This is a genomic window from Geomonas subterranea, assembly GCF_019063845.1.
GTDB lineage: Bacteria > Desulfobacterota > Desulfuromonadia > Geobacterales > Geobacteraceae > Geomonas > Geomonas subterranea.
Genome location: NZ_CP077683.1, coordinates 633,002 through 748,344 on the forward strand (window position 1 = coordinate 633,002; position 115,343 = coordinate 748,344).

105 protein-coding genes (2 of these 105 running past the window's edge) are annotated in these 115,343 nt (G+C 61.0%); 81 read left to right on the forward strand and 24 right to left on the reverse strand.

The window, feature by feature from the left end; genetic code table 11:
- The 18 genes from KP001_RS02760 to KP001_RS02845 form a co-directional block, all read left to right on the forward strand.
- Positions 1-472, forward strand: the 3' portion of a protein-coding gene (locus KP001_RS02760) for a PilN domain-containing protein (protein WP_217288066.1). The gene continues 77 nt to the left of window position 1, outside the view; 472 of the gene's 549 nt are visible here — the last part of the coding sequence; the start codon falls outside the window, past its left edge; it ends in the stop codon at positions 470-472.
- 28 nt (positions 473-500) lie between these two features.
- Positions 501-1,106: a type IV pilus inner membrane component PilO gene (locus KP001_RS02765; RefSeq protein WP_217288067.1), complete on the forward strand. Its 606-nt coding sequence runs from the start codon at positions 501-503 to the stop codon at positions 1,104-1,106.
- A complete protein-coding gene (locus KP001_RS02770; protein WP_217288068.1) occupies positions 1,087-1,608 on the forward strand; it encodes a pilus assembly protein PilP in 522 nt (173 codons plus the stop codon). Before KP001_RS02765 ends, KP001_RS02770 begins: the two co-directional genes overlap by 20 nt.
- A gap of 12 nt (positions 1,609-1,620) precedes the next feature.
- The gene (locus KP001_RS02775; RefSeq protein ID WP_217288069.1) at positions 1,621-4,392 is read left to right on the forward strand and encodes a type IV pilus secretin PilQ; all 2,772 of its coding nucleotides are present in this window, start codon (positions 1,621-1,623) and stop codon (positions 4,390-4,392) included.
- A gap of 9 nt (positions 4,393-4,401) precedes the next feature.
- On the forward strand, positions 4,402-4,983 hold the full coding sequence (locus KP001_RS02780) for a hypothetical protein (RefSeq protein WP_217288070.1): 582 nt from the start codon (positions 4,402-4,404) through the stop codon (positions 4,981-4,983).
- 47 nt (positions 4,984-5,030) lie between these two features.
- Positions 5,031-9,155, forward strand: coding sequence for a beta strand repeat-containing protein (locus tag KP001_RS02785; protein ID WP_217288071.1), 4,125 nt, complete (start codon positions 5,031-5,033; stop codon positions 9,153-9,155).
- Between the two features lie 36 nt (positions 9,156-9,191).
- Positions 9,192-9,494 carry a disulfide isomerase DsbC N-terminal domain-containing protein gene (locus KP001_RS02790; protein ID WP_217288072.1) on the forward strand — a complete coding sequence of 101 codons (303 nt, stop codon included), beginning with the start codon at positions 9,192-9,194 and terminating at the stop codon, positions 9,492-9,494.
- 170 nt (positions 9,495-9,664) lie between these two features.
- A complete protein-coding gene (gene aroC / locus KP001_RS02795) occupies positions 9,665-10,846 on the forward strand; it encodes a chorismate synthase (protein WP_217288073.1) in 1,182 nt (393 codons plus the stop codon).
- Positions 10,847-11,016: 170 nt separating this feature from the next.
- Positions 11,017-11,532 (forward strand): shikimate kinase, encoded by a 516-nt coding sequence (locus KP001_RS02800; protein ID WP_437178167.1) that lies wholly within the window; start codon positions 11,017-11,019, stop codon positions 11,530-11,532.
- Positions 11,529-12,608, forward strand: coding sequence for a 3-dehydroquinate synthase (gene aroB / locus KP001_RS02805; RefSeq protein ID WP_217288075.1), 1,080 nt, complete (start codon positions 11,529-11,531; stop codon positions 12,606-12,608). Before KP001_RS02800 ends, aroB begins: the two co-directional genes overlap by 4 nt.
- Positions 12,609-12,617: 9 nt before the next feature.
- On the forward strand, positions 12,618-13,772 hold the full coding sequence (locus tag KP001_RS02810; protein WP_217288076.1) for a tetratricopeptide repeat protein: 1,155 nt from the start codon (positions 12,618-12,620) through the stop codon (positions 13,770-13,772).
- On the forward strand, positions 13,762-14,121 hold the full coding sequence (locus tag KP001_RS02815; RefSeq protein WP_217288077.1) for a roadblock/LC7 domain-containing protein: 360 nt from the start codon (positions 13,762-13,764) through the stop codon (positions 14,119-14,121). The genes KP001_RS02810 and KP001_RS02815 overlap by 11 nt, the downstream gene beginning before the upstream one ends.
- The gene (aroQ, locus tag KP001_RS02820; RefSeq protein ID WP_217288078.1) at positions 14,118-14,567 is read left to right on the forward strand and encodes a type II 3-dehydroquinate dehydratase; all 450 of its coding nucleotides are present in this window, start codon (positions 14,118-14,120) and stop codon (positions 14,565-14,567) included. The genes KP001_RS02815 and aroQ overlap by 4 nt, the downstream gene beginning before the upstream one ends.
- 20 nt (positions 14,568-14,587) lie before the next feature.
- Positions 14,588-15,655 carry an aminopeptidase P family protein gene (locus KP001_RS02825; RefSeq protein WP_217288079.1) on the forward strand — a complete coding sequence of 356 codons (1,068 nt, stop codon included), beginning with the start codon at positions 14,588-14,590 and terminating at the stop codon, positions 15,653-15,655.
- 77 nt (positions 15,656-15,732) lie between these two features.
- Complete coding sequence (gene accB, locus KP001_RS02830; protein WP_217288080.1) at positions 15,733-16,209, forward strand: acetyl-CoA carboxylase biotin carboxyl carrier protein; 477 nt, start codon at positions 15,733-15,735, stop codon at positions 16,207-16,209.
- Positions 16,210-16,303: 94 nt separating this feature from the next.
- The gene (accC, locus tag KP001_RS02835) at positions 16,304-17,644 is read left to right on the forward strand and encodes an acetyl-CoA carboxylase biotin carboxylase subunit (RefSeq protein WP_217288081.1); all 1,341 of its coding nucleotides are present in this window, start codon (positions 16,304-16,306) and stop codon (positions 17,642-17,644) included.
- Positions 17,645-17,647: 3 nt separating this feature from the next.
- On the forward strand, positions 17,648-18,037 hold the full coding sequence (gene gcvH / locus KP001_RS02840) for a glycine cleavage system protein GcvH (protein WP_217288082.1): 390 nt from the start codon (positions 17,648-17,650) through the stop codon (positions 18,035-18,037).
- Positions 18,038-18,265: 228 nt separating this feature from the next.
- Positions 18,266-19,087, forward strand: coding sequence for a menaquinone biosynthetic enzyme MqnA/MqnD family protein (locus tag KP001_RS02845; protein ID WP_217288083.1), 822 nt, complete (start codon positions 18,266-18,268; stop codon positions 19,085-19,087).
- 280 nt (positions 19,088-19,367) lie between these two features.
- On the opposite strand, the gene KP001_RS02850 is transcribed toward KP001_RS02845, so the two are convergent.
- Both KP001_RS02850 and KP001_RS02855 read right to left on the reverse strand, forming a co-directional pair.
- Positions 19,368-19,826 (reverse strand): NUDIX domain-containing protein, encoded by a 459-nt coding sequence (locus KP001_RS02850; RefSeq protein WP_217288084.1) that lies wholly within the window; start codon positions 19,824-19,826, stop codon positions 19,368-19,370.
- An 84-nt stretch (positions 19,827-19,910) separates the two neighbouring features.
- Positions 19,911-20,204: a PxxKW family cysteine-rich protein gene (locus tag KP001_RS02855; protein ID WP_217288085.1), complete on the reverse strand. Its 294-nt coding sequence runs from the start codon at positions 20,202-20,204 to the stop codon at positions 19,911-19,913.
- Positions 20,205-20,439: 235 nt separating this feature from the next.
- Between KP001_RS02855 and KP001_RS02860 the strand changes: the two genes are divergently transcribed.
- From KP001_RS02860 to nifS, 3 genes are all read left to right on the forward strand, one after another.
- A complete protein-coding gene (locus KP001_RS02860) occupies positions 20,440-21,864 on the forward strand; it encodes a phosphoglucomutase/phosphomannomutase family protein (protein ID WP_217288086.1) in 1,425 nt (474 codons plus the stop codon).
- 495 nt (positions 21,865-22,359) lie between these two features.
- Positions 22,360-23,220: a Fe-S cluster assembly protein NifU gene (gene nifU / locus KP001_RS02865; protein ID WP_217288087.1), complete on the forward strand. Its 861-nt coding sequence runs from the start codon at positions 22,360-22,362 to the stop codon at positions 23,218-23,220.
- Complete coding sequence (nifS, locus tag KP001_RS02870; protein ID WP_217288088.1) at positions 23,217-24,386, forward strand: cysteine desulfurase NifS; 1,170 nt, start codon at positions 23,217-23,219, stop codon at positions 24,384-24,386. Before nifU ends, nifS begins: the two co-directional genes overlap by 4 nt.
- Before the next feature lie 208 nt (positions 24,387-24,594).
- On the opposite strand, the gene KP001_RS02875 is transcribed toward nifS, so the two are convergent.
- A complete protein-coding gene (locus tag KP001_RS02875) occupies positions 24,595-24,828 on the reverse strand; it encodes an RH3 domain-containing protein (protein WP_217288089.1) in 234 nt (77 codons plus the stop codon).
- 94 nt (positions 24,829-24,922) lie between these two features.
- On the opposite strand from KP001_RS02875, the gene modF reads away from it, so the two are divergent.
- Positions 24,923-26,404, forward strand: coding sequence for a molybdate ABC transporter ATP-binding protein ModF (gene modF / locus KP001_RS02880; RefSeq protein ID WP_239027871.1), 1,482 nt, complete (start codon positions 24,923-24,925; stop codon positions 26,402-26,404).
- Positions 26,405-26,553: 149 nt separating this feature from the next.
- On the opposite strand, the gene KP001_RS22175 is transcribed toward modF, so the two are convergent.
- A complete protein-coding gene (locus tag KP001_RS22175) occupies positions 26,554-29,247 on the reverse strand; it encodes an Lhr family helicase (RefSeq protein WP_275423344.1) in 2,694 nt (897 codons plus the stop codon).
- Between the two features lie 21 nt (positions 29,248-29,268).
- A complete protein-coding gene (locus tag KP001_RS21855; RefSeq protein ID WP_239027872.1) occupies positions 29,269-31,065 on the reverse strand; it encodes a DEAD/DEAH box helicase in 1,797 nt (598 codons plus the stop codon).
- 344 nt (positions 31,066-31,409) lie between these two features.
- On the opposite strand from KP001_RS21855, the gene KP001_RS02890 reads away from it, so the two are divergent.
- Complete coding sequence (locus tag KP001_RS02890; RefSeq protein WP_217288091.1) at positions 31,410-31,625, forward strand: outer membrane protein assembly factor BamD; 216 nt, start codon at positions 31,410-31,412, stop codon at positions 31,623-31,625.
- 266 nt (positions 31,626-31,891) lie between these two features.
- Here KP001_RS02890 and KP001_RS02895 read toward each other — a convergent pair whose 3' ends face one another.
- From KP001_RS02895 to KP001_RS02905, 3 genes are all read right to left on the reverse strand, one after another.
- Positions 31,892-33,070 carry a hypothetical protein gene (locus KP001_RS02895; protein WP_217288092.1) on the reverse strand — a complete coding sequence of 393 codons (1,179 nt, stop codon included), beginning with the start codon at positions 33,068-33,070 and terminating at the stop codon, positions 31,892-31,894.
- Positions 33,067-33,240, reverse strand: coding sequence for a hypothetical protein (locus KP001_RS21860; protein WP_239027873.1), 174 nt, complete (start codon positions 33,238-33,240; stop codon positions 33,067-33,069). Before KP001_RS21860 ends, KP001_RS02895 begins: the two co-directional genes overlap by 4 nt.
- A 364-nt stretch (positions 33,241-33,604) precedes the next feature.
- Positions 33,605-34,015 (reverse strand): c-type cytochrome, encoded by a 411-nt coding sequence (locus tag KP001_RS02905; protein ID WP_217288093.1) that lies wholly within the window; start codon positions 34,013-34,015, stop codon positions 33,605-33,607.
- A gap of 173 nt (positions 34,016-34,188) precedes the next feature.
- Between KP001_RS02905 and KP001_RS02910 the strand changes: the two genes are divergently transcribed.
- The 42 genes from KP001_RS02910 to KP001_RS03105 all read left to right on the forward strand — a co-directional run bounded on the left by KP001_RS02910 (position 34,189) and on the right by KP001_RS03105 (position 77,705).
- Complete coding sequence (locus KP001_RS02910; protein ID WP_217288094.1) at positions 34,189-34,509, forward strand: hypothetical protein; 321 nt, start codon at positions 34,189-34,191, stop codon at positions 34,507-34,509.
- Positions 34,510-34,790: 281 nt separating this feature from the next.
- The gene (locus KP001_RS02915) at positions 34,791-35,222 is read left to right on the forward strand and encodes a Fur family transcriptional regulator (protein WP_217288095.1); all 432 of its coding nucleotides are present in this window, start codon (positions 34,791-34,793) and stop codon (positions 35,220-35,222) included.
- 166 nt (positions 35,223-35,388) lie between these two features.
- Positions 35,389-37,380 (forward strand): ferrous iron transport protein B, encoded by a 1,992-nt coding sequence (gene feoB / locus KP001_RS02920; protein ID WP_217288096.1) that lies wholly within the window; start codon positions 35,389-35,391, stop codon positions 37,378-37,380.
- 274 nt (positions 37,381-37,654) lie between these two features.
- Positions 37,655-37,837 carry a hypothetical protein gene (locus KP001_RS21865; RefSeq protein ID WP_224957549.1) on the forward strand — a complete coding sequence of 61 codons (183 nt, stop codon included), beginning with the start codon at positions 37,655-37,657 and terminating at the stop codon, positions 37,835-37,837.
- Positions 37,838-37,891: 54 nt separating this feature from the next.
- Positions 37,892-38,536 (forward strand): metal-dependent transcriptional regulator, encoded by a 645-nt coding sequence (locus KP001_RS02925; protein ID WP_217288097.1) that lies wholly within the window; start codon positions 37,892-37,894, stop codon positions 38,534-38,536.
- A 338-nt stretch (positions 38,537-38,874) separates the two neighbouring features.
- Positions 38,875-40,671, forward strand: coding sequence for a methyl-accepting chemotaxis protein (locus KP001_RS02930; protein ID WP_217288098.1), 1,797 nt, complete (start codon positions 38,875-38,877; stop codon positions 40,669-40,671).
- 18 nt (positions 40,672-40,689) lie between these two features.
- Positions 40,690-41,046, forward strand: a complete 357-nt coding sequence (locus tag KP001_RS02935) for an STAS domain-containing protein (protein WP_217288099.1) — start codon at positions 40,690-40,692, stop codon at positions 41,044-41,046.
- On the forward strand, positions 41,046-41,411 hold the full coding sequence (locus KP001_RS02940; RefSeq protein ID WP_217288100.1) for a response regulator: 366 nt from the start codon (positions 41,046-41,048) through the stop codon (positions 41,409-41,411). Before KP001_RS02935 ends, KP001_RS02940 begins: the two co-directional genes overlap by 1 nt.
- Complete coding sequence (locus tag KP001_RS02945) at positions 41,408-43,498, forward strand: chemotaxis protein CheA (RefSeq protein ID WP_217288101.1); 2,091 nt, start codon at positions 41,408-41,410, stop codon at positions 43,496-43,498. The genes KP001_RS02940 and KP001_RS02945 overlap by 4 nt, the downstream gene beginning before the upstream one ends.
- A gap of 19 nt (positions 43,499-43,517) precedes the next feature.
- Positions 43,518-44,390 (forward strand): CheR family methyltransferase, encoded by an 873-nt coding sequence (locus KP001_RS02950; protein WP_217288102.1) that lies wholly within the window; start codon positions 43,518-43,520, stop codon positions 44,388-44,390.
- Entirely contained in the window at positions 44,390-44,884 is a 495-nt protein-coding gene (locus KP001_RS02955) for a chemotaxis protein CheD (RefSeq protein WP_217288103.1), read from the forward strand. Before KP001_RS02950 ends, KP001_RS02955 begins: the two co-directional genes overlap by 1 nt.
- Positions 44,885-45,952, forward strand: a complete 1,068-nt coding sequence (locus tag KP001_RS02960; RefSeq protein ID WP_217288104.1) for a protein-glutamate methylesterase/protein-glutamine glutaminase — start codon at positions 44,885-44,887, stop codon at positions 45,950-45,952.
- Between the two features lie 57 nt (positions 45,953-46,009).
- Positions 46,010-47,245, forward strand: coding sequence for an EAL and HDOD domain-containing protein (locus tag KP001_RS02965; protein ID WP_217288105.1), 1,236 nt, complete (start codon positions 46,010-46,012; stop codon positions 47,243-47,245).
- A gap of 196 nt (positions 47,246-47,441) precedes the next feature.
- Positions 47,442-48,197, forward strand: a complete 756-nt coding sequence (gene kdsB / locus KP001_RS02970) for a 3-deoxy-manno-octulosonate cytidylyltransferase (protein WP_217288106.1) — start codon at positions 47,442-47,444, stop codon at positions 48,195-48,197.
- A gap of 141 nt (positions 48,198-48,338) precedes the next feature.
- Positions 48,339-49,943 carry a CTP synthase gene (pyrG, locus tag KP001_RS02975; protein WP_217288107.1) on the forward strand — a complete coding sequence of 535 codons (1,605 nt, stop codon included), beginning with the start codon at positions 48,339-48,341 and terminating at the stop codon, positions 49,941-49,943.
- A gap of 246 nt (positions 49,944-50,189) precedes the next feature.
- Positions 50,190-51,014, forward strand: a complete 825-nt coding sequence (gene kdsA / locus KP001_RS02980; protein ID WP_217288108.1) for a 3-deoxy-8-phosphooctulonate synthase — start codon at positions 50,190-50,192, stop codon at positions 51,012-51,014.
- Positions 51,015-51,170: 156 nt separating this feature from the next.
- Positions 51,171-52,136, forward strand: coding sequence for a KpsF/GutQ family sugar-phosphate isomerase (locus KP001_RS02985; RefSeq protein WP_217288109.1), 966 nt, complete (start codon positions 51,171-51,173; stop codon positions 52,134-52,136).
- A gap of 183 nt (positions 52,137-52,319) precedes the next feature.
- A complete protein-coding gene (locus KP001_RS02990; RefSeq protein WP_217288110.1) occupies positions 52,320-52,835 on the forward strand; it encodes a KdsC family phosphatase in 516 nt (171 codons plus the stop codon).
- A 310-nt stretch (positions 52,836-53,145) separates the two neighbouring features.
- Positions 53,146-54,435, forward strand: coding sequence for a nucleotide sugar dehydrogenase (locus KP001_RS02995; RefSeq protein WP_217288111.1), 1,290 nt, complete (start codon positions 53,146-53,148; stop codon positions 54,433-54,435).
- A 540-nt stretch (positions 54,436-54,975) separates the two neighbouring features.
- Positions 54,976-55,578, forward strand: coding sequence for a hypothetical protein (locus tag KP001_RS21870; protein ID WP_239027874.1), 603 nt, complete (start codon positions 54,976-54,978; stop codon positions 55,576-55,578).
- Positions 55,579-55,643: 65 nt separating this feature from the next.
- Positions 55,644-57,734: an SLBB domain-containing protein gene (locus tag KP001_RS03000; protein ID WP_239027875.1), complete on the forward strand. Its 2,091-nt coding sequence runs from the start codon at positions 55,644-55,646 to the stop codon at positions 57,732-57,734.
- A 44-nt stretch (positions 57,735-57,778) separates the two neighbouring features.
- A complete protein-coding gene (locus tag KP001_RS03005) occupies positions 57,779-58,957 on the forward strand; it encodes a GumC family protein (RefSeq protein WP_217288112.1) in 1,179 nt (392 codons plus the stop codon).
- Between the two features lie 22 nt (positions 58,958-58,979).
- The gene (locus tag KP001_RS03010) at positions 58,980-59,906 is read left to right on the forward strand and encodes a UDP-glucuronic acid decarboxylase family protein (protein WP_217288113.1); all 927 of its coding nucleotides are present in this window, start codon (positions 58,980-58,982) and stop codon (positions 59,904-59,906) included.
- A 76-nt stretch (positions 59,907-59,982) separates the two neighbouring features.
- Entirely contained in the window at positions 59,983-60,759 is a 777-nt protein-coding gene (gene rfbF / locus KP001_RS03015; protein WP_217288114.1) for a glucose-1-phosphate cytidylyltransferase, read from the forward strand.
- On the forward strand, positions 60,720-61,829 hold the full coding sequence (gene rfbG / locus KP001_RS03020) for a CDP-glucose 4,6-dehydratase (protein WP_302466981.1): 1,110 nt from the start codon (positions 60,720-60,722) through the stop codon (positions 61,827-61,829). Before rfbF ends, rfbG begins: the two co-directional genes overlap by 40 nt.
- Positions 61,826-63,061, forward strand: a complete 1,236-nt coding sequence (locus KP001_RS03025; RefSeq protein WP_217288115.1) for a class I SAM-dependent methyltransferase — start codon at positions 61,826-61,828, stop codon at positions 63,059-63,061. Before rfbG ends, KP001_RS03025 begins: the two co-directional genes overlap by 4 nt.
- On the forward strand, positions 63,058-63,588 hold the full coding sequence (locus KP001_RS03030) for a dTDP-4-dehydrorhamnose 3,5-epimerase family protein (RefSeq protein ID WP_217288116.1): 531 nt from the start codon (positions 63,058-63,060) through the stop codon (positions 63,586-63,588). The genes KP001_RS03025 and KP001_RS03030 overlap by 4 nt, the downstream gene beginning before the upstream one ends.
- A gap of 36 nt (positions 63,589-63,624) precedes the next feature.
- On the forward strand, positions 63,625-64,740 hold the full coding sequence (locus KP001_RS03035; RefSeq protein ID WP_217288117.1) for a DegT/DnrJ/EryC1/StrS family aminotransferase: 1,116 nt from the start codon (positions 63,625-63,627) through the stop codon (positions 64,738-64,740).
- Positions 64,733-65,389, forward strand: coding sequence for a NeuD/PglB/VioB family sugar acetyltransferase (locus KP001_RS03040; RefSeq protein ID WP_217288118.1), 657 nt, complete (start codon positions 64,733-64,735; stop codon positions 65,387-65,389). The genes KP001_RS03035 and KP001_RS03040 overlap by 8 nt, the downstream gene beginning before the upstream one ends.
- Complete coding sequence (locus tag KP001_RS03045) at positions 65,389-66,045, forward strand: LbetaH domain-containing protein (RefSeq protein ID WP_217288119.1); 657 nt, start codon at positions 65,389-65,391, stop codon at positions 66,043-66,045. Before KP001_RS03040 ends, KP001_RS03045 begins: the two co-directional genes overlap by 1 nt.
- Entirely contained in the window at positions 66,045-67,577 is a 1,533-nt protein-coding gene (locus KP001_RS03050; protein WP_217288120.1) for an oligosaccharide flippase family protein, read from the forward strand. Before KP001_RS03045 ends, KP001_RS03050 begins: the two co-directional genes overlap by 1 nt.
- Positions 67,577-68,785 (forward strand): glycosyltransferase family 2 protein, encoded by a 1,209-nt coding sequence (locus tag KP001_RS03055; protein WP_217288121.1) that lies wholly within the window; start codon positions 67,577-67,579, stop codon positions 68,783-68,785. The genes KP001_RS03050 and KP001_RS03055 overlap by 1 nt, the downstream gene beginning before the upstream one ends.
- Positions 68,786-68,892: 107 nt before the next feature.
- Positions 68,893-69,285 (forward strand): AMP-binding enzyme, encoded by a 393-nt coding sequence (locus KP001_RS22335; RefSeq protein ID WP_367620598.1) that lies wholly within the window; start codon positions 68,893-68,895, stop codon positions 69,283-69,285.
- Positions 69,239-69,475 carry an acyl carrier protein gene (locus KP001_RS03065; protein WP_217288123.1) on the forward strand — a complete coding sequence of 79 codons (237 nt, stop codon included), beginning with the start codon at positions 69,239-69,241 and terminating at the stop codon, positions 69,473-69,475. Before KP001_RS22335 ends, KP001_RS03065 begins: the two co-directional genes overlap by 47 nt.
- A gap of 17 nt (positions 69,476-69,492) precedes the next feature.
- Entirely contained in the window at positions 69,493-70,695 is a 1,203-nt protein-coding gene (locus KP001_RS03070) for a glycosyltransferase family 4 protein (protein ID WP_217288124.1), read from the forward strand.
- Positions 70,692-71,834 carry a glycosyltransferase family 4 protein gene (locus KP001_RS03075; protein ID WP_217288125.1) on the forward strand — a complete coding sequence of 381 codons (1,143 nt, stop codon included), beginning with the start codon at positions 70,692-70,694 and terminating at the stop codon, positions 71,832-71,834. Before KP001_RS03070 ends, KP001_RS03075 begins: the two co-directional genes overlap by 4 nt.
- Positions 71,821-73,158 (forward strand): hypothetical protein, encoded by a 1,338-nt coding sequence (locus KP001_RS03080; protein ID WP_217288126.1) that lies wholly within the window; start codon positions 71,821-71,823, stop codon positions 73,156-73,158. Before KP001_RS03075 ends, KP001_RS03080 begins: the two co-directional genes overlap by 14 nt.
- Before the next feature lie 16 nt (positions 73,159-73,174).
- Positions 73,175-74,389 (forward strand): glycosyltransferase, encoded by a 1,215-nt coding sequence (locus tag KP001_RS03085; protein WP_217288127.1) that lies wholly within the window; start codon positions 73,175-73,177, stop codon positions 74,387-74,389.
- An 18-nt stretch (positions 74,390-74,407) separates the two neighbouring features.
- The gene (locus tag KP001_RS03090; RefSeq protein ID WP_217288128.1) at positions 74,408-74,962 is read left to right on the forward strand and encodes a WcaF family extracellular polysaccharide biosynthesis acetyltransferase; all 555 of its coding nucleotides are present in this window, start codon (positions 74,408-74,410) and stop codon (positions 74,960-74,962) included.
- Positions 74,963-75,721 (forward strand): glycosyltransferase family 2 protein, encoded by a 759-nt coding sequence (locus KP001_RS03095; RefSeq protein WP_217288129.1) that lies wholly within the window; start codon positions 74,963-74,965, stop codon positions 75,719-75,721.
- Between the two features lie 32 nt (positions 75,722-75,753).
- Positions 75,754-76,698: an NAD-dependent epimerase/dehydratase family protein gene (locus KP001_RS03100; RefSeq protein ID WP_217288130.1), complete on the forward strand. Its 945-nt coding sequence runs from the start codon at positions 75,754-75,756 to the stop codon at positions 76,696-76,698.
- Between the two features lie 2 nt (positions 76,699-76,700).
- Positions 76,701-77,705, forward strand: coding sequence for an NAD-dependent epimerase/dehydratase family protein (locus KP001_RS03105; protein WP_217288131.1), 1,005 nt, complete (start codon positions 76,701-76,703; stop codon positions 77,703-77,705).
- A gap of 43 nt (positions 77,706-77,748) precedes the next feature.
- Here KP001_RS03105 and KP001_RS03110 read toward each other — a convergent pair whose 3' ends face one another.
- The 11 genes from KP001_RS03110 to KP001_RS03160 all read right to left on the reverse strand — a co-directional run bounded on the left by KP001_RS03110 (position 77,749) and on the right by KP001_RS03160 (position 91,175).
- Positions 77,749-79,419, reverse strand: a complete 1,671-nt coding sequence (locus KP001_RS03110; RefSeq protein ID WP_217288132.1) for a glycosyltransferase family 4 protein — start codon at positions 79,417-79,419, stop codon at positions 77,749-77,751.
- On the reverse strand, positions 79,416-80,528 hold the full coding sequence (locus KP001_RS03115) for a glycosyltransferase family 4 protein (RefSeq protein ID WP_217288133.1): 1,113 nt from the start codon (positions 80,526-80,528) through the stop codon (positions 79,416-79,418). The genes KP001_RS03110 and KP001_RS03115 overlap by 4 nt, the downstream gene beginning before the upstream one ends.
- Positions 80,529-80,672: 144 nt before the next feature.
- Positions 80,673-81,572 (reverse strand): class I SAM-dependent methyltransferase, encoded by a 900-nt coding sequence (locus tag KP001_RS03120; RefSeq protein ID WP_217288134.1) that lies wholly within the window; start codon positions 81,570-81,572, stop codon positions 80,673-80,675.
- Positions 81,569-82,744: a glycosyltransferase gene (locus KP001_RS03125; protein ID WP_217288135.1), complete on the reverse strand. Its 1,176-nt coding sequence runs from the start codon at positions 82,742-82,744 to the stop codon at positions 81,569-81,571. Before KP001_RS03125 ends, KP001_RS03120 begins: the two co-directional genes overlap by 4 nt.
- A gap of 30 nt (positions 82,745-82,774) precedes the next feature.
- Positions 82,775-83,458, reverse strand: a complete 684-nt coding sequence (locus tag KP001_RS03130; protein ID WP_217288136.1) for a hypothetical protein — start codon at positions 83,456-83,458, stop codon at positions 82,775-82,777.
- Complete coding sequence (locus tag KP001_RS03135) at positions 83,445-85,973, reverse strand: oligosaccharide flippase family protein (protein ID WP_217288137.1); 2,529 nt, start codon at positions 85,971-85,973, stop codon at positions 83,445-83,447. The genes KP001_RS03130 and KP001_RS03135 overlap by 14 nt, the downstream gene beginning before the upstream one ends.
- Positions 85,970-87,103: a glycosyltransferase family 4 protein gene (locus KP001_RS03140; protein ID WP_217288138.1), complete on the reverse strand. Its 1,134-nt coding sequence runs from the start codon at positions 87,101-87,103 to the stop codon at positions 85,970-85,972. The genes KP001_RS03135 and KP001_RS03140 overlap by 4 nt, the downstream gene beginning before the upstream one ends.
- A complete protein-coding gene (locus KP001_RS03145; protein ID WP_217288139.1) occupies positions 87,093-87,764 on the reverse strand; it encodes a class I SAM-dependent methyltransferase in 672 nt (223 codons plus the stop codon). Before KP001_RS03145 ends, KP001_RS03140 begins: the two co-directional genes overlap by 11 nt.
- Positions 87,761-88,867, reverse strand: coding sequence for a glycosyltransferase family 4 protein (locus KP001_RS03150; protein WP_217288140.1), 1,107 nt, complete (start codon positions 88,865-88,867; stop codon positions 87,761-87,763). The genes KP001_RS03145 and KP001_RS03150 overlap by 4 nt, the downstream gene beginning before the upstream one ends.
- Positions 88,864-90,036 carry a glycosyltransferase family 4 protein gene (locus KP001_RS03155; RefSeq protein ID WP_217288141.1) on the reverse strand — a complete coding sequence of 391 codons (1,173 nt, stop codon included), beginning with the start codon at positions 90,034-90,036 and terminating at the stop codon, positions 88,864-88,866. The genes KP001_RS03150 and KP001_RS03155 overlap by 4 nt, the downstream gene beginning before the upstream one ends.
- A complete protein-coding gene (locus tag KP001_RS03160) occupies positions 90,033-91,175 on the reverse strand; it encodes a glycosyltransferase family 4 protein (RefSeq protein ID WP_217288142.1) in 1,143 nt (380 codons plus the stop codon). The genes KP001_RS03155 and KP001_RS03160 overlap by 4 nt, the downstream gene beginning before the upstream one ends.
- 338 nt (positions 91,176-91,513) lie before the next feature.
- Between KP001_RS03160 and KP001_RS03165 the strand changes: the two genes are divergently transcribed.
- From KP001_RS03165 to KP001_RS03190, 6 genes are all read left to right on the forward strand, one after another.
- Positions 91,514-92,074: a sugar transferase gene (locus KP001_RS03165; protein WP_217288143.1), complete on the forward strand. Its 561-nt coding sequence runs from the start codon at positions 91,514-91,516 to the stop codon at positions 92,072-92,074.
- A 55-nt stretch (positions 92,075-92,129) separates the two neighbouring features.
- On the forward strand, positions 92,130-93,179 hold the full coding sequence (gene gmd / locus KP001_RS03170; RefSeq protein WP_217288144.1) for a GDP-mannose 4,6-dehydratase: 1,050 nt from the start codon (positions 92,130-92,132) through the stop codon (positions 93,177-93,179).
- Positions 93,172-94,140, forward strand: a complete 969-nt coding sequence (locus tag KP001_RS03175) for a GDP-L-fucose synthase family protein (RefSeq protein WP_217288145.1) — start codon at positions 93,172-93,174, stop codon at positions 94,138-94,140. The genes gmd and KP001_RS03175 overlap by 8 nt, the downstream gene beginning before the upstream one ends.
- 265 nt (positions 94,141-94,405) lie before the next feature.
- Positions 94,406-96,352: a polysaccharide biosynthesis protein gene (locus KP001_RS03180; protein ID WP_217288146.1), complete on the forward strand. Its 1,947-nt coding sequence runs from the start codon at positions 94,406-94,408 to the stop codon at positions 96,350-96,352.
- Between the two features lie 85 nt (positions 96,353-96,437).
- Positions 96,438-96,815 (forward strand): GxxExxY protein, encoded by a 378-nt coding sequence (locus KP001_RS03185; RefSeq protein WP_217288147.1) that lies wholly within the window; start codon positions 96,438-96,440, stop codon positions 96,813-96,815.
- A 57-nt stretch (positions 96,816-96,872) separates the two neighbouring features.
- Positions 96,873-98,498, forward strand: a complete 1,626-nt coding sequence (locus tag KP001_RS03190) for a capsule assembly Wzi family protein (protein WP_217288148.1) — start codon at positions 96,873-96,875, stop codon at positions 98,496-98,498.
- 479 nt (positions 98,499-98,977) lie between these two features.
- Here KP001_RS03190 and KP001_RS03195 read toward each other — a convergent pair whose 3' ends face one another.
- A complete protein-coding gene (locus tag KP001_RS03195) occupies positions 98,978-99,625 on the reverse strand; it encodes a hypothetical protein (protein WP_217288149.1) in 648 nt (215 codons plus the stop codon).
- A gap of 207 nt (positions 99,626-99,832) precedes the next feature.
- Here KP001_RS03195 and KP001_RS03200 point away from each other — a divergent pair, with 207 nt between their 5' ends.
- The 6 genes from KP001_RS03200 (at position 99,833) to KP001_RS03225 (ending at position 105,398) form a co-directional block, all read left to right on the forward strand.
- Positions 99,833-100,126 carry a hypothetical protein gene (locus KP001_RS03200; protein ID WP_217288150.1) on the forward strand — a complete coding sequence of 98 codons (294 nt, stop codon included), beginning with the start codon at positions 99,833-99,835 and terminating at the stop codon, positions 100,124-100,126.
- 343 nt (positions 100,127-100,469) lie between these two features.
- Positions 100,470-101,354 carry an ExeA family protein gene (locus KP001_RS03205; RefSeq protein ID WP_239027877.1) on the forward strand — a complete coding sequence of 295 codons (885 nt, stop codon included), beginning with the start codon at positions 100,470-100,472 and terminating at the stop codon, positions 101,352-101,354.
- A gap of 22 nt (positions 101,355-101,376) precedes the next feature.
- The gene (locus KP001_RS03210; RefSeq protein ID WP_217288151.1) at positions 101,377-102,183 is read left to right on the forward strand and encodes a hypothetical protein; all 807 of its coding nucleotides are present in this window, start codon (positions 101,377-101,379) and stop codon (positions 102,181-102,183) included.
- A 6-nt stretch (positions 102,184-102,189) separates the two neighbouring features.
- Positions 102,190-102,471: a YcgN family cysteine cluster protein gene (locus KP001_RS03215; protein ID WP_224957413.1), complete on the forward strand. Its 282-nt coding sequence runs from the start codon at positions 102,190-102,192 to the stop codon at positions 102,469-102,471.
- A gap of 183 nt (positions 102,472-102,654) precedes the next feature.
- On the forward strand, positions 102,655-103,911 hold the full coding sequence (locus tag KP001_RS03220) for a DUF6178 family protein (RefSeq protein ID WP_217288152.1): 1,257 nt from the start codon (positions 102,655-102,657) through the stop codon (positions 103,909-103,911).
- Between the two features lie 266 nt (positions 103,912-104,177).
- Positions 104,178-105,398 carry a sensor histidine kinase gene (locus KP001_RS03225; RefSeq protein ID WP_217288153.1) on the forward strand — a complete coding sequence of 407 codons (1,221 nt, stop codon included), beginning with the start codon at positions 104,178-104,180 and terminating at the stop codon, positions 105,396-105,398.
- Here the strand turns inward: KP001_RS03225 and mtaB are convergent.
- The 4 genes from mtaB to KP001_RS03245 all read right to left on the reverse strand — a co-directional run bounded on the left by mtaB (position 105,395) and on the right by KP001_RS03245 (position 110,235).
- Positions 105,395-106,693 carry a tRNA (N(6)-L-threonylcarbamoyladenosine(37)-C(2))-methylthiotransferase MtaB gene (gene mtaB, locus KP001_RS03230; RefSeq protein WP_217288154.1) on the reverse strand — a complete coding sequence of 433 codons (1,299 nt, stop codon included), beginning with the start codon at positions 106,691-106,693 and terminating at the stop codon, positions 105,395-105,397. The two genes, KP001_RS03225 and mtaB, sit on opposite strands and share 4 nt — an antisense overlap.
- 244 nt (positions 106,694-106,937) lie before the next feature.
- Positions 106,938-107,606, reverse strand: coding sequence for a serine O-acetyltransferase (gene cysE, locus KP001_RS03235; RefSeq protein ID WP_217288155.1), 669 nt, complete (start codon positions 107,604-107,606; stop codon positions 106,938-106,940).
- Positions 107,607-107,944: 338 nt separating this feature from the next.
- The gene (gene miaA, locus KP001_RS03240) at positions 107,945-108,874 is read right to left on the reverse strand and encodes a tRNA (adenosine(37)-N6)-dimethylallyltransferase MiaA (RefSeq protein WP_239027878.1); all 930 of its coding nucleotides are present in this window, start codon (positions 108,872-108,874) and stop codon (positions 107,945-107,947) included.
- A complete protein-coding gene (locus KP001_RS03245; RefSeq protein WP_217289539.1) occupies positions 108,871-110,235 on the reverse strand; it encodes a S41 family peptidase in 1,365 nt (454 codons plus the stop codon). The genes miaA and KP001_RS03245 overlap by 4 nt, the downstream gene beginning before the upstream one ends.
- A gap of 343 nt (positions 110,236-110,578) precedes the next feature.
- On the opposite strand from KP001_RS03245, the gene KP001_RS03250 reads away from it, so the two are divergent.
- The 4 genes from KP001_RS03250 to KP001_RS03265 form a co-directional block, all read left to right on the forward strand.
- Complete coding sequence (locus tag KP001_RS03250; protein WP_217288156.1) at positions 110,579-111,169, forward strand: DUF502 domain-containing protein; 591 nt, start codon at positions 110,579-110,581, stop codon at positions 111,167-111,169.
- 10 nt (positions 111,170-111,179) lie between these two features.
- Positions 111,180-112,142: a D-2-hydroxyacid dehydrogenase gene (locus KP001_RS03255; protein ID WP_217288157.1), complete on the forward strand. Its 963-nt coding sequence runs from the start codon at positions 111,180-111,182 to the stop codon at positions 112,140-112,142.
- 566 nt (positions 112,143-112,708) lie between these two features.
- Entirely contained in the window at positions 112,709-114,358 is a 1,650-nt protein-coding gene (locus KP001_RS03260; RefSeq protein WP_217288158.1) for an AMP-binding protein, read from the forward strand.
- 126 nt (positions 114,359-114,484) lie between these two features.
- A protein-coding gene (locus KP001_RS03265) for a M24 family metallopeptidase (protein WP_217288159.1) crosses the window boundary here: on the forward strand, positions 114,485-115,343 show its 5' portion. Its footprint extends 332 nt past the window's final position; the window shows 859 of its 1,191 coding nt (coding positions 1-859); it begins with the start codon at positions 114,485-114,487; its stop codon lies off the right edge, out of view.

Below are 115,343 nucleotides of genomic sequence, written 5' to 3' on the forward strand. Positions count from 1 at the left end.
GGTCGCCCTGGTCCTCGTGCTCGCCGTCGGAGCGGGCGCGTGGGGATACCTGCGCAGCCAGATCAGCACCCTCAAGGGTGAGATCAGCGCCTCAGAAGCCGAACTCGCCACCTTGAAGACGAAGATCGGCGCCATCGACAACCTGAAGAAGCTGCAGGCCGACGTCAAGAAGAAGCTCGATGTCCTGAACCGGCTGCGCCGCGGCAAAACCGGTCCCGCCTCCAGGCTCGCCGCACTCTCGGAGACGGTCCCCGACAAGCTGTGGCTCACCAAGTACAGCGAGACCGGCTCCAGCGTGTCGCTGAGCGGCGGCGCCATGAGCGAGGATCTGATCGCCGTTTTCATGAAGAGCTTGCAGGCCTCCGGTTCCTTCGGCAACGTGGAGCTCGTGGTCAGCGAGCAGGCCGAGAACAGCGGGGTTAAGTTCAAACGATTCGATCTGGCTTTCCAGATCCTGGACCAGAAGCCGTAGCCCGGCTCTTACAAGCAGAGGCATTGTCATGGATCCACAGATAGAGAAATTGCTGAAGCTGCCGACCAAGCAGAAGGTCGCGCTCCTGATCCTGCTGCTGCTCCTGGAGGGGGCGGGGATATATTACGGTCTGCTCCGCCCGCGCATCCAGGAGCAGAACGAGCTGAAGACCCGGCACGAGGAGCTGCAAAAGCAGATCGAGGAGAACCGGCGTATCGCCAACAACCTGCCGCGTTTCAAGGCGGAGTACGAGCAGCTCAAGCGGGATCTCGACAACGCACTGACCGAGCTCCCCAACCAGAAGGAGATCCCCTCGCTGCTGACCAGCATCTCCAACGTCGGCAAAGGTGCCGGGCTCGATTTCCTCCTGTTCCGACCCAAGCCGGAGGTTCCCAAGGATTTCTACGCCGAGGTGCCGGTGGATATCTCCGTGTCCGGGACCTTCTTCAACGTCGCCGATTTCTTCGTAGCGGTCGGCAAGCTGCCGCGCATCGTCAACATCAACAACGTGAACTTCACCGATATAAAGGAATCTGGCGGCCGGACCACACTCAAGGTCAACTGCCTGGCCACGACCTTCCGGTTCCTCGACGCGAAAGAGGCCAAGAATGCCAATGCCAAGAAACCTAAATAGCGCGCCATTGTTGCTGCTGCTGGCGCTTTTGGGCGGCTGCAAGAAGGAGGAGGCCCCGGCGCCCCCGCCCCCTCCGCCTCACGCAAAGCCCGCGACCGCGCCCAAACCTGCCGCGCCGGTGCAGCAGCAGCTTTCGTCGGCGTCGAAGCTTGGCGCGGCGCTGTCATTCAAGAAGGATCCCTTCAAGCCGTTCCTGGTCCCCGCCGCACCCGCGCCGCCTGCGGGAGGCGCGCGCCCCAGCGGTCCCCCCGCCGCGGACCTCCTCCCGATCCAGAGCTTCGAGGTCACAAAGTTCAAGATCGCCGGGATCATCGCCGGGCTCAGGGAAAACAAGGCCCTGGTGCTCGACCCCACCGGCAAGGGGTACGTAGTGAAGGTCGGTATGCAGATAGGAAATGCCAACGGCAGGGTCTCCAGGATCACCCCCTCGACGGTGGAAGTCGTGGAGAAGAGCGGTCGAAAGAGTAAAACCATCGTGCTCACGCTGGCCAAGAAAAGGTAAGGAGCGTTTCAGATGACCATGTACCAGAGCAGAATTCTTTGTCATGCCATGGCCCTTATCGTCCTGTTGACGGTTTCTGCCGGCTGCGTCAAGAGGATGAGCGCCGTTAACGAGCCTGCTCAGGCGGAGGCCACGGCTTTCGCCACTCTGCGCTCCGTGGACGTGTCGCCGGACGGCACCAGCGTTGAGCTGACCAGCGACAAACCGCTGACCTACACCTCCTACAAGGGAGGGGAGCCGGCGAAAATCATCGTCGACATCGCACAGACCGAGCCTGGTGCCGTGACCTCGCCCATAGAGGTGAACCGCGGCAGCGTGAAGCGCATCGACGTCGAGCGCCAGCCGGTAGGGGGCAGCGTGCTGACCCGGGTCTCCATCGTGCTCTCACGCGACGTCGACTTCTCGGTCGCCACCGACCCCGCCAGCAAGAACAAGCTCCTGGTGACCCTGCCCCGCGAAGCCGAGGCGAAGAGCGAGCAGGTCGAGCCGAAAGAGGCGCCGCTTGCGGAGCCGCGCATCGAGGAGAAGACGCTGGCGGCCGACGCCGCCGCGAAGGTCCAGCCGGCACAGGCAACCGACGCCAAGCCCGTCTCCGTGCCCCCCGCGCCCCCTGCCGAAACGCCTGCCGCCAAGCCCGCCCAGGTTCCCCAAAAGAGCGCCGAAAACGGCGCGCCCCGTCTCAACGCGGTGCTCACCGCCGCTGACGGCGTGGAACTCTCGGTGCAGGGAGGGGTTGAGACCTTCAACTCGTTCAAACTCGCCAAGCCCGACCGCATCGTGGTCGACCTTTTCAAGGTGAAGAGCGCGCTGTCCCAGAACGTCGTCCCCATCGGCGCGTTCGGCGTTGCCAACGCCCGGGTCGGCTCCACGCCGGACAAGGTGCGCGTGGTGCTTGACGCGGCGGGGGAGGGACTTCCCGCGTTCGACGTGGTCAAGTCCGACCTCGGCGTGAAGATCAGGCTGAAAGGGAAAGCCCCGGCTGCAGCCGTCGCGGCGCCCGCAGCTGCCGTGTCCCCGGTCCCGGTCGCCGCAGCTCCGGCCCCGGTTCCCGCGCGTGAGCCTGCGGCCAAACCGGCCCCTGCCGTCAAGATGAAGACGGAGGTGCGGCCGGCGCGCAACGTGAAAGGCGCTCTTGAGGCGGTGGAGTTCAAGATCGTCGAGGGTGTCTCCCGCATCACCATGAAGCTTTTCGGCACCTGTGAGCCGGGCGAGCCGGTGCGCGGTCCGCAGGGGCTCACCCTGACCATCAACAACTGCCAGGTGCCCAAGCCGCTGCAGCGGGCCATGGATACCTCCAAATTCGGTTCGCCGGTCGTCTCTGTAACGCCGTACCAGGTCAAAGTCAAAGGCGGATTCGTGACCAAGATCGCGGTCAAGGTGCAGGGCCACCCCGAGTACAGCACCAGCCGCAAGGGGGACGTCCTCACCTGGGACATCGTGAACCCCGGCCCCGCAGTGGCCGCCAAGCTTCCCCCCGCGCCGGCCGCGAAACCCAAAGCAGCCGAGATGACCGAAGAGTTCGCGGCTCCCGCACGAGGCGAAGAGCCGGCGACCGACATCTCCGCAAACGTTGACAAACGCCCGGCCAAGAAGGTGTACAAGGGGAGGAGGGTCACCCTCGAGTTCTCCGACGCGGACATCAGGAAGATCTTCCAGCTGATCGCCGAGGTGAGCAACCTGAACTTCCTCATTTCCGACGACGTCACCGGCACCATCAGCATCAAGCTGGTGAACGTCCCCTGGGACCAGGCGCTGGACGTGATCCTCGACGCCAAGGGGCTCGCCATGGTGCAGCAGGGGAACATCGTTCAGATCAAGCCCCGCAGCAAGATGCAGAGCCAGGCCGACGAGGAGAACGCGGCGAAGAAGGCGGCCGAGAAGCTTTTGGAGCTTAAGACCGCCGTATTCGAAGTCAACTACGCCGCCATCAGCGACGTCGCAGCGCAGTTCAACATCATGAAGAGCGAGCGCGGCATCATCACCAAGGACGAGCGCACGAGCCGCGTCATCGTGAAGGACATCCAGCCCGCCCTGGACGACATGAGGGCGCTGCTCAAGACCCTGGACCTTCCCGAAAAGCAGGTCATGATCGAGGCCCGCATCGTCGAGGCGACCTCGAGCTTCACCCGCAACCTGGGCGTCCAGTGGGCGCTTGGTTACAAGGACGCCTCCGCATCCGTCGCCAACGTCAACAACATCGAGACCACCTTCGGCGGCGTCGTCTCCACGGCCGGCCCGGGCGCCACAGGCGCCGGCGGTCTCGGCCTCGGGATGTCCTTCGGAAAACTGACCAGTAATGTTCAGCTCGACATGAGGATCCAGGCGGCAGCCACCATCGGCCAAGTCAAGATCATCTCAACTCCGAAGGTGGTGACCCTCAACAACAAGGCCGCCAAGATTTCCCAGGGGCAGTCGATCCCGTACCAGACGACCTCCGCCGAGGGTACCAAGACTGAGTTCGTCGAGGCGGCACTGACCCTCGAGGTGACGCCGCACATCACCGCCGACGGATCGGTCAGCATGAAGATCAAGGCGAGCAACAACTCCCCGGGGAGCGGGTCGCCGCCGCCGATCAACAAGAAGGAAGCCACCACCGAACTCGTCGTCTCCAACGGCGACACCACGGTCATCGGCGGCATCTACGTGGACAGCGACACCGAGTCCGATACCGGCGTGCCTTTCCTCGCCGACATCCCGCTGCTCGGGTGGCTCTTCAAGTCGAACTCCAAACAGAAAACCAAAACTGAACTTTTGATCTTCATTACGCCGAAGATTGTTATTTAAGGAGACCGTATGCTGAAAAAGTTTTCGCTGTTGTTCCTGGTTTGTTCCACCGCCATCCTTACCTCATGTGGTGGCGGCGATATCGGAGGGGGGGTAGGGGAATTCACCACCGTGAACGCAACCGCTACTGCAACCAACAACAACTTTGAGTCCGACATCGTCACTGACAACATATGCACCGCTGGCGTGCAAACAACCCCCGGTACTGTGAAGACCGACAACGTCGACGTCGACTTCACCTCGAAGTCGCAGTTCACCACCGGGGCCCTGAACCTCGCCATCAGCAAGATCACCATCCACTACACTCCCGCTCCGGGTGGGACGGTTCCCGCGCCTGCTCTTCCCGATTCCTACGTGAACTTCAGCGACACCGTGGCCCCGAACGCCACCGTGACCATACCGGTGCCCATACTCACCCGGGACCAGAAGCTGGACCTCCTCAACCGTGCTACGCAGGCGATGCCCGTTTGCACCGGAACCACCTTCCGGTACTACGTCGACATCATCTTCGAAGTCTCCGAGCCCGGCGGCAACGGCCAGGTGAAGCCCGTCACGGCAAAAACCACGCTTGACGTCGCGGACAGTCAGTAAACAACCAACAAAGAACGATGCATTACTGGCCTATGAAGGGGTGTGAAATGAACGTTATGAAAAAAGCGTACTGGGCGCTGCTGGTACTGGTCTGCGCGCTGATGCTCAGCTGTTCTGGGGATACCGGCAAGCTTTCCGGCAACGCGGCATCCGGCGGGAAGACCACCGGCAAGGTCCTGGCCAACGATTTCCAGGTGACCTCCAACACGACCGATCAGTCCCAACCGTCTGTCGCCTACGACACGGTGACCCACAACCGGTACCTGACCGTCTTCGTCGACAGCAGGAGCGGCCAGCAGATATACGGCGCCATCAGCGTCGGGTCCGATTCGCTCGGGCAGGGGGTCACCGGGAACGTGACCTCCATGGGGGCCAACCCGGTCAACTTCGCCATCACCGCGGCGGCCGGCAACAAGTCCCAGCCCAAGGTCGCCTTCTACCAGGACCCCACCGACCCTGCCAACAACAGCAGGTACCTCGTGGTCTGGACCGACTCGCGCAGCGGCTCCGGCCAGATCTACGGCCAGTTCGTCAGCATGACGGGGACCTTGATCGGCGGAAATTTCGCCATCTCCACCATCACCCCCAACGTGGACATCAGCCAGAGCGACCCCGACCTCATCTACAACGAGGTGACCAAGAAGTTCGTCGTCGCCTGGATCGATACGACCACCTTTGACACGGATGCCAACCTCGCCAACAATGTGACCTACACCGCCGCGGGCGCGGTCAACTCCATCGTCGTCGGCCACATCCCGGTCCCGATGGCGGATAACAACCTCGTCCGTACCGTCGAGGTCGATCCGCTCACCGCGGTCAAAACCAACCTGCAGTCGGTCTCCCGTGCGGTCAGGACCGGTTCGCTGACCGATAGCGGCACCGTGATCACCGACACATGGATCGTGCATCTGAACGAGGCCCATCCCAAGCTCGCCTACAGCCCCATCACCGGCGAGCTCTTCGTTGCGTGGAGTGGCGCCTCCAGCACGGTCAAACTTGCCATAACCTACTCGAAGGTCATTGATGAGGGCCCTCCGCCGATCACGACCGCCGTCTATCAGAGCGAGGTGTTCACCTCGACCCCCAGGGATGACGCCCCGACCAAGATCAAGCTGCGCAGGAACCAGGGGCTTGGTTTTGTGACCGATCTCAGCTTCGGCACGGATACGTTCAGCGCCACCAACCCGACCCTGGCCGTTGACCCGAACACCAACAGGCTGCTGGTAACCTGGGAGGACAACAACGGCCTCACCGCCACCGGCAAGAACATCCAGGGCCAGCTCATGGATCTTTCCGGTTTCACCACCTATGGCGACCGGATCACCATCTCCAACGCGATTGGCGACCAGTCTGCTCCGGTTTCGGCGTTCGACAACGTCAACCAGCGCTTCCTCGTTGTATGGGAAGACGCGAGGAACCAGAGCGCCAACCTCAGCAACATCGACCTCTACGGCCAGTTCGTTGACCCGCAAGGCAACCTCTCGGGCGGTTACTCCATCGTCACCGTCGGCACCGGCAACCAGCTTGCCCCCGCAATCGCGTTTGGCGACGTGAACTTCAGGAAGTTCTTCGTGGTATGGAAGGACGGTCGCGCCCTGTCCAACTCCGACATCTACGGTCAGCTCCTCGAGTTCTCCGCACTGCCGCAGCTTGTCATCACCGATGCTGCCGGCAACCCGGTCTTCAGCGGTTCCCACGACTTCGGCAATGTTGATATCGCCGGTGCGACTCCCTATGCCGACTGGAATTTCAAGGTCCGAAACGACGGCAATACCCAGTTGACCATCGAGTCCGTTTCAGATCCTGCTGCGCCGTTCTCACTCATCACCCCCAAGCCAGTGACCATCAACCCCGGCAGCAGCGCCGATATGACGGTCCGGTTCGCACCGACCGGCGCCGGTTCCTATTCCGGCAACTCCTCCAACAACTACAAGTTGGTGTTCAACTCCGACGGCGGCCAGGCCGTGATCTATCTCTCCGGTGCGGGCGTTGGCACCCAGCCGCTTTCCATTGCCAGCACCAGCCTTCCCGACGCTTCCGCAGGGCAGGTTTATCCCGGTGTGACCCTCACCGCGAACGGGGGCGTGATCCCTTACGGCAACTGGACCGTCACCACCGGCACGCTGCCGACCGGGCTCACACTGAGCAGCGCCGGCGTCATCAGCGGTACCGTGGACGTGGCGGCGCAGCCTTCTTACACCTTTACCGTTCGGGTCACCGACAATTCCGGCGCCCAGGCGACCAAGACGTTTATCATGAACGTCACCTCGCTCACCGTCGACCAGACCACGCTCAAAGCGTGGACCCAGGGGAACCCCGGCTATACCGAGCAGCTCACCGCATCTATCGGCGGAGTCGCGATTCCGAAAAACAGCGTCACCTGGACCGCGATCGGTCCGGTGCCCCTGGGGCTCTTGCTCGGCACTGACGGCAGCATCACCTCCACCGCGACCGGTCCGGTCTTTGCCGGGAGCAACACCCTGACGGTTCAGGCCACCTACACCGACACGGTCGCCAGCAAGACCTACACCGCGACCAAGACCTTGACCATGACGGTCAACCCCGCGCTTTCCATCACCACGACCAGTCTCCCTCCCGTAGTCGTCGGCAATGACTACGCTCAAAAGCTGGTCAGGGTGGGGGGCACCCCGTCCTACGTCTGGAGCATTGCCAACGGCACCTTGCCGCCGGGCCTGCAGCTCAACCCCAGCACCGGCGACATAACCGGTATCCCGACCGGCACGGGCACCTCGCTGTTCACCGTCCAGGTCACCGACGGCACCGGCGCCACGTCCCAGCGCGCTCTGACCATCGTCGTCAACCCGACGCTCTCGATCACCACCGCTTCGCTCCCCCCGGTCACCAGTGGCTCGAGCTATCTGCAGCAACTGGTCGGCAGCGGCGGCACCAGGCCCTACGCCTGGACCATTTCCAGCGGGTTCCTCCCCCCGGGACTCACGCTTTCCAATGGCGTGCTGAGCGGGACGGCGACGGGCGCCGGCAACTACGACTTCATCGTACAACTCAAAGACAATGACGGCACCACCGTGACCAAGCTTCTTACCATCACGGTCAACACCCCGGGCGTACCGTCCAGTTCCATCATCTTTACCGATGGCGCCGGCACGCAGACCGGTGCGTACGCCTTCGGCGGCAAACTCGTTGGGAGCACCAGTGCCGCCTCGACCGTCATGATGAAAAACAACGGCTCCACCCCGATCACCATCCAGGGGGTGACAACGACGGATTCCAGCGCCTTCCAGGGGAGCGTGCAGACAAACTACACGCTCAACAGCGGTCAGGCCGTACCCGTCACCATCATATTCACCCCGCAAGCCGCAAAGGCGTACAGCGCTACCCTGAACGTCGTCGACTCGAACATGACGGCCTACCCGCTTACCCTGACCGGCTTCGGCGTCACCGCGGTGGCCTCGGTGAACGGCACGACCGGCACCACCGGGACGACCGCCATCGCTTACGCGGACGAAAACATCGTGAACGTAGGTCTGACCAAACCGGCCAGCCTCGCTGACTTCACGATCAGCTCGGCTACCAACATCCGGTTGGACAACGTTCAGGCCAACAGCACCGTCTACGTCGACGTGACCTACAACTCGCTCCCGGCGACTCCGGTGTTCTACAAAGTGGTCAACGGCACCTGGACGCCGATCACTCCCTTCGCCCGCAGCGGCAACAAGGTCACCTTCGCTGTCACCGACAACGATGTGACCCAGGATTCGGATCCCACCCTCGGCAACATCCAGGATCCGATCGTCGTCGGCAGCGTGGGAGCGACCACCGGCGGCGATACCGGCAACAACGCACCTCCTGCCTCCTCCGCCGGCAAGAGCGGCTGCTTCATCGCCACGGCCGCCTACGGCAGCTACCTCGACCCGCAGGTCGTGGTGCTCAGGCACTTCCGCGACAACGTCCTGCTCAAGTCCGAACCGGGCCGCGCCTTCGTCCGCTTCTACTACAAGCACAGCCCCCCGATCGCGGACTTCATCTACGAGCACGGTTTCCTGAGGATGCTGACCCGCTGGGCCCTCACCCCGCTCATCCTGGCGGTGAAATACCCGCTGGCCCTGCTGCTGCTCGGAGTTTGCGCCGTCTTCTACCGGCTGCGCAACCTGCGGGTGACCGCCCCGGCCCGGGAGAGCGTGCAGCCGTAGTTTGAAGAGCGGATAAGAACTCAGGAGTATGTTCAGATGTTAAAGAAGTTGCTGGTCCTTTGTTTCATCACCCTGACCCTGAATGCCTGCTCCAAGGCTCCCGCCAAGGAGCAGGTACAGGAAACCATCAAGAAGTTCGTTCCCATGGAGTTCGAGGTGCTGCAGATCTCCAAGGAGCCTTACGCCGGCCTTTACGAGGTCGTCGTCAGCGTGAGGAAGCAGCCGGTCGTCTTCTACGTCGACAAGAACTGTCAGTACCTGTTCTCCGGCAGCCTGATGTCCGCGGACACCAAGGTGAACCTGAGCATGGAGACCCAGAAGAAATTTCAGAGTAAGTAGAGTAAGCAAGGACATAAATGATGTATCTCGAAAGCCAGGGACGATCCTGGCTTTCGTTTATCCAGCTATATTGTTTTGCCTGCGGCATGATTTACTGCTAATATCCGCTGCGACGCGCAACGGACGGTAGTAACGGCCGATGGCGTTGAATCAGCACACGAGGAGCAGGCATGTTCAGATACCTTACCGCGGGAGAATCTCACGGGCCGCAGTTGACCGCCATTGTAGAAGGGATCCCCTCGGGACTTAAACTCACCGAAAACGATATCAACGCGGATCTCCTGCGCAGGCAGGGTGGGTACGGCCGCGGTGGCCGCATGAAGATCGAGACCGACCGCGTCAGCATCCGTTCCGGCGTCCGCTGGGGCGAAACCTTGGGCTCCCCCATCACCCTGGTGGTGGAGAATACCGACTGGGTGAACTGGGAAGAGCGGATGTCCGTCAGCGCCGAGCACCGCGACGACTCCATCCGCGTCACCCGCGCGCGCCCGGGACACGCCGATCTCCCCGGCGCCATGAAGTACGCCCACAACGACGTGCGCAACATCCTCGAGCGCTCCAGCGCCCGCGAGACCGCCGTGCGTGTCGCGGTGGGCGCCGTGGCCAAGGCCTACCTCGCCCGCTTCGGCATCGCCGTGACCGGGTGCGTCGTGGAACTGGGGGGCGTGAAGGCGGAGCGCCCCGAGCTTTCCGTCAAGGCGCTGCAGGACGCCATCGCCTCGTCGCCGGTCTACACCTACGACGCCAAGGCGGAGTTGGAGATGATAGAGGCCATCGACCGCGCCAAGGCCGCAGGCGACACGCTCGGTGGCGTGGTCGAGGTCAGGGTGACCGGAATGCCGGTGGGGCTCGGGAGCCACGTGCAGTGGGACCGCAGGCTGGACGCGCGCCTGGCCGCCGCCGTGATGAGCATCCAGGCGTTCAAGGGGGTGGAGATCGGTGCGGGATTCGAGACGGCGCGGCTACCGGGCTCCCAGGTGCATGACGAGATCTACTTCGACGAGCAGCGCGTGGCCCGCGGCGAGAAGACCGGTTTCTACCGCACCACCAACCGGGCCGGCGGTCTGGAGGGGGGGATCACCAACGGTGAGGAGATCGTGGTGTACGGTGCCATGAAGCCCATTCCGACCCTGTACACGCCGCTCAAGTCGGTCGACATCCTGACCAAGGAGCCTTTCGAGGCGACCGTGGAGCGCTCGGACTGCTGTGCCGTTCCCGCCGCATCGGTGGTTGCCGAGGCCGTGGTCGCCGTGGAGATCGCCAACGCCTTCATGGAGAAGTTCGGCGGCGATTCCGTGGCCGAGACCGCCAGGAACTACTCCTCCTACATCGAATACCTGCGTGAGTTTTAAAGACAAAGATATTAACGCAAAGCCGCAAAGTCGCAAAGAACACCGATAAACAGGGTCTCGACCCAAAATCTTTTTTGCCTTTTGTTCTGTCTTAGCGTCTCTGCGTCTTTGCGTTACCCAATATGCTTTTTTTTTGGTGTCTTTTGGGTCTTTGCGTTAGAGGTTTGACCGTGAGCTTTAAGAACATCTTTCTCACCGGTTTCATGGGGTGCGGCAAGACCAGCGTGGGGCAACTGCTGGCGCAACGGCTCGGCTGGACCTTCGTCGATCTCGACCAGGTCATCGTCGAGGCGGCGGGGCGGAGCATCAAGGAGATCTTCGCGGCCGACGGCGAGCCCCATTTCCGGGAACTGGAATCGAGGATGCTCGAACGGGTAGCGGCTGGCTCCGGCCAGGTCGTGTCCACCGGCGGAGGCGTGGTGATCGCGCCCGTCAACCGGGCCGTGATGCGCAGCCACGGCTGCATCGTGAACCTCACCGCCAGCGTGGAAACCATCGCCCAGCGGGTGAGCGGCGACAGCGAGCGACCGCTGCTGGCGGACGACGCCTCGCTTCTGAAGATCCGCAGCATGCTGGAGGGGCGTGAGCCATTCTACGCCGATGCCGACGTCCGGATCGACACCACCGGCAAGGAGATCGCCACGGTGTGCGAGCATGTACTGGATTACTGTAAGGGGTCTTTGTGAACGTCCAACAGATTAAAGTGGCACTGGGAGAGCGGAGCTACGACATCCTGCTCGGCGCCGGCATCCTCGGAACCGTCGGCACCCTTTGCCGTGAACTCGGGCTCAACGGCACCGCCGCCGTCGTTTCCAACACCACCGTCGCGCCGCTTTATTTCGACGCCGTGCGCGCCGCCATGGAGGCGGCAGGGTACCAGGTGCTCCTGGTCTCGCTCCCGGACGGGGAGACGTACAAGAACAGCACCACCTTAAACCAGATCTACGACGCCCTGGTGGACGCCTCTTTGGACCGGGGTTCCTTCATCCTCGCCCTGGGGGGCGGGGTGATCGGCGACATGGCTGGTTTCGCGGCCGCCAGTTACCTGCGCGGCATCCCCTTCGTGCAACTCCCCACAACGCTCCTGTCCCAGGTCGACTCGAGCGTCGGCGGCAAGACCGGCATCAACCACCCCCGCGGCAAAAACCTGATCGGCGCATTTTACCAGCCCAAGGGCGTCCTCATCGACGTGAAGACGCTGGACACGCTGCCGGAGCGCGAGTTCCGCGCGGGACTTGGCGAGATCGTCAAGTACGGCGCCGTGCTGGACGGCGACTTCTTCCGTTTCCTCGAGGACAACGTCGATGCGCTCCTGGCGCGCGACAAGGACGCCCTCATCCAGGCCGTCGCCCGCAGCTGCTCGATCAAGGCGAAGGTCGTGGCGGTGGACGAGAGGGAAGGGGGGGTGCGGGCGGTCCTGAACTACGGGCATACCCTGGGACATGCCGTCGAGACCCTCACCGGGTACGCCACCTACCTGCACGGCGAGGCCGTCGCCATCGGCATGGTGCAGGCCGCGAAGATCTCGCAGCACTTTGGCTACTGCAACCAGACGGACCGGGACCGGATCGAGGCACTCATCGCCGCGCTGGGGCTTCCGGCCGAGCTTCCGGCATTCCCGCCGGAAAGGTATGTGGAGGCTCTTTCCCACGACAAGAAGGTGCGCGACAAGGGGCTGCTCTTCATCTGCAACCGCGGTATCGGCGCCTACAAGATGGAAAGGGTGACGGACCTTAAAGCACTTCTCGAGATCTGCGCATAGGAGCGTGACATGGTAGAGGACGCGTTATCGTTTTGGACTGAGATTCAGCGTTACGAAGACATGCTGGTGGCGGACGCGAAATCGCTCTGCTTCGCACCGCTCTCCGACCTGTACCGGAAGCTCGGCCTTCTGGACGATGCCGTCTCCGTGGCCCAAAAAGGGTGCGCGGCGCATCCGGAGTACGCGCTGGGATTCGTCGCGCTCGGCAACGCCTGTTACGCGAAGGGGATGCCCCAGGAGGCACGGCAGGCCCTGGAAAAGGCGATCTCCCTCAACCCCGACCACATCCAGGCGATGAAATTGCTGAGCCAGCTCTACGTAGAAGTGGGGGAACTGGCACTCGCGCGCCAGGTGCTGGGAAATCTGCTTGCCCGCGACCCGGAGGACATGGAAAGCTCCATGCTTCTCAACTCCATAGCCTCGGCACCGGCTTCCCCCCCCGCTGCGGAACCCGACGAGGAAGTGCTGGAAGAACTCGAGATCATAGAAGAGCTGGAAGTGCTCGATGAGGAAGCCGAGGCCGAGCCGGTCGCCGTCCCTGCGCCGCCGCAGGCGGCACCCGTCACGCCCCCCGTCCGGACTGATGCGGCAGAAGACATCTGGGCCATCGAGGACCTTGAGGAGCTTTCCGGTGTGCCGGCTCCCGCGGCGTCGCAGTCGCGTGGCGCCGCTCCGGACCCGCTCACCACGGCGACCCTGGCGGAGCTCTACGTCTCGCAGGGGTTCCTGGACAAGGCGATGGTGATCTATGGCGAGCTTCTCGCGGCGCATCCCGAAAACCAGCAATACCGGCTCAGGCACGAGGAACTGGCCGAACAAAAGCAGTTGCAGCAGGCCGCCGCTGCGGCACCGGTTACTCCCGCCGCACCCGCCGCACCTGTCGCACCTGTCGCACCTGTCGCACCTGTCGCACCCGCAGCGCCTGCAGCATCTACCGTCACCGGGTTCGATGGCCACGAAGGCCCCGCCGCCATGGAGGTGCCGATAAGCCTGGAGCAGACCGCCGCTCCCGCTGCTTTCGCAGGAATGGAGACGCCGGCGCAGCTGGAATCGGCACCACTGGAGCAGCTCCGGGAGCCGGAGCAGGCCCCCGCCGATGAGGATCTTGAGAGCTCGCTGCAACGCTGGCTGGAAAACATAAGGAGAAGAAAAGATGGGGTTTAAGGGGATTCTTAAGGAGATTGTCGCGGAAAGCGGCGGCCTGGGCGGAGTCATCATGGGATACGACGGCATCGCCATCGATGAGTACCTGCGCGACGGGGCCGGGGTGGACGTGCAGACCATGACCATCGAGTACGCCTCCGTGCTGAAGGAGGTCAAACGGACGGTCGGCGTGCTGAAGACCGGCGATCTGGAAGAGGTTTCCATCATCACCGAGAAATGCTGCGTCATCGTGCGTGGCATCAGCGATGACTTCTTCGCGGCGCTGGTGCTTCCTTCCGACGGCAACTTCGGCAAGGCCCGTTTCCTCCTCAAACGCGCGGCACCGGGCTTCCGGGAGTCGCTGCAATGAGCACCGCCAGCGCGAAGATCCTGGTCCTGCACGGGCCGAACCTGAACCTCCTGGGGGTCCGCGAGCCTGGCGTCTACGGCACCACCACCCTCGAGGGGATCAACAACGCACTGCTGGAACTGGCGGCGGAACTGTCGCTGGAGCTCGAGATCGTGCAGAGCAACAGCGAAGGGGGTCTCGTGGACGCCATCCAGGGAGCCCTCGGCACCTGCCAGGGGATCCTGATCAACCCCGCAGCCTACACCCACACCAGCGTCGCCCTCCGCGACGCCATCGCCGCAACCGCACTTCCGGCCGTCGAGGTTCACCTCTCCAACGTGCACGCCCGGGAGCCCTTCCGAAGCCACAGTTTCATCGCCCCGGTAGCGGTCGGACAGATCTGCGGTTTCGGCGCGGAAAGCTACCTTTTGGGGCTGCGCGCCCTTGCCAAACGGCTGGGAAAATAGATTGTCATACGGGCGGAATTATGATAGGTAACAGAATCCTTGCGGCCCAAGAATGCCTGAAACGTCTGGATGCCGAACTGTTGCTGATCCTCAATCTGAGCAACATCCGGTATCTCACCGGGTTCACCGGCAGCGAGGCGCTGCTGATAATCTCTCCAGAAGACGGGTGGTTTCTCACCGACTCCCGTTACACCTCCCAGGCTGGCGCCGAGGTCACGGGCGCGAAGGTCATCGAGTTCTCGAACCGGATGGATACGCTGGCCGAACTGCTGCTGCAAAGCGGCGCGACCAGGGTCGCCTTCGAAGCCGGCTCCACCACAGTCGCTTTCTACCAGGAGCTTTGCGGCAGGACGCCGGAAATCGAGTACCTGAACGCCGACAGCGAGCTGGCCGGCCTCAGGACGGTTAAGGACGCCGGCGAACTGGAGATCCTCGAACGGGTGGCCGCCATCGCCTCGGAATCACTCCTGGAGACCGTGGCGCGCCTGAAGCCGGGGATGACCGAGAGTGAAGTGGCCTGGATGCTGGAAGTGGCCATGCGTGAGAGAGGGGCGGAAGGGAAATCTTTCGATTTCATAGTCGCCTCCGGCGAACGCGGTGCGCTGCCGCATGGGCGCGCTTCCGGGAAGAAGCTGGTGGCGGGGGAATTGGTCACCATCGACTACGGCGCCATCTACCGCGGTTACTGCTCGGACGAGACGGTGACCGTATGTCTTGGGGAGCCCGACCCGAAGCAGCGCGAGGTGTACGAAACGGTTCTGGCGGCGCAGCGCGCGGCCATGGAGGCGGTCCATCCCGGCCTCAGTTTCCGGGACGTCGACGCCAAGGCGCGCGACTACATCGCCGGCAAGGGGTTCGGGGAATATTTCGGACACGGCCTTGGGCACGGAGTCGGCATCGACATCCACGAGCACCCCACGGCCTCGCCGCGCAGCAAGCACGTCATCCAGGAGGGTATGGTCTTCACCATCGAGCCGGGGATCTACATCCCGGGGTGGGGTGGCGTGAGGATAGAGGACACCGTGGTGGTCGAGCAGAACTGCTGCCGTCCCATCACCAGGGTGCCCAAAGAGCTGATGATTCTCTGAGAGTTTTAGGCGGGCCTGTCCGGCGTCGATTCGGAAGGCCTTTAACCATGCAATAAAGTGAAGAAAAGGAGAATGATGTGGATATAAAAGACCTGAAGATGCTGATCAAGATGGTAACGGAGACCGACATCACCGAGTTCGAGCTGGAAAACGCAGATGACAAGGTCGTCATCAAGAGGGGCTGCAGCGCTGCTCCGCAGTTCCAGATGCAGGCGCCCGTCGCCTACCAGTACGCTCCGGCCGCTCCCGCGGCTGCCGCAGCTCCGGCTGCCGCTCCCGCCGCAGCCGCTCCGGCTGCCGCAGAGAAGGAGCAGGGCGACGTGATCACCTCCCCCATCGTCGGTACCTTCTACCGTGCTCCGGCTCCGGACGCCGCTCCCTTCGTGGAAGTCGGCCAGATCGTCGAGAAGGGGCAGGTTCTCTGCATCGTCGAAGCGATGAAACTCATGAACGAGATCGAGGCGGAGTTCAAGTGCAAGATCGTGAAGATCTGCAAGGAGAACGCGCAGCCGGTCGAGTACGGCGACACCCTCTTCGTGGTGGAGAAGCTTTAAGGCAGATTGAGATCAAGATAAAGATTAAGGGCGCGGAGACGTTGTTTCAGTCTCAACCTTAACCTCAACCTCAACCTGTTTTTCGGAGACATCGATGTTCCATAAAATTCTTATCGCCAACCGGGGGGAGATCGCCCTCCGGATCATCAGGACCTGCAAGGAGATGGGGATCAAGACGGTCGCCGTCTACTCCACCGCCGACGCCGAGTCGCTGCACGTGAAACTCGCCGACGAGAGCGTCTGCATCGGTCCGGCTCCCAGCCTCTCCAGCTACCTGAACATCAACGCCATCATCTCCGCGGCGGAACTTACCGATGCGGAGGCGATCCACCCCGGCTACGGCTTCCTGTCGGAAAACCCGAGGTTCGCGGAGATCTGCGAGAAGTGCGGTATCACCTTCATCGGCCCCACCGCCGAGAGCATGCGCATCATGGGCGACAAGATCTCCGCCCGCCAGGCGGTCATCAAGGTCGGCGTGCCCATCCTTCCCGGCACCAAGGAAGGGGTTCACGACGTCACCGAGGCGATCAAGGTCGCCAAGGAGATCGGCTTCCCGGTCATCATCAAGGCGACGGCAGGCGGCGGCGGGCGCGGCATGAAGATCGTGCACTCCCCGGCGGCCCTCCCCAACGCGTTCATGACCGCGAGGACCGAGGCGCAGACCGGCTTCGGCAACCCGGAAGTCTACATCGAGCGCTACTGCGAGAACCCGCGCCACGTCGAGATCCAGGTCCTGGCCGACAAGCACGGCAACGTGATCCACCTGGGCGAGCGTGACTGCTCCATCCAGCGTCGTCACCAGAAGGTGATCGAGGAGGCTCCCTCCACCGTCACCACCCCTGAGCTCAGGAAGGCGATGGGCGAGGCCGCGGTCGCCGCGGCCAAGGCCGTCAACTACAACAGCGTGGGGACCATGGAGTTCCTGGTCGACAAGAACAACAACTTCTACTTCATGGAGATGAACACCCGCGTGCAGGTGGAGCACCCGGTGACCGAGATGATCACCGGCGTCGACATCGTGAAGGAGCAGATCCGCTCCGCTTACGGCGAAAAGCTCCGCTACACCCAGGATGACATCAAGATCAAGGGGCACTCCATCGAGTGCCGCATCAACGCCGAGGACTCGGTGAAGTTCACCCCGTGCCCCGGCAAGATCACCGACCACCACACCCCGGGCGGGCTCGGCGTCCGCGTCGACTCCTTCGTGTACACCAACTACACCGTCGTGCCACACTACGATTCCCTGATCGCCAAGCTCATCGTGCACGCCGACACCAGGGAAGAGGCCATCAAGCGCATGGCACGCGCCCTGGACGAGTACATCGTGGACGGCATCAAGACCACCATCCCGTTCCACAAGCGGATCATGGCCAACAAAGACTTCATAGAAGGGAACATAGACACCGGCTTCATCGAAAGGCTGGTACTGGAGTAAGCTATGGACTTTCCAGAAGAGCTTAAATACAGCAAAGAGCACCTGTGGGTTCGCGTCGAGGGTGACCGTGCCGTAATCGGGGTCACCGACTACGCGCAGGCGGAGTTGGGCAACGTCACCTCGGTCGAGCTCCCGGAGCCGGGCGACGAGCTGGAGCAGGACGATTCGTTCGGCTCCATCGAGGCGAGAAAAACGGTGGCCGACCTCTACGCGCCGCTTTCGGGCACCGTGCTCGAGGTCAACACCGAGCTCGGCACCGCGCCGGAGTTCGTCAACGACGATCCCTACGACGCCGGCTGGCTGGTCGTCATCGAGATGGCCGATTCGGAGGAGCTGAACCTTCTCATGTCCGCCGAGCTGTACGAGGACACCGTCTCCGTTTCCGAAGAATAACCGTTACCTGTTCGAGATATACCTGAAAAGGCGAGAGTTCCTCTCGCCTTTTCCTTTTCCGATCAGCTACTATCTTCCACGAGTACCCTCTCCCTCCGGGAGAGGGTGCCCGAAGGGCGGGTGAGGGCGCTGCCGGCTGCAGTTAATCCCTCACCCTGCCCCTCTCCCAGAGGGAGAGGGGATGTCAATCAAACCTTTTTTGCCTCAGCCTCATCCCGGAGTTTTGTCGTGACCATCAACATAGGACATATCAAGTACGCTAACTGCACTCCCATATTCACCGCTCTCGCTTCCCATTTCGACTGCACCGGGTACCGCTTCGTGGACGGTGTCCCGGCGCGTCTGAACGCCATGCTGCGCGCCGGCGAGATCGACCTCAGCCCCTCCTCCTCGATCGAGTACGCCATGGCGCACGAGCAGTATTGTCTGCTCCCCGAGCTCTCCATCAGCGCCATCGGTCCGGTGAAGAGCGTGTTTCTTTTCTCCAAAGTTCCCGTGGAGGAGCTGGACGGCGCCCCCATCGGGCTTACCGCGGAATCGGATACTTCGGTAAACCTCCTCAAGGTGCTGCTGGGGAGGAAATATGGCTTCAGCAACGCTTTCGAGCGGACCACGCTGCCGCTCACCCGGGCGCTGGAGCAGTTTCCCGGCCTGCTGCTGATCGGTGACGCCGCCCTGAAAGGGGCCGCTTCAGGTTCCGGGTTCTTCTGTTACGACCTGGGGCAGCTCTGGCACGAGTTCACCGGGCTCCCCTTCGTCTTTGCTCTCTGGATTGTGCGGCGCGAGGCGGCGCTGGAGAAGCGCGCCGAACTGGAGGCGCTGGCCCGTGACCTGGTGGCGGCGAAGAAGCTCGCCTACGCGAGCTATGCCGAGATCGCGGCGAACTGCGAGGAGCGCGCCTGGCTCAGCGAGGAGGCGCTGGTGGATTACTGGCAGACCATCTCGTACGAGCTGACCGACGCGCACCTTGAAGGCGCGCGGCTCTTCTTCCGGCACGCCTTCGAGATGGGGCTCATCCCGAGCCTGCCGGAGTTGCGTTTTTTCGAGTAAGGGGGGAGGTGGAGACCAAAAAGGGGAACCGGAGGTTAGCGCACCTTTTTGCGTCTCAAACCTGGGGCGGTGACGTTTTCGAATTCTTTTTGTGCGGGAATTTCACCTGAGGTGTGTTTAAAATATCTTTCCACGTGTTGAACGCAACTCACTTCGTTTCAAACCGATGTCACTGAAGTTTTCGCATTCTTCTTGCGCGATAACTTCACTTCAGGTGTGTTTGAAAAAATCTATTCGCGTTTTGAACGCACTTCTTTTCGTCTCAACCGTTTTCCGTCGTTCAAATCTCTCCAGCTTCTTTTTTTCTGCGGTAGTCGGACAGAATCCGGGCGTGGTCGAAGCAGAGCGGTTGGGGTAGGGCGTCGATGGGGAAGATGGCGAAGGCTGCCGCGTCGTCGCCAGCCTTGGGGGTGCCCGTAGCCTTTGCGACGTAAACGGTCGAGATGTTGTGGCTGCGTTTGTCGCGGGCCGGATCGGAGTAGCATCCCAACAGCCTCAAATCCTTTTCCTCCAGAACGACCGCAATCTCTTCCTCCATCTCCCGTACGGCCGCATGTTCCAGCGTTTCCCCGTAATCGACGAAGCCGCCGGGTATGGCCCATCCTAGCGGCTCGTTCTTGCGCTCGATTAGCACGATCCCGTCCGGGAGTTCGACGATCACGTCCACGGTGGGGAGCGGATTCTTATACTCTTTCACCTTGGCCCCGCAAGCGGGGCAGGCCAGAAAATCAAATGGCATCGCACACCTCCGGTGAATTCAGGGGTAAAAAAAAGGGAGGACCTGAGTCCTCCCTTCTTAAGGTACAACAAATTGCCTTGTGTGCTACTTTTTCTTCTTGGCGCCTGCGGCTTTCTTGGAAGCTTTGAGCGGGTTGATCTTGGCGTCTTCGGTCTTGAGCTCGACCTTGACGTGGGTAGCGAAGTTGCAGATACCGCCGACCCACTTCTTCTCGGGGGCCGGGTATGCGCTGCAAACCTTCCCGATGGAGCCGTCTACGACCCTGTCACAACCTTCGCAGTTCTCCACGATCAGCTGGCAGGAACCTTCGGTGAATACACAACCCTGTTTACCCCAGAAAGTGCACTCGGCACCAGGAAGTACGGTTTGACATTGCATGTTTAAGCCTCCTCAATTGCTTCGTAATCGGTTGATAAAGGACACTCTACCAATTTCGAAAGAAAAATGTCAACCCACTTTTTTCGCTAAAACTTGACTCTCCCCGATGACTGGATTAATCTCTAGTAATTATTGTATCGGGTCGATCGGCGCTACTGTTTTCGCTATTTTAGACATCGCAAAACCGGGAAGAGCCAGATTCAGGCGACCTTACTATTACATTCGTGGAGGGATTATGCAGCGGATCACTTTCGGCACTTCCGGCTGGCGCGGCATCTTGTGTGAAGACTTCATCTTTGAGAATGTTAAGGTAGTGACCCAAGCCATCGCGGACCACGTTAAGAGTAACGGAGAGGGGGGCAAGGGTATCATCGTCGGGTACGACTCCCGTTTCATGGGCGAGGCCTTCGCAAAGGAGGCGGCCCGCGTCCTCACCGGCTCCGGCATCACCACCTTCCTCTGTGTGCGCGACACCCCCACCCCCGTGATTTCCTTCGAGATTCTCCGGCGCGGGGTCGCTGGCGCCATCAACTTCACCGCCAGCCATAACCCGCCGGAGTATAACGGCATCAAGTTCTCCCCCTCCTGGGGCGGCCCCGCCTTGCCGCAGACCACCAATGACATCGAGCGCCGCGCCAACGAGATGCTGGGGGAGATCTGCTATAACGAGTGCTCCATCGACGAGGCCATGAAGAAAGGGCTTCTGGTCGAGATCGATCCCATGCAGGATTACCTCGACGACCTGGCCAAGAAAGTGGACTTCGCAGCCATCGCCAAACTCGGCACCATCGCGGTCAACCCGCTCTACGGCACGGCACGCGGTTATCTCGCCGAGCCGCTCAAGGCGCACGGTGTGAATGTGGTGCAGATGAACGCCAACCGCGACCCCTACTTCGGCGGCTTCCCTCCGGAGCCGAGCGAGAAGTATATCCAGGATTTCATCAAGCTGGTTCAGCAGGACCCCGAAATCGCCCTCGGTATCGCCACCGACGGCGACGCGGACCGCTTCGGCATCGTGGACGGCGACGGCTCCTTCATCGAGCCCAACTACATCATAGCGCTGCTGCTCGACTACCTGGTCCGGGTCAAGGGGATGAAGGGGGGCGTCGGGCGTTCGGTTGCCACCTCGCATCTGGTTGATGCGGTCGCCAAGATGCACGACGTGAAGGTTTACGAGACCCCCGTCGGCTTCAAGTACATCGGCGAACTGATCGCCCAGGACAAGATCATCATCGGAGGAGAGGAAAGCGCCGGGCTCACCATCAAGGGACACGTTCCCGAAAAGGATGGCATTCTCGCGTGCCTGCTGGTCGCCGAGATGGTGGCTCACGAAGGGATGCCGGTCAAGGCGCTCCTGGAACGGCTGTACGATAAGGTGGGACGTTACCTTACCAAGAGGGTCAACCTCACCCTTTCTCCCGAGCTGGAAGAGATTTTCCCGGACCGGATCGCCGCGACACCCGCCAGTTTCGCCGGCGTTGCGGTCAAGGAGAAGATCACCATCGACGGCAACAAGTTCATCCTTGAAGACGGCAGCTGGCTGTTGTTCCGCAAGTCCGGGACCGAGCCGGTGGTACGCCTGTACTGCGAGGCATCCAGCGAGGAGCGCCTGCAGGCGCTGACGGAAGCGGGGCGCGAATTCATACTCGGCAAGGGGTGACAGCACAAATACCCCCCGTCCCCCCTTCGCAAAGGCTGTATTGGGACGGTGTTGGTATCCTGCGGACCTTTCTGGGGAGAGAGGGTGCGCGGCAGAAGGGAAGGGCTCTGAGACGGGAACCCGAATGAACCTCCTCCTCCAACGGGACGCAGTTGCGCGCACGGCTTTCAGCCTGCCGGTGACTGCGTCCCATTTTATTACAGGTGCTCTTTTGTGTGGCAGTTGACGGTCACGTTGCCGGCACCGTCGATGAAGTACCGGCAATAGTCACTGACTCGCACAGCAGAACTTTTTTCGCATATTCCCGCAGTTATCGCTTCGTGATTGCCTTTCGCTCCGGGCGGTTCGAAAGCGGAGCGGGAATTGCAGTTTCTGCCGGAAACGCTACGGAAATTCCGGTACCCTACCGCGCCGCTGTGATTTATGCTCGTTTTGGGGTTGTCCTTTGTGCAACCTTTGCGCTATGATAACCGGACTAATTAGAAGGGAGGGTCTATGTGGGACTACACCGATAAAGTAAAAGAACATTTCCTCAACCCCAGGAACGTGGGCGAGATAACGGATGCTGATGCGGTCGGCGAGGTTGGCAGCCTGGCCTGCGGCGATGCCCTTAAGCTGTTTATAAAGCTGGACGAGAACAAGGAGCGCATCGTCGACGCCAAATTCCAGACCTTCGGCTGCGGCAGCGCCATCGCTTCGTCTTCGGCCCTGACCGAGATGGTGAAGGGCAAGACCCTGGACGAGGCGCTCGAGATCACCAACCAGCAGATCGCCGACTTCCTGGGCGGCCTTCCGGAAGAGAAGATGCACTGCTCGGTCATGGGGCAGGAAGCGCTGGAAGTCGCCATCGCCAAGTACCGCGGCGTCGAGGCGCCGGCGCATGGCCACGGCCATGACCACGTCGAGACCGAGGGTGAATTGGTCTGCAAATGCTTCGGCCTGACCGACGTCTTCCTGAAGAAGGTCATCGCCTCCAACAAGCTGACCACCGCCGAGCAGGTCACCCACTTCACCAAGGCTGGCGGCGCCTGCGGCGGCTGCATCCCGAAGATCAAGGAGCTGATCGCCGAGGTGATGGGCGAAGAGAAGAAGGCGGCTGCCGAGAAGCCGACGAAACTGACCAACCTCAGGAAGATGCAGCTGATCCAGGAGACCCTGGAGAACGAGGTCCGTCCGCAGCTTTGGGCTGACGGCGGCGACCTCGAACTGATCGACATCGACGGCTCCAACGTCCAGGTCGCCTTCAGGAAGGCCTGCGCCGGTTGCGCCTCCTCCGGCTACACCGCCAAATTCGTCGAGCAGAAGCTGCGTGAACTGGTTTCCCCCGACATCACGGTACAGGAGGTTCAGGGATGAGAGAGATCTATCTTGACAACAACGCCACCACCAAGGTGGACGAGCGGGTTTTCGAGGAGATGCGTCCCTACTTCTGCGAGCTGTACGGCAACCCGAGTTCCATGCACTTCTTCGGCGGCCAGGTGCAAAAGAAGGTGGACGAGGCCCGCGCCCGCGTCGCCTCGCTTCTGGGCGCCCTGCCGGACGAGATCGTGTTCACCGCCTGCGGCACCGAGAGCGACAACGCCGCGATCCGCTCGGCGCTGGAGGTCTTCCCGGAGAAGCGCCACATCATCACCAGCCGCGTCGAGCACCCGGCGGTGCTGACCCAGTGCCGCAACCTCTCCAAGCGCGGCTACCGTGTCACCGAACTGAACGTGGACGGTAACGGGCAGCTCGACCTGGCCGAGCTGGAGAAGCTGGTCGATGAGGATACCGCGATCGTCTCGCTCATGTACGCCAACAACGAGACCGGCGTCATCTTCCCCATCGAGGAAGCGGCCAAAATCGTCAAGAAGAAGGGCGCCCTGTTCCACACCGACGCGGTGCAGGCGGTCGGCAAGATCCCGCTGAACATGGCGGATTCCGCCATCGACATGCTCTCCCTTTCCGGGCACAAGCTGCACGCCCCCAAGGGGGTCGGCGTCCTCTACGTGCGGCGCGGCACGCCGTTCCGCCCGATGCTGGTCGGCGGCCACCAGGAGCGCGGGCGCAGGGCCGGCACCGAGAATACCGCCTCCATCATCGCCATGGGCAAGGCCTGTCAGCTGGCCGAGCAGTACATGGCGGACGAGGCGGGGCGCGTGCGGGAGATGCGTGACCGTCTGGAGCGCGAGCTGACCGCACTGATCCCCAACACCAGGATCAACGGCGGCGGCACCGAGCGTCTTCCCAACACCCTCTCCATCGCCATGGAGTTCGTGGAAGGGGAGGGGATACTGCTCCTTCTCTCCGAGAAGGGGATCTGCGCCTCCTCCGGCAGCGCCTGCACCTCCGGTTCGCTGGAGCCGTCCCACGTGCTGCGCGCCATGGGCGTACCCTTCACCTGCGCTCACGGCTCCATCCGCTTCTCGCTGTCCCGGTTCACCACCGATGACGATATCAACGCGGTCATCGAGGCGTTGCCGCCCATCATCTCGCGCCTGCGCGCGATGTCCCCGTTTGGGCGCGAGTTCCTGAACAAGTAATAACCTCTGCCGCATCAGGGCAGAAGAAGCCAAAGAAAAGGGGTGAGCACGTCGTGCTCACCCCTTGTTTGTTGGATATAGCTCTAATATCGACAATTTTCCCTCGGGTAGGGGTGGGGGAGATGTCAGCTAGCATTTTTTTTGCTGTGCCGGGTTCACCCACCCCCCTGCCACCTCCCGTCAAGGGAGGGGGAGGTTGGACGGACGGTCATTGGTTCAGGGGTACCTTCAACTCTTTGAACAAACACTCGTATGTCACCAGCGGTTCGTTGACCCGTTCTTGAAAAGCTGCCAAATCCTCGGCGTCCTCGGCAAGGGTCTTGCGGACGGCATCGTTCACGAGATCGGAAACGGAACGCGATGTTTCCAAGGCCTTGTGCTGCAGCGCCCGATGCATGGCAGGGGCAAGGTAAATAGGTGTTCTTTTTGTTAGTGCGCTCATGTCTTTACCTCCGCGCCGAGCATAACGCAGTGACGCTATGGCGTCAACGGAGCCGTTGGGAGGCATTATTCCGCTTAAGCTAAAGGGAAATAAAGTGGTCGAAATCATTTTGGACAAGGTAAAAGCAAGGATCACGGAACTGAGGTCCCTGGAAGAGATAACGATGCAGATCAACCCCGGCGAGCATTGGGCCGTGGTCGGGGCGAACGGGTCGGGGAAATCGGCCTTGGGAAAACTCCTCTGCAACGACCTGCCGGTCACCTCCGGCACCAGCCGTATCCCGGCCCGGTCGGGGTTTGTCTCTTTCGAGAAGATCGATGAGATCCTGGAAAGGGAGCGCTACAACGACGACTCCGACTTCCTCGGTTACGTGACCGAAGGAACCCGCGTCGACCGGTTCATCCTCGCCGGGACCGACGCCGACGAGGCGCGACTGGTCGAACTGGCACGGGAGCTGGGCTTCGCCAGGATCCTGGAGCGCGGCATCAAGTTTCTCTCCACGGGTGAGATGCGCAAAACCCTCATCTGCAGGGCACTGTTGCAGGAACCGGAACTCCTGGTATTGGACGAGCCGTTTGATGGGCTGGACCGTGAATCATCCGACGTGCTGCGCCAACTGATCAGCCGCTGCATCGAACGCGGCATCCAGGTGGTGCTGCTTTTGAACCGCTTCAGCGAGATCATGCCGGAAACGACCCACATCGCCTACCTCCAGGAGTGCCGCATCCTCAGGTCCGGAACCAGGGAGGAGATGCTGGGATCGGAGGCGTTGCGCCGGTTCCACGCGTTCCACTACACCCTGCCGGACACCCTCCCCGAGATCGACACGGCGCGCAGCGCGCCGCCGCTCGTTCCGGAGCAGCCGCTTATCGAGATGAAGGACGTGACGGTGCGCTACGGTGAGAAGTGCGTGCTAAACGGCGTCAACTGGACGGTAAAAGCCGGGGAACACTGGAAGATCAGCGGCCCCAACGGCTCGGGTAAGTCGACGCTCTTGAGCCTGATCAGCGGCGACAACCCGCAGGCCTACGCCAACGACATCAGCCTGTTCGGCCGCAGGAAAGGTAGCGGGGAGAGCGTCTGGGACATCAAGAAGCGGATCGGCCTGGTCTCCACTTCCCTGCAGCAGGAGTACCGGGTCGGCGGGACGGTGAAGGTCGTGGTGATCTCCGGGATGTACGATTCCATCGGCATGTATTCCCAGTACACCCTGCACCAGCAGGAGATCGCGCTGGAATGGCTCAAGCTGCTGCACATGGACCACAGAAGGGATCACGCCTTTCGTGATCTCTCCTACGGGGAACAGAGGCTCGTGCTCCTGGCCCGCGCCATGGTGAAACAGCCGGACCTTTTGATCCTGGACGAGCCGTGCCAGGGGCTGGACGATGTGAACCGGGAAATGGTGCTGAAACTGATCGATCACCTGGGACGCAACGGCAACACCCAGATCCTCTACGTGAACCACCACGCCGAGGACCGGATCCCCTGCATCGACAACAGCATGGAACTGGTGCCGGCGGACGGGGGCGGGTTCACCGCGGCGATCACCTCGCAAGCAACCTCAGAGGAACTGTAGGCTTCCCCCCCGCCAAGGTTCCCCTCGCCCTCCGGGAGAGGGGCAGGGGTGAGGGCGTTGCAAAAGGCAACCAACTGGCTTCGTGGCATCTCCCTCACCCGCCCTGCGGGCACCCTCTCCCGGAGGGCGAGGGGGAGGAGGATAGGGCGCTACGGGTACTGCCGCCAGTATTCCAAGCCGGAGTAGGATTCCTGGAAACCGAAGCGCCTGAGCGCCCCGGCGTACGGCGATTCCTTGGCCGGTTCGCCGTTGATCCGTTCCACGGTGATGCGCTTCAGCGGGTTGAAGTCGCGCCCGACCAGGGTTCTGAAGAGGGAAAAGTAGCTATCCAGCTGGGGATGGTCGGCTTCAGCCCTGAACTCCAGCTCCTTGCCGTAGCGTCTCGAGATGAGGACCAGGTCCGTGCCGTGGTAGACCAGATGGGTCGACGGGATGCGGGAAGGGAGTGCCGCGCGCAGCCCCTCCACTCCGCTGCCGCACAGCGAGGCGGGATCGGCAGCGTTGAGCCAGAAGACGGCGTCCTGGGGCAGGCCACGCTCCAACATCCGGTACGCCTCCTGCGAGACGAACTGCAGCCCGGGAAGTCCGGCGAAAAAGTTGCCAGAAAGCAGTTCGCCGGACATCTCCATGATGCGCAGGGTCCTGAACAGGCGGCTCCACTGCAGGGAGGGGAGTTCCCGCATCAAAAGCTCCCTGAACAGGATGCCGTATCGTTCCAGCAGCACGCGCACGCGATCCTTGTTCCTTTCCTCCTTTTCCAAGGCATCGGTTTCCGTTTGCGGTCCCGGCAGAAGGAACCAGTTGCCCGGACCTTCCTGGGCGCGCTCCCACCGGCTGCCGGGGAGCCGTCGCGGATGCCGTCCGTGCACCGGATGCCGGAGGTGTCCCGAATCCCCCTGCGGCAGCTCGAAGCGGTTCAGGATCCCCTTGCGCACCGCGATGAATGAATCGTTGGTCGCCTCTCCCCTCCACGCCTCCCGCCAAAGTTCCGTGGTCGCCGTTGCCGCCGTGACTCCCGCTATGGAGCAGATCGCGCCCAGGTTGTAGTGCCCCCGGTGATCCGGAATGAGTGAGGGGCGCCCGGACACCGTTTCCACCGTATCGCTTTCCTCCCGCTCCCGAAACAGGTCGAGATCTTCGGGGAAGGCGAACGAGAGCCTCTTGGGTCCGCAGCCGAACCAGAGCAGGTCGCTGCTCTGCATCAGGCCGTCCAGCCAGGCGCCAAGGTAGGGTGCCAGGCGGGCCGGAAGAACATCCTCCTCCCAAAGACCCACCGGAAGTGGCGCCCCGAGCAGCTGCTCGAGCCTGTCCCGCAGATCGTCCGGGGTGCTGCCTGGGGTCGCGATCCCCTGGAATTGCGCCAGGAACAGCGGGAGCTGGGCCAGTTCCAGCGCCTGGAAGACGGGTCTTCTCGACCTGCGCAGCATCCGCAGCAGCGCCTCCAGGTTCACCGCGTCGCACACCTGCGGCTGCGCCGTGCCCGCGGTGAACTGGTCAACCGTGACCACCCCTGTTTCCTCCAGGGTCTGCAACGCGTCGCGCAGCAGGTCGTCGTTCAGGCCGAGGGTGCACTGCAACAGGGCGACGTCCATGGGGCCGTAGTATCCAAGCCACCTGCCCAGAAACCTTGCCGGTGCAGATTCTTCATCCTCACCGGCGTCACCGGCACCTTTTGCATGCTGCCACAGCCTGTCGAGCGATTCCCGCAGCGCTCCGGGCAGTTGCTGACGCTCAGGGAGGGTGAAGATCCCAATTTCTTCCCGGCTTCGTCCCAAGGCCTCTGCCGTCTCCGGAATCATCTCCAGCGCCGCGACCAGCGGAGTCCCGGAGGCGGGGAACTCCACGAGGACGAGGCGCTGCGCCACCTGCGGCAGCAACTCCTCTTCCCCCAGGCCGCCGTCACGTGCCGCCGCCTGCAGCAGCTCCAGCCACTCCGGGAACGGAACCAGCAACCTCTCCTTGACCCAGTCGATCAGCTCGCGGGGCGAGTCGGGGGCGTACCCCGGTGCCAGCCGCTGCCGTTTCTCCTGAAACTGGCGCACCAGCTCCGGTGGAAGATGCGGGCGCAGATGCGGGGAGAGCGCCAGTTCTTTCAGGAAGTCGCTGCCCAGGGCGGATCTCCGCCCGCCCCCCAGGGTGTCGTCCTCGTAGACGTACTTGTTGGTCTGCTGCCAGATCAGCCCCTGCGCGAAGGGAGAGGCCTGTTTGGTTTGCACCCGGGTGACCGCGATGGTGCCGTCCTGGATCTCCTCCACGAGCCGCTTCAGGTTCACCAGGTCGAAGTCATCCTTCAACGCCGAGCGCCAGGTCTCCAGCAGAACCGGGAAATCGCGGTAACGCATCACGGAGGCCAAGAGCTTCTTGGAACGGAGACGGTTCAGCCACAGCGGCATCCTCCTCTTGAAGTTGCTCCGCGAAAGTAGCAGCGCGCGTCCAGCGTTCTCACGGAAGCGGGCCCCGAAGTAGCCGGTCCCCTCCAGCGACTCCCTGAGCAGGGGCTCGATGTTGTCGGAGGTGACCATCTCGAGTATCTCGTCCACCTGGTCCATTTCGTGGGGGAGCAGCAGCGCGATGCCGTCGTTGTTGTAGAAGGCCTGCAGCGGATAGCCGTAGCGCCGCTCCCACGCGGCGGTGAGCGCGAAGGTGAAGGGGCGGTTCACGGCGTTGCCCCAAAGGGTGTGCAGGATGATCTGCGCGGTCTCCGCACCGCCGACGGGATCCCGGAACTGTTCCACCAGCAGGTGATGGCGGTGGGGGAGGGGGGCGCGGGTTGCTTCCCTTTGCAGCTTCAGGTAACTCTCCAGCGCCTGCGCCGCCCCCTGGTCCATGAAGTGGCGGCGCATCAGCTCCTCGACCAGGCCCTGTTACGACGCACCGGCTGGGTGCCCCTGCTGCGTTTCGCACCATTCCAGGAACAGGGCGATCTTTTCCGAGTAGAAGAAATCGCGGTCCAACTCCTCGGCGCGCCAGAAGGGGATGATCTGCTGCGGCTTCCGGGCCGGGACCACCAGGACGGTGCTGTGGCTGATCTCGGTGATCTGCCAGACCTGCGCCCCGAGCGCGAAGGTGTCGCCGAGCCTTCGTTCCCAGACGAACTCCTCGTCCAGTTCCCCGATCTTCGCCCCGTTTTCTTTGAGGCGAAGCTCGAAGTACCCCCGTTCCGGGATGGTGCCTCCCTCGAGGTAGACCAGCATGGAGAGCGCCGGCCGCGTCTCGATCGTTTCCTCCAGACGGTCCACCGTCACCCGGGGGCGCAGTTCCGGCACGTGGGAATCGGTGTACTTCCCTTCCAGCATGCCCACGACCAGATCGAACTGATGCCGGGAAAGGTTGCGGTAGGGGTAGCTGCATCTGATGAAGTCGTAGAGTTCGTCCAGGTGCCACCGCTCGGGGAGCCCCATGGCGAGTATGATCTGGGCCAGCAGGTCCAGCGGGGCTTCCACCGGGTGCAGTTCCTCGATTTCGCCATCGGCGATGGCGCGTGCGATCACGGCGGCGCAGACGAAGTCCATGCCGTAGGTGGGAAAGAGGACGCCACTGCTGACCTCGCCAACGCCGTGCCCCGATCGGCCGATGCGCTGGATGGCCGAGGAGATGGAACGCGGCGTCTGGATCAGGACCACGCTCTCCAGTTTGCCGATATCGATCCCCAGCTCCAGTGAATTGGTCGCCACTATCGCCTTCAGTTCGCCGCGCTTCAGACGCTCCTCTACCGCCAGCCGGATTTCCCGGGAAAGCGACCCGTGGTGCGAATAGGCAAGTTCCTCCCCCGACAACTCGTTGATCAGTCGCGTCACCCGCTCGGTGGTTCTCCTGCTGTTGGCGAAAAAGAGCGTGGAGCTATGCCTGTTTATGATCTCTGTGAATCTGCCCACTAGGGCCGGCCAGAATTCTTCCCCGTCACCGGGGGAGACCGCGGAAGGCGCGCTGATTTCCAGTTCGAACCTCTTTTGCCGCTCTCCCCGGACCAGGGCTATGGGGCGCGGCTGGTAGCGCTGGCCGGTCAGGCGCAACCCCGCCACGAAATCGGCGACGGTCTCCAGGGGGCGCACCGTGGCCGAAAGGGCGATGCGCTGAAACTCCCCGCTTAACAGCGTGAGCCTTTCCACCGCCGTTATGAGGTGGGTGCCACGCTTGTCCCCGGCTACTGCATGGATCTCGTCCAGAATTACGGTGGCGACGCCGGTGAGGGTGGCCCTGCTTCCCTTGGAGGTGACCATGATGTTGAGGCTTTCGGGGGTGGTGATCAGGATCTCGGGGGGGTGACGCAGCATCCTGCGTCGTTCGTCGCCGGGGGTGTCGCCGCTTCTGGTTTGGACGGCGATAGCGGGGAACTCCTCGCCCTGCGCGTCGAAGAAAGCACGCAGTTCACCAAGCGGCGCGAGCAGGTTGCGCCTCACGTCGTTGTTGAGGGCCTTAAGCGGCGAGACGTACACGACCCGCGTTTCGCCACGGGGCCAGGCCCCGGTGACCAGCTGGTTGATCGCCCACAAAAAAGCCGCCAGGGTCTTGCCGCTCCCCGTCGGCGCGGTGACCAGGACGTGGCGTTCCTGGCTGATCTCCGTCCACGCGCGCAACTGGACATCGGTTGGCTCTCCGACTTTCTCGAGGAACCACTTCTGGATCAGCGGGTGGAAATGTCTCAATACGGGCAGCGGCATAGCTATGACTTTAGGCTACGGGAGCGGTTTATTCAAGGAGTGGCGAGACTGGCATTGAGTTTCACGCACGGGTGAAACGACAAAGCCCCCCTCCCATGCAAGGGAGGGGGGCTGGGAAGTGAGGGGAAGTGCTGCGGACTACTCGCTGCAGAACTGCCAATCCTGGCCATCCCCGCTGATCGCGGTCACGACGGAGCCCCGGCGGGGGGCGGGGCGCGGTGAATGGCGGATGGATGTGGAACGGGAAAAAATATTTACATGGGCAAGGCCTTAATGGTAATGGTGCCTTCTGTTCATACTGTCGGGAAGGATCATCCGCCGTGGCGGATCTGAGGGAGGTAAGGATGAAGAAAGTGGTAATGGGTGCGCTGCTGCTGGCGGCGTTTTGCGGCTGCGCCGCGGACAAGGGGAAGGAACTCTTCGACACCGCTCAGTTCGAGGAAAAGCAGAACAACAGGGAACACGCGAGACAGCTGTACCAGGAAATAGTGGCGAAGTACCCGGATAGCCCAGTGGCGAAACAGGCGCAGGAGAGATTGTCCGTGCTGGGCGCCAAATAACCCGCTGTACCTCGGCTTGAGCCCACAACCTGACCCCAGCCGTCCCCGGGAACACCGGACGACCCGGGGGGGCAGCTCTCCCCCTCCCTTGACTGGAGGGGGCGGGGGGGGGAACGTGCCATTAGCGCAAATGTGGCACCTACCCCCACGCCCTAACCCCATCCCGCAAGGTGAGGGGGGACTTTCCCCGTCACTGCGACAACGCGGACAAAGCTGCCCCAGGGGGACTTTCGCGGCTGAGTGGCGGTTGGAGCGCGGCATGAACTTCAGCCGCTCCTCAGAAACTGCTCCGGCACCAGGCTCGTGGCGAGCATCACCATGTTGATGTCGCCGTGAGACCTCCAGTGTTCCGTCCCCTTTCTCATCTCCTCGATCCAGAACGCTTCGATCTTACTCGACATCTTGTGAAACCACAGCATCGCCTCGAGCCGGGGTTGCAGCCAGGGCGCCAGTTCGCCCCCTCGCGCGTCGGGGTACTCCTCGAACACCCTGGCGAGGCGCGCGGCTCCCTTCAGCCCGATGGAGAGTCCCAGCTCGCGAAACGCCAGACGGTACCTGGCCTGCTGATCGAGAAAGGTGGCTGCCAGATCCTCGAGGGACAAAAGCCCGTCGTGCACCATCCGCTGGAAGAGGGCGATGTCCTGGAAGGCGTCATTGATGATGAGTTCGCCGCTCCGGCAGGCGTCGACCAGAATGCTGCCGATGCCGAGGGTGTCGTCGGTACTGAAGTCCCTGTTGCGGCACATCCCGGTCAACTCCCGGACCTCCCGCTCTAGGTCCGGCAACTCCTGGTCGGTGAATCCGCGGGCGGCAAAGAGGAGTTCGCAGCAGGTCACCAGGCCGTCCAGCGGGTCGTGCTGCCCCACCGAGGGCACCAGGGAACGCCTGAGGTCGCTGCTCATCTTCCAGTGGAGCCCGAAGGAGCCATCCGGCGCGGCGCTGAAGCGAAAGGCCCTGTGCGCCGTTTGCGCGAGCTCCATCGCCCAACGCAGATACCCTGCCTCGCCGGTTACCCGGCTCATGCGGCCCAGGGCGCGCATCCACTTGGTCAGGTAGTGATAGTACTGCCCGTCCCGCTCCCATTCCAGGCGCTCGTCCATCGGTTCGTCCGGCGCGCGCTCGTCCACCTTCTTGCCGATGCGCAGCCCTCCCCGGGTCGGATGCCGTGCACCCTCCTCTTCGCCGAGCCCGCTCAGCCAGCCGCTCCTGGCCGAGTCGGGACGGTGCCGCCCCAGGGTCTGATGCACCTGGTCGACCAAGTGCCGCGCCAGCATCAGCCATTCCTCGTCCTGGGTGCGGTGATAGAGCTCCAGGAAGTTGAATACCGCGAAGGCGTCGGTCCAGAGATAGCGTCGTGGTGACTTGTTCTCCTGGGACACTCCGGTTTGGGCTGCGAAATCCAGCATGATCTCCCCGGCCAAGTTGATGCGTTCCTCCTTGTTCATGTAGCCTCCCTGGTCACGGCGCTTCCGGTCAGGTAGCGGTTGTGGGCGGGCCACAGCCCCATGACCTGGAGCAGGATGGCGACCTCGCCGATGTGATAGGCGTTGTGGTCGGCGGCGAGCAGCACCTCCCTGAAGATGCTGTACTCCGGGGCGTGGGGCAGTGGAGCCAAAGGTCGATCTATTCGTCCCGGACCAGGTCCTTGAGCGCTTCGAGGTCTGCCCGAAAACGTTCACAGCTGTCGCGCCAGCTGGCCTCGTCCGTGGTCCGGCCAGGAGACGGGCGGTAGCCGGCGGGGTAATCCGGGGAGCGGCCCCCTCCCGGGATCCGTCGATGCAGAAGATAAAATATTTATAATCTTTTGATTTTTTTGCAAGTGCAATGAGCCAGGAGGGAACATCATGAACGCTTTTTTCGCCTCGCCCGCAGCACACCGCTGCCGCAACCTGCGCGAGGCCGGGTCACGGGGGAAGTGAACTGGGTCACAAAGCGGGAAGTGCCGGCGGGGGCGTCATGGCCCCCACCGGAGATGCGGATTACGGGAAGGTGGCGAGGATGTACTGGCCGATCTTCTTGGCGTCGTCGTTGGAGATCATCCCTTCGTCGAACTTGTTCATGCCTGGACCGGGGTTGCGCATGATCTTGACGATGTCCTCGGGCTTGGTGATCTTGCTTCTGTCGGCCATGGCCTTGGCGCTCAGCGTTTTGGACGGGGTGATGGTGTTGCCGCCGTTGGGATGGCAGACCGCGCAGTGCTGCTTGAAGAGCTGCTCGCCCGTGAGACCTGTCGCCGACGGCGCGGGGGGCGCCGTCGATGTTGCCGGCTTGGCCGTCGAGACCACGCTTTGCGGAGGTTGCGCCTGCTCCTCGCTCTTCTTCTTGCAGCCTGCCGCAGCACCGGTAATGAGTGCCAGTATTGCCACTGTTACAACCAAACGCCTCTGCATGTGACACCTCCTGTTAGATTGTTTTCATCCGGCGAGTATATCAGATAAAAGCAACTGCGCCGGAATGCGGTCCATTTTCATCGTCGCTTTTTTGAGGCGGCGTTTGACATGGAGTTGGTCGATGCTAATGTTTAGCGTTCCCGCCATCCTGACCTCTACCGGAGGAGCCGCATATGAAGAAGACTCCGATCGCCATCGTGTTGCTGCTGTTGTCCCACGTGGTGCTCTCTTGTGCGGGAGATGGAGAAGTGGTGCATCGTGGCAACGGCAAGTTCCTTCCCGATCAGCGTGATGTAGAGGCTAGTCCCACGCAGGAGAACGCCTGCGACTGCTGCCAGAAATGCAAGGCTGCCACGAAGGAGGCGAAGCCGCAACTGGAAGAGGACACCAGCAAGGAATCCGGCTGCGAGGCATGCTGCCGAAAGTGCGGCCGCCCGGTACAGCCGCTCCCCGAAGACATCCCCCCCGAGATCACCAAGCCCGGACCGAAATGAGTCGTCCGCAAGGGCGCCGCTGTCTCCATCCCCGCCCAAAAGACATAGTCCTCGTTCAACTGTCATCTCCGGTGACAGTACGGGCTCCGCGAGTCAACCAACAGAGTGCCTCTCACCTGCAGACAGGCGGTGACTCAGGGTAGTGCCTGCGGTCCCACTCCGGCGCGTCCCTCTCTCCGGTCCTGAGACAAACATTTCGCCTTCCCCTTCTGTCATTAAAAAAGAGTTGACAGTGACAGCGCCGCTCGATATCATGACATCCACTTTCAATTGGGGTCCTCATGAAACGAGCCAAGAAAAAAGCTTTCGCCGACTTCATGTCCCAGAGGGGACTCAAGTCGACCAAGCAGCGCGACATCATCCTCGACTGTTTCCTTTCCAGCGACAGGCATCTGAGCATAGAGGAGTTGTATCTGAAGCTCAGGTCCAAGCACCCGAACATCGGCTACGCCACCGTGTACCGCACCCTCAAGCTCTTCGCGGAGGCCGGGATCGCCCGCGAGATGCAGTTCGGCGACGGGCAGACCCGTTACGAGCACGTAAGCGAAGGGGAGCACCACGACCACCTGGTCTGCACCAAGTGCGGCCACATCGAAGAATTCGAAAACGAAACCATCGAGAAACTGCAGGACGAGGTGGCCAACAGCCGCGGCTTCCTCATCGAGCGCCATCGCCTCGAAATTTACGGTCTCTGCGCCACCTGCAGGAAGTAGCGCGCCTGCCCGCACGAAGGATTCATTAGCGTCCTTACGTGCCGGTTGCGGCTGCAGCTGCTAAGACCTTGAATCTCGCGACATAATAAATTTTCCCGCCATCATGAAAGTGACATTCATTGGCATTTCATTGGCAAACGAACGTTAAAGAGGGGTAGGTAGAGTCATGTCATTTTTCGGTAAGAAGGGTTCCTGTCACGAAACACCCACCGTCAGCAGTACCGGCGCCAAGAAAGTGGCCCTGGTCGGGAATCCCAACGTCGGGAAAAGTGTGCTCTTCAACGCGCTGACCGGCGCTTACGTCACCGTCTCCAACTACCCCGGCACCTCGGTGGAGGTTTCCCGCGGCACTACCGCGATCAACGGGGAGGAGTTCGAGATCATCGACACCCCGGGGATGTATTCCATCCTTCCCATAACCGAGGAGGAGCGGGTCGCCCGCGAGATCCTGCTCACCGAGCGGCCGCACCTCGTGCTGCACGTGCTCGACGCGCGCAACCTGGAGCGGATGCTCCCCATGACCCTGCAGTTGATCGAGGCGGAGCTCCCGGTGGTCCTGGTGGTCAACATCATGGACGAGGCGGCGCGCATGGGGCTCGAGATCGACATCCCCCTGCTGTCCCAGCGTCTGGGCATCCCGGTGATCGGCGCCGCCACCGCGAAGAAGGTCGGCCTTCCCGAGATCAGGGCGGCCATCGCCGGCTTCACCGCGAGCACCGTCGCACCCTTTGGGTACTCCCGCCTCATGGAATCGGATATCGCCGCGATCTCCGGCTGCCTGAAGGGGGAATACATCCTCTCCAGGAAGTCGCTGGCGCTCCTTCTCCTGCAGGGTGACGACGAGGTGGCGGAACTGGTGCGCGACAGCGAGGGTGACGGGTTCGCCCAGGTCGAGACCGCGGTCAAGGAGAAGCGCTTCGAGCGCAGGGAGTCCTTCCACCTCGACCTCTCCATGGAACGCAAATCCATCGTCAAGAAGGTGCTCGACGGCGCCTTCAGGACGCCGCAGAAACGGGTGGTCACGCTGGCGGAGCGCATCTCCCGCCTGACCGTGCGTCCGGCCACCGGGATCCCGCTGCTCCTCATCGTGCTCTATTTCGGCCTGTACCAGTTCGTCGGGGTGTTCGGCGCCGGGACCCTGGTGGACTTTCTTGAGGGGAAGGGGTTCGAGGAGCATTTCAACCCCTGGATAACCGGGTTAGTGAAGGGTAACGTCCCCTGGCCCGTCATCCAGGAACTCTTCGTCGGCGAGTACGGCATCATCACCCTCGGTTTTCGCTACGCGGTCGGCATCATCCTCCCCATCGTGGCGACCTTTTTCCTCTTCTTCTCCGTCCTCGAGGACAGCGGCTACTTCCCGCGCCTGGCGCTTTTGGTGGACCGGGTCTTCAAGACCATGGGGCTCACCGGCCGCGCCGTGATCCCGATGGTGCTCGGTTTTGGCTGCGACACCATGGCCACCATGGTGACCCGGACCCTGGAGACGGTGCGCGAGCGCGTCATCGCGACGGTGCTTTTGGCGCTGGCGATTCCCTGCTCCGCGCAGCTGGGGGTGATCATGTCGCTTCTGTCCCAAAGCCCCCGCGCGCTTTTGGTCTGGAGCCTCTGCCTGTTCGGCATCTTCCTCCTGGTGGGGCTCCTCGCCGCCAAGGTGCTCCCCGGCGACACCCCGATGTTCTACATGGAGATCCCCCCCATGCGGCTGCCGCAGTTCTCCAACGTGCTGACCAAGACCTACACCCGGATGCAGTGGTACTTCATGGAGATACTGCCGCTGTTCATCCTGGCCTCGGTCCTCTTGTGGCTGGGGAAGATAACCAACTTCTTCGAGAAGATGATAAACGTGATGACGCCGGTGATGGCTTCCCTGGGGCTTCCCAAGGAGAGTGCCGTCGCCTTCATCTTCGGCTTTTTCCGCCGCGACTACGGCGCCGCCGGCCTGTACGACCTGCAGAGCAAGGGGCTCATGAGCCCGCGCCAGCTGACCGTGGCCGCCGTGACCCTGACCCTGTTCATCCCGTGTGTGGCGCAGTTCCTGATCATGAAGAAGGAGCGTGGCTGGAAGGTCGCCATCGGCATCGGCCTGTTCGTCTCCACCTTCGCCTTCGGCACCGGCTGGGTGTTGAACCGCTTCCTGCTCCTGACCAACATCGTGTAACGGCATAAAACCTATTCAAACAGGGATGAAGGGGATCAAGGGGATCAAGGGGATTAGAGGCAAAAACTTTTCTCACGCAAAGACGCAAAGACGCGGAGAACTACAGAAACTCAAAGTTTTCAAACCCTTAGGAGCTTTTTGGTTTACCCCCAGGACCCTGCTTTCTTTGCGACTTTGCGTCTTGGCGTGACACCGGGTTTTGTTTCAGGTGTTATCCCTTTCATCCCCTTCATCCCTGTGAAGGTAGAAGGTGGGACGTGTTTTAGAGGTTTTCATGAGATGCGGATTTTGCGGACACGAGTTCGCGGAGAGCGAAGGAAACGTGGGGTGCAAAAATTGCCCGATGTCATCCGGCTGCAAGATGGTAAAATGTCCCCGCTGCAATTATGAGAACCCGCCGGAGCCGGCTCTCGTTAAAGGGATTAAGAAGATATTCGGCAAGAAGGATCGAGAGTAGCGCCTGGGCCCGTGGGCCGCACAATGACCCCGAGTGAGGGAAAAAGGAGAAGGTATGAAGCTTAGCGATAAAGCGGAAGAGATACTGGAGGCGCTCTGGATCGAGTCGGAGGAGAAGGGGACCGGCTACGCAGAACTGGACCGGATGGAGATCGAGGCCTCCGATCCCGCCTACCACGAGCTCTCCGCGCACGCCCTGGTGGAGATCAAAGGGGGGCGCATCTACTTCCGCCCCGAGGGGCGCGAGGAAGGGCGCATGACCATCAGGCGGCATCGCCTGGCGGAGAGGCTCATGATGGACGTCTTGAACATCAGGGGCGAGAGCGGTGACGTGAAGGCGTGCCAGTTCGAGCACCTCTTGAACGAGGGGGTGGACAGCAAGGTCTGCACCATGCTGAATCACCCGGCGACCTGCCCCCACGGCAAGCCGATCCCCCCCGGGGAGTGCTGCGAGGAGGCGCGCAAAAGCGGCGATCTCGGCGTCGTGCCGCTCACCGAGCTGAAGCCGGGTGACGAGGGGGACATCGCCTACATCCTGACCGAGGACAGCAAGAAGATGCAGAAGCTGATGGCGATGGGGGTCCTCCCGGGGAACCGGATCTCCCTTTTGCAGGCGTTTCCCTCCTACATATTCAGGGTGGGGTTCTCCGAGTTCGCCATCGATTCGGCCATGGCGCGGGAGATTTTCGTCCGGCGCTAGGGCTCCGGAGCCGGCTTTCGCCCCGGCTCGAACCGGCAACGCTTTGACAGACAAGGGCGTCCCTTAACGGGGACGCCCTTTTTTGTGGTTAAAGATGCCCGAAATCATTGGCGATCCGGGGTGAATCGCCGTTTTCGGAGCTCCAGCGGAACCGTGCCCCGGGGTAAACGCCAATGAGCGCGGGCACTTCCCATTAAATTGCCGAAGTTTCGAATTACATGAGAAAAAGCCTTCAAGATCTGTCCACGAGTGTCGATAAAATAACTCAACCGGGCCCGCCTTGAGAACTTCGGGCCAGGCGCCCGGCTGACCAACACTTAGGGAGCAAAAGGAAACTTATGATAGCTGCCGGCAATGATACCAGTGCCCAGGAAACGGAAGTAAGGGCGCTCGCGCCGGGATGGTCCGGCGTCCTGGCCAAGGCTGCGGCGGAACTGGCCGTGATCGCGGGGACCACCGAGGACGAGTTCCTTGCCATCGGCGGCAGGCTGCAGGACTTCTACCAGCGCGGTCTGGGGATTTCCGGGCTTGCCTCCGAGATGGTGGGGGAGGTCGCCGGCGACCACGTGACCGGCGCCATGGACCGGCTGGGGGAGATGCTCGACCACATGGGGCACTACGTGGACCGGGCCCAGAGCGAGATCGAGGGGAGTGCCCAGACGCTGCGCGAGATCCTCGTGCTTCTGGAGAAGGTGGGCGATCCGCTGTCGGGGTTCAAGAAGGTGAACAAGGTGCTGCGGATGCTCGGCATCTCCACCAAGATAGAGAGCGCGCGCCTCGGGCAGAGCGCGGCCGGGTTCGACACCCTGGCCAGCGACGTGGGAGAGCTTTCGGTCCAGGTCAACGACAAGGCCGCATTCATAATGAAGAGAAAGGATGACCTGGCGAGGGAGATCGAGCGTACCCTGACCGGTGTGCTGGAGACCGGCGCCCAGCAGCACGACAAGGTCATCGAGATCCTGGGGCGGACCAAGGCGAGCCTGCAGTCCCTGACCGAGATCAACGCGCGCTGCTCCAGTTCGGTCGCGCTCGTTTCCGCCGTCTCGGACGAGGTGTACCGCTCCATCGGCGACGTGGTCATGTCGATGCAGGCCCACGACATCGTGCGCCAGCAGATCGAGCATGTCCACGAGGCGCTTTACGAGGTCAAGGACGGCCTGGACGCGGGGAGCTGCGGCGCCGACGCGACAGCCACCATCTGCGAGTTGCAGATGGCGCAGCTGCGGCACGCCTCCGACGAGCTGGACTCCGCGGTGCGGGTCATCATGGAGAGCCTGAGGGAGGTGGCCAGGAAGCAGTCCGGCCTCTCCGCGCAGACCAGCGGCATGGCCGGCATCGCCGACCAGGCAGGGGGAAGCTTCTTCACCGGCATGGAGAAGGACATCTCGGTGGTGAGCGACGCGCTCCTGGAGAGCTCGAAGGTGAACCAGGCGCTGTGCCTCGCCATGGGAACCGTCGCGGAGACGGTGGGCGAAATCGCCACCTTCGTCGGGGACATCGAGAAGATCGGCGAGGAGATCAAGCTGATCGCCCTCAACGCCCAGATCAAGTCGGCCTATACCGGTGACGAGGGAGCGGCGCTCGGTGTGCTGGCCGAGGCGATCCAGCGCCTCTCCATCGACGCCATCGACCACACCGGCGCGGTCTCCGGCACCCTGCAGGGGATCATCGCGGTCACCGACCGTCTGAGCGAAGGGGTGAACGTGGAGACCACGGGGCTCGAAAGCGAGGTGCACGGCATGGTGCAGACCCTTTCCGGCCTGGTGAACACGCTGCGGCAGGTGAACGACACGCTGCAGCACTCTCTGCACAAGATGGACGACGCCGTGAGCAGGCTTTCCACCGACATCGAGCAGGTGGTCTCCGGGATCACGGTGCACCGCAAGGTGGCCCAGGTGCTGGAGGAATCGGTCCGGTCCATCTCCGGCGTCGCGGCCGAGGCCCGCAGGCTCGCCCCGGCCGGCAGCGCCGGAAACCTGGACCAGCTGGCCCAGCGTTACACCATGCAGAGCGAGCGCAGGATCCACGAGTCGCTGAGCGGCCCCGCCACCGGGGGGAGGATGCCGACCCAGTCGGCGCCGCCGCCGCCCGCGGACGACGAAGATGAGCTTGGCGGAAACGTGGAACTTTTCTAAACAAAGGCGAGGATCCATATGGATGAAGTGAAGTTGGAACGCATGACAGACCCGCAGGGGACGGAGATCCTCAAGGTATCCGGCGGAGTCGGCATCTGCGAGGCCGGGGAATTCCGGGAGGCCCTTCTCCTGGCGCTCGAGGCGGCCCCGGAGGTGCGGGTCGATGTCACCGGGCTGACCGGGATCGACCTTACCGGGCTGCAGCTTCTGTGCTCGGCGCACCAGAGTGCGGTGCGCCGCGGCAAGAACCTGCACATTTTCGACGGCGGCAACGCCACCTTCCGCGACACGGCGACCGGCGCCGGATTTCAAAGGCACACCGGGTGTCCGCAAGATCGAGCTTGCAGTTGCATCTGGGTAGGAGGAGAGAGCTAATGGCCAAAGTGATAATGACAGCCGATGATTCTGCCAGCGTGAGGCAGATGGTGACCTTCACCCTGAAGCAGGGTGGCTACGACGTGGTGGAGGCGGTGGACGGCAAGGATGCGCTGCAAAAGCTCTCCACCACCAAGGTGGACATGCTGATCACCGACCTGAACATGCCCAACCTGGACGGCATCGGGCTGATCAAGGGGGCAAGGGCGCTGGCCAGCTGCAAGTTCATCCCCATCGTCATGCTGACCACGGAGTCCCAGGACTCCAAGAAGCAGGAAGGAAAGGCGGCCGGCGCCACCGGCTGGATCGTCAAGCCTTTCAAGCCTGAACAACTCATGGCGGTTGTGAAGAAGGTGCTGGGATGATGGACCTCCATCGGCAGGCGTTCAAGGAAGAGGCATACGAGCTCCTGGCGGAACTGGAGTCATCGCTTCTGGAGCTTGAGGAGCGGCCCGATGACCAGGATCTGATCGGCAGGGTGTTCCGTGCCATGCACACCATCAAGGGATCAGGCTCCATGTTCGGCTTCGACGACATCGCGAGCTTCACCCACGAGGTGGAAACCGTCTTCGACATGGTGCGTAACGGCAAGCTTAGCGTCACGAGCCGCCTGGTGAACCTCACCCTGGCCGCCCGCGACCAGATCCGGGCCATGCTCGACGCCGCCGACAGTGGCGCGGAAGCCGACCTGCAGGCGAGCGCCGCGATCATCGTCGGGCTGCGCGAGCTGGCGGGGTTCGGCGGCGGCGTTGCGGAAACAGACGAGCGGCACGAGGAGGCTCTCGTGCAGCAAAAGGATCCCGTCACCTACCGGATCCGCTTCGTGCCTCCCCGCGACATCTTCGTCACCGGCACCAACCCGCTGAACCTGCTGGCCGAGATGAAGGAGCTCGGGACCTGCACCGTCGTGGCGCAGACCGACGGGTTCCCGCCGCTTGAGGAGATGGACCCGGAGGGATGCTACGTCTACTGGGACGTCATCCTCACCACCGACCAGGGCGAGAACGCGGTGCGCGACATCTTCATCTTCGTGGAGGACGACTGCGAGCTGAAGATCGACGTCGTCGCCGAGCACAGCCGCTACGACGAGCAGCAGGATTACAAGAAACTCGGGGAGATCCTCCTGGAGCGGGGGGACATCACCCCGCAGGAGATGAAGGAGGTGCTCTCCCGCCAGAGGAGGTTCGGCGAACTTGCCGTCGCCGAGGGGATTCTCCCCGAAGGGAAGGTGCAGTCGGCCCTGGCCGAGCAAAAGCATGTGAAGGAGGTCCGCCAGGAGAAGCAGGTGGCGGACGCCTCCTCCAGCATCCGCGTCCCGGCCGAGCGGCTCGACCTCCTGGTGAACCTGGTGGGCGAGATGGTGACGGTACAGGCGCGCCTGTCGCAGACGGCGGCGCAGCGCGACGACGCGGAGCTCATGGCCATCGCCGAGGAGGTCGAGCGCCTGACCGCGGAGCTGCGCGACAGCGCCCTGAACATCCGCATGCTCCCGATCGGGAGCACCTTCAGCAAGTTCAAGCGCCTGGTGCGCGACCTCTCGGCGGAGCTCGGCAAGCAGATCGAGATGACCACGGAAGGGGCCGAGACCGAACTGGACAAGACGGTGATCGAGAAGCTGAACGATCCCCTGGTGCACCTGATCAGGAACAGCATCGACCACGGTATCGAGCTTCCCGAGGTGCGCGAGGCCGCCGGCAAACCCGCGCGCGGCACCGTGCACCTCGCGGCGGTCCATTCCGGCGACAGCGTCCTCATCACCATAGCCGACGACGGGGCGGGGCTGGACAAGGAGGCGATCCGCACCAAGGGGATCGAGCGGGGGATCATCCCGGCCAACGCCGAGCTCTCCGAGAAGGAGCTCTTCTGTCTCATCTTCGCCCCCGGCTTCTCCACGGCCAAGACCGTCTCCTCCGTCTCGGGTCGCGGGGTGGGGATGGACGTGGTGAAGCGTGCCATCGAGAACCTGCGCGGCAGCATCGACATCACCAGCGTGCGCGGCCAGGGAACCCGCATCACCGTGAAGATCCCGCTCACCCTGGCGATCATCGAGAGCCTCCTGGTGAAGATCGGCGACGACTCCTTCATGATGCCGCTGGCCCTGGTCGACGAGTGCGTCGAGCTGACCCGCGAGGACGTCGCCCGCTCGCACGGCAGGAACCTGGCCCACGTGCGCGAGCACCTGGTCCCCTACATACCGCTTCGGCGGCACTTCAAGATTTCCGGCGCCCCCCCCGAGATCGAGCAGATCGTGATCACCCAGGTCGACGGGATGCGGGTCGGTTTCGTGGTGGACCATGTCATCGGGGAGCACCAGACCGTGATCAAGTCGCTCGGGCGCGCCTACAAGGACACCGAGGGGATCTCGGGCGCCACCATCCTCGGGGACGGTTCCGTCGCCCTCATCCTCGACATCCCGCAGCTGGTGCAGGCGGTCGAGACGGAACAGAACTGACGAGGAGGATGCAGCGCCTATGCAAGCAGCGAGGGCCATTATGGAAGAAGGTGTCATCGACCACAGCGCAACCCTGTCGGCGCGCGACTTCGGCAGGCTGAGCCGCTTTATATACGACACCTGCGGCATAAAGATGCCGGAGGTGAAGAAGACCATGCTGGAGGCGCGCCTGCAGAAACGGCTGAGAAGCCTCGGCATGCACAGCTTCACCGACTACTGCGATTTTCTCTTTTCCTCGGCCGGCATGGAGCAGGAACTGGTGCCGATGCTGGACATGGTCACCACCAACAAGACCGACTTTTTCCGGGAGCCGGAGCATTTCAACTACCTGACCCAGACCGTGCTCCCCGAGTGGGTGAAGCGTCATCCGGGAGGGACCCTGGCCATCTGGAGCGCCGGCTGCTCGTCCGGCGAGGAGCCCTACACCCTCTCCATGGTCCTCTCCGAGTTTGCCCTCAGAAACCCGGGGTTCGACTTCAGGATTCTCGCCACCGACATCTCCACCCGCGTCCTGGACAAGGCTAAGACCGCCATCTACACGGAAAGCCAGGTCGAGCCGGTCGCCATGGAGCTCAAGAAGAAATATCTGCTGCGCAGCAAGGACCGCTCCAGCGGCATGGTGCGCATCGTCCCGGAATTGCGGGATAAGGTGCGCTTTCGCCGTCTCAATTTCATGGACGATGACTTCGGCATGCGCGAGCATCTGGACATCATCTTCTGCCGCAACGTCATCATCTATTTCGACCGCCCCACCCAGGAGAAGTTGCTGCAGCGTTTCCACCGCCACATGAAGCCCGGTTCCTACATCTTCATGGGGCACTCGGAAACCCTGAGCGGCCTCGACGTGCCGCTGGTGAGCGTCTATCCCACTGTGTACCGCAGGCCACGGTGATGCCGTACGCGCAGAGCCGTGTGGTCTACCTGAAACCGGGCCAGATAATGGTAAGCTCTGACCCGGTGCTGGTGGCCACACTCCTTGGCTCCTGCGTCGCGGTCACCATTTTCAATTACCGCCTGCGGCTGGGAGCGATCTGTCACGCCCAGCTTCCCGGTGACGGCAGGTTCACCGGCGGCGAGGTGCACGAGGGGGCTGGCAAGTACGTCGATACGGCCATCCGCGAGATGCTGGAGTGGCTGCTGAGCCGGGGGGCGCTGCGCGGGGAACTCGAGGCGAAGGTCTTTGGCGGTTCCGACATGTTCGACGTCCGTGGCAGAGGACGCAGCGTAGGCCGGGAGAACGCGGAGATGGCGCTGAAAATCCTGGCGCGCGAGTCGGTCCGGGTCGCCAAGCAGGACCTCGGGGGGGAGCGCGGGAGGAAGATCATCTTCCACCCCCACACCGGGGAGGTTTACTTGAAACGGCTGCGAAAATCGGGGGTCTGTTAAATGCCCAAGAAGATAAAGGTGCTCATCGTTGACGACTCCGCCGTGGTGCGTCAGACCATGGTGGAGATCCTCTCTTCCGACCCGCAGATCGAGGTGATGTCGACCGCGGGCGATCCCTTCATCGCCGCTGACCGGATCAGGCAGGAGGTCCCCGACGTCATCACCCTCGACGTCGAGATGCCCCGGATGGACGGGATCACCTTCCTGCACAAGATCATGAGTCAGCATCCCATCCCGGTGGTGATGTGTTCGAGCCTGACCGAGAAGGGGTCGGAGACGGCCCTGAAGGCCCTGGAGTACGGGGCGGTGGAGATCATCCAGAAGCCGCGCCTGGGGACCAAGGCGTTTCTGGAGGAGTCCCGGGTCCGGATCTGCGACGCGGTGAAGGCGGCGAGCCAGGCCAGGCTCAGGCGGGTATCCGCGGTCACGCACCAGGTGTCGCCCAAACTCACCGCCGACGTAATCATGGACAAGCCCAAGAGCCAGGCGATGATGCAGACCACCGAGAAGGTGGTGGTAGTCGGGGCCTCCACGGGGGGGACCGAGGCGTTGCGGACCTTTTTGGAGTCGCTGCCGGCGGACTCCCCGGGGATCGTGATCGTGCAGCACATGCCGGAGGGGTTCACCCGCGCCTTCTCGCAGAGGCTGGACGGCCTGTGCCGGATCACGGTCAAGGAGGCCGAGAACAACGACACCGTGGTGCGCGGCCGGGCCCTCATCGCGCCGGGAAACCACCACCTGCTCCTGAAGCGCAGCGGCGCGCGCTACTACGTCGAGATCAAGGACGGCCCCCTGGTGTCGCGCCACCGCCCCTCGGTCGACGTGCTGTTTCGCTCCGCCGCGCGCTACGCCGGGAAAAACGCCGTAGGGGTGATCATGACCGGCATGGGGGATGACGGCGCCCACGGCATGCTGGAGATGAAGCAGGCCGGCGCGCTCAACATCGCCCAGGACGAGGCGAGCTGCATCGTCTTCGGGATGCCCAACGAGGCGATCAAGCTGGGAGGAGTCGACTACATCCGTCCCCTGGACTCCATCAGCCGCGAAGTCTTGAAGCTGTGCAACTAAACGGCTGAACGGCCGTTCAGGTTGAACCTTGAACGTCTTTTGCTTTTAGAGGTTTTCATGCTTGAGGAAAAGTTCTTTCTGGGGCGCCAGCCCATTCTGGACCGGACCCAGCAGATCATGGGGTTCGAGCTCCTGTTCCGCTCGCCGGAAAGCCTGTACGCCGCGAACATCCTCGACGTGCAGGCGGCGAGCGCCAGCGTGATCGTGAACGCGCTGACGCAGTTCGGCATCCAGGACGTGCTCGGGAGGCACAAGGGCTTTTTCAACGTGACCCGCGAGGTGCTGATGAGCGACGCGGTGGAGCTCCTGCCCAAGGAGCGCGTGGTGATCGAACTGCTGGAGAGCATCGTCGCCGACCAGGAGGTGGTGGAACGCTGCCGCTCCCTCAAAGCCCTGGGGTTCAGCCTCGCCCTGGACGACCACGTCTACTCCCCCGCCTTCCATGACATCTACCGCATGATCGACATCGTCAAGGTGGACGTCCTGGAGACTCCTGCGCAGTCCCTGCCGGAAATGGTGGAGAACCTCAGGAAGTGGCCTCTCACGCTCCTGGCCGAGAAGGTCGAGAACGCTGAGCACTACAAGTTCTGCTCGCAGCTTGGCTTCGACCTCTTCCAGGGGTACTACTTCGCCCGCCCCGTGGTGCTCAGGCAGAACAAGATCGACATCGGCAAGATCACCATGATGCAGCTCATGAAGCAGGTGATGGCCGACGCCGAGTGGGGGGAGATCGAGGAGACCTTCAAGCAGAACCCGGGGCTCACCTACAACCTGCTCCGCCTGGTGAACTCGGTCGCCATGGGGCTCAGGGTCCGGATCAAGACGCTGCGTCACGCCCTGACCGTGCTCGGCCTTGAACAGCTCAAGCGCTGGATCACCCTCGCGCTGTACGCGAGCAACGATCAAAACGGGGTGCAAAGCCCGCTTCTGGAGATGGCGGCGACCCGCGGCAAGTTGATGGAGCTTCTCATCCTCGCGTCGCGTGGCCGGGGCGCGGGGGAACTCGCCGACCAGGGGTTCATGGTCGGCATCCTCTCCCTCATCGACGTCCTCTTCGAGGACTCCATGGCCGAGCTGGTCGGCAAGCTGAACCTCGTGGAGAACGTGAAGAGCGCCCTTTTGCACCGAGAGGGTGACCTGGGCGGGCTCCTGGTGCTCGCCGAGATGCTGGAGCGGGCCGATTTCGCCGCCGTGAGCGAGCAGCTGGATATCTGCGAACTGGAGCTGGACCAGCTTCTCTCCGCACAGCTGGAGACCTTCTCCTGGGCCGACAAGCTGAGCGCATCTCTCTAATTTCACTCCTTGACACGAACCTTTCTTTTGATGTAACTTGTTTCGTCCCGCCAGACAAGGGACGGAGCCCGCGGTTAAGGCTGCGCTCCACCGGCTAAAATCGCAGCAAAAGCCAGCCACAAAAAATCACCAAAACCACAACCGCAACCAGGACTCGATGCCGGCCCGACCGGTGCGGGTCGTACTGAGACGCCACATGAAAATAACCGCGGTAATTCCCGCCAGGTATGCTTCTACGCGTTTTGAGGGTAAGGCATTGGCGGACATCATGGGGAAACCCATGGTGCAGCATGTGTATGAGCGCGCCTCCCGGGCCAACCTCGTTTCCGATGTGATAGTGGCGACCGATGACGAGCGGATCGCCGCCGCGGTGCGCGCCTTCGGCGGTCGCGTCGAGATGACCTCCGCTGATCACGAGACCGGGACCGACCGGCTGGCCGAGGTTGCGGGAAGGCTCGATGCCGACATCATAGTCAACGTGCAGGGGGACGAGCCGCTCATCGATCCGGCCATGATCGACCAGGCCATCGCCCCGATGCTGGAAGATCCGTCCATCCCGATGGCGACCCTCAAGTGCCGCATAAAGACGCTGCACGACTTCCTTTCGCCGAACGTGGTGAAGGTGGTCGCCGACCCGAAGGGGAACGTGCTCTACTTTTCCCGTTCGCCGCTGCCGTTTTTCCGCGACAAGTGGAACGACCTGAAGGACGACGCCTTCTGCTGCGGGAAGCTCCTGTGCTACAAGCACGTGGGGCTCTACGTGTACCGCAGGGAGTTCCTCCCGGTGTTCGCCTCGCTTCCGCCGAGCTATCTGGAGATGGCCGAGAAGCTCGAGCAGTTGCGGGTGCTGGAGAACGGCTACCGGATCAGGATCGTCGAGACCGAGTGCGAGTCCATCGGTGTCGACACCCCGGCCGACCTGGAGAAGGTGCTGGCCAAGCTTAAAGGGTAACCACCTTGACGGCCGTTCTAAGTTCTACGTTCCAGGTTCTACGTTTGGAACCTTTTTAGCCGCATATTATTCAGTCATGTTCTTTGTTCCTGTTCGAAACATGGAACGTAGAACAGTTTCTAGTTTCCGGAGGTTTTTTAAGTGAAGACAAAATTCATCTTTGTTACCGGCGGCGTTGTCTCCTCCATAGGTAAGGGACTCGCCGCCGCTTCTTTGGGCGCTCTGCTGGAGGCACGGGGGCTTCGGGTCACCATCCAGAAGCTGGATCCGTACATCAACGTCGATCCGGGCACCATGTCTCCTTTCCAGCACGGGGAGGTCTTCGTCACCGACGACGGCGCCGAGACCGACCTGGACCTCGGGCACTACGAGCGCTACACCTCCAGCAAGCTCTCCAAGAAGAGCAACTTCACCACGGGACAGGTCTACTTCTCCGTCATCGAGAAGGAGCGCCGCGGCGACTACCTGGGGGGCACGGTGCAGGTCATCCCGCACATCACCGACCAGATCAAGGCCAACATCCTTGAGAACGCCAAGGGGAGCGACATCGCCATCGTCGAGATCGGCGGCACCGTGGGCGACATCGAGTCGCTGCCGTTTCTCGAGGCGATCCGCCAGTTGAAGAGCGACCGGGGTGCGGGGAACGTGCTGTACCTGCACGTCACCCTGGTTCCCTACATCAGGACCGCGGGCGAGCTGAAGACCAAGCCGACCCAGCACTCCGTCAAGGAGCTGCGCGAGATCGGCATCCAGCCCGATATCCTCCTCTGCCGCTGCGAGCAGGAGCTTCCCCAGGACATGAAGGCGAAGATCGCCCTCTTCTGCAACGTCGAGGAGAAAGCGGTCATCACCTCCCGCGACGCCGAGCACATCTACGCGGTGCCGCTGGCCTTGAACCTGGAAGGGCTTGACGACCAGGTGGTCGAGAAGCTCAACATCTGGACCAAGGCGCCGGATCTCTCCCACTGGCAGCAGGTGGTCTCCAAGCTGACCAACCCGGGGTGCGGCGAGGTCCGCATCGCCGTGGTCGGCAAGTACGTCGACCTCAAGGAATCCTACAAGTCCCTCTCCGAGGCGCTCACCCACGGCGGCATCGCCAACGACTGCCGCGTGAACCTCGTTTACCTCGACTCCGAGAAGATCGAGGAGGAGGGGACCGACAAGTACCTCGCGGACGTGGATGGCATCCTTGTCCCCGGCGGTTTCGGCGAGCGCGGCACCGAGGGGAAGATCAAGGCGATCGAATACGCCCGCGTCAACAAGGTCCCCTTCTTCGGCATCTGTCTCGGGATGCAGATGGCGGCCGTCGAGTTCGGGCGCAACGTCTGCCAGCTCCCGGAGGCGTTTTCCAGCGAGTTCAAGCCGGCCTGCAAGAGCCCGGTGATCCATCTCATGGAAGAGCAGAAGGGTGTCGACAAGAAGGGGGGCACCATGCGTCTGGGCGCGTATCCCTGTTCCCTCACCAAGGGGACCTTCGCCCAGAAGGCCTACGGCGCGACCGAGATCTCCGAGCGTCATCGTCACCGCTACGAGTTCAACAACGCCTTCAGGGCCGCGCTTGAAGAGAAGGGGATGATCATCTCCGGCGTGTACAAGGAAGGGAACCTGGTGGAGATCATCGAGCTCCCCGATCACCCGTGGTTCCTGGGGTGCCAGTTCCATCCCGAGTTCAAATCGAAGCCGCTCAACCCGCACCCGCTGTTCAAGGCCTTCATCGGCGCCACCAAAGCGCGGAAAGGCAATTAGAACAGGGATAAAGGGGATAAAAAGGATAACTGCGAGAAGCGGTTGTAACGCAAAGCCGCAAAGACGCAAAGACGCAAAGAACACAGGATCAAACAGACTGAGTTTTGGTTTAACCCAAAATCTTTATAAGGTTTTATCCCGTTTATCCCTTTTATCCCTGTTAAACGGTTTGCTTTGCTTTACTTTGCGTCTTTGCGGCTTGAGTGAGCGAAGCGAACGGGCGTGAGATGATTTAAAGGAGAAACAATGATCCGTGAGATCTCAGTAGGTAATGTCAAGATAGGCGGCAACAGGCCGCTCGTGCTGGTCGCGGGGCCGTGCGTGATAGAAAACGAAACGGCGACGCTGCGCCACGCGGAGCGCCTGATGAGCATCTGCAACGGTGTCGGCATCCCGCTCATTTTCAAGGCCTCCTACGACAAGGCGAACCGTACCTCGGTCACCGCCTTCCGCGGTCCCGGCATGGAAGAGGGGCTGAGGATCCTGGCCAAGGTGAAGGAATCGCTGGGCGTTCCGGTCCTCTCGGACATCCACTCCATCGAGCAGGTGGAGCCCGCCGCCGACGTGCTGGACGTGCTGCAGATCCCGGCATTCCTTTGCCGCCAGACCGACCTCCTGGTCGCCGCCGCGAAGACCGGCAAGGTCATCAACGTGAAGAAGGGGCAGTTCCTGGCGCCGTGGGACATGAAGAACGTGGTCGGCAAGATCCGCGCCTGCGAGAACGAGAACATCATCCTCACCGAGCGGGGCGCGAGCTTCGGTTACAACAACCTCGTGGTGGACATGCGCAGCTTCCCCATCATGCGTTCCACCGGCTACCCCGTCATCTTCGACGCGACCCACAGCGTGCAGCTTCCGGGAGGCGAGGGGACCTCGTCGGGTGGCCAGCGCGAGTACGTGGAGTTCCTCTCCCGTGCGGCCGTCGCCGCCGGGGTGGACGGCGTCTTCATGGAAGTGCACGAGGCGCCCGAGCAGGCGCTGTGCGACGGACCGAACTCGGTGCGTCTGGACGACCTGCCGGCACTTTTGAACAAACTGAAGGCCATCGACGCCATCGTGAAACAGGCATAAAAAAGCAACTCACGCAAAGCCGCAAAGACGCAAAGCAGAGAAGAAGGTTTTATTTCCTTTCATCCATGTTGGTTTGCTCTTGGTTTTGCTTTACTTTGCGTCTTTGCGGCTTGAGTGAGCGAAGCGAACGGGCGTGACCGTTTTAAGGAGTGGATTTTGATTTTAGAAGAAGCGAAGCGGGTGATCAGGGTCGAGGCGGAGGCGCTTTTAAACCTGGAATCCTCCATCGACCGGACCTTTGAGAAGGCCGTGGAGATGATACTCAACACCACCGGCCGGGTCGTCGTCACCGGCATGGGCAAATCCGGCCTGATCGGGCAGAAGATCGCCTCCACCATGGCCTCCACCGGCACCCCCGCCTTCTTCCTCCACCCGGCGGAAGGGATCCACGGCGACCTCGGCATGATCATGAAGGGTGACGTCGTCATCGCCATCTCCAACTCCGGCGAGACCGACGAGGTGGTGCGCATCCTCCCGATCATCAAGCGTCTCGGCGCCACCCTCATCGCCATGGCCGGCAACCCCAACTCCACCCTGGCCAAAAGCGGCGACATCTTCCTCGACATCTCCGTCAAGGAGGAGGCCTGCCCGCTCGGGCTCGCCCCGACCGCATCCACCACCGTCACCCTGGCCATGGGCGATGCCATCGCGGTCGCGCTCCTGGTGAGCCGCGGCTTCAAGGCCGAGGACTTCGCCATGTTCCACCCCGGCGGCGCCCTGGGACGCAGGCTCCTCCTGAAGGTCGAGGACATCATGCACTCAGGTGACGGGCTCCCGCTGGTCACTTCCGACACCCTCATGCGCGAGGCGCTCTTCACCATCACCTCCAAGGGCCTCGGCATCACCGGCGTCACCGCGGCGGATGGCGCCCTTGAAGGGGTCATCACCGACGGCGACCTGCGCCGCGCCCTGGGACAGGGACTCGACATCATCAACCTTCCGGCATCGGCGCTGATGAAGAAAGGGCCCAAGCGCATCCGTCGTGACGAGCTTGCGGCGCGCGCCCTGCAGCAGATGGAGCAGTACTCCATCACCTCGCTCTTCGTCTTCGCCGACGACTCCGCCACCGCCCCCGTAGGCATCGTGCACCTGCACGACCTGTTGAAGGCAGGCATAGCCTAGCAGCGTGTCACGCAAAGCCGCAAAGTCGCAAAGAAACCCCCGGAGACTCTCAACCGGGATGAAGGGGACAGGTTTTTGCCGGACTTTGCGTCTTAGCGTCTTTGCGTGAGCAGGTTTTTTGTTTTGTGCAGTTCTTAGCGTCTTTGCGGCTTTGCATGAGCGTTAGGTTTAAGTGAGGTTTTCATGGAAGAAAGGCTGAAAAAGATCAAGCTCCTGATACTCGATGTCGACGGTGTCCTCACCGACGGACGTATCATATTCGACTCCAACGGCGTGGAGAGCAAGTTCTTCAACGTGAAGGACGGCCACGGCATCAAGATGCTGCAGCGCTCCGGTATCGAGGTCGGGATCATCTCCGGACGCGAGTCGCAGGTGGTCTACAACCGGGCCGTGGAACTGGGCATCGGCCAGGTCTACCAGAAATCCCTGGACAAGCTGGTCCCTTACCGCCAGATGCTGGAGGCCACCGGCCTCACCGACGAACAGGTCGCCTTCATGGGCGACGATGTGATCGACATACCGCTTCTGAAACGGGTAGGTTTCGCCGCGGCGCCCGCCGATGCGGTCCAGGAGGTGCTTCCCTTCGCCCAATTCGTCGCCAGGAACCGGGGCGGGTGGGGCGCGGTGCGCGAACTCTGCGACCTGATCCTGAAGGCCCAGGGAACCTGGGAGAGCGTCACTTCCAGGTATTACGTCTGAGGTCGCGCAAGGCTACCGACAACAACTGACAGTGCTGGGCCCAATGCCCCAGATGCGGCTGTCATAGAAATACTCATTACAGGATGGGGATGTCGAAGGTTCTGACATCCCCTTTCCTTTTTCCCGTCACCCCTCTCCTTATTCAGTCAAAACCCACGTCCAAAAATATTTTCCCGCCGCTGTTTCTTTCTGAGATTTTTCTGATACAATGCTCGCTGCCGTTAGCTGGCACAAATAAAAAGCAAGAAGCAGCCCTCCACTTTGTAGTAGTTGCGCTGTCTGAAATATAATGTCGAGGAGAGTGTGTGCAATGTCTAAGCGCGACCGTATCATCTCCGTCATCGGCCTTGGGTATGTGGGGCTTCCGGTGGCGGTGGCCTTCGGCAAAGTGCGGAAGACCTATGGTTTCGACATCAACGCCGCGCGCATCGCGGAGCTTAAAAACGGACACGACCGTACCGGCGAGGTGACTTCAAGCGACCTCCGCGAGGCCGACATCGTCTTCACCGACAGCATCGAGGTGCTCAGGGAGGCGGACTTCCACATCGTCGCCGTCCCCACCCCCATCGACTCGGCCAACCAACCCGACCTCACCCCGATGCTGCGCGCCTCGGAGACGGTGGGGCGTGCGCTGAAAAAAGGGGACATCGTCGTGTACGAGTCCACCGTCTACCCGGGTGTCACCCAGGAGGAATGCGTGCCGATACTGGAGCGCGTCTCCGGCCTTGCCTGCGGCCGTGACTTCTTCGTCGGGTACAGCCCCGAACGGATCAACCCCGGCGACAAGGAACACACCTTCACCAAGATCAAGAAGGTGGTGTCCGGGCAGGACGCGGCGACCCTGGAGATCGTGGGGGACGTCTACGAATCCGTGGTGACCGCCGGCGTGCACCGTGCCCCGTCCATCATGGTCGCAGAGGCCGCCAAGGTCATCGAGAACACCCAGCGCGACCTGAACATCGCCCTCATGAACGAACTTGCCCTCATCTTCGACCGCATGGGGATAGACACCAACTCGGTGCTGGAGGCCGCCGGGACCAAGTGGAACTTCCTCAGGTTCCAGCCGGGACTGGTGGGGGGGCACTGCATCGGGGTCGATCCGTACTACCTGACCCACAAGGCGGAGAAGCTCGGCTACATCCCGCAGGTCATCCTGGCGGGACGGCGCATCAACGACGGCATGGGGAAATTCATCGCCCAGCGCACGGTGAAGGAGATGATCCGCGCCGGCCACAACGTGCTCGGGGGGCGGGTCACGGTCCTCGGGCTCACCTTCAAGGAGGACTGTCCCGACCTGCGCAACTCCAAGGTCATCGACATCATCCACGAACTCCAGGACTACGGGCTCGATGTCCAGGTCTGCGACCCGCTGGCCGACCCGGATGAGGCCCGGCACGAGTACGGTGTTACCCTGGTCCCCAGGGAAAAGCTGCAGATCGCCGAGGCCATCGTGGTAGCCGTTGCGCACAAGGAGTACCGGGAGCTCTCCACGGAACAGCTGAAGGGGATGATGAACGGCCGGCCCCTCGTCATCGACGTGAAGGGGATCTTCAACAGCAGCCAACTGGCGGAAAACGGCATCAGGGCCTGGAGGTTGTAGTCAGGTTTATGGTGTCAATAATTCAGACTGCGCTCGGTTTCTTGACACGGTTCTTTGCTACCTGGCGCCCCTTTCACTGTCATAGAACACCGCTAGTAAATATTTTTTACTCATAGTTTGCGCCCACATTTTTTCTGATAGACTTTTCATCGGTCACTAAGTCATTGAGAAAGAGAAGTAAAGGGTGCATACCACTGGGCGGCCGGTCACGCAGCGGCAATTTATTTGAGTCATTCCATATGAAAAAGGGCACGAAAACTGCTCCTGCGGGAGGTGTCAAAAGTGCCGCCACATGGTGCCTTAGAACGCTTCAGCACCAGCTCTTTTGCATTTACAACGCTTCGCATAAGTGGTATAGACTAGAGCCTGATCATTAGTAATGACTTTTTTTGCTGGGTGCAGTTGTGATCGGCTCTGCCCGTGTCAGTAACGGGCAGTCAACGGTAGTGTCACAAAGGAAGACCCCCCGTTTTGTGAGTTACTGTATGATCCCCTACTGCTGTTCCCGCCTTCCTTGTAATCTCAGAGGTACAACCAAGCATGAAGAGAATCCTGTTTCTTGTCGTAACGCTTACACTCCTGTCGATTGCTTCAGCCTTTTCCGCCTCCCTGTCCGGGGATTCATCCTCATACACGCCCCTAAGCGCCGCCAAAGAGGATAGTTCCTCCGAAATCTCTTCAGATTATTTCAGCGCCCCTGAAGACGCCGATGCCGATGATTACGCCGCCCGTGACCGTGGCGACAACAAATCGGGCTACAGGCGCACTCCCGCGGCCCGGGATGCCGAACCGGATGAAGAAGCGGCAGAAGCCGGTCCCTCCAATCTGAACCAGGAGCAGTCCGAGGACCTCAGGGAGGCAGCGGGCAGGGATGACCAGCTCTCCGATGCCGCAACAGTCAAGGAAGAGAAGCAAAGCGGGGACGGCGTGTCGCGCAAGGAGCGCCAGGTCACGCGCGACGACAAAGATAAGAAGGATAAGAAGGACAAGAAAGGTAAGAAGGAAAAGAAGAGAACGGTCAAGGCAACTGGTAAAAAGGCGGTTCAGCCGCCGGCGGAACCCTCGGCGCTGGAAAAGGCCATGGGGGAGAACCCCTCACCGTCGACAAGACCAGACCGCAGCCTTACGGCTGGGATGAACTGACCCAGTTCGGCTACAACTTCTTCAAACGCGGCAAGGACACTTTCGCGGCTCAGACCGACGTCCCGGTGGGGTCGGACTACCTCGTCGGCCCGGGAGACCGCCTCATAGTCACTCTCTGGGGCAGCATCAACGGTACTTACAAGCTCGAAGTTAACCGCAATGGGGACATCGTGCTGCCGAAAGTCGGTGCTATCAAGGTTGCCGGGGTAAGTTTCGGTGAACTCCCAGCGCTGTTGAGGGGGAGCGTTGCGCGGATCTACAAGGACTTTCAGCTCAACGTGAACCTGGACAAGCTGAGGCTGATCAAGGTGTACGTGGTAGGTGAGGTCGCATCCCCCGGCGACTACAACGTGAGTTCGCTTTCCACCGTGATTAGCGCCCTTTCCGCAGCGAAAGGGCCAACGAAGAACGGTAGCCTGCGCAACATCCAGATCAACCGTAACGGCAAGGTGGTTGAGACGGTGGATCTTTACGATTTCTTCCTCAAAGGGGACAAGGGGAAGGACATCCGTCTGCAGCCGGGCGACACCATCCTGGTCCCGGTCATCGGCCGCGTCGCCGGCATCGTCGGCAACGTCCGGCGTCCCGGTATCTATGAGCTGAAGGGGGAAAGTTCTCTGAAGGAGCTCTTCGCCCTCGGCGGCGGCATCAATCCTACCGGGTACCTGCAGAGGGTGCAGTTGTACCGCGTCGAGGCGCACGACAAGAAGGTCGTCAAGGACTTCAACCTGGATCTGAGCGCCCCTGCCGCTGAGCAACAGACCTCCGGCGTTAAGATGCAGGACATGGACCTGGTCAATGTCCTCCCCATAGACAGCGTGCTGCGCGGCTACGTCAGGCTGGAGGGGCACGTGTTGCGACCCGGTGATTACGCTCTGAAGCCGGGCATGAAGGTGAGTTCGCTGTTGCAGGGCGATAACCTCCTGCCCCAGTACCATGCCGGAGCTGCGCAGATCATCCGTCTCTACCCGCCCGATATGCACCCCGAGATCGTATATTTTGACGTAGCCGGAGCTTTGAAGGGAGACCCCGCCCAGGACGTGGAGCTCAAGGAGTTCGACCGGGTAAAGGTCTTCTCGCGGGAGCAGATGGAAGAGGTGCCGGTTGTCAAGGTTGGCGGCGAGGTGCAAAGTCCAGGGGTGGTCCGCTATCTGGAGAATATGACCGTGCGCGACCTGCTCATGCAGGTGGGTAACGTGAAACTCTCTGCCTATCTCGGTAGCGCCGAAATCACAAGGATCAAGCGCGATGGTGGCTCGGTCACCTCGTACTCCATTCCGGTGAACCTTGAGCAGGCCCTCAAAGGCGGCGCGGAAAACATCAAACTGGAGCCGTTCGACGAACTGACCGTGCGCCGCATCCCGAACTGGGCCGAAGCCACCGAGCGTTATGTCACCCTCAAAGGCGAGTTCATGTTCCCGGGCACCTATCCCATCTACAAGGGGGAGCGGCTCAGTTCCGTCATTGCCCGCGCCGGGGGCTTCACCGATCTCGCTTACCTAAAAGGAGCGCGTTTCACTCGGGAGAATGTCCGGAAGCTGCAGCAGCAGCGCATGGACGAGGCCCTCGACAAGGCGCAGGACCAGATCATCAAGTTGCAGAGCAACGTCTCTCAGACGGCTGCCTCTGCCGAAGAAGTGGCGAGTTCAAAGGCGACACTCGACAACCTGATGCGCAGTGTTGAGATGCTTAAGGCCAAGAAGGCTGAGGGGCGGGTTCTGATGGAGATAACGTCGCTAAGCGATTTTAAGGGGAGTCTCTACGACTTAGAGCTGCAGGGAGGCGACCAACTCACCGTCCCTAGCGATCCCGGCGGTATCAACGTGATCGGCGACGTCTACAACCAGAGCACCGTCGTAACTCAGCGTGACCGTGACGTCGAGTGGTATCTACAACAGGTGGGTGGGCCAACCGGCGATGCGGACAGGGATAGCATCTACGTTGTCAAGGTCGACGGCTCCGTCATCAGCCAGGCCAACTCTTCAAGGTTTATGTTCTACAACTCCTTTTGGGGGAAAACGCTGGATTCCGGTGACACTGTAATCGTGCCGCGCCAGTATGAGAAAACGGCATGGCTCAGAAACATCAAGGATATTGTTCAGATCATCGGCAACATAGCCATGACAGCCGGTGTTGTCATTGCTGCAGGAAAGTAATGAGATTTTTATAGAGAACCCAACACAGAGGCGATGATATAAAGATGACAGAAAACATGGTCGGTGAGCATGAAGGAGAATCTGGAATTCTTGAAATTCTTCATGTTCTAGCAAAACGTAAGAAGCTCATTATCAAAATTTGCGTGTTGGCTGTTGCTACCACCGTCTGCTATAGCCTCACCCTGCCCAACATCTATTCCGCAACAGCTCGAGTCCTTCCTCCTCAAAAGGAGGGTGGCGGGGGGTTGTCGGCACTGCTGGGGCAGGCGGGAACGCTCGCAGGGCTTGCGGCGGGAAGCCTCGGGGGAGGGAGTGACCTCTACCTCGGCATCTTGAGGAGCCGCTCTGTATCTGACGCCGTGGTTGCCAAGCTAGACCTCACGCACGTATATGCAGTTTCCAGTGCGGACGCGGCTCGGACCCGACTCGCTGGTGCAGTTAAGATGTCAGCAGGCAAGGACGGCATCATCGTAATCACCGCCGATGACAGTGATCCAAGGCTGTCGGCGCGATTGGCCAACGCTTTCGTGGAGGAGTTGGGGCGGGCAACTGTGCGGTTAAACCTTACGAAGGCAAGTACAGAGCGGATTTTCCTGGAAAAGCGTCTCGAACTTGTGAAGGGCGACCTGAAACGGGCTGAGGATGAACTGAAAAATTTCGCGCAGTCGAACAAGATTGTGCAGGTCGAAGCACAGAGCAAGGCCTCCATAGAGGGAATCGCTAAGCTTAAGGGCGAACTTGCTTCCAAGGAGGTTCAGCTCTCAGTGCTTCTTACGAAGCAGACTGAGCAGAGCCCTGAGGTGAAGGGACTTAAAAGAGGAATCCAGCAACTCCGCGCGGAGATTGCCCGTGGTGCCGGGGATGACGGGGGGGGAGAAGGCATCCCGAACGTTGGAAACATGCCGGGTGTCGGCCTCGAATATTCGAGGAAGCTGCGCGCGGTTAAGGTCCAGGAGGGTATGTTTGAACAACTGACCAAGCAGTACGAGATGGCTAAGCTAAGTGAGGCCAAAGACTCGTCCTCCCTGCAGATCCTCGACGAGGCGGTGGTCCCGCTGAAAAAGAGCAGTCCAAAGAGGTCCCAGATGGTCATCCTTGCCGGCTTTTTCTCGTTCGTTTTCGCAACCGGACTTGCCTTCGCCATCGAATACTACGAAAAGCTCCCGGACCGGGAACGAGAGAAGATCCGAAGGATCCGAAACCTCACCATGGCCTGGAAATAAATTAATCTATGAGGCAGCATTCATGCGCGTACTGGTAACCGGCGGGGCCGGCTTCGTTGGCTCCCACCTTTGCGAAAGGCTCCTGGAGCAGGGGCACGACGTCATCTGCCTGGACAATTTCTTCACTGGCAGCAAGAGCAACATCCTTCACCTTTTGGACAACCACCGATTCGAGCTGGTGAGGCACGACATCACTGAGCCCATTCTTCTCGAGGTGGACCGGATCTACAACCTTGCCTGCCCGGCCTCACCCGTGCATTACCAGTACAACCCGGTGAAGACCACTAAGACGAGCGTCATGGGGGCAATCAACATGCTGGGCTTGGCTAAGCGTGTCAAGGCGCGTATCCTCCAAGCCTCCACCTCCGAGGTCTACGGTGATCCGCAAGTGCATCCTCAAAAGGAGAGCTACTGGGGCAATGTTAACCCCATCGGGATCAGGAGCTGCTACGACGAGGGAAAACGGGTGGCTGAAACGCTCATGATGGACTACCACCGCCAAAACGGCGTTGACGTCCGGATAGTGCGCATTTTCAACACCTACGGTCCACGCATGGCCAAAAACGACGGTCGTGTGGTCTCCAACTTCATCATGCAGGCGCTCCACAACGAGCCGATTACCGTCTACGGCGAAGGGACCCAGACCCGCTCTTTTTGCTTCGTTTCGGATCTCGTGGAGGGGATGATGCGTATGATGGAGTGCGACGGCTTTACTGGGCCTTTGAACCTCGGCAACCCGGTGGAAAACACCATCATGGAGTTTGCCGAGCGGATTATCGCTCTCACCGGTTCCAAGTCCGCCATCGTGTCCCACCCCCTGCCGCAGGACGACCCGAAGCAGCGCCAGCCCGACATCACCTTGGCGCGCGAGATGCTGGGATGGAAGCCCGTGGTGGACCTAGACGCCGGGCTTGCCCAAACCATCGCCTACTTCCGCTCCGTAATGTAGGGGGGGCTCTGGGAACAGTACCGTCTGGCCGGTGTTCCAAGAACACCTGCTTTCAACCGGTTGAAAAGGAGGGCTGATGAAAGTTGTCATTCTTGCCGGCGGGTTCGGCACTAGGATCAGCGAGGAATCGCACCTAAAGCCCAAGCCGATGATCGAGATCGGCGAGCGCCCTATACTCTGGCACATCATGAAGGTGTACTCGCACTTCGGGTTCAACGATTTCGTGATCTGCCTGGGGTACAAGGGGTACTGCATCAAGGAGTACTTCGCGCACTACTTCCTGCACGAGGCCGACATCACTTTCGATTTCAGGAACGAGAACCAGCGCATGGTGCACCACCATTCTGCCGAGCCTTGGAGGGTGACGCTGGTCAACACTGGGCTTGACACCATGACCGGTGGCCGGGTAAAGCGTATCCGCCCCTACATCAGCGACGAACCATTTCTGATGACCTACGGAGACGGCGTTGGCAACGTGAACATCCCCGAACTCATCGCCTACCACAAGTCTCATAATAAACTTGCCACCATGACCTCGACCCAGCCCGGCGGGCGTTTCGGCGCGTTGAACCTCGACGAAGGGAACCGCATCCTTGACTTTCAGGAAAAGCCCAAGGGTGACGGCGCCTGGATCAACGCGGGCTTTTTTGTACTCGAGCCGCAGGTCTTTGACTACATCGACGGTGACCACACCGTGTTTGAGCGGGAGCCTCTCGAGAGCCTCGCTCGCGACCGCGAGCTCGTGGCGTACAAGCATGAGGGGTTTTGGCAGCCTATGGATTCACTAAGGGACAAGAAGGACTTGGAGGAACTTTGGAAAACCGGGAAAGCGCCATGGAAGATTTGGGGATAAACTCCGTTTTCTGGCGCGGCAGAAGGGTCCTCGTTACCGGGCACACCGGCTTTAAGGGGGCTTGGCTCTCCCTGTGGCTCAACCGGCTCGGGGCTCATGTGACCGGCTTTGCGCTCGCCCCCAACACAACCCCGAGCCTCTATGAGCTAGCACGGGTGGACGAACTCGTAGACTCGCACATTGGTGACGTACGGGATCTTGAGGGCCTCTCGCGCGTGGTGAAGACGAGCGAACCGGAGGTGGTGATCCACATGGCGGCCCAGCCGCTTGTGCGTGACTCCTACCGCATTCCCGTCGATACCTACGCCACTAACGTGATGGGGACGGTGCATCTGCTCGAGTCCGTGCGTCGGATCGGCAGCGTGCGCGCTGTGGTGAATGTGACCACGGACAAGTGCTACGAAAATCGCGAATGGAACTGGGGGTATCGTGAAAACGAGGCGATGGGCGGTTTCGACCCCTACTCGAGCAGTAAGGCCTGCTCCGAGCTCGTCACGGCAGCCTACCGTCAGTCCTTTTTCAACCCGTATAGCTACCCGGAGCACAAGGTCGCTATCGCCACCGCCCGTGCCGGCAACGTGATCGGCGGCGGCGACTGGGCCGCCGATCGCCTGGTCCCCGACTGCATGAGGTCGCTTTTAGCGGGCGAGCCGGTCCCGATCAGAAACCCCAATGCCATCCGCCCCTGGCAGCACGTTCTGGAACCGGTGTCGGGTTACCTTGCCCTCGCCCACAGGCTGTACCTGGAGGGGGCGGGTTATGCCGAAGGGTGGAACTTCGGCCCCTTCGAGGAGGACACGCGGCCGGTAGGATGGATCGTCGAGCGGATCTGCTCGGAGTGGGGCGAGGGGGCGGGTTTCGTGGTAGACGACGGGCCGCACCCGCACGAGGCGCATTATTTGAAGCTCGACAGCTCAAAGGCGCGGAACCGGCTCAAGTGGCGCCCCCGTCTGAACCTCGGCCAGGCTCTCGACTGGAGCATCCAGTGGTACCGGGCGTTTGCCGCCGGGGAGGACATGCGCCGGGTCACCGAACAACAAATTCTCACCTACCAAAGGCAGGCACAATGAAAACTGGAAGCTGTCGTTTTTGCGGAACCAAGTTGACCCACACCTTTTGTGACCTCGGCATGAGCCCGCTCTCCAACGCCTACCTGAAGGCGGAGCGGCTGAAGGGGGCGGAGCCCTTCTTCCCGCTGCACGCCTATGTCTGCGAGCGCTGCTTTCTCGTGCAGTTGGAGGAGTTCGAGTCGCCGGAGAACATCTTCAGCGATTACGCCTACTTTTCCTCCTACTCGGCCAGCTGGCTTAAGCATGCGGAGAATTACACGATTGAGATGATCGAGCGCTTCGGCTTTAACGCCGCCCACCAAGTGATCGAGATCGCCAGTAACGACGGCTACCTCCTGCAGTATTTCAAGGAAAGGAGTATCCCCGTCCTGGGGATCGAGCCTGCGGCCAACGTGGCCGAGGTCGCCCGGGAGAAGGGGATTCCCACCCGTGTCTGCTTCTTCGGCACCGGGACGGCGCGGAGCATCGTGGCTGAAGGGGGGCAGGCGGACCTCCTTTTAGGGAATAACGTCCTCGCCCACGTACCGGACCTAAACGATTTCGTGGCGGGGCTCAAGATCGTTCTCAAAGACGACGGAGTCATCACCATGGAGTTCCCGCACCTGTTGCGGCTCATGGAGAAAAACCAGTTCGACACCATCTACCATGAGCACTTCTCCTACTTCTCGCTGATCACCGTGGTCCAGGTCTTCAGGAAGCACGGCTTGAGCGTCTTCGATGTACAGGAACTCGCCACCCACGGCGGCTCACTGAGGATTTTCGCCTGCCACGAGGGGAACGCCGACAAGGCAGCCACCAACTCGGTCGAGGCGCTTCTCGCCCGTGAGGCCGAAGCGGGGCTTTCCTCCCTTTCCACCTACCTCTCCTTCGGGGAAAAGGTTCGCGAGACGAAGCGGAGCCTCCTCCAGTTTCTGATCCAGGCGAAGAAGGAGGGGAAGAAAATCGCCTGCTACGGGGCGGCGGCAAAGGGGAATACTCTTTTGAACTACTGCGGCATCCGCTCCGATTTCATTGATTTCGTGGTCGATTTGAGCCCGCACAAGCAGGGGCTTTTCCTCCCGGGGACCCATCTCCCCATCAACCACCCGGACCGGGTACGCGAGGAGAAGCCGGACTACCTCCTCATCCTCCCCTGGAACATCAAGGACGAGATCACGACCCAAATGTCCTACATCCGCGAGTGGGGAGGGCAGTTTGTGGTCCCGATACCGAGCGTCGAGGTGCTGCCGTGAGGTTCGAGCCCCTGCCGGTTCCCGGCGCGTTCCTCATAGAGCCGGATTTCATCGCAGACGACCGGGGCTTTTTCGCCCGCACTTTCTGCCGGGCCGAATTCGCCGCGAAAGGGCTCAATACAAACCTCGTGCAGTGCAGCGTTTCCTTCAACAAGGCTAGGCACACGCTGCGCGGCATGCACTATCAGGTGACGCCGCACGAGGAGGCGAAGCTCGTGCGCTGTACCAAAGGGGCGATCCAGGACGTTATCGTGGACCTAAGGCCCGATTCCCCGGCTTTCAGGCGCTGGGCATCGGTGGAGTTAAGCGCGGAGAACCACCGGGGCGTCTACATCCCGGAGGGGGTCGCCCACGGTTTCCTGACCCTTGACGTCGACAGCGAGGTCTTCTACCAGATGTCCGAATTCTTCCAACCGGAATGTGCGGCCGGGGCCCGCTTCGACGACGCCGCGTTTGGGATCGATTGGCTCGCGGAGCCTGCCGTGATCTCCGGGCGTGACCTCGGCTACCCGGACTTTCTTAAGTAAAGGGTATTGCTGAATCTACCTTACAGGGGACGCAAGATGTCGAAGATACACTATACGAAACCTTCCATCACCGACCTAGAGGTCCGCTATGCGACGGACGCAGCCCAGAATGGCTGGGGGGAGCGCTGCTATGAATATATCGGGCGCTTCGAAGGACTTTTTCGCGATCACTTAGGCGTCGGCTTCGCCATAGCCACCTCGAGCTGCACCGGCGCAATGCACCTGGGGCTAGCAGCACTGGGTATCGGCCCCGGGGATGAGGTGATCCTAGGAGACACCAACTGGATCGCCTCGGCGGCCCCCATTACGTATCTGGGAGGAGAGCCGGTCTTCGTCGATGTCCTCCCCGACACCTGGTGCCTAGACCCGGGCAAAGTCGAGCGGGCTATCACCCCGCGTACCAAGGCGATCATCGCCGTGCACCTCTATGGGAACCTCTGCGACCTAGACACACTCATGGAGATCGGCAGGCGCCACGGTATCCCCGTCATCGAGGACGCAGCCGAGGCGATCGGTTCCAAGTGGCGCGGTCGCAGCGCCGGCGCGTTCGGCACGTTCGGTACCTTTTCTTTCCACGGCACGAAGACCCTCACCACCGGGGAGGGGGGGATGTTCGTCACGAACGACGAGAAGCTCTACGAGCGGGTGTTGAGCCTTAGCAACCATGGGCGTGCCAAGGGACAGGTGAAGCAGTTCTGGCCCGATTCCATCGGTTTCAAGTATAAAATGTCCAACATACAGGCGGCCATCGGCTGTGCGCAGATGGAGCGGATCGACTTGCTCATCGCTCAGAAAAGGCGCATCTTCGACTACTACCGAAAGGGGCTCGCTGGTCTCCCGGTCCGCCTGAACCCGGAGCACGAAGGTACCGTGAACGGCTACTGGATGCCGACCATTGTCGTGGACGAAGGTGTTCCTTTCCACCGCGATGAACTCCTTACTGCCTTCAAGGAGGACGACATCGACGGTAGGGTCTTCTTCTGGCCCCTCACCATGCTCCCGATGTTCGAAAGCCGCCCGGAGCACGCCGTGAGTTACGGCCTTTACCCGCGTGCCGTGAACCTTCCGAGCTACCACGACCTTTCCGAGGCGGATATGGACCGGGTCATCTCGCTGGTGCGCTCCCACATCCAAGGGAAGTCTCATGCCTGATCTCGTGCTCTGGGGGGCGACCGGACAGGCAAAGGTCCTTTTCGACCTGGTCCACGGCAGCGATCGCAGGCTCGTTGGGCTGGTCGACAACCGCGACATCGCATCGCCCATTCCCGGCGTGCCGCTCTTCGTCGGTGAGGCTGGACTCGACCGTTTCCTGCATGGCCGCAGCGGGAGTGAGACGCTTATCGGGGGGGTGGCCGTCGGCGGAGGGCGCGGTGCCGACCGTCTCATGCTGATGGATCTTTTCAAGGCGAGAGGAATCGCGCTTCCCACTTTCGTGCACCGCACCGCCTTCACGGCCTTCAACGCTGTCATCGGCGAGGGGTGCCAGATTCTGGCTCAAGCCGCGGTCTGCGCCAATGTAACCCTGGGGCGCGGCGTCATAGTCAACACTGCCGCCTCGATCGATCACGATGGCGTAGTCGGCGATGGGGTACACCTGGGGCCGGGGGCGCGTCTTGCCGGCGAAGTCACCGTCGAGGCGTTCGCCTTCATCGGGACCGGTGCGGTCATCCTCCCCCGCGTCACCATCGGTGCCGGGGCCATGGTAGGGGCCGGGGCAGTGGTGACAAAGGATGTCCCCGCGGGTGTCACAGTGGTCGGTAACCCGGCGCGGGTGAGAATGAAAGAAGGAGCAACCCCCTGATGTCGTCGGAAAAACGAGACCCCGCCTTTCTCGCGCGCTATGTCTCGCGCCAGGTCGAGCACTTCTTCCCGGACGGCTTCGAGATCGTCCCGGTGATCCAGGCGCACCTAAAACCCGCGCTCGAGCGGACGGAGCAGTGCATCTCGGCGGTTAAGGCATGGAGCGGGAAGGGGTTTGACTATCTTGTCTCCGGGCAGAACGCCACTTTCCTCTACTTCCTCGCGCACCGGATCTACCGGGAAACCGGCGACACGGAGGCAGCGACGAGGATTTTCCTGCTCAACAAGGCGCTGAACGGGATCGACCTCTTCTACGAGGTGGAGATGCCCGACTACTTCCTGGTGGGGCACACTGTAGGAATGGTATTTGCCAAGGCGACTTACGCCGACTACTGCATCTTCCACCAGGGATGCACAGTGGGAAAAAGCGAGACCGGGCGGCCGGTACTGGAGCGGGGGGTGGTGCTCTTCCCTGGCTCCATGGTGATCGGCGACTGCCTGGTGCGGGAGAACACGGTACTCGCCCCAGGGGTGGTCCTCGTCAACGAGGAGACGCCGGGGGACTGTGTCTGCCTCCCCGGCCCGGACCGGAAACCAGTCTTCCAGCGCATCTGCAAGTACTACGCTGAAGATTACTACTCTGGGATCGAGTACTGATGAGCCTTTTGAAAAAGAACCTTGCGGCGAACTTCGCGGGCAGCGTCTGGCTCACGCTGATGAACCTTGCCTTCATCCCCCTTTACATCAAGTTCCTCGGGGTTGAATCTTACGGTTTGATCGGCGTCTTCACCACGATTCAGGCTATCTCGGCGATGCTCGATATGGGGCTTGGCGCCGCCACCACCCGCGAGATGGCAAGGCTTGGCGCGGTACCCGGTGGGGCTGGGGGGATACGGAGCTTCTTGCGGTCCGTGGAGGTCGTCTACTGGGTCACCGCCATTTTGATCGGTCTTTTCCTGTTGGTCCTCTCCCCCCTGGTCGCCCATCACTGGATCAAGGCGACGCAGGTCTCCCCTGAAGTGGTGCAGAGGGCTGTGCAGCTGATGGGGGTGGCGCTTGCCTTTCAGTGGCCGACGGCGCTTTACACCGGTGGGTTGAACGGGATGCAGCGCCAAGTTCTCTTAAACGGCGCGAGCATCGTCATGAGCACCGTGAGGGGAATCGGGGCCGTCGCGGTCCTCTGGCTCTTCTCAGCCACGGTTGAGGCCTTTTTCTTCTGGCAGATCCTGGTGAACGCGTGCTATACGCTAGCACTTGCCCTCTGCCTTTGGAACGGGCTTCCCGCAGGTGACGCACCGACATGCTTCTCCAAAAAGGCCCTTTCCGGCATCTGGAAGTTCGCCGTCGACATGGCCGCCATATCGCTCGTCTCCACCGTTTTGACCCAGCTCGACAAGGTGGTCCTGAGCAAGATGCTTTCGTTGGAGACGTTCGGTTACTACACCCTCGCGGGGGTGGTCGCCTCGTCGCTGTACCGGGTCATCGGGCCGGTGTTTTCCGCTGTGTACCCGAAGTTCGTGCAGATGCTGCAACAGGGCGACCTGGATGGGGTCACCCTTTTGTATCACAAGAGCTGCCAGCTCTTAAGCCTGCTCCTTTTGCCGGTGAGCGTCGTGCTCATGCTCTTTTCCCGCGAGGTGATGCTCCTTTGGACGCGAAATGCCTCCACGGCGGAAGCGTCCTTTTTGATCGTTTCGGTCCTCGTAGCCGGCACCGCTTTGAACGGGCTGATGAACATCCCCTACGCGCTGCAACTTGCCAGTGGCTGGACCCGGCTCACCCTCTGCACCAACACTGTTGCCATCGTCGTTTTGGTGCCGCTCGTCGTGATCATGACGGAGCGCTTCGGGGCGGTGGGCGGGGCGAGTGTCTGGGTCATTCTAAACGGAGCCTATGTGCTCTTCAGCATGCACCTCATGCACCGGCGGCTTTTGCCGGGCGAGAAGTGGCGCTGGTACCGCGAGGATGTTTTCTACCCGCTTGTGGCGAGCCTCTCCGTCGCCGGAGCGGGGCGGTATTTCATGCCTGAGCATGTCTCGCAGGTAGTGATGATTTGCTACCTTGCCGCCGTTTCCATGGCGACACTTTCGGCGGCCGCACTTTCTGTCCCGCAACTTGCAAAGGACGCCCTGCTCGGACCCCTCCGGGGGAGGTTGAAGTTAACGGCAGAAAAAAACAGGAGTATTTGATGGGCCTATTGAGCGTGGTGATCCCAACCAAGAACCGGCAGTACACCGCCGTCTACGCAGTCAGGTCTGTGCTTGACGTCGACCTTGCCGATGTCGAGATCGTGATCCACGACTGTAGCGAGACGGACGTACTGAGGTCGATGCTCAGGGACAACTTTGGCGATGACCCGCGCATCAACTACCACTACATCGACCACCCCATCTCCATGACCGACAATTGGAACGCGGCGTTTCTGAAGGCGACCGGCAGATACGTCTGTGGCATCGGAGACGACGACGCCGTGCTGCCGTCAATAGCCGACGTGGCACGCTGGATGGAATCGGTTAAGGCCGATGCGGTGCTTCCCTTGCGCATGTCCTACGTCTGGCAGGACGCCTACGTAGGCCAGATCTCTTGCGGCAGGGTTACCTTTCCCACCCGTTTTGACGGCAGCGCTAGCGCCATCGATCTCGAGGCGTTGGTCGCGGAGAAAAGCAGGAACTGCGGCTTCGGCTACGACGCCGATCTCCCCAACCTGTACCACTGCGTCATCAAGGGGGAGCTCTTGGCCCGTCACCATGAGAAGGCGGGCGCCATCGTGCGGGGAACGTCGCTCGACGCCTACGCCTCGTTCGCCTTTTCCTGCTACGCAAAGAACGTCTACTACCTGGATTACCCGGTCACCATCCGGGGTATCTGTGGCAGCAGCAATTCGAACAGGATCGTTTCGAAGAAGTCTAACCTTCACTTCAAGGAGTACGACGCGAAGAGCCTCACTTTGCCGGAGTACCTGCCGCCGGTCCTGGATTCGGACGTTTCCATCACCGAGTCCTGCATCATGGCCCTCAGGGACACCGGCCGTACTGACCTCCTGGAAGATATGGACCTTTCTGTGATCTACGGGAAGTGTGCCGCCAACAGGCCGAGCCGGCTTTTCGATCTGTACCGCCGCTTCAAGAGGTTCAAGAAGCCCGGCACGGACGGGGCGCGCTTTTTCAAGGTCTTCTTCTCCTACCTGATAGGAAGGACCATGAAACTCTGCTTCGTGTCCGCGCTCCTTGCCAAGGTAAACCAAGTGGTCCCAGTCTATGACTTCATCTGCGACCGGGTCATCAAGAGGAACAGGAAGATCAAGGCCGCCGACATCTCAGAGGCGGTCCGCACGGTCATGGCCTATGCCGAGCAAAACGGCATCCGCTTGAGGGTGGGGGAGGGGGCACGGGGGTGACATGGTTGGAGTAATTACCGGTCACCAGTACAACATTGGCTACCTTTGCACCACCAGGCAGGTAGATACCGCCGGTGACACACTCCCCGGGTGTCCCGTCGACGACGATGAGGAAAGTTGCGTGGCACCTAGTGAGTCCTTTTGGGGTGGAACGCGCGCTTCTCGAGCTTGAAGAAGTGGCGGAATCGGGGGGATTGGGGCGCCGGACCCGCTTTTATGCGAGAAGGTGGTGGCATTCGTCCAACCTGCACGGGCGCTTCAGCCCGGCGCCTGCGCTGGAACTGAAGCTCAGGCTGCACGTGTCGAAGCAGGTCTCCCGCATCGCCGCACCCCAGGAGATCATCTTAACTGACTCGATACCCAAGAACAAAAGCGGCAAGATCATGTGCCGTGTCCTGAAGGCACCCCTTAGCGGGGCGACCCAGGCGACATTTCGACAATGGAGATCTGGACATGACCACCATAGAACGGGTAAACGCGGTTTTCCGCAACGTCTTTGACGATGACGAGATCGATGTGACTCCCGCCATGACCGCAAACGACGTGGAGGGTTGGGATTCGCTTTCGCACGTGAACCTGCTCACCGCCCTGGAGCTCGACTTCGGCATCCGCTTTTCACGCAAGGAAAGCTTTTCCTTCAAGTGCGTAGGCGACATGCTCTCCTGCATCGAGGCGAAACTGGCGGCGTGAATAACGACAAAGGTTCCATGACAAACGCAAAAACCACCATACCGACCTGCGTCACCTGCCATGCCGGCAGCCGGGACCACTACGCGCTTTCTGTCGCCCTGCACGAGGCGAAGTTACTGGAGTGCCTAGTTACGGACTTCTATACCCCGGACCCCCTGTCAGACTTTTACGGCAAGCGCCGTGTAGCCGGACTCCCCTCAGGCAAGGTAGTGAGCGTCTGGCAGAACGCGTTGAGGCGCAGGCTCTTTCGTCACGCCTACGACGCCGCCGACACCGAACTCTCAGTGAAAGGGCTGAAGCGCGCCCTGAAGAGCGGCTCGAACCTCTTTTTCTGCAGCTACACGGCCTTTGAGGCCTTCTCCGCCATCAAGGCCGAAAAGCGCGACAACCTCTGCCTTTTGTTCCAGCTGCACCCGCATCCGGTGAGCATAAAGCGCATCCTCACCGACGAGATCGAGCTTGTCCCGCAGGCCCGCGACTCCATCATGTCGGAGATCGAGATGGACCCGGATTCACACGTGATGCAAAGGCTCGTCGAGGAAAGCCGTCTTGCTGACCGCTGCGTGGTGGCGAGCTCCTTCACCAAGGAAACCCTCGTTGAAAACGGCGTGGCGCAGGAGCGGATCAGGGTCGTTCCCTACGGCGTCGACGCAGGCCGCTTCACGCGAAAAGCCGACTATGACCTCTCCGGCAAGGCGTTGAACCTCCTCTTCGTCGGCCAGATGGTGCAGAGAAAGGGTCTTTACTACCTCCTGGAGGCGATCAAGGCGCTCGGCTCGGACCGGGTGAACCTGACCATCGTCGGGCGGGGGCACATCGACCACAACCTCCTTGCTCCCTATCTCGCGAAGTACGACATCAAGGTGAAGATCAACCTTTCGCACGAGGAGCTCCTGCAGGAGATGCACCGAAACGATTGCCTGGTTTTTCCCTCGCTCATCGAGGGGTTCGGTCACGTGATCCTGGAGGCAATGAGTGCTGGGATTCCCGTAATCTGCACCCCAAATACGGCGGGGAGGGATGTCTTCCTTTCCGGACACGAAGGGTTCGTAATCCCGATCCGGCGCATGGATCTCCTCGCGGAGAAGATCGAGTGGTGCGCCGGGCACAAGAGAGATTTGAAGGATATGGGGCTGCAGGCGGCGGAGACGGCGCGCCAGTTCACTTGGGACCGCTTCAAAAACGGGATTCGCGACTTCTACACGGAGGTGACCTCGTGAAGCCCCGGCTCACCTTCTACACGAACATACCGTCCCCCTACAATATCGATTTTTTCGAGGCGCTAACCGAGCACTTCGACCTGGGGGTCGTCTACTACTCCTCCATCGAGTCGGACCGGCAGTGGACCCTCGTGGAGGACCAGGCGAGGTACAAAAGGATCTGCCTGGAGAACAACCTCATCGCGCGATTGATTCAGAAGGTGAAGAGCGACTTCCACTTCAGTAACGCGATCTTCAGGCAGGCTTTCACCGACGACGCCCGTTTCGTCGTGGCAAGCGGCAACTACTACCTCCCGAATACCGTCGCCGTCCTTCTGATCTCGAAGTTGCGCGGCAAGGTGATCCTCTGGTTCGGGGAGCGGCTTTTCACATCGCGCTCGAAGCTCCGGTTCCTGTTCAAGAAGATGCTTATGTTGCCCCTTAGGAACTGCTGCAAGGAGGTACTTTGCATCGGTGACGCCGCTGCCTCAAGTTACCGGGCGCACGGGGTGAAGCGCCCGATGGAGATCGTCCCCTATAACATCAACGATAGCCGGTATAAGAAGGAGGCGCTCGATCCTGTCCGGCTTGAGCGGATTCGCGCGGAGCTCAATCCGGACGGGAAATGTGTCGTTATCACCTCGGGCTCGCTCATTCACAGAAAGGGGATGGACGTAGCCATCGAGGCTTTTTGTACCCTCCCGGAACTGTTGAGGCAGGATGCGGAACTCTGGATCATGGGCGATGGGGAGCTGCGTGCTGAGCTTGAGGCGCGGGTGAACGGGCGGGGCAGGGTGGTGTTTCTCGGTTTCAAGGAAAAGGAAGAGATTCCATACCTGTACGGGCTCTCCGACCTGTTCCTCTTCTGCAGCCGCTATGACGGATGGGGGGTGGTGGTGAACGAGGCGATGTCGGCCTCCCTGCCGGTGGTGTTGAGCGACCGGGTGGTCGCTTCGCAGCTGGTGGTGGAAGGAAAGGGTGGATACGTCTGCGCCTCGGACTCTGTAGCCGACTTCCGCGCCGCCTTGGAAAAGGTTGTTAGAGACCCAGCCCTGCGGCGGGCTATGGGTGAATTCAACGCGCAGCAGGCGGCTAGGTGGAATTCCGCCTCGATGGCCGCGAAGGTTCTGGAGATTTGCGGGAAATATGGACAATTTTGAGTTTATCCTCATACCGGTGACCACTCTTATTTTCCTGCTCGCCTTCGGTGCTGCGTTCTGGAAAGGGGGGGCGCGCAACCACGTCTTTTACATCTTCGTGTTGGCCGTCCAGGCGTATTACCTCTTCCTTTGCCCGGTGGTCTACTTCAACGCCGGCCAGTTCTATGCGGTGAACGCCTATGTGGCGCGGTATTTCGGCATTGGCCTTCTGCAGATCCTTCTGCACCTCTGCTTCTTCCTGATCGGCTACTGGATCGTTAACAAGGGGAGGAGGCTCCCCCCTGACGGGGACCTGGACTTCCCCCCGCCGGACTGCCGGGAGATGATGAGGTACCGCGTGGTGGGGCTCTTCGCCTTTTTGTACCTGGTCATCTTCTTCAACACCCTTTCTGAGGGGTTCAATCTGATCGACATCATCGTCGGCAAGGTGGAAGAGAACACCATGGGGCTCAAGGGGGGGAGCTACTTCCTGCAGAACTTTGCCGATTCGCTGATCACTCTCGTGATAGCGGCTTATTACTACCGGATCGGCGGCAGGTACGTTACGGCGATGACGCTGGTGGCCTTTCCGCTGTTTCTGGTGCTGGGCTTCAGGTACCGCCTGATCCTCACCATTTTCGGCCTGTTCATGGCCTACATCCACCGCAAGGGGATCAGCAAGGCGCGTGTCTTGAGCTATCTCACGGTTGTCGTGGTCTTCTTGTACTTCGTGATGTTCCTCACCCTGAACAGGACGGCTTTCTTCACCCATCAGTACGACAAGATCAACTACAACCCCGCCGACTTCCCCTACACCGCCCTTGTGGACCAGGCGCGCGGCTCCATGGTCGACTTCGCCCTTTACCAGGCGGTTGCTGACGGCGTGGTGGAGAGGGACAACGGCCGGACCATGTTTCTTTACATCGTAATCAAGGCGGTGCCTGCGAACTTTTTCCCCGGCGGCGAGAAGCCGTACCCCCCACCTCTGCTTCTGGGCATCGACCGGGCCATCAGTGCTGGGCGCGAGGTGGGCGAGGCGGCCACGGCGCTGGGGGGACTTTTCTTCGGCTTCGGCTATCTCGGGATCTACATAGGTGGGCTCTGCCACGGGCTCGCCGTAGGCTTTGCGCAGCGCCGCGCCCGCATGGGAGGATTGTATGGCGGACTTGCCGGGATCGCGGTCTCACTGGTGCTTTTCCAGTGGCTTACGAGGGGGTACTTCCCGCAGGCGGTGGACCACCTGGTGTACCTGTCGTTCCCGGTGGTTGCCCTGAAGTTCATGACCAGGAAAATAGAGAAACGACTGAATCTGTCCCTCCCCCAGGGAGAGGGCGTGCCGGGCTAGGGACAAGGAGGTAGGAGTGAACGAGCAGCTGCACCTTTTATACGTGACCCCCTCGGTTTCGAGACTCATCTACGGCATCTTTGAGGTGGAAAGAAACCTGGCGCACCAGCTTTCGGCGCGCGGCATCCCCGTGGACGTTGAGGGGCTCGTTGACGCGTGCACCGAGGCGGACCTCCCGAGGTGGCGCCCCCTGGTCCCGTCGGTGCACAAGGTGTCGGGGCCGCAGATCGTCGGATACAGTCCTTCCTTCTACTCGAAGCTCATGGCGTCAAAGGCGAACGTCGGGCACATCCACTCGCTGTGGTCCTACACCACCTACGCCCTTTACAAGTGGGCGAAGGCGCGCCGTGCACCCTACCTCGTCACGCCGAATGGCATGCTGGACGAGTGGGCCCTGAAAAACTCCAAGTGGAAGAAGGACATCGCCCGCTTCGTCTGCATCGACAAGATACTGAAGGAGGCATCCTGCATCCAGGTGAACACAATGGCCGAGTACGAGTCGGTGCGAAAGCTCGGGCTAAAGAACCCCGTCTGTGTTGTGAATAACGGGGTTAATCTTCCGGACCTCTCTCTTTCGCACGCCTCCCCCTGGCGCGACCTCTCTGACACGAAAGGAAAGAAGGTTCTTTTGTACCTGAGCCGAATCCACCACAAAAAGGGGGTGCACCTCCTCTTGCAGGCCTGGAAGGAGCTTATAGAGCGCAATATCCGAGGGAGCGAAGAGTGGCACTTGGCCGTGGTCGGCTTCAAGTTCGATAACAACGCCTACGAAAAAGAGCTTCTCTCTTTCATAAAGGACAACGGGATGAGCGGGCGGGTCTCCACCCTCGGCGAGCAGCACGGCGATGCCATGGGCGATTGCTACTTTTGCTGTGACGCCTTCATCCTCCCCTCTTATAGCGAGGGGGTTCCCATCGCCCCGCTGAACGCTTGGGCCTACGCCAAGCCGGTCATCGTCACCTCCGGCTGCAACATCGACGAAGGGTACCGGGCAGGTGCAGCCGTCAAAGTCGAGCCGGAGCCTGTCTCGATCAGGGAGGGGATCGAGGCGCTGATCCAGTCCCCCGCGGCGAAACGCGAGGAGATGGGGCGCAGGGGAAGGGAACTCGTGGAAGCGAAGTTTTCCTGGAACGCCGTGGGAGAGCAGATGACGGAGGTGTACCAGTGGCTCCTTGATGGCCGGGGGATTCCCACCTCCATGGTCGACGACGGCTCCATGCCGGGAAGGTGAGGGAACGCAGAGGTGGATATGAGGAAGAGGGTGGAACTCGGCAGATTCGACAATAGCTGGTACAACCCCGGCAGGGGGGGGGGCTTGCGCCTCATCTGGTACTTCACGAACCTGATTTTCTTCCAGAGCTATTTCTTCCCTGTATACGGATTAAAGACGAAGATCCTCCGGCTTTTCGGAGCGGAAGTGGGGAAGAATCTGGTCATCAAGCCCTCGGTGAACGTCAAGTACCCCTGGAACCTGAAGATCGGCAACGATGTATGGATTGGGGAGAATGTCTGGATCGACAGCCTTGCGCAGGTGACCATCGGGAGTGACGTATGCATCTCGCAGGGGGCGATGCTTCTTACCGGGAACCACGACTACAAAAAATCCACCTTCGACCTAATGCTCGGGGAGATCGTCCTAGAGGACGGGGTTTGGGTTGGGGCTCAAAGCACGGTCTGTCCCGGAGTCCATTGTCGCTCACACAGCATCCTGTCGGTGGGATCTGTGGCTTCGAAGGACCTCGAGGAATACGCAATTTACCAGGGAATACCCGCCGTCAAGGTGAGGGAGAGGGTGATTGACTAGATGAAGATTTCCATTATCACGGTGGTCTACAACAACCGGAAGTACATCGCCGACTGCATCCGCTCGGTCTCGGGGCAGACGCACAAGGACATCGAGTACATCGTGGTCGACGGCGGTTCGAAAGACGGCACTGTTGACGTGATCCGTGAGCACGAGTCGGCGATCACCAACTGGACCAGTGAGCGGGATAGCGGCATCTACGACGCAATGAACAAGGGGGTGAGCCGTGCCACCGGCGAGGTGGTGGGGCTTTTGAACGCCGACGACGTCTATTATGACGACAGCGTGCTGGCCACCGTGGCCGACGTCATGCAAGACCATACAGTAGACGCCTGCTATGCCGATCTCACCTACGTGGACAGCGATGACCTTGACAAAACCGTCCGCTTCTGGCGCTCCGAGCAGTATAAGCCGGGGTACTTCCGCAAGGGTTGGGTGCCGGCGCATCCTACCTTCTTCGTGAGAAGGAGAGTGTACCAAAAGTACGGTCTCTTCGATCTCGACTACCGCCTGGCCGCCGACTTTGAGCTGATGGCGCGCTTTCTGGAGCGACATCAAGTGAAAGGCGTTTACATTCCACGCATCTTCGTGAAAATGCGGGTCGGCGGTGCTACCAACAAGTCCGTCTCCAACATCGTGAAGCAGAACGTGGAGATCGTCAGGGCCTGCAAGAAAAACGGTATTGACATGTCGCTGGTAAGTTTCGCACGCAACAAGGTGGTGGACCGTTTAAGGCAGTTTCTCGTCAAGCCCTGCTGAGAGGGCGCAACAAGGGTCGAATCGGGGGCAGGATGCAAAAAAGGGGTAACTGTCTTGTTCTAGGAGGATGCGGCTTCATCGGCTCCCACCTAAGCGAAGCACTTTTGGCATGCGGCCATTTCGTGCGCATTTTCGATAAGCGCAACGTAAACACGGCGAACATCGCCGCCTTCAAAGACCGGGTCGAGCTGGTCACCGGCGATTTCATGAACGAGGACGAACTTCGCGGCGTGCTCAAGGACATCGACGTGGTTGTGCACCTGGTCAGCATGACGCTCCCCAAGTCCTCCAACGACAACATGATCTACGACGTCGAGACGAACCTAAGCGGAACCCTGCGGCTTTTGAACTTGGCTCGGCAGCAGGGGGTCTCGAAGGTCGTCTACGCCTCCTCCGGCGGCACAGTCTACGGCGTTCCGCAGTTCCAGCCCATAACCGAGAGCCACCCGGTCGATCCGCTCTGCTCCTACGGCATCACGAAGCTTGCCACGGAAAAATACCTGCATCTGTACCGGCACCTCTACGGACTGGACTACACGGTGCTCCGCATCGCGAACCCCTACGGGGAGCGGCAGGATCCGGCCTCCGGGCAAGGGGCAGTAACGACCTTCGTCTGGCGGGCACTGTCCGGCGAGCCGATCGTGATCTGGGGGGACGGCTCGGTTGCCAGGGACTTCCTCCACATCTCGGATCTCGTGGACGCCTTTCTGCGGGTCATCCATGGGGGCACCCCCTCCCGGGTCTACAACATCGGATGCGGTGAGCCCTGCACCCTCAACCGCCTGGTCGAGGTGATCGGCAGGGTTACGGGCACGAAGCCATCTGTGGAATACAAGCCGGTCCGCAAGCTCGATGTCCCCGTCAACTATCTTGATGTGACACTGGCGAGGGAGGAACTCGGCTGGACGCCCCGGCTCGACCTAGATCAGGGGATTGCACGCCTGGCTAGGTACGTCCGCGCGGAACTCAACAGGTGAGCATGCCCTGTGTCCTCGTAACCGGCGCCACCGGCTTCGTAGGGAGGCGCCTCTGCGCAGAACTCATGGCCCGTGGCTGCGCGGTGCGCGGTACGCTTCTTCCCGGTGAGAAAGCGGAGTCCCTCATCGAAGGTGTGCGCCCGGCCCCCATCGAGCCCATGGGACCGGAGACCGCGTGGGCGGAAGCCCTCCACGGCGTGGAGACGCTGGTGCATCTGGCCGCGCGGGTCCATGTCATGCGCGAGACGGCTGAGGACCCGCTGAAAGAATTTCGCCGCACCAACACCGAAGGGACCTTAAGGCTTGCGCGCGAGTGCGCCCGGGCAGGGGTGCGCCGCCTTGTTTTCATGAGCACCATCGGCGTGAACGGCGACGAATCAGGAAACCTCCCCTTCACCGAAATAAGCCCTGTCCATCCGCACAACAATTACTCGATTTCGAAGCTTGAGGCGGAGCGCGGTCTTGCCGAAGTGGCGCGGGAGACGGGGCTGGAAGCGGTCATCCTGCGTGCACCGCTCGTGTACGGCCCTGGCACCCCGGGGAATTTCTTCACCCTTTTGAAGGCGGTGCAAAAGGGGCTTCCGCTCCCCCTTGCCTCCGTCGACAACCGCCGCAGCTTACTCTACGTTGGCAATTTGGCCCATGCCCTGATGACCGCGGCCAGTCACCCGAAAGCAGCAGGGGAGCTTTATCTCGTCTCCGACGGTGAAGACGTCTCCACGCCGTCCTTGATCCGGACTTTAGCAGAGGGGATGGAGAAAAAGGCGCGTCTGCTCCCTTTCCCCACCTCTCTTTTGCGGCTTGTGGGAGAAGCGGCCGGGCGGGGGGGGGCGGTGCGGAGCCTCGTCGCCTCGCTCCAAGTCGACAGCGGCAGGATCCGTCAGGAGCTTGACTGGCAGCCGATCGTCGGCGCGCGGGAGGCGCTTCTGCAAACGGCGCGCTGGCACGCGAAAGAGCAAATTGACCTGGGAGACTGCCTGGTAGAGGGACGCGCGTGGAGGCGGTGAAGCCATAAAGGGCGGAGGAATTGCTATCGGAATGGCCGGGTATTCACCCGGCCGTTTTCGTTTGCTCAATGCTGCTGCCGTCCAGGCTCACGGCCGCCATCTCCTTCGCCTGCACCCCGGCCGCGGCGAAGTGCAACTGCTTTTTCAGGACAAGCTTCGTCCCGGCCAGGAAGATCACGGTTTTTGCGGTAACGGTTAAGAGATGGAACTGCGTGGTGAAGCTCAAGGGGATAAGGGGGGCGCTTAAAACGATCAGCATAAGCAGGTAGTCGAAGGGAGATACGATGAGGAGTGAGGCGCGCTTCCTGATGAAGATCTTGGATCCGGCGCAGATTAGGAGCGCCAGGAAGATCCCGTGCGAGACGTAATGCAGCGCTACGCCGAACAGGTTGATCTGGCGCCCGAAGTTCTCCAGGGCGAAGATCGCCACACCTCCAAAAAGATAGATGTTTCCCACCAGGAGCCTCTCGCGCCACTCCCTGCGCATCAGATATACTGCAGCGGAGGCAGCGGCCGCCATAAGGAGCAGCGTGGCACATTTGAGTATCACCTCGCCCGGCAGCAGTAAGGGCATGAGAAATACCGCGCCCAACAGGTACTTGATCACCAACAACAGCCACCCCGTGAGCCGCACCAGGTAACGGAAATGGTAGCTGGTGCGCAGGGCCTGGTCGCTGTAGAGGTAGATCCTGCCAAACCACCCCTTGCGCGTCATGCCGTAGAGAAGCCCGTACACGGTCAACCCCGTCACCAGCAAAAGGGTGATCAGCGTCCCGTCACCCAACTCGCGCCCGAAGATGGCAATCACGCTGAAAAGATACGAGATTCCTACCACAATAAGCACGGTCAGCTTGTGGCTTATGCCGAGGCCGAGCAGGCGGTGGTGCAGGTGCGTCTTGTCCGGCTGGAAGAGCTTTCTGCCGTAGCGCCGGCGGTTTATCATCACCACCAGCGTGTCGAGGATTGGGACGCCGAGGATGATCAGGGGGAGATAGGGGGAGACGGCCGTCTTGCTACCGGTAGCGAGGAACACGGAGAAAATCCCCATGCAGTACCCCAGAAGGAGGCTCCCGCTGTCCCCGAGAAAGATGTGGGCCGGATAATGGTTGTAGAGTAAAAAACCAATGATGCTTCCTAAAAGCGCGATGACAAGCGGTGACAGTACGTGGTTGGAAGAGGTGAAGGAGATCACTGCGAAGGATATGCAAGCGATGGCGCAGACGCCACCGGCGAGGCCGTCCATGCCGTCGAGAAGGTTGATGGCGTTGACCAGGCCAACGATGGCGAAGATGGTGAAGGGGATGGCAAAGAAGCCGAGTTCGATGGGACCAAAGCCGAACGGGGTCCCCAGATCGTTCACGCGGATGCCCCCGAGCAGCACGGCCTGTCCCACGGCCAGGAGCTCACCGATCAACTTCTGGCGCGGGGTAAGCCGCACCAAGTCATCCGCAAGGCCGGTGAGGAAAATGATGATGGCGCCGACCAAAAAGCCCTTGGTCTGCTGGTTGATGCCGCAGAAGAAGATGACACTGAACAAAACGGAGCAGAAAACGGCCACTCCCCCCAGGCGCGGCGTGCCGTGGGAGTGCACTTTTCTCTCGTCCGGCTGGTCAACCCCCCCCACCTTGATCGCCAGGCGCGCCGCATACGGGACTAGGATGGAGCAGGAGATGAGCGCTGTGAGGAATATGTAGACGTAATAAATGCGTATCATGCCATGCCAGCCTCGATCCTTTTTATTTCCTTCAGGTAGCGGGTGATGACGATTTCCTCGTCGAAACTCAGTTCCATCCGTTTTCTCCCCGCGGCCCCCAGCCGTTCACGTTCGGCATGTGGCAATTCCAGAAACCGGCGCATGGTTGCCGCAAGGTCTGCAGCATCCTTCATGCGGCACAAGAAGCCGTTAACCCCGTCCTTAACTGCGTTCCTGCAGCCGACCGCGTCGGTGGCGACTAGGGGGAGCGCCGTGGCGGCCCCCTCGAGGAGGGTGCGGGGGGTCCCTTCGCGGTAGGAGGGGAGCACTAGGCAGTCGGCCGCGTGGTAGAACGGGAGTACGTCGTCCGTGCTCCCCAGGTACTCCACCACGCCCTCGGCGCGCCATGTGTCGAGTTCCGCAGCGGAAATGGCGGAAGGAGCCGGAGGTTGCAAAGGCCCCAGGAGCTGGAAGCGCACCTGCGGATAGGACTTCTTCAGCTCCCGCGCCGCCGCCACGTACTCGCGCGCTCCCTTGTCTGTCAAAAGGCGCGCGACCATGAGAAAAACCGTCTCCTCCCTTCTTGGTCGGGCGGCGGGCCGGAAGCGCCCAAGGTCCACCCCGGAACCCGGGAGGAGGGCGGTCCGGCAAGGATCCACCAGCTTGAGTTTCGTGAACTCTTCGAGGTCATCCTCGTTCTGGAAAAAGACCTTCGAGGGGTGCCTGAGAGCAACCCGGTACAGAAGCAGCATGACGGCCTTCAGAAGGCCGCCTGAGATGAACCCTCGACCCATGCCGGAGATGTTCGCGAGCACCGGGATGCCGAGCGCCCTTGCCGCAAGCGAGAGGTAGATGTTGATCTTCGGCGTGTAGGTCAGCACGAGATCTGGGCGCTCCGCCCTGAGCAGGCGTCCCATGCGTAGAAGCGTCGCAGCCTCGCTTGGGCCGGTGCCGGTGTTGCAAAAAGGGAGCGGCAGGTAACGGGCCCCTTTCGCCGCCAGGCGCGGTGCGTAGTCATCCTGCGGCGCGAGGGCGGTGACACGGTGCCCCTCCTCGATTAGCGCCGTAATGAGTCGCCCCCGGAAATTGTTCAGGTACCATGCGGTATTGGCGGCAATCAATATGTGCATCAGATGCCTTCCGCCTTGGGGCTGCCAGTTGTGGCATAGCCGTGCCCCTCCTCACAAAGATACGGAAGCAATCTCCGGGACATGATCACGGGAAAAGCCCCCTTCGAGACTGGATCAGAACTCTATGGAATAGCTGCCGCGATGTCATAGTGCTTGTCCGCAATGTTTTCGTGCCATTATGCCGAACGACCCGCTGGTCCTGAACTTGTGCTTCTTGGCGGCCTCCTTGCCGGCTATGAGAGTTATAGCAGAGTCGAAGAGGGTTTGCAGTTGATAGGTGACATTTTTGAACCTGCCGAGTCCCAGTGCATGGGTCGCAACACTCGGAATGAACCCCCAGCCGGACCAGAGGTCGGCGATCTCGAGACCGGCACTGTTGCAGAGGATGTCCATCCCCCCTGGTGTGAAGTGAAAGCAGGAATTGCCGTGCCACCCCTCCCAGAAGCTCCCGCTCGCGATCAGCATCCCCCCCGGTTTCAGCACCCTGCTCATCTCTGAGAAAGCGATGTACGGGTTGTAGAAGTGTTCGAGCGTGGCCGTGGTAAGGATCATGTCGAAGGTGCCGGCGGCAAAGGGGAGGCGGTGTACATCCACCAGGTACTCGGCCCCGGGCGCCATGAAGTCGACAGACAGCACGCTTTTGAAGCCGATATCGTTCAGATACCGCTTGTTGCCGCCGCTGCCGCAACCAAGGTCGAGGATGCGCGCCTCTTGCCCTACCTCGTTCAAGAGCCTTTCCACGTAAAAGATGATTTCCTTTTGCAGCTTGGTCTTGTAGAGCCGGCGCAGTTTTTCACGGGAGTGGTAGCTTCCAGCCGCGGTGGTTGCCTTGCCGAACTGCTTCACCTGCACGGATTCGAGCGGGGTGTATGGAACTGTGAATGTGAGGGTGACCTGCGAGGAACGCTCCAGACAGCGTAGGTCGGGGGTCAGTTTTCCCAGCACGTCTACCTCCGGAAACCCATTGCCGCACTGCGGGCAGAAGAGCCCCTGGTGGTTGCGTGAAATTATCTCCCCATCCATTGGGCAGGTTACTTCGATCATGGCTCCTCCAGAGGAACGGCCGCTTCGGGCCTCCCCGTGACAGGTCGGTTGGCGAGAATAGAGCGGTAAACGGCGATGGTGTTTTGCTGCATTGCTTTGAGCGTGAATGATTCCAGGGCCCGTCGTCTTCCCGCCTCGCCGAGCTTTAGGCGTGATTCGGGATCGCAGGCAAGTACCGCGAGCGCGTGCGCGAGGGCAGCGGGGTCGCCAGGCGGTACGAGGCAACCAGTTTCCCCCTCGACTACGATTTCAGGGATGGCGCTCACCGCAGAGGCAACTACCGGGCGGGCCGCCGACATCGCCTCCAGAAGGACAAGGCCGAACCCCTCGGTTACCGAGGTGAGGGCGAAGATGTCGAAGGCGGCCATCACGCAGGGAATGTCCTCCTGAAACCCGGCCCAGACCACCTTCTCCTGGATGTCGAGCGCAACCGCACGGCGTCTCAGGTCCGCTTCCAGCGGCCCTGTCCCGACTAGCACGAGTTTGGTGGCCGGGGCCTCGATGACAAGGAGCGCGAACGCCTCCAGGAGAACGTGGAGCGCCTTTGCCGGCACCATGCGCGCCACCGTCCCTACGGCAAGAGTCTCAGGCTTGATGCCCCACTCCTGGCGCCGTGCCGCGACAGCCACAGGGGCGACCTGAAGGTACGGCGCCGGATCAATGCCATAGTGGACCACCGGCACCCGCTGCAGGGGGAGGAAGCGATGGCAGCCACAGTAAAATTGCTGCACCGACGCCGAAATGGCAATGACCCGTGCCGCCCTGAGCCCGACCCAGCGAGCCAGTAAGGTGTCCATTGCGCCGCCGGTAAAGGTAGCTTCGTTATGCCGGGACACCACGAAGGGAAGCCCCGACCGCCCCGCGATCGCCCCCCTGGCATAGACCTCCGCCGGGCCCAGGTGCGCGTGTACGAGGTCCGGGTGCAGGCGTCTGATTGCGCGCCGCAGGGTGAGAAGGGGAGCGACGTCGCCGTAGCGGCGAAGACCAAGGGCAATCACCTCGACTCCCAGTGCCTCCAACGGTGCGCGCCAGTAGCCGTCCCCCTTCAAGTAGGCAACTGCCACGCGCATGCCGTCCTCCACCTGGCCGCGCACCAGCTCGAATAGGTGGTTTTCGGCGCCCCCACGGTTGATGGTGGTTATCACGTGACAGATCTGGAGTGGTCGGGTCATGTGGGCTCGGTATGCTAATGCCGACACGTTTCAGCGCCGCCTGAAAGCGTGGTACAGGGCGCGCAGCCCCTTTAAAAGGAGCGGCTCGCGGTCCATGAATCGCACCCCAAGGTAGGTCTGATCCACCTTGTCGAGCCGGTTACCCTCCACCTTACCGAGCCTCGCGGCGGTCTCGGGGTTCCTGGCACCGGCAGCAAATATGTAGATGGCGTCTTTGGGGCCATCGTTGAAGTTCAGGTAGGCCGGAGTGAGCCCCGATTTCAGGAACAGCTTCTGGATAGCCCATGGGGTGAAGCGCCAGTAATCGCCGTAGGGGGCGTGCTGTTCCTGAAGGAAGGGAACCACCACGATCACGACGTCGCGTGAGAGCCGGCAGAGGTTGGAGAAGGCGGTAAACACCTCGAAGACGTGTTCCAAGGTCGTGTGGTTGAAGACCACGTCGAATCCCCCGGCGAGCTCCAGTGGGAGCTCCTCTTCCAGGTCGAGAAAGATTTCCCCGGGGAGGTCGCCCTGGAAACCCTTTGCTTCCGCCTTCCAGTTGGTTATGCCGTAGCTCGCGGCACCGGTGAAGTAGTTCTCCCGGTAGGTACCCCCCTCTTTGTCGCCGTCGCGCCAGGCCGAGACGTTCAGCACTTTACCCGATAGCAGGGGCGCGATTTTCCTGAGCTCCCGGTTGGACCAGTAGCGCGAATTTCTAAACCTAATATTGGACATGGATCGCCTTTCTCATAATCGCGGACCAGTAGGCCCACTGCAGCAGAGCGGTTAAGGTCAATGCCGCACCGACGCCAATAAGCCCGGCTGAGCTTACAGCGAGGACCAGGCAGAGCGGAAGCGACAGCGAGTAAATCAGGTTCCCCCGCAGCGAGATGTTCGGATCGAATGCGACGGCGAAGGGGCGGCACCACCAAAGCCGCTGCAGCACCAAGGCGTTCACCAGCAAGAGGGCGAACGTGAGGTAGTGCTGCCAGGTGAAACCGAGCCCGTTCCACCGGTCGTAGATGAATAGCCCCGGCACTATCACGATGCAGAGCGCCAGAAAGGCCTTCATGAGGAGCCTGTTCGCGTGACGTACCGTCTGCGAGATGTCATCGAGCCTCCTTCGCGCCACCGCCTCGGAGAACCGGGGATAGCTCTGCGAGGAGAAGGGGGTGGTGACCATGGAGATCGGGGCCAGGAATTGGCGAAAGAGGGTATAGGCACCGACGGCTGCTGGTGTGGTGAAAACGCCAAGCACGACGGTGTCCACGTTCTGGTTTCCCGCCTTCAGCGTAGATGACACAAAGGTGCTTATGCTGAACTGGGCATAGTCCACGACCCGGCCTCGCGGTATCCTCGCCCCCCTGAGCCTTGCGAGCCGAGCCACGGGATAACAGTAGACGAAGAGGGTGACAGCAACGGCCGGGACGAGGTACGCGGTCACTATTCCCCTGAGGGTCACCGGACTCCCCGCGTGAACCAAAAGCGCCACGGCTAGCATCTTCAAAAGCTGCTCCGTAAGGGTGATCAGGTTCACCAGCCGGAAGCGCTCGAGGGCGATCAAAAGCCCGAGCGGCGTGCCTCGCAGGAAGCTCGAGAGCATGATGCCAGCGTAGAGGGCGACCCCTGGGTACTCCCCCGGCTCCTTGAGGAGGGTGCGAGCGATGAAGGGGGCGAGTCCGGACACCAGGAAATAAAGGAAGAGTCCGACGCAAAGATCGATCAGCATACCGGCTACGAGCGCCAGCCGCCGGCTCCCGGGGTCGTTTTCCACCTCGCCCTTCTTGTAGAAGGAGACCACTGCCTCGTTGGTGCGGAAGCTGAGCAGGTTGGTTAAGACCCCCCCAAGGGCCGCCAAGAGGCCGATGAGCCCGTAGGTATGCAGGCCCGCGTTGCGGGCGATCAGTGTGGTGGTGACGAATCCCGCTGTGATGCCTACCGCCTGAGTCGCGTAGTTAAAGAGGAGGTTCTTCTTGAAACGCTGATCAATCAGGCTTTTTTTCGGCGTCTTCGCTTCCAATTGGGCGGCTGCCCCGAGCACAGGGAGCGAGGCCTTGGTCGTAAGGTGCCCACTGTCGCGCATCCATCCGACAATCGTCGCACCACGTTTGTCCCAGGTGTAACGCTGCACGTCCTGCCAGGCTCGCTCGGAAAGCGCGGTGCAGTCGTTTTCCAGCACCCAATCGATCTTCTTTGCCAGATCTTCCGGGTCGTCTGGGCGGCAAAAGAGCGCGTTTTCCTCGTTTAGAACCTCCCGGATCGAGGGGAGATCGGAGGCAACGATGGGGCGCTTCGAACTCATGTACTCGAACATCTTCAAAGGCGACAGCTGCAGGGCGTGGTGCTTCGAGCGCGGGTAGGGCATGAGCAGGACCGAACTCAGTGAATGGAAATGCCTGAGTTCGTGCACCGGCTGACCGTCCAGGAACAGCGCGCGGCTATCCTCCACCCCTTCCTCCCGCATCAGGCGCCGGAACCCTGGTACCGCGTCGAGGGGGCCGCCGACGAAGAGGAACCTGAGCTTCGCATCGCGCACGTGTTTCATGCACCTGACGATGATCTCGATCCCCTTGTCGTTGCCGCGCGACTTGAAGCGCCCGATGTAGGTGGCGAACCGCTCCCGTGCCGGGAAACCGTGTCGGGCCGCAAGATCGACTGGGGGGGGGGAAGGGGCGAGGAAGGTCTCCTCCCGGATGCAGTCATGCGCAACGAGGATGTTCAGCTTTCCCCCCTTCTCGTACTCTTCCTTAAGGCAGGCGTTCACGACGACGACCCCCTCAACGTCGCGGACGTGGCGCACCTCGCGGTCGGAGAAGCGGTGCGCCTCGTAGAAGACCGGCAGCCGCAAAAGCCCTAGCCGGTTTGCATAGTAGAAGAGGGAAAGGGTAGTCGAGTCCCGCGTGTAGATGACTGTGCCCCGGGACTCGTTGCCGAGCCGCCACATCGCGCTCAGCGAAAAGCTGGCGGCCGCAACGTAAAACCAGATGCGGTTAGCATGCTGCATCAAAAAGGTGAGGTCGAGCGCGGGGAGGCGGCACAGGCGGAAGAGTGGGTTCACGTCGTAGTGTCGAAAGACCTCCTCTTCACCCCCGGGGTGCGTCGAGTAGTCCCCCTTGCGGGCCGGGTGCCAGAATTCCACCTCGAGTCCCTGGCGGGCAAACGCCTCGCAGACGCAGAAGGACTGGTAGGTGTTCGCTTTTGCGCTGGGAATCCGGGTGTTCGATATGTAGACGAGCCTCCCTTTACTCACCCTGCCTCCAAAAAGTTCATCCAGGCACAGATGTTGCGCGCCCGGTTTCCCCAGCCGTATTCCTGCACGTCCTGCCAGGCGCGCCGGGTGAGGTGGCTGCAGTCGTTTTTCAGCACGAAGCGGATCTTTGCCGCGAGGTCTGCCGGGTCATCCGGGTTGCAAAGGATCGCGTTCTCCCCATCGTGCAAGATTTCCATGAGCGACGGCAGACGCGAGGCGACGATGGGGCGGCCGGCCGCCATGTATTCGAAGAGCTTCAACGGAGAGGTGTAGGTGCTCATCGTGTCGAGCCCGGAGTTGGGGAGCACGAGGACGCTTGCCTGTCGCAGGCGCTCCAGGGCCTCCACCCTCCCGACGAAACCCTCTACCCTCACGTTTTGGCGCCTGCTGATTGTGCTTTGGAACTCCGGGTCGGGCTCCTGCGAGCCCCCCACGAAGCGGAAGATGACCTCGTCACCGAATTGCTGGGCAGCCTGCGCTAACGTGTGTACCCCCTTCCAGCGGAAGAAGTTGCCCAGGTAGAGAACCTGGGGCGGGCCGGGGGGCCGGGGGCACTTCTCGCCGTACTCGGTCAGCCTCACGCCGTCGTGCGCGGTGAGGATGGGAATATCGAGCCGCTCGCGATAGAGGTTTTCCAAGTGGCGGTTTATGGTGACCAACCCGTCCAGCATGGCCAGGTAGGGGAGGTGCCCCGGGGCGAAGACGTGCTCCTCGAAGATCACTCGGTGATGCCGCAAAAGCCCGAGCCTCCTGAAGCTGCCGATCGCCTTCAGTGTTCCCACGTCACGCACGAAGACTGTCTTTTGTTTCCCGTCCAGCAAAAGGCGCATGGCCGCGACGAGTCCGAAGAGGGTGTTGGTCGCTGCGTACCCAAGGTGAAAGCGCGTGGCGAAGAGGCGGTTGTCGAGCGCCTCCAGTTCAACGAGCGTGAAGCGTCGCTCGACGTTGTAGAAGGCAAAAGGGTCGGCGCATAGGCCCCCGTCGGGGTTCCAGCGCCTGGGGTGCCAGAAACTCACTTTCTCGAAAAAATCGGCGAAGGCCTCGCAGACGCAGAAGGATTGGTAGGTGTTCGCCTTGCGCGAGGGGATTCGGGTGTTGCTTATGTAGACGAGCTCCGACTCAACCGGCACGTTTCTCCCCCGGTTTTCTGGCACAGACAAGATAGTCGGCGACCAGGATACTGCTGTTCATCCGGTAGCGTCTGGAGCCGTCGCCGTACTCTGACCCGAGCGCTCCCTTCGGCAGGAGGTATAAGAGCTTGCTGGCTAAAAACGAGAGAGCTCGGGCCAGTGCAAGTGCACCCGTGGTTTGCAGGAATAGGCGGTGGAACATGTAACCGAGCGTCTCCAGAGTGTTCATGTCCTCCACGAACTCCTCGATCTCGAACTCCGTAAGAAGCCTCTTCACGCCGAACTCAGTGAAGCGCCAGTAGTCGTGAGGGGCGTCGTGGATTGGGAAGACGAAAGGGACGCTCAGAATCAGGCGGCCGTCTACCCTGAGCACGCGTCGTATCTCTGCCAGCACCCGCGCGGGCTCCAGGCAGTGTTCGAGGACTGAGGTGCACAGCACGAGGTCGTAGCTTGCGTCAGGGATCATGTGCATGTCGTGCGCGTCCCCTATGATGTCGGCACCGCGGTCGGGGGAGATATCCAGCGACTTTATGGTTGGAAACCAGCGACGGTAGGGGCTGTTGGCCCCGCCGACGTCGAGGACCGGCCCGTTGAAAGCGTACTTCTCGATAAACCGGTTGAACCTGACGCGGGTCAATTTTCTCTTCATCCCGAGCTTCATATGGCACCCGTGCTTGTTGTGATGGTGGTGCCCCTGCTGTCCTTCTCCGACATCAGTAAGGCCAGCCGCTTCGCGAGGCGGGGGAGGGAGTGGCCGGCGGTGACCGTTTCCCTTAAACGAACCCCGATGTCTTCTCGTTCCCCGGCGGAAAGCGAGACTAGGTGCTCCAGTCTTTGGGCAAGAGCGCGTGGGTCCCCCTTGGGTACGATCCAATCCCGGGCCAGGTCCAAAGGGAGCACTTCTTTGAAGGCTGCGTTGCTGGTGACGATGGGGAGGCCGGAGCTCATGGCCTCCAAGACCGTCTTGTCGACGCTATCGGTGTCGCTCGAGTTGACGAACAAATCGGCCTTGGCGTAGACACCCGGTGCTTCGGCGAAGGGGACGCCGGCCTGAAACTCCACCTGCCGAGAGAGTCCGCGCTCCCGGACCAGTCGGTTAAGGCCCATGAGGTAGTCTTGGTCCTCGGTTCTCAGCGTGTCCCCCACGAAGCGGAGCCGCACTTTTTCCCGCAAGCCATGAGGTAGGAGCGCAAGCGCCTCGATCGCCACCTCGAGCCGTTTGACCGGCGCGATGCGCCCCAAGGTGAGGGCTAGCAGAACATCCTTCTCGGGCCGCGGGGAGGGGGCGAAGCGGTCGGTGTCGATGCCCTGTCCCACCACGACGAGCTTGTCGGTCTCGATCCGGAAACCGCTGCGCGAAGAGGTCACTACCCGGTCCACCAGGTGGACCGCAACCCTCAAAAACGGCGGGACGTGTCCGTGCGCGTACCAAAGCGTGATAGGGACCCGCTTCAGCTGCAAAAGTGGCCACCCCATGACGGCAAAAAGGGGCATCATGTGCGCGAAGCAGGCATGGTAACGCCGGGTGCTCAAAACGCGCCCCAAAAGGGCATAGAATTTCGCAGCGCGCCGGGCCTCGCTCCATCCCTTTTCCTTGCCGACGCTCATAACTTCGACGTTTCCAGCGACGGAGACCCTTCCCACGGCCATGGTGATCACTGTCACCTTGCTGAAGTGGCGCGCTAGGGCGTTGATCCAGTCAGTGGTGAAGCCGAGCACGGTGTCATCTGCGTCTGTCTTCAGGTTGAAGATAAGGAGATTCATGGCCCGCACCAAAGTCGCGTAAGGTCATCTGCAAGCTTCTGTCGCCCGTAGGGCTCTTCCACCCGTCCAAGGGCTTTCGCCGCCATGCTTTTACGGCCCGGTTCGTCCAGCAGCAGGTTGATGACCGCGGCGGCTGTGGCGTCTGCGTCCCCCGGAGGGGTTAGGCGACCCGTCTCACCGTCCACGAGGATCCCGGCTGGCCCTGCACAGGCCGTTGCCACCACCGGCACGCTGGCCAACTGGGCCTCCAGCACCACCCTGCCGAAACTTTCATGGCTGGAAGTGAGCAGGAAAAGGTCGGCGGCGCCGTAGACCTCGGGGAGGTCGCGGTAGGGTATGTTTCCCAAAAAAAGACAGGCATCCGTCAGCCCCATCCGCTGAGCCTGGGTCCGCACCTCCTGCGACAGCGGCCCGTCTCCCGCCAGGACAAAAAAGGTTTCTGGTATCACGTCCAGGACGCGCCGCGCCACCTTGAGCCAGAGGGGGAGATTTTTCGCCTGGCAGAAACGTCCAACAAAGAGGACGCAGAAACGTCCCTCAAGTCGGGGGGAAAGCTTTTCCCGGCATGCCTTCGCAGCAAGAGAGGTGACACGAAAACTGACGCCGACCGGGATCACATCGATATGCTGTGGAGACAGGCCGAGGTGTTCTACGAGATCGTTCTTCATTCCCGGCGAGACCACCCGGACCCGGTCAGCCTTTTTAAGCACGTGGCAAGCGAGCATCCGGCGCAATGGGTTCCAGGGGCTCTCCTTCAGCCATTCGGGTGAAAAGAGGTCGAAGTGGATCTGGGGGACGAAGCGCGCGCTGAAGCTCGAGGCGATGAAAAGTCCCAGGAGGCCCTCCTCGTACGGCCCCTGCGTCGTTATGATATCGGGGCACCAGCCGTCACGGGTCGCCTGGCGCACTGCCTTCATCGTATTCGGCAGGTAAAAGGCCCGGTGCCATGACCCGGTCCCGTAAATGTTGAGCCCTGGTACCGGAGCGGCGAAAACGGGATGAGGGCTGGTGGAAAAGGTGACTATGCGGATCTCGCTCCCCGGTGCCCTTTTGCGCAGGCGCTCCAGGTAGTAAAGATGGCGCTGCAGGGCGTCGCCCCCTCCCGCTCCTGATAGAAAAGACGGGTCCTTGGAAAGCATCAGGATCTTTACCGAGGGGAGCGGAGTCATACTCCTCCCCGCTGGGCAAGCTCAGCCAAGGTTATCTCGAAGGAGGAGAAGCAGGTCTCCTCGGTAAAGCGCGCAGCAAGGGATGTGGCAGCCGTTTCGGCTAAGCGGCGCCTGGTTTCTTCAGAGGAGATGAGCAGTTTAAGTGCATCGAGGAGCGCGCGGTCGTCGCCCGGCGGAACGAGCAGCCCCGTCTCCTGGTCCACAACCGCCTCGCCCGTCCCGCCGACATCGGTTGCCACCACCGGCACCCGCGCGGCCATCGCCTCCAGTACCACGTGAGGCAACCCCTCGTAACTCGAATTGAGAACGAAGATGTCGCTGGAACAAAGAAGCGCCCGGACCCGCGGTTTTTGAAGCTGCCCCAGAAAAAGCACCCGTTTCGACACGTTTCGTTGCCGCGAGAGCCGCTCCAGAAACTCCCGCTGCGGCCCGCTGCCTGCGACAATCAGCCGGACCCCGGGGAGTTCCGCCATGAGGGCGATGAGGCGGTCCACCCCTTTCCAGGGGACCAGCCGGCAGACAGTGGTGATGGTCATTCCGTCGTGGGGGGGGAAGGGGAGTTCGTCCCGATCGCCCGCCGCAGGGGTCGAGTTGTAGATCACGGAACTCTTCCCGGCGTCGATGCCCCAACCGGCCACGAGTCGCGCCAGATAAAGGCTTGGCGTAACCACCCTGGCCGCCAACATGAGCGGTAGCGTCCTTAAAAGGCACAAAAGGCGGCAGTTGACGGATTTTGTTCCTCGCTGGAATTCCTCGATGGTCCCGCTGTACCAGCCCCGCACGCGGGAGACCTCCCAGGCGTAATCACCGACTACCTTTTGCAGCGTGGGGCGGCGCAGAAACAGCGCTGCGGCTTGTGCCTCGAGAGCAAGACCGTTCACGAAGACCACGTCCGCGCCTTTTCCTGCCGTTAGAAGCCTGCGCGTTGTGAAAAAAAAACGGGCGACACGGGAGCCCTTGCGCAGCACGCGGTGCACCCTGAAGGGATAGGCGGAGTCATCGCAATTCGCAGTGTCGCTCCAGCAGACAACCTCGACCGCGTGCCCTCGATGCGAGAGCCAGATGGCGATGCGGGCGACGAAGTCGGCCGGCCCACCAATGTCAGGCGGGAAGATGCCTGCCGAGATGAGGATGTTCATTTTTCCTCGTGGATCTTCTTTAGAGAGAGTCTCAGAAGGTGTGCCCATTGCTTGAACCTACAAACGGTACTTTTTATATCCTGAAATGCTCCTCAGATAAAGGAAAAATTTAATGTTTGTTGGCACAGGTTCAGCAGATGTCACAATGTCCTGCCTCCGGCCTCGTAGAGACCGAAAAAGAACCAGCTGTCGGGTCCTGACAGTAAAAGAATCCCTTCTTCTGGTAAAGGGCTTGAAAAAATTCCCCATGTTCAGTAAAGTCTTCATTGCTTTAGAGTACACAAATGTAACTTCACTAAACATGCCCCGCTTACAACCGGCGGCAAAGGTGCGCCCTTGTGAAAAGATTCTTCGACACGCTATTTTCCTGTCTTCTGCTGGCCTGTCTGAGCGTTCCTATGCTTTTTTTAGCACTGGTGATAAAGCTCACTTCCCCGGGGCCAGTACTCTACTGGTCCGACCGCGTGGGGAGAAACAACACTCTTTTCCGCATGCCGAAGTTCCGCTCTATGCGTATCGACACTCCCGCAGTGGCAACGCACCTCCTTGCGGATCCAGACCGGTTTTTGACCCCGGTGGGGAAGTTCTTGCGCAGGACCAGTTTAGACGAGCTCCCACAGCTTTTGAGTATCCTCAAAGGCGACATGAGCTTTGTGGGGCCCCGGCCCGCGCTCTTCAACCAAGACGACCTGATCGAACTCCGCACCCAAAAGGGCGTACATGAGATACTCCCCGGGCTCACCGGCTGGGCTCAAATTAACGGGCGAGATGAACTCCCCATTCCGGCCAAGGTGGAATTAGACGAGCATTACCTGAAGGAAAGATCGCTGCTTTTCGACCTGCGCATAATTCTTCTGACCTTCCTAAAGGTCCTAAGGAAAGAAGGAATTACACACTAACGATCGGTTTCATTGGGACCGGGTCAGACAAAATACCAACAGCTGGAGGACAGAATTGAAAAAAGCCCTCATCACAGGAATTACCGGGCAGGATGGCTCCTACCTCGCCGAATTGCTCCTTGAAAAGGGGTATGAGGTACACGGCGTGATCCGCCGCTCCTCCTCCTTCAATACCGGGCGCATCGACCATATCTACCGCGATCCGCACGACCCGCAGACGCGGCTGTTCCTGCACTACGGTGACCTGAACGACGCGAGCTCAATCAACAGGCTATTGCGCGACATCCGCCCGGACGAGATCTACAACCTGGGCGCCCAGAGCCACGTCAGGGTCTCCTTCGACGTCCCGGAGTACACGGGCGAGGTGGACGCCCTCGGAGCGGTGAGGATCCTGGAGGGGATCAGGGAGGCCGGTCTCGGTACCCGCTTCTACCAGGCTTCTTCCTCAGAGCTTTACGGAAAAGTGGTGGAGACCCCGCAGAAGGAGACCACCCCCTTTTACCCGCGCTCCCCGTACGCCTGCGCCAAGGCGTACGCCTTCTACATCACCATGAATTATCGCGAGAGCTACGACATCTTCGCCTGCAACGGAATACTCTTCAACCACGAGTCGCCGCGGCGGGGCGAAACCTTCGTGACCAGAAAGATCACCCGTGCCGCTGCACGGATCAAGCTGGGGCTCCAGGACTGCCTGTACCTGGGTAACATCGATGCGAAAAGGGATTGGGGCTTCGCCGGCGACTACGTGGAAGCGATGTGGCTCATGCTGCAGCAGGACCAGCCTGACGATTACGTGGTCGCTACCGGCGAAACGTACATGGTGCGAACTTTTGCTGAACTGGTATTCTCTCGTCTGGGCATGCCGCTTGAGTGGAAAGGGGAGGGCGTAGAGGAGGTCGGGATTGACTCGGCCACGGGGAGGACGGTGATACGGATCGACCCGCGCTATTTCCGCCCGGCCGAGGTGGACCTCCTTTTGGGTGACGCCACCAAGGCGAAGGAGAAGCTCGGCTGGCAGCTCAGAACCAGCTTTGAAGCATTGGTGCAAATGATGACAGACGCCGATCTGAAACTTGCCGAACGGGAGAGGAGAGCCAATGGATAAAAACGCGAAGATATTCCTGGCCGGGTCTAAGGGCTTGGTCGGTAGCGCGCTGCACCGCTGCTTGACCGCGTCGGGCTACACCAACCTCGTCACGCCGGAAATAGACGAACTCGATCTCACCAACCAGGAGGCGGTAGCCCGATTTTTCGCCGCCGAAAAACCGGAATACGTGATGCTTGCCGCCGCCAAGGTTGGGGGAATCCACGCCAACAACACCTATCCCGCCGAATTCATCTATCTGAACCTCGCCATCCAGAACAACGTGATCCATAACGCCTACCTCACCGGGGTCAAGCGGCTTCTGTTCCTCGGTTCCTCCTGCATCTATCCGAAGCTCGCGCCGCAACCAATGAAGGAAGAACACCTGCTAACGGGCACCCTGGAGGCGACCAACGAGCCATACGCGATAGCCAAGATCGCCGGTATCAAGATGTGCGAGTCCTACAACCGTCAGTACGGCACCAAGTTCATCGCCGTAATGCCCACCAACCTCTACGGCCCCGGCGACAATTTTCATCCGGAAAACAGCCACGTTCTCCCCGCGCTGATCCGGCGCTTCCACGAAGCAAAGATTGCGGGAGCGCCCGAGGTCGTGGTTTGGGGGAGCGGAGCGCCCAAGCGTGAACTCCTCTACGTGGAGGATATGGCTGCGGGATGCCTGCACCTGATGGAGCTTCCTGATGAGACAATGTCGCGCGAGTTGTTAAGCTACCCCACCCCCTGTTTCGTAAACCTCGGTACCGGCGAAGATGTCACAATTCGGGAGCTTGCCCATACTGTTGCGCAGGTCGTGGGTTTTCAGGGGAGCCTTTCCTTCGACGCTACCAAGCCCGATGGGACTCCGCGCAAGTTGCAAGACGTGTCCCGCATCCAGGCGCTGGGGTGGCGCCACACGGTCGGGCTTGAAGAGGGTATCACCCGCACCTACAAGTGGTACCAGGAGAACTATCGGCACGGGTAACGGCACAAAACAATGTGGCACTGACAGGGGGCATCTTTGATGTCCCCTGTCTTTCTAGGTTGTGCTTACTGCTCCGAAGCGCGCTACACCGACACTCTTTGCACTGTCTGATCTAGATGCGGTTCACGCTGTGAGAGTTTCTCTTCCAATAACCTGATATGACATTGACGTTTGCTTTTTTTAAACCAAGTGATATAGTCACTCTCTGTTTACCTTAATGTAAACTCCTTAGCTTCATACTGATCTTTTTTGCTGTGGGGGGGACATGTTCCGCGCTAGAAGAATCCTGGTGTTTTTCCTCGATGTCGTGCTTATCGCCGGTGCTTTTGCTCTCTCTTTCCTGCTTCGTTTCGATTTCCAGATACCCCCGGAACAGCTCACTAACCTATTGCAAGGACTGGTAATAATCCTTGCCGCCAAACCGATCATGTTTACAGCCTCCGGCATGTATCGCAGCATTTGGCGCTATGCGTCCCTGCAGGACGGCTACGAAATTTTTAAGGTGGTCACGCTCTCCTCCCTGGTCTCGGCTCTTGCACTTGTTTTCATGAAAGGTCCTTTCGGACTACCACGATCCATCTACTTTCTGGATTGGTTCCTTCTCTTTTCCATGGTCGCCACCAGTCGTCTGATCTGGCGCATCTATCGTGAGACGAAGTTGATGCCGGCGTTGCGGAAAGGGAGGAAAACCCTCATCATCGGAGCCGGCGAGGCCGGTAACCTCCTGCTCAAGGAGATCCGCAAGCAGGCCGATGCGACCTACAACGTCATCGGCTTCGTGGACGACGACCCGGAGAAAACAGGCATGCGCCTTTCCGGCGTTCGGGTCCTTGGAGGCACCGCCCGACTTTGCGCCCTGGTGCGCAAGCACAGCATAGAAGAGGTCATCTTCGCCATCCCCTCGGGGGGGCCGGAGCTGATGCGGCGCGTTATCAGCAACTGTGAACGGGCCAAGGCGCGCTTCAAGACGCTGCCGGGAATCACGGACATCATCGACGGCAAGTTTTCCATGAGCCAGATCAAGGACGTGGAGATCGAGGATCTTCTGGGGCGCGATCCGGTGGTGCTGGACCAGACGGCGATCCGCAACTACCTCACGGATAAGAGGGTGCTCGTGACCGGTGCAGCAGGGAGCATCGGCAGCGAGATCTGCCGCCAGGTGGCGCTTTTCAAGCCGGCAAAGCTGGTGCTGTTCGACCACGCCGAAACCCCGCTTTTCTTCATCGAAAAGGAGCTCTCCGCAGCCTTTCCGGATCTGCGCATCATCCCCATGGTGGGGGACGTGAAGAACCAGGACAGGGTTGAGACCGTGTTCGACGAGTTCGGCCCTGAGGTCGTGTTCCATGCGGCCGCTTACAAGCACGTGGCCATGATGGAGTACAACCCGGCCGAGGCGGTGCTGAACAACGTCCTGGGCTCCAAGATCGTCGCTGATGCGGCGCACAAGTTCAAGGTGCGCAATTTCGTCATGGTCTCCACCGACAAGGCGGTCAACCCGACCAACGTCATGGGGGCCACCAAGCGGAGCGCCGAAATCTACGTGCAGGCACTGGCGGCGAAGAGCCAGACCAAGTTCACCACGGTCCGCTTCGGTAACGTCCTGGGTAGTAACGGCAGTGTCATCCCTCTGTTCAAGGAGCAGATCCGCAAGGGGGGACCGGTGACCGTGACCGACAAGGATGTGGTGCGCTACTTCATGACCATCCCGGAAGCGTCTCAGCTGGTGATGCAGGCGGGGTGCATTGGCCACGGGGGGGAGATATTCGTTCTCGACATGGGTGAGCCGGTCCGGATTCTTTCGCTCGCGGAGGAGCTGATCCGGCTTTCCGGGTTCATACCCCACAAGGAGATCGAGATCCAGTTCACGGGTCTGAAGCCCGGCGAGAAGCTCTTCGAGGAGCTTCTGATCGACGGGGAGGGTATAAAACCCACCAGCCACAAGAAGATCAGGGTCATGGCCCCTGTGGAGACGGATCTGAAGAAGGTCACGGCGGACCTCGAGCAGCTCTTCGATCACTCCAAGGCTCATGATCTGGGCGCGGTGCTGGACTCGCTTCGGAGCATCGTGCCCGAGTTCGTGCCGCGCTATCAGTTCGACGTGGCTCCGCCGTTTGCCTTCCAGCGGGTCAGGCCAGACCTCTTCCCGCCCCAAAAGCTCACCTTCATCCGAAACCTCCGCGTCGCCGGCGCCAGCGAGGGTACAGCGGCATAAACCACTTGCTCACGCAAAGCCGCAAAGACGCAAAGAAAGGCTGCAAGACAATCCTGGAGACGTCTTCGCGTGAGGAGGTGTTCCAATGACTGAGAACGAGATAGCTTCTGCGGTCGTCGATGCCTCTTACAAGGTACACAAAGCGCTTGGGCCTGGATTGCTGGAATCTGTGTACGAAACAGTTCTTGCCTATGAGTTACAACAAAGACAAATTCCGGTTTGCCGTCAACAGGTTCTTCCAGTAGTTTATGAGTCTCTTATACTAGATGAAGGATACCGCGCCGACCTTGTTATAGCCGATAAAGTCATTGTTGAACTGAAGTCGGTAGAAAAAATTATTCCGGTACACAAAAAGCAGCTCTTGACATACCTCAAGCTGTCAAACATGAAACTGGGATTGTTGATCAACTTCGGAGATAATTTAATAAAGGATGGGATCACCAGAGTTGTGAATCATCTGTAATAGCATAGTTTTTCGATGTGCTTTGCGTCTTTGCGGCTTTGCGTGACACAGGATCTTATGCGACTTTTTATTGCTGTTTTCTTTGTCGTAGTTGTTTGCTCTTCTTCCGCTTTTGCGCTTTCCTCACCGAATATCCCCCTGGATAGCCCCATCTATCTTTACTTGGAGAAGTTGTCCGGCTTCGGTCTCATCTCGTCGGACATCAAGGGAATCCGTCCCTTCTCCAGGGCGGAGGCCGCACGCCTTGTGAAGGAGGCCGAAGCGCGGGCTGCCACCACCGCCCAATCTCCCTTGACGACGGAACTGCTCGATCGGCTGCACGAATTGCTGCCGCGCGAACTCTCCTACTACGACCGCGATGAAACCGCGCCGGCGCTCGACGCCGACATGCAGACCGCGCGCCTGCGCTACGTCTACCTGGACGGCGCCCCCAGAAGCTACTTCCGCGCGGTCCATGACCCCGGCAACGATGGCGTATTCGGCATTGGAAGTGGTCTCAGGCCCCCCAATCCCTACCCTTCGCCCGCCCAGCAACGGGGCACGGAGGGGACTCCTCTTTTCGAAAACAATGACGGCGTGGTCTACCGCGCCGGCTCCAACGTCGACCTCAGGGCAAGCGGCGGGCTCTACTTCTCCTCGCTGGCGTCAGTGCTGGTCGAACCGGTGCTGCTTTGGTCCGAAGAACAGGATGAGGCGCGGCTGCGCCTGAACCGGGGATATGCAAAGCTGGGGGGCAAGGGGCTGGAACTGGAGGTCGGCCGGGACGAGAACTGGTTCGGTCCCGGGTACCGGGGCGCCATCACGATTACCAACAACCCCAAGAACTTTGACCTCATCAAACTCTCCAGCCCGGAACTGGTGAAAACGAAATACCTCTGGGACCTGAAATACTCCCTCATCTTTTCCCGGTTCGAAAAGACGGTCACCGACGGGCAGGAACGCCGGCCTTTCTTCTTTGCCGGAAAGCTGGCCATGAAACCGCTCAATGACCTCGAGTTCGGCATCAACCTGGGGCGGCAGGTGGGCGGGCCTGGCGTCAATAACAGCTTAGGTGACATCGTTCGGGGCATGGTAGGTGGCACCAGCGACGACAACTCGAACACCCTGGCCGGTTTCGACCTGCGGTTGAGGTTGCCGTGGTTGCGCAACACGGAACTGTACGGTGAGCTTTCCGGCGAGGACTCCGCGGCCTTCTGGCCCATAGTCGAGAGCTATGTCGCCGGTTTCTTCATCCCCAGGCTCACCGAAAGCGGAACGGATGACCTGCGTTTCGAGTATTTTCGGGGCAACCGCATCCTTTACACCAACGGCACCTTCCCGGGAGGATACCTCTACCACGACATGCCCGTCGGGCATTCGCAGGGGGGGGCGACCCAGGATTTCTTCCTGCGTTACAGCCACTGGTTCTCCGTCCGCAACAACCTCGCACTCGAAGCCTTCCACACCCGGCGCGGCGACTATGGCCGGGTGACCGTCGACGCCACCGGCCGTTTCGATGCCGCTGGTGTCATGCAGGCTATCGAGCGCAAGAATGCCCTGCGCGCCTCCTGGACTTTCCCGTTCTCCAAGGAGTGGAACGCCCTGCTCCTTTACGGGCAGGAATGGATCCACAACTACGAACTGCGCGCCGGCGACACGCAGATGAACCGGCTCCTGCGCGCGGAGCTTACCTACAAATTTTAATACGCTGCGGACAGCTTTTCTTGCTCTGCGATCACGCAAAGGACCTTTGCAAGCGTGCAGAGCAAGAAAAGCAGCTGCTTTTGAGGCATATTCACGTTGCACAGGAGAAAAAACGCTGGTTTTCGCCAAAAAGCGTGCCGGACAATGCTCACTCTTACCCGTTTATGGCAAGAACGAGCGGGGTCCGGCATTTTTTTTCGTGCCAAAGGGGCAAAGTCAGCTTGCAGAGGACCAATGTCAGCTTGCAGAGGTACATTGTCAGCTTGCAGAGGTGCAAAGTCGGCTTGCAAAGGTGCGATGTCGGCTTGCAAAGGTGCGATGTCGGCTTGCAGGGGTGCAAAGTCAACGTGCAAAGCCCCAAAGGGAGCGCGCAGAGGGGCTTTGTAAAGCGGATTTGCCGGGTGATCAGATGACGAAGGCTGGGACGCTGCGGAAGTGAAAATGGAAACGCCCGCTGGCGCGGGCGTTTCAGAGGGTAGTTAGGTGGGCATAAAGAAGAGGGGAGGTGTCCAGGGGCCGGGACCCTCGGGCATGATCCACCTCATCCTTAAGGCGTACTGCTGCCCCGGGGTCAACCCTTCCAGCTCCATGTTTTTGAACTGGCCGAACACGGCCGCATGCTTCCAGTTACCCTCCACGGTGGGGTCGCCTGTCGTGATGTGGAATTCACAGCTTCTGGCGCGAGGAGCCCTCTTGGCCTTGCCGACGATCCCGCCCCGTTTTACGCCTTGGGACAATTCCACGTCCGGACAGCTCGCCTGATGTTTCACCTGGGACGGCGCTGTCTCCTTGGTGTACTCAAAGCCGGATGAGGCGAGAATCTCGACATCGCCTTTGGCGACCAAGTCCACATAACCCGCCAGTTGATAGAGCTCATCGATGAGCTGGGCACGGAGCTTCTTGCGCAGGGCTACACTCTGCTTCGCACCGCTACGGGCTTCGATGCAGGAACTGCCGAACCTCTCCAGCGTGTTCTTTACTTGGGGTAGCGGGATGACGTTCTCCGGGTAGGGCTCCTTTATGAAGGGATTGCCTGTCATCGATGTTACGACCACTGTCCCGGCCGAGTACAGGCCGGGGGCGTTCAGACGGCCCAAGCCTCGTTTCACCTTCGCTTTTTTGCTCATGTGCGCGCCTCCTTTTTATTGGTGTCGACTAATCCAACGCCGGAAGTGTCCCACGATTATCCCGGAACGCAAGTGGGGGAGAAAAAAATAACCGGCGCCCCTCGCCGCTGCCTTCGCTTGGCCGGAAGCTGTGACGCTTGCCTTGCTTGCACGGCTGTGTGATAATCGCCGGTATCTTTTATTCCCGACCGTCCTGGAGGGGCAGCCATGAAAAAAGCCAACCTTGAGGTCCTGCTGGAAGACATGAACAGCAAATTCGATCTCGTGCTGGAAGGGCATGAAGTGCTTCGTAGCGAGATTCAGGAGTTGCGACGCAGAAACGATGAACGCTTCGACCTGTTTGATTTCAAAATCGATACCCTGAGTAAAAGAGTGGGTGACCTTGATGGGAAGGTGGAAACTCTGGATAAAAAGGTGGGAAAAATAGCTGCCGAACTTTCCGCCCATAGGGCCGACACCGAGGCGCATCCCGCCGCCTATCGCGTTATGGAGAAGGAGTAATGAGACTCTAGAGGTCCAAAGGCGCTGAAGCCTTTAACAATGATGAAGAGGATGAATCGGAAAAAGGGCAGCAAAGCAGTGGAAGATGGACGTGGCCAGATGACACCATTCCATGGTCAAGGCCTCAGTCTTGAAGAGCGGTTGGTTTTGTATGATTTACAAAGACATGCAGGCGACGCGATGGTAAGTGTCTAACCGCTCGGAACGGAGTACCTTTCGCGCGTCAATAACGTCGTGATCTTAAACATAAGCACCGCTCCTCGTTAGCCTTTCCCCTTTATTTCCCGGCAGATTCGCGCTATATTCTCTCCCTCGATAACGGCAGCCGTCAAAAGGGAACCTCATGCCTGCGATGTATTGCGAGTTTTACGGCTTCAGGGAGAGCCCATTCACCATCACTCCCAACCCCCGCTTCCTGTTCATGAGCGAGCAGCACCGGGAGGCGTACGCGCACCTGATCTACGCGGTGGACAACCGCGCCGGCTTCGTGGAGTTGACCGGGGAGGTCGGCACGGGCAAGACCACGCTCCTGCGCACCTTTTTAAACCGCCTGGACCAGGAGGGGCACCGCACCGCCCTCATCTTCAACCCCTGCCTGTCGGACCTCGAGCTGCTGAAGAGCGTGAACCGGGAGTTCGGCCTTGCCTGGGAGTCGGAGAGCAGGGTGGAGCTGCTGCAGGTGCTCAACGCCTTTCTTCTGGAGCAGAAGCAGGCGGGACGCAGCGTGGTGCTGGTGATGGACGAGGCGCAGAATCTTCCCATCGAGGTGCTGGAGCAGATCCGCCTCATTTCGAATCTTGAGACGGAAACGGACAAGCTGATCCAGATCGTTCTTTCCGGGCAGCCGGAGCTTTTGTCGGTGCTCGGGCGCAAGGAACTGCGCCAGCTGAACCAGCGCATCACGGTGCGCTATCACCTGCTGCCCATGGACTTCGAGAGCACTCACTCATATATAGATCACCGGATGGAGCTGGCGGGATGCTACCGCGCAGCCGAATTCTCCAAGGCGGCCATGAAGCACATCTACCGTTTCTCGGGCGGCGTGCCGCGGCTGGTCAACGTCGTCTGCGACCGCGCGCTTCTGATCGGGTTCACCGAGGAGGCCAGGACCATCACCGGGAGCATGGCGGCGCAGGCCGTTGCCGAGGTGGGCGGCCGTTCTCCCTACGGCCTGGCGGCCCAGATGATGAGGCGTCTGACCGGGGGGCTGCCGCGCTCGCGCAGCTGATATTCAATTTTTTGAGGAGCTTATGAGTTCGATACTGAAGGCACTGGAAAAGGTGGACGAGTCGCAGCGGACCCGCCGTCCCGCCGGCACCGGCGGGCTCCCCAAGGGGAGGGGGCGTCGTCCCGCCTGGTTGATCCCGGTCTGGACCCTGGGTGGAGCGGGTATCGCCGCCCTGGCGACCTACGCTGTCATGGGGGGCTTCTCCCGTCCGGCCGCGCAGGTAACACCCAAAGGCGCCGATGTCGTGGCGACGGCCACCCCGGTTTCGGCCGCGCCCGCCGATGTGCCGCCGCAGCAGGCCGTGAAGGGCGCGGTCCCGGCTCAACCCGTTGCCGCTCCTGCGGCCGCAGCCGCCAAACCTGTGCAAGCTGCCACCCCCAAGGTTGCCGCGAAAACGCTTCCCGTCGCCGTCCCGGTTGTCAAACCGACGGTGCAACCGGTCGCCAAACCTGTCACGCAATCTGCCGCGAAGGCCGCTAGCGGCGCGCAGCCTCAACTCTCCGCGAAGGTAGCCGCAAAGCAGCTCGCGCAGCCGGTGGCGGTCGCGGCGAAGGTCCCTGCCGCAGTCGTCCAGCCGGCCCCGGCGGTCGCCGCATCCGCTCCGGCCGCGGTTCAACCGGTCCAGCAGAAGTCGCGTGCGATCCGGGTGACCGGTATCGCTTGGCAAAACAGCAGCGAATCCAGCTTCGCCATGGTGAACGGGCAGCCGATGCGCCAGGGGAACAGCGTGGAAGGCTACAAGATCGAACAGATTTATGAGGACAGTGTCCGGTTTTCCAACAGCAAGGGAAACACGCTGGTGGTCCCCCTGGGGGCCGGCGAGGAGTAGGTACCGATGTCATCAGGACCCGAAATGGATCAGCAGCAGTGGGAGGCCCTTTGCGAGCAATGTGGCCTTTGCTGTTTTGAGAAGATAGAGGACGAGGACGGGCGCATCCTGTTCACCTCGACACCCTGTCGTTACCTCGATATCACCACCAGGCGCTGCAAGATATACAAGAAGCGTTTCAAGGTCTTCCCCGAGTGCGTTCAACTAACGCCGGAGCTGGTTAAAGAGCTTAAGTGGCTGCACCGGAGCTGTGGGTACAAGAAGGCGATGCGTAAAGGCATCCTTTAAGGCATTTAACAGGGATGAAGGGGATAAAAGGGATAAAGGCACAAAAAACACATTTTTAACGCAAAGCCGCAAAGGCGCAAAGAAAACATGAATACAGGACAGGGCGGGGGACAAACAAGAGTCTTTGGTTTATCCCTTTCATCCCTTTTATCCCTGTTAAGAAACGGTTTCAAAGGGAGTGTAATGGCAGAAAAGAATCAAGTAGCAACAGTGAAACTTTCCGAGCGCGATTTCCAGGCGCTTCCCCTGCAACAAAAAAACGACTACCTGAGAACAGTCTCGGGAAAGGAGAAACTCGACCTGATCGTCGGGGACGCCGATGCCAAGAGACTTGCTGCCGCGCTGCCTCCGCAGGAGCTCTTCTGGCTCATGAAAGAAGTAGGGGAAGCGGACGCAGTGGATTTGCTGCGGATCGCCTCCGCCGAACAGGCCGTCTTCATCATGGACATGGAGCTATGGGACGGCTGGACCTTCTCGGAAGAGCAGGCTTGCCACTGGCTCACCTATTTCATGGAAGGGGGAGAGGCGCGGGTTCACGAGCTGCTGAAGCATCTGGATTATGAGCTGCTGCAGCTGCTGTTGAGCCGCGAGATCGTCGTGGGGGGCGGCATCGGTGACCAGGGTAACGACGAAGAGCGCCAGGGTGACTACGACCATACCTTCGACGACGTCTTCATGATCAAGTTCAAGAACCCGAAGCACAGCCAGTTGATCGGGGCCTTCCTCTCCATGCTGGTCAAGCTGGACAACGAGCTGTACACGGCGCTCATGGAAGGGGTGAAAGGGGACGTCGACCTGGAGCTCGAGGAGCAATGCCAGCGTTTCCGCACCGGCAGGTTGCAGGATCTCGGCTTCCCCCCGCTGGAAGAGGCGCTCTCCATCTATGCCCGGATCCACCCGGACCATTTCCAGCTGCAAGGTGGCAAGGAGTTTGCCGCGGCAGCGGAGGGGGGGCAACTGATGCCGGTCTTCGCCGGCGAGGGGACGCTCCTCGAGCGCGCCTTGGGCCTTGCCGGCTCCGACATCCTTATGCAGGAGCTGAATTACCTGGTCAACAGCGCTCTCGTCGCCGAGGGGGAGGCCTTCCACGAGCCCGAGTCGATGCTCGGTGTGATGCACCGCGTCTGCGGGTACCTCAACATCGCCCTGGAGCGGCTTGCCGCGGGGGACGAACGCAAAGCGGCGCAGATCCTGGCAGAGGAGGAGCTGAAGCGGCTGTTCCAGTTGGGCTACAGCATCGTGCTGCAGCTGAAGTTCGTCGCCCGTGACACCGAAACGGTCGACTACGCCACCGGAAAACTACTGGCCGGGCTCAAGGCGAAGCGTCCCCGTTTTTATCGCGGGCTCGACGCGGACGGCGTCGACGGCTACCGCGAGTTTCGCGACCTCGACGACGTACGGCGGGTATCCGACCTGCTGGCTCAGTTGCAGGGACAATAAAACCCGTTTAACAGGGATAAAGGGGATAAAAGGGATAAAGTCAAATAAAATCAGGTCTTAACGCGAAGGCGCAAAGGCGCAGAGTAAATCTGACAACAGGTACACGTCTGGTTAATGCCAAAGATCTTTTATCCCCTTAATCCCTTGTATCCCTGTTAACCGTTTCAGGTTTTTTTCCTGAATGCCCCCTGCATCCCCTTTCGTTGCAATCCTCCTCCCTCATTGGTATCCTCTTAGTCATTTGCCGCAGCCGTTAAGGGGGTAGGATGAAGGTCCTGGTCGTCGACGATTCCAGAAACGATCGCAAGGTCATCCGCTACAACTTCGAGTGGCACGGTTGCGAGGTCATCGAGGCCGCCAACGGCAGACAGGGGCTCGACCTCGCTACGGCCGAAGTCCCCGACCTCATCATCTCCGATTGCCTGATGCCGGTTATGGACGGCTTCCGGTTCCTCCACGAGCTGAAGAAATTCCACGAGCTAAGCGACATCCCCTTCATATTTTATTCTGCGGTCTACACCGGAAGAACCGAGGCGGAACTGGCGGCCTCGCTGGGAGCCACGGCGTTCCTGGAAAAGCCTATGCGTCCCGACGAATTGTGGGATGAGGTGGGGCGGCTTCTGGCCGCGGACGTGGCAGTCGAGCGCGGGACGGAGCCGCGCACGCTGCCCGAGGAGGAGTTTCTCCGGGACTACAGCCAGGTGGTGGCTACCCGGCTGGAAGAGAAGGTTCGGGAGTTGACCGATGAGAACGAGAGCCTGCTCAGGCTGAACGGCGAGTTGGAGCGCAGGGTGGTGGAGCGGACCACGCAGCTGGAATCGGCAAACCGGGACCTGGAGATGTTCAGCTACTCCGTTTCCCACGATCTGCGGGCGCCCTTGCGCCACCTGGAGGGGTTCAGCCAGGCCCTTTCCGAGGAGTACGCGGCCAGGCTCAACACCGTCGGCAACGACTACCTCGACCGGATCAGGAGGTCCAGCCGCCGCCTGGCGGACATGCTGGACGCGATCCTGGAGTTGTCCCGCAATACCAGGGGGAAACTCAACAAGGTGGATGTGGACCTGAGCGCGCTTGCCAGGGAGGTCATGGGGCAACTGGTCCGCTCGCAACCAGGGCGGATGGTGGACTTTCGTGTGGCGGAGGGGATGGTGGCGCGGGGGGATGGGCGCCTTTTGAAGGTGGTGCTGGAGCACCTCTTAGGCAACGCCTGGAAGTTCACCCTTATGAAAGACCCTGCCGTGGTGGAGGTCTTCCCAACCGAGTGGGAGGGGCGTTCCGCCTTCGCGGTCCGGGACAACGGGCCGGGGTTCGACATGGCTTATTCCGACAAGTTGTTCACGCCGTTTCAGCGCATGCACAGCCAGGAGGAATTTCCCGGCCGGGGGATCGGGCTCGCCATCGTGAAGCGGATCGTCAGCCGCCACGGCGGCAAGGTGAAGATAGAAGCGGTAGTGGGGCAGGGCGCCACGGTGACTTTCACCGTTTAGCGCGCCCCAGCCAGTTTGCCGGTCAGTTCACCCGCGCGGGTCCCGGTGATCAGCACGGCGACCTCCTGGTTGACGAGCCCCTCGCATTCCTCGATGAGCACCGGAAGGTAATTCCTGGACAATCCCTTGCGACCCCCTTCATCCTTTTGTACCAGCACCTGCAGTTCCCGCCCCACGAAGCGCGCCGCGTACCCGGCCTTTTTCTTTTCCGACAGGACACGAAGCGCCTCGGCCCGCTCCTTGATCACCCTGGGGTGCACCTGGGCCGCCATGGTAGCCGCCGGTGTTCCGGGGCGCTGCGAGAAGGGGAACACGTGCAGGTAGGCCAAAGGGAGCGACTCGATGAAGGAGAGCGTCTCCTGGAACTCCTGGTCGGTTTCGCCGGGGAAGCCGGCGATCACGTCTGAGCCGATGCAGACGTCCGGCATGGCGGCGACCAGCGCCTCGACGACGGAGCGGAACAGCGCGGTGTCATAGCCGCGGTTCATGCGGGACAAAACGCCGTCGGAGCCGCTTTGCAGCGGCAGGTGCAGGTGAGGGCAGACCATCTTCGAAGCGGCCATGAACGAGATCATCTCCGCCGGCACCTCGGTCGGTTCCACCGAGCCGACCCGCAGGCGCCTCACCACCCCCTGGGCCTCGGCCTGGCGCATCAGGTCGAGGAGGTCCGTGGGAGGGTCGAGGTCGAGGCCGTAGGCGCCCAGGTGGATGCCGGTCAGCACGATCTCCTGGAATCCCTTGGCGGCGAAGGCCGCCATCCCGTCCAGCGCCTCCTGCGGTGCGACGCTCCTGCTGGCCCCGCGGGCGTAAGGGACGATGCAGTAGGCGCAGCGCGCGTCGCAGCCGTTTTGTACCTGGAGGAAGGCGCGGGTGTGTTCGGCGAAGCTTTCCAGTTGCGTAGCCTCCCCGGACCTTTGCTGCGAGATGTCGCTCACCACCGCCTGCGGCTCATCCTTCAGCCCCTTGATGAAACCGACGATGTCCTTCTTCTCGCTGTTCCCGAGGATAAGGTTTATACCCGGCAGCTTCAGCAGTTCGTCCCCGGCCATCTGGGCGTAGCAGCCGGTGACCACGACGCGCGCCTGCGGGTTCATCCGGGTGGCGCGCCTGATCAGGCGGCGGGACTCGGCATCGGTTTTGGCCGTGACGGTGCAGCTGTTGATTACATAGATGTCCGCGCTTTCGGTGAAGGGGACGAAGCTGTATCCCTCCTGCTCGAGGGCTTCGGTCATGGCGGCGGATTCGAACTGGTTGATCTTACAGCCGAGGGTGGTGATGGCGATTCTTTTAGTCATAAAATCCTAAAGCTAACAGGGATGAAGGGGATGAAGGGGATGAAGGGGATAACTTCAAAAAACCCATTTAACGCAAAGCCGCAAAGCCGCAAAGAAAACAGGGATAAACGACATATAGTGGATATAAAACCAGAAGCTGTCGTCTTAGTCTTTATCCCGTTTATCCCTTTTATCCCTGTTCAACACGTTTTGCCTGGTTTGCTTTGCGTCTTTAGTGAGCTAAGCGAACGGGCGTGAGACGGTCTTACCCGAGCCTCTTCTTGAGCGCCTCGTGCTCTGCGGCGAGTACATTGTACTTTCTTTCCAGTTCCCGGATCTGGTCGAACAGGCAGGAGATCGCCTTCGCCTCCGGGTCGGGCATCTTGCCGTGCTCGAGGTCCGGGCGGTCCTGGGGCTTCTCGGTGGCCATCACCACGCGCCCGGGGATGCCGACCACGGTGGAGTTGGCGGGAACTTCCTTCACGACGACCGAGTTGGAGCCGATCTTGCTGCCCTTGCCCACGGTGAAGGGGCCGAGGATCTTGGCGCCGGAGCCGATCACCACGTTGTCCATCAGGGTGGGGTGGCGCTTCACCTTTTCCCAGCTCACGCCACCCAGGGTGACCCCGTGGTAGAGGGTGACGTTGTCGCCGATCTCGGCGGTCTCACCGATGACCACACCCATGCCGTGGTCGATGAAGAACCCCTTGCCGATAGTGGCGCCGGGGTGGATCTCGATCCCGGTCATGAACCGGCCGATGTGGGAGGTGAACCGTCCCAGGAAATAGAACTCGTGCTTCCACAGCCAGTGTGCCACCCGGTGAAACCAGAGCGCGTGCAGCCCGGGGTAACAGAAGATCACCTCCAGCACGCTCCTTGCCGCCGGATCCCTGTCAAACACCGCCTTAATGTCCGATTTCAACCTTGCAAACATCGGTAACCTCCCTGGCTGCCAGTACGTTAACGAAACAAGCAGTATCTGCTTCGCCTTTTTTTCGTAACATACCACACTGATTACGTCAATAATTAACTGCGGTCATCTCACGCCCGCTCGCTGCGCTCACTCAAGCCGCAAAGTCGCAAAGTAAACCTGAAGACAACTTCATTTAACAGGGATAAAAAGGATCCAAGGGATAACACCTGAAACCAAAAGATTTGGGTTAAAAACAAAAAAGACTGGTAGGTTTGCCTGGCTTTGCGCCTTTGCGGCTTCGCGTGAGAAAAGGTTTTCGCCTTTTATCCCTTTTATCCCTTTTATCCCTTTTATCCCTGTTAGAATGATGTGCCTTTGCTGTCTAGCAGTTCCAGCGCTTCCGCCAGCGGGTCCCCGGCTCCTTCCACCCAGTGGATCACGGTGCCGTGGCTTTGCATCCGCTTGAACCAGTTCTCCTGCTTCTTGGCGAAGTCGTGGATGGCTGAGTTGAGTTTTTGGAACATGTCGTTGTGAGTCAACTCCCCCTTCAGGTGGCGCGCCAGGTAGCGGTACTCCAGGCCGTAAAATTCGAACTTGTCCCAGCCGGTGCCGGCCTCATGCAGGCGCCGCACCTCGTCGACCATCCCGGCCTCGAGCCTTTCCTTAAGCCTTCTGGTGATCCTCTCCCTAAGCTGCGCGCGCTCCCAGCGTATGCCTATGGTGAACGGCGCGATATCGGGCCAGGGCTCTTCCACGCCCCCCCGGTACTCGGCGATCTCTATGGCTCGCACGAGGCGGCTGCGGTCGGTGAGGTCGGTGCTGTTGTGCAGCCTGGGATTGGCGCGGGTTAGACGCTCCGCGAGCTCCGGCATGGAGAGAGGCGCGAGTTCCCGCCTCAGCGCGGGGTCCTCGGGTACCTCGGTAAGACGGTAGCCGCGCAGCACGCAGTCGAGGTACATGCCGCTGCCACCGACCAGGACCGGCAGCCTGCCGCGCCGGGTGACGTCGGCGAAGGATTCGAGGAAAAGACGTTGGAACTGGAACAGGTTGAACTCGTGGCCTGGCGGCGCCACGTCGATCAGGTGGTAGGGGATGCCCTGGTACTCGTGCAGGTCCTTCCCGGTGCCGATGTCCATGCCGCGGTAGACCTGGCGCGAGTCCGCCGATAGGATCTCGCCGTCCAGCCGCTTCGCGAGCTCGACACCGAGGCGGGTCTTGCCGGAGGCGGTCGCCCCGAGTATCACCAGCAGGTTCGGGGTGCCGGGCGCCTTACCGCCCGCGCCGATCAACGGACCAGGCCCTTTTTCAGGACGTTGACGCCCTTCAGCAGTTCCAGGGCACGGGCCATCTGGTTGTCCTTTTGCAGCAGCTCCTGTTCGCTCGGCTCCTTGCCGGCGCCGTTGACGCGGGGCGGCAGGAGCGGGTGCGCGGGCTTGGTGGGGGCGGGCGCGGGCGCTTTGGTCTCCGGCACCTCCTGCATGTGCCCGTCGAGGTCCTGCTCGCGGATATCCGGCTCTTTCTCCTTCTTCCCGGCCGCGGGCTTCGCAAACTCCACCACGATGTCGGGGGTGATCCCCTTGGCCTGGATCGAGCGGCCGCTCGGGGTGTAGTAACGGGCGGTGGTGAGCTTCAGGCCGTCGCCGTTATTGAGGGTCATGACGGACTGCACGCTCCCCTTGCCGAAGCTCTGGGTCCCCATGATCACCGCACGCTTGTGGTCCTGCAGCGCGCCCGCGACGATCTCGGAGGCGGAGGCTGAGCCGCCGTTGATCAGCACCACCATGGGGTATCTCGGTTCCTTTTCGCCGATGGTCGCCGTCAGCGTGTGCACCGAGGCGGCGTCGCGCCCCTTGGTGGTGACGATATCGCCGTTGGCGAGCCCTTCCCCTATGAAACGGTCGGCGACGCGGTAGGCCTGGTCCACGAGGCCGCCCGGATTGTAGCGCAGGTCCAGGATGAGGCCGGACAGGGGGGCGCCGTTGTCGGCCGCCAGCGTCCGCAGCGCCTTCTCGAAATCCTCGCCGGTCCGCTCCTGGAACTCGGCGATGCGGACGTAGCCGTAACCGGATTCCAGCAGCCGCGCCTTGAGGCTCTTGGTCTTGATGATGGCGCGGGTCAGGCGGAAGGTGAGGGGCTTTGACGCGCCTTCCCTCAGGATGGTGAGGGTGACCTGCGTCCCCGGGGTGCCGCGCATCCGGCTTACGCACTCGTTGATGGGGAGATCCTTGGTCGGCTTGCCGTCGATCTGGTAGATGTGGTCGCCTGCCAGGATGCCGGCCCGGAAGGCGGGGGTGTCCTCGATGGGGGCGTTCACCATCAGCTTGCCGTTGCGCATGTCCAGCTCTATGCCGACGCCGCCGAAGGCGCCGGCCATGTGCACCTTCATCTCCGAGTATTCCGTGACCGGGAGATAGGTGCTGTGCGGGTCGAGCGCAGCCAGCATTCCGTTTATGGCGCCGGTCATGAGCTTCTTGTCGTCGACCTTGTCGACGTAGCTCTGCCTGACGATGTCGACGACCTCTTTGAACATGGAGACGTATTCCGCCTCGCTTCTGCGGGCGCGCTCCTCCTTGTCCAAAAGCGGTGTGAGGAAGAATATGGAGGCCAGGACGGCGGCAACGGCCGATATGGCAAACGCTTTTTTCAGCATCATGGGGCCTTTGAACCAGTGTTGCCCGGATTGGTGTTCGCTCTGTCTGGAAAGAACTGTTTCCAGCTCCCCGTCCCTTGACGGAAAGGGGGACTTTTCGGTTATCGCAACATCAAGACGGGACAACGCTGCCTTTAAACGGGATTTCGGGGAGATGAACTGTAACGTGCTAATGTAGTTTTTGCGCGTGTAGTTGTCAACTGCAATTGCCCCGCTTTCCGGGAGCAGACACGCTCCTTACCACGATACTGTCAGCCGCCGGGCAGGGGGGGCGGCCCCAAAACCGTTGACAGTAAGGCCACTTTGTTGCATAACGCAAACGAACCATCTATTGGAGGCGCTAGTGGAGCAACTTATCAAGCATTTCAAGGGGAAATTCATCACCGGGCTCTTCGTGGTGGTCCCCCTGGGCATCACCATATTCATCCTGAAGTTCCTGTTCAACTTCGCAGACGGCATCCTCGGGAGCTACCTGGACTCGCTGCTGACCGCGCTCATCAGGGACCACTCCTACATCCCCGGTCTTGGGATGCTGACCGGCGTCATCGTCATCTACCTCTCCGGGGTTCTGGCCACCAACGTCATGGGGACCAGGATGCTCCGGTGGTGGGACGACCTCCTCTCCCGCATCCCCCTGGTGAAGTCCATCTACAACTCCAGCAAGCAGCTGACCCAGGTGTTCAAGGAGGGGAAGACCTCCTACCGCAGGGCGGTCTTCGTGGAGTGGCCGCGCCCCGGGGTGCGCGCCGTCGGCTTCGTGACGGCGGAGGTGGAGCGCGACGGCGAGAAGCTGGTGGTGGTTTACGTCCCGACCATGCCCAACCCCACCTCGGGGTTTGCCCTCTTTTTCCGTGAGTCCGAGGTGTACGACTGCGGCATGAGCGTCGAGGATGCGGTGAAGTTCGTGGTTTCCGGCGGCGTCGTGGTCCACTAGGGAGGCTTTCGTGAAGATCGTGGTGCTGGATGGCTATACGCTGAACCCCGGGGACAACCCCTGGGATGAGGTTGCCGCCTTCGGAGAACTGGTGGTGCACGACCGGACCCCCGAGGAACTGGTGCTCGAGCGCTGCCGCGGCGCTCAGATCGTTCTCACCAACAAGACCCGTCTCGGCGCGGCGACCCTCGCACAGCTTCCCGGGTTGCGGCTCATCTGCGTGCTGGCGACCGGGTACAACGTGGTTGACCTGGTGAAGTCGGCGGAGCTTGGGATACCGGTGGTCAATGTCCCGGAATACGGCAGCGATTCCGTCGCGCAACACACCATCGCGCTCCTATTGGAGCTGACCAACCGCGTGGCGCAGTATCACGCGGCGGTGCAGCGGGGGGAGTGGACCCGTTCGGCCGATTTCACCCTGGTGGCGCAGCCGCTCACCGAGCTCAAGGGTAGGACGCTTGGGATCGTGGGGGTGGGACGGATCGGCGCCCGGGTGGCCGCCATAGCCGCTGCGCTGGGGATGGAGATCCTCGCATGCAATCCGCGGCGCCATGTGGCGCCGGAGGGGATGGCGGTCACCTGGCTGGAACTGGACCAACTCTTCGCCAGGGCGGATGTGGTCACCCTGCACTGCCCGCTGACTGCCGGGAACGAGGGGCTCGTCAACGCCGCCCGGCTCCGCCTGATGCAGCCCCACGCGCTGCTCATCAACACCTCGCGCGGAGGGTTGGTCAACGAACGCGACCTGGCCGATGCGCTCAACGGCGGCGTCATCGCCGGAGCCGCCGTCGACGTGGCCGCCATCGAGCCGATCCCGGAAGAAAGCCCGCTGCTTCACGCCGGCAATTGCATCATCACCCCGCACATCGCCTGGGCCACCCTGGCCGCCCGGCGCCGCCTGATGGCAACCACGGCCGGCAACATAGCCTCCTTTCTCGCAGGTACCCCCAAAAACGTGGTGAACGGGCTGTAGCTGGTCTAACCAATCCCCCTCCCTTGGTAAAGGTTTCCGTGAATTCCCGCGCAGGGCGCCTTTAGTACCTCTCCCGTGCGGGTGGGGGAGGTCGAGAACCTTCCTCTTTCGACATGAAACGGCGCTCGTCGCTGCGGCGCATCCACCTTGTCCGGACGTAACATCCTGAACCTGCACGGTAAATCCCGTTATTCAACCTTGGTCCACACGCTTTGTGGAAAGCGCTGTGGAAAAGGCGTTGAAGACACAGAAAAGCCTTTGTAAATTGCCGCCCTCTGTAGATTGCCTACAGAATAGGCACCCGCACCGCAAGGGCGCTCGTGCAGCAGTGTCAATGATTCCGGTGACTTACGCTAAGTCTGCGGTCTGCATGGGAAAGGGTTGTCAAGCGTTTTCTCGAGCCGGTGCGGGCGGCGTCATGTGGGGGCGCTTGCCGAACAAATGATCGGTCCCCCTTAATTCTTGACATGCTGCGGGAGGCTGTGTTAATTGGTAAAACCTTTTATTTCCAATGGGTTGTTTTTACGCGAACGACTGTTTGATGTGAAGAAACAGCAGGGGGGATCATGTCGAAAGAGATCAATTTGACGGTCGGGGCGCTTTTGGATGACATCGCCGGAAAATATCCGGACAACGATGCGCTGGTATACGTGGAGCGCGGCCTGCGCTACAGCTATCGTGAGTTCAACGAGAGGTGCCGGCTGGTGGCCAAGGGCCTTCTGCGCATGGGGGTGAAGAAGGGGGATCACCTCGCCATCTGGGCCTACAATGTCCCGGAGTGGGTGACGCTGCAGTTCGCCACGGCCAAGATCGGCGCGGTGCTGGTGACCGTCAATACCAGCTACAAGTCCGCCGAACTCGAATACCTGCTGAAGCAGTCGGACTCCAGCATGCTGTTCCTGGTGCAAGGCTTCAAGGACACCAATTATGTAGAGACCCTGGAGAGCGTGGTGCCGGAACTGCCCGCCGCCCCCCCGGGAAAACTCGCCAGCGCCGCACTCCCCTGTCTGAAACAGGTCGTCTTCATCGGGGAGGGTGCGCCGCAGGGGATGATCAATTTTGAGGATATCGTCGAGATGGGGCGGGAGGTTTCCGACGCCGAACTCGCCGCCGTGCAGGGGACGCTCTCGGTCCACGACGTGATCAACATGCAGTACACCTCCGGCACCACCGGGTTCCCGAAGGGGGTCATGCTGACCCACCACAACGTGGTCAACAACGGCTTCAATATCGGTGAGTGCATGCGCTTCACGGAAAAGGACCGCCTCTGCATCCCGGTCCCCTTCTTCCACTGCTTTGGCTGCGTCCTCGCCGTCATGGCCTGCGTCACCCACGGCACCACCATGGTCCCGGTCGAGATCTTCGATCCGCTCAAGGTGCTGCAGGCAATCGAGCAGGAGCGCTGCACCGCCGTGCACGGCGTTCCCACCATGTTCATCGCCGAACTGGAGCATCCCCGTTTCGCCGAGTTCGATCTCACCTCCTTGAGGACCGGGATCATGGCGGGCTCCAACTGCCCGATCGAGGTGATGCGCCGCGTGATCCGCGACATGCACGCCAGCGAGATCACCATCGCCTACGGCCAGACCGAGTCCTCACCGGTCATCACCCAGACCCGCACCGACGATCCCATCGAGCTGAAGGTCGCGACCGTGGGGCGCGTGCTCCCCAACGTGGAGCTGAAGATCGTCGACATCGAGACGGGTGCGGAACTCCCCCCGGGGAAGCAGGGGGAACTCTGCACCCGCGGCTACCTGGTCATGAAGGGGTACTACAAGATGCCGGAGGAGACCGCCAAGGCGATCGACGCCGACGGCTGGCTGCACACGGGCGACCTCGCGGTCATGGACGAGAACGGCTACTGCAAGATCACCGGCAGGATCAAGAACATGATCATCCGCGGCGGCGAGAACATCTACCCGCGCGAGATCGAGGAGTTCCTCTACACCCACCCGAAGATCTCCGACATCCAGGTATACGGGGTCCCGGACCGCAAGTACGGCGAGCAGGTGATGGCCGCGGTGGTCCTGAAGCAGGGGAGCGAGATGACCGAGGAGGAGGTCAAGGAGTACTGCCGCGGCAGGATCGCCAACTACAAGATCCCCAAGTACGTCCGCTTCGTTGATTCGTATCCCATGACCGCCAGCGGAAAGATCCAGAAGTTCAAACTGCGCGAGATGGCGATACGCGAACTGCAGCTGGAAGAAAATGTCTGATCCCTCGCGCAGTTTTTCTAATAACCCCTTGATCTCATTGGCCTGCGGGGGTTGACGCGGTACCGATTGTGAGTTATCTTTCCTTCTCCTCCTCATGAGATGGTTCATGGGGAGAGAGGAGGGGATATGCGGCTTACGCCGAAGAACGAACTGGAATACCGCTACAGAAAACTGCAAGTCGAAATGGCGGCCGCGGGGATGGACGCGGTCCTCATGGTGCAAAACGCCGACCTGTTCTATTTCACCGGGACCGTGCAGACCGGTCTCCTCTACGTCCCCGCGTCGGGACGTCCGCTCTACCTCGTGCGCAGGGATTTCCTGCGGGCGCGCATGGAGAGCGCCCTCGCCGACGTGGTGCCGCTCCCCTCGCTCACCGAACTCGCCGGGCTGATCGCCGGGCACGGGCACCCGCAGCCGCAACGTCTGGGGCTCGAACTGGACGTCCTGCCGGTCAACCTCTACCACAAATACCTCTCCCTGTTTCCCAACGCCCAGCCGCTGGACGCCTCGCCCGCCATCAGGCGGGTGCGCATGATCAAGAGCCACTACGAGATCCATATCCTGCAGGATGCGGGCACCCAGGCCGATAAGGTGTACCGGCGCGTCGCCGAAGTGATCCGCGAGGGGATGAGCGAGGTCGAGCTCGCCTCGGAACTCGAGCGCCTGGCCCGCCAGGAGGGGCACCAGGGGTACGTCCGGATGCGCGCCTTCAACGGCGAACTATCCGGCGTCCAGGTCCTGGCCGGCGCGGACGGGGCCGCGCCCGCCTGCACCAACACCGCGCTCGGGGGGATGGGGCTCACCCCCGCCTTCGGTCACGGTGCGAGCTACAACAGGATCAGGCGCGACGAACCGGTCATCGTCGACTTCGCCAGTTGCTACGACGGCTACCTCGCGGACCAGACCAGGGTCTTCGCCATCGGAAAGGTCCCGGACCGCTTGCGGCGGGGCTACGAGGACATGCTGCGCGTCGAGGAACTGATGG

Bases quoted from the DNA above. Each gene is read 5' to 3' on its own strand.
- KP001_RS02770 (WP_217288068.1), top strand. From the start codon at position 1,087: ATGCCAAGAAACCTAAATAGCGCGCCATTGTTGCTGCTGCTGGCGCTT.
- accC (WP_217288081.1), top strand. From the start codon at position 16,304: ATGTTCCATAAAATTCTTATCGCCAACCGGGGGGAGATCGCCCTCCGG.
- KP001_RS02955 (WP_217288103.1), top strand. From the start codon at position 44,390: ATGCCGTACGCGCAGAGCCGTGTGGTCTACCTGAAACCGGGCCAGATA.
- KP001_RS03180 (WP_217288146.1), top strand. From the start codon at position 94,406: ATGTTCCGCGCTAGAAGAATCCTGGTGTTTTTCCTCGATGTCGTGCTT.
- nifS (WP_217288088.1), top strand. From the start codon at position 23,217: ATGAGAGAGATCTATCTTGACAACAACGCCACCACCAAGGTGGACGAG.
- KP001_RS02945 (WP_217288101.1), top strand. From the start codon at position 41,408: ATGATGGACCTCCATCGGCAGGCGTTCAAGGAAGAGGCATACGAGCTC.
- KP001_RS03120 (WP_217288134.1), bottom strand. From the start codon at position 81,572: ATGATCGAAGTAACCTGCCCAATGGATGGGGAGATAATTTCACGCAAC.
- KP001_RS02930 (WP_217288098.1), top strand. From the start codon at position 38,875: ATGATAGCTGCCGGCAATGATACCAGTGCCCAGGAAACGGAAGTAAGG.
- KP001_RS03260 (WP_217288158.1), top strand. From the start codon at position 112,709: ATGTCGAAAGAGATCAATTTGACGGTCGGGGCGCTTTTGGATGACATC.
- KP001_RS03175 (WP_217288145.1), top strand. From the start codon at position 93,172: ATGGATAAAAACGCGAAGATATTCCTGGCCGGGTCTAAGGGCTTGGTC.
- KP001_RS03205 (WP_239027877.1), top strand. From the start codon at position 100,470: ATGCCTGCGATGTATTGCGAGTTTTACGGCTTCAGGGAGAGCCCATTC.
- KP001_RS03125 (WP_217288135.1), bottom strand. From the start codon at position 82,744: ATGACCCGACCACTCCAGATCTGTCACGTGATAACCACCATCAACCGT.
- feoB (WP_217288096.1), top strand. From the start codon at position 35,389: ATGTCATTTTTCGGTAAGAAGGGTTCCTGTCACGAAACACCCACCGTC.
- nifU (WP_217288087.1), top strand. From the start codon at position 22,360: ATGTGGGACTACACCGATAAAGTAAAAGAACATTTCCTCAACCCCAGG.
- KP001_RS02925 (WP_217288097.1), top strand. From the start codon at position 37,892: ATGAAGCTTAGCGATAAAGCGGAAGAGATACTGGAGGCGCTCTGGATC.
- KP001_RS03215 (WP_224957413.1), top strand. From the start codon at position 102,190: ATGTCATCAGGACCCGAAATGGATCAGCAGCAGTGGGAGGCCCTTTGC.
- KP001_RS03105 (WP_217288131.1), top strand. From the start codon at position 76,701: ATGCCCTGTGTCCTCGTAACCGGCGCCACCGGCTTCGTAGGGAGGCGC.
- KP001_RS21870 (WP_239027874.1), top strand. From the start codon at position 54,976: ATGAAGAGAATCCTGTTTCTTGTCGTAACGCTTACACTCCTGTCGATT.
- KP001_RS02935 (WP_217288099.1), top strand. From the start codon at position 40,690: ATGGATGAAGTGAAGTTGGAACGCATGACAGACCCGCAGGGGACGGAG.
- gcvH (WP_217288082.1), top strand. From the start codon at position 17,648: ATGGACTTTCCAGAAGAGCTTAAATACAGCAAAGAGCACCTGTGGGTT.
- KP001_RS03110 (WP_217288132.1), bottom strand. From the start codon at position 79,419: ATGATACGCATTTATTACGTCTACATATTCCTCACAGCGCTCATCTCC.
- KP001_RS02790 (WP_217288072.1), top strand. From the start codon at position 9,192: ATGTTAAAGAAGTTGCTGGTCCTTTGTTTCATCACCCTGACCCTGAAT.
- KP001_RS02850 (WP_217288084.1), bottom strand. From the start codon at position 19,826: ATGCCATTTGATTTTCTGGCCTGCCCCGCTTGCGGGGCCAAGGTGAAA.
- kdsB (WP_217288106.1), top strand. From the start codon at position 47,442: ATGAAAATAACCGCGGTAATTCCCGCCAGGTATGCTTCTACGCGTTTT.
- KP001_RS03245 (WP_217289539.1), bottom strand. From the start codon at position 110,235: ATGCTGAAAAAAGCGTTTGCCATATCGGCCGTTGCCGCCGTCCTGGCC.
- KP001_RS02890 (WP_217288091.1), top strand. From the start codon at position 31,410: ATGAAGAAAGTGGTAATGGGTGCGCTGCTGCTGGCGGCGTTTTGCGGC.
- KP001_RS21865 (WP_224957549.1), top strand. From the start codon at position 37,655: ATGAGATGCGGATTTTGCGGACACGAGTTCGCGGAGAGCGAAGGAAAC.
- KP001_RS02995 (WP_217288111.1), top strand. From the start codon at position 53,146: ATGTCTAAGCGCGACCGTATCATCTCCGTCATCGGCCTTGGGTATGTG.
- KP001_RS22175 (WP_275423344.1), bottom strand. From the start codon at position 29,247: ATGCGCCGCCACTTCATGGACCAGGGGGCGGCGCAGGCGCTGGAGAGT.
- KP001_RS03160 (WP_217288142.1), bottom strand. From the start codon at position 91,175: ATGAACATCCTCATCTCGGCAGGCATCTTCCCGCCTGACATTGGTGGG.
- KP001_RS03095 (WP_217288129.1), top strand. From the start codon at position 74,963: ATGAAGATTTCCATTATCACGGTGGTCTACAACAACCGGAAGTACATC.
- KP001_RS02810 (WP_217288076.1), top strand. From the start codon at position 12,618: ATGGTAGAGGACGCGTTATCGTTTTGGACTGAGATTCAGCGTTACGAA.
- KP001_RS03055 (WP_217288121.1), top strand. From the start codon at position 67,577: ATGGGCCTATTGAGCGTGGTGATCCCAACCAAGAACCGGCAGTACACC.
- KP001_RS02875 (WP_217288089.1), bottom strand. From the start codon at position 24,828: ATGAGCGCACTAACAAAAAGAACACCTATTTACCTTGCCCCTGCCATG.
- KP001_RS02910 (WP_217288094.1), top strand. From the start codon at position 34,189: ATGAAGAAGACTCCGATCGCCATCGTGTTGCTGCTGTTGTCCCACGTG.
- rfbF (WP_217288114.1), top strand. From the start codon at position 59,983: ATGAAAGTTGTCATTCTTGCCGGCGGGTTCGGCACTAGGATCAGCGAG.
- KP001_RS03210 (WP_217288151.1), top strand. From the start codon at position 101,377: ATGAGTTCGATACTGAAGGCACTGGAAAAGGTGGACGAGTCGCAGCGG.
- KP001_RS03220 (WP_217288152.1), top strand. From the start codon at position 102,655: ATGGCAGAAAAGAATCAAGTAGCAACAGTGAAACTTTCCGAGCGCGAT.
- KP001_RS02855 (WP_217288085.1), bottom strand. From the start codon at position 20,204: ATGCAATGTCAAACCGTACTTCCTGGTGCCGAGTGCACTTTCTGGGGT.
- KP001_RS02940 (WP_217288100.1), top strand. From the start codon at position 41,046: ATGGCCAAAGTGATAATGACAGCCGATGATTCTGCCAGCGTGAGGCAG.
- KP001_RS02960 (WP_217288104.1), top strand. From the start codon at position 44,885: ATGCCCAAGAAGATAAAGGTGCTCATCGTTGACGACTCCGCCGTGGTG.
- mtaB (WP_217288154.1), bottom strand. From the start codon at position 106,693: ATGACTAAAAGAATCGCCATCACCACCCTCGGCTGTAAGATCAACCAG.
- KP001_RS03090 (WP_217288128.1), top strand. From the start codon at position 74,408: ATGAGGAAGAGGGTGGAACTCGGCAGATTCGACAATAGCTGGTACAAC.
- KP001_RS03070 (WP_217288124.1), top strand. From the start codon at position 69,493: ATGACAAACGCAAAAACCACCATACCGACCTGCGTCACCTGCCATGCC.
- KP001_RS03025 (WP_217288115.1), top strand. From the start codon at position 61,826: ATGAAAACTGGAAGCTGTCGTTTTTGCGGAACCAAGTTGACCCACACC.
- KP001_RS02990 (WP_217288110.1), top strand. From the start codon at position 52,320: ATGGAAGAAAGGCTGAAAAAGATCAAGCTCCTGATACTCGATGTCGAC.
- KP001_RS02815 (WP_217288077.1), top strand. From the start codon at position 13,762: ATGGGGTTTAAGGGGATTCTTAAGGAGATTGTCGCGGAAAGCGGCGGC.
- cysE (WP_217288155.1), bottom strand. From the start codon at position 107,606: ATGTTTGCAAGGTTGAAATCGGACATTAAGGCGGTGTTTGACAGGGAT.
- KP001_RS02860 (WP_217288086.1), top strand. From the start codon at position 20,440: ATGCAGCGGATCACTTTCGGCACTTCCGGCTGGCGCGGCATCTTGTGT.
- KP001_RS02785 (WP_217288071.1), top strand. From the start codon at position 5,031: ATGAACGTTATGAAAAAAGCGTACTGGGCGCTGCTGGTACTGGTCTGC.
- KP001_RS02915 (WP_217288095.1), top strand. From the start codon at position 34,791: ATGAAACGAGCCAAGAAAAAAGCTTTCGCCGACTTCATGTCCCAGAGG.
- KP001_RS02765 (WP_217288067.1), top strand. From the start codon at position 501: ATGGATCCACAGATAGAGAAATTGCTGAAGCTGCCGACCAAGCAGAAG.
- KP001_RS03045 (WP_217288119.1), top strand. From the start codon at position 65,389: ATGTCGTCGGAAAAACGAGACCCCGCCTTTCTCGCGCGCTATGTCTCG.
- KP001_RS03065 (WP_217288123.1), top strand. From the start codon at position 69,239: ATGACCACCATAGAACGGGTAAACGCGGTTTTCCGCAACGTCTTTGAC.
- KP001_RS03035 (WP_217288117.1), top strand. From the start codon at position 63,625: ATGTCGAAGATACACTATACGAAACCTTCCATCACCGACCTAGAGGTC.
- KP001_RS02950 (WP_217288102.1), top strand. From the start codon at position 43,518: ATGCAAGCAGCGAGGGCCATTATGGAAGAAGGTGTCATCGACCACAGC.
- KP001_RS03150 (WP_217288140.1), bottom strand. From the start codon at position 88,867: ATGAATCTCCTTATCTTCAACCTGAAGACAGACGCAGATGACACCGTG.
- KP001_RS03185 (WP_217288147.1), top strand. From the start codon at position 96,438: ATGACTGAGAACGAGATAGCTTCTGCGGTCGTCGATGCCTCTTACAAG.
- KP001_RS02895 (WP_217288092.1), bottom strand. From the start codon at position 33,070: ATGAACAAGGAGGAACGCATCAACTTGGCCGGGGAGATCATGCTGGAT.
- KP001_RS03155 (WP_217288141.1), bottom strand. From the start codon at position 90,036: ATGACTCCGCTCCCCTCGGTAAAGATCCTGATGCTTTCCAAGGACCCG.
- KP001_RS03130 (WP_217288136.1), bottom strand. From the start codon at position 83,458: ATGTCCAATATTAGGTTTAGAAATTCGCGCTACTGGTCCAACCGGGAG.
- KP001_RS03080 (WP_217288126.1), top strand. From the start codon at position 71,821: ATGGACAATTTTGAGTTTATCCTCATACCGGTGACCACTCTTATTTTC.
- KP001_RS03225 (WP_217288153.1), top strand. From the start codon at position 104,178: ATGAAGGTCCTGGTCGTCGACGATTCCAGAAACGATCGCAAGGTCATC.
- KP001_RS03010 (WP_217288113.1), top strand. From the start codon at position 58,980: ATGCGCGTACTGGTAACCGGCGGGGCCGGCTTCGTTGGCTCCCACCTT.
- KP001_RS03100 (WP_217288130.1), top strand. From the start codon at position 75,754: ATGCAAAAAAGGGGTAACTGTCTTGTTCTAGGAGGATGCGGCTTCATC.
- KP001_RS02825 (WP_217288079.1), top strand. From the start codon at position 14,588: ATGATAGGTAACAGAATCCTTGCGGCCCAAGAATGCCTGAAACGTCTG.
- kdsA (WP_217288108.1), top strand. From the start codon at position 50,190: ATGATCCGTGAGATCTCAGTAGGTAATGTCAAGATAGGCGGCAACAGG.
- KP001_RS03200 (WP_217288150.1), top strand. From the start codon at position 99,833: ATGAAAAAAGCCAACCTTGAGGTCCTGCTGGAAGACATGAACAGCAAA.
- KP001_RS02905 (WP_217288093.1), bottom strand. From the start codon at position 34,015: ATGCAGAGGCGTTTGGTTGTAACAGTGGCAATACTGGCACTCATTACC.
- KP001_RS03005 (WP_217288112.1), top strand. From the start codon at position 57,779: ATGACAGAAAACATGGTCGGTGAGCATGAAGGAGAATCTGGAATTCTT.
- KP001_RS03040 (WP_217288118.1), top strand. From the start codon at position 64,733: ATGCCTGATCTCGTGCTCTGGGGGGCGACCGGACAGGCAAAGGTCCTT.
- KP001_RS03145 (WP_217288139.1), bottom strand. From the start codon at position 87,764: ATGAAGCTCGGGATGAAGAGAAAATTGACCCGCGTCAGGTTCAACCGG.
- KP001_RS03115 (WP_217288133.1), bottom strand. From the start codon at position 80,528: ATGCACATATTGATTGCCGCCAATACCGCATGGTACCTGAACAATTTC.
- KP001_RS03050 (WP_217288120.1), top strand. From the start codon at position 66,045: ATGAGCCTTTTGAAAAAGAACCTTGCGGCGAACTTCGCGGGCAGCGTC.
- KP001_RS02965 (WP_217288105.1), top strand. From the start codon at position 46,010: ATGCTTGAGGAAAAGTTCTTTCTGGGGCGCCAGCCCATTCTGGACCGG.
- aroC (WP_217288073.1), top strand. From the start codon at position 9,665: ATGTTCAGATACCTTACCGCGGGAGAATCTCACGGGCCGCAGTTGACC.
- KP001_RS21855 (WP_239027872.1), bottom strand. From the start codon at position 31,065: ATGCCGCTGCCCGTATTGAGACATTTCCACCCGCTGATCCAGAAGTGG.
- KP001_RS02775 (WP_217288069.1), top strand. From the start codon at position 1,621: ATGACCATGTACCAGAGCAGAATTCTTTGTCATGCCATGGCCCTTATC.
- KP001_RS02780 (WP_217288070.1), top strand. From the start codon at position 4,402: ATGCTGAAAAAGTTTTCGCTGTTGTTCCTGGTTTGTTCCACCGCCATC.
- KP001_RS03190 (WP_217288148.1), top strand. From the start codon at position 96,873: ATGCGACTTTTTATTGCTGTTTTCTTTGTCGTAGTTGTTTGCTCTTCT.
- KP001_RS03195 (WP_217288149.1), bottom strand. From the start codon at position 99,625: ATGAGCAAAAAAGCGAAGGTGAAACGAGGCTTGGGCCGTCTGAACGCC.
- aroQ (WP_217288078.1), top strand. From the start codon at position 14,118: ATGAGCACCGCCAGCGCGAAGATCCTGGTCCTGCACGGGCCGAACCTG.
- KP001_RS22335 (WP_367620598.1), top strand. From the start codon at position 68,893: ATGAGGAAAGTTGCGTGGCACCTAGTGAGTCCTTTTGGGGTGGAACGC.